The organism is Duganella rivi, assembly GCF_009857435.1.
In the GTDB taxonomy this organism is placed as follows: domain Bacteria; phylum Pseudomonadota; class Gammaproteobacteria; order Burkholderiales; family Burkholderiaceae_D; genus Rugamonas; species Rugamonas rivi.
This window is the reverse complement of record NZ_WWCK01000001.1, coordinates 509,254-622,113: the sequence shown is the minus strand read 5'-3', so window position 1 is coordinate 622,113 and position 112,860 is coordinate 509,254. Positions and strand designations below refer to the sequence as shown.

Genomic DNA, 112,860 nt, shown 5'->3' with positions numbered 1-112,860 from the left:
CTCACCAACGGCACCATTCCGATGGGCGCTGTGTTCAGCAAAAAGCACATCCACGACGCCTTCATGGATGCACCGGCCGGCATTGAACTGTTCCACGGTTACACCTACTCGGGTCACCCGGTGGCTTGCGCGGCATCGCTGGCGACACTGGAAGTGTTCAAGGAACAGAACATCCTCGAACACGCAGCCGGCATGGCCGAGTACTGGGCCGACGCCGTGCATTCGCTGAAAGGCCTGCCGCACGTTATCGACATCCGCACCATCGGTTTGATCGCCGGTATCGAGCTGGCGCCGATTCCGGGTAAGCCGGGCGTGCGCGCCTTCACCGCCTTCAAGAAAGCCTTTGAAGACGGCGTCCTGATTCGCACTACCGGCGACATCATCGCGCTGTCGCCGCCGCTGGTACTGGAGAAAAAACATATCGACGAACTGTTCGGAAAGCTGAGGGAAGTACTTAAAAACCTGGAATGAGGAGAACTACCATGCTGGTCGGCGTCCCAAAAGAGATTAAGAACCAGGAGTCCCGCGTTGGCCTTACCCCGGCCAGCGTCAAGGAACTCGTTTTGCGTGGTCATCAAGTACTGGTACAGAAAAACGCTGGCGCGGCCATCGGCCTCGCGGATGCGATGTACGAAGCATCCGGCGCCAGCATCGTCGAAGACGCAGATGAAATTTTCGCCCGCGCCGAGATGATCGTGAAAGTGAAAGAACCGCAGCCGCAGGAATGCGCGATGCTGCGACAAGGGCAGATTCTGTACACCTATCTGCACCTTGCGCCGGATCCTGAGCAGACCAAGGCTCTCGTGAAATCCGGCGCGGTCTGCATCGCATATGAAACCATCACCGGCGCGAACGGCGGCTTGCCGCTGCTGGCGCCGATGAGCGAGGTGGCGGGGCGCATGTCGATCCAGGCTGGCGCTGCACACCTGGAGAAATCCAAGGGCGGCATGGGCTTGCTGCTGGGCGGCGTGCCGGGCGTGGCGCCGGGCCATATCGCGATTATCGGCGCCGGCGTGGTCGGCACCAACGCTTTGCAGATGGCGGTCGGCATCGGCGCGCGTGTGACGATCCTCGATAAAAATATCGACCGTCTGCGCCAACTGGATCTCGTGTATGGCAACCGCATCTCCACCATGTATTCCAACGCGCACTCGATTGAGGAAGCTGTGCTGGATGCGGACTTGGTGATCGGCGGCGTGCTGGTGCCCGGTGCGGCAGCACCCAAGCTGGTGACCAAGGCCATGATCGCGCGCATGAAGCAGGGCGCGGTGGTGGTGGACGTGGCGATCGATCAAGGCGGCTGCTTTGAAACCTCGCACGCAACCACGCATGAACAGCCGACTTACTTGGTGGACGGCGTGGTGCACTACTGCGTGGCGAATATGCCGGGCGCAGTGGCGCGCACCTCGACCTTCGCACTGAATAACGCAACGATAGGCCACGCGGTAGCGTTGGCCGATAAGGGTTGGCAGAAAGCGCTGAAAGCCAATCCGCATTTGAAGAACGGTTTGAATGTCTGCCAAGGCCACGTCACTTACGAAGCGGTGGCGCACGGTCTTGGCTATACCTATGTAGACGCGGACAGTCTTCTTGGCTGATCCTTAAAAAGAAAGAGCATCATGGATACCATCACCCATTTCATCAACGGCGTTAGCGTCGATACGCAAAGCGGCCGCCATGCAGACGTGTTCAATCCCGCATTGGGCGAACCGGTAGCCAAAGTGGCCTTGGGCACGGCGGAGGAAGTCGACGCCGCCGTGCGCGCAGCCGAGCAAGCATTTCCTGCGTGGTCGGCCACGCCGCCGCTGACGCGCGCGCGCGTGCTGTTCAAGTATCTGCAACTGTGCCAGCAGCACACCGATGAATTCGCGGCCATGATCACGCGTGAACACGGCAAGACCTTCGCCGATGCGCAGGGCGAAGTGGCGCGCGGTATTGAAATGGTGGAGTTTGCAGTCGGCATCCCGCAAATGCTGAAGGGCGAATTCACCGATCAAATCTCGCGCGGTATCGATGCATGGTCGATGCGCCAGGCGCTGGGTGTGGTGGCTGGCATTACGCCGTTTAACTTCCCGGTGATGGTGCCGATGTGGATGTTCCCGGTCGCACTCGCATGCGGCAATACCTTCGTACTCAAGCCTTCCGAACGCGATCCATCGCCATCGCTGCTGCATGCGCGCTTGCTGAAAGAAGCTGGTTTGCCGGACGGCGTTTTCAACGTCGTGCAAGGCGATAAGGTGACGGTGGATGCGCTGCTCGATCATCCAGTGGTTCAGGCAGTGAGCTTTGTCGGTTCGACGCCGATTGCGGAATACATCTACTCGCGCGGCTGCGCATCGGGCAAGCGCGTGCAGGCATTAGGCGGCGCGAAGAACCACATGGTCGTGATGCCGGATGCGGATATGGAGATGACTGTCGATGCGCTGATGGGCGCAGCCTTCGGCTCGGCTGGTGAGCGCTGCATGGCGATCTCCGTGGTCGTCGCTGTCGGCGATGCGGGCGACAAGATTGTCGACGCACTGGCAAAGCGCACCGCCGCACTGAAAGTGCGCGACGGTATGGCGAGTGATGCCGAAATGGGGCCGGTCGTTACCAGCGCAGCCAAGCAGCGCATAGAGCGCTTGATTGGCGAGGGTGTTGAGCAAGGTGCGAAACTGGTGGTCGATGGCCGCAATCACAAAGTGGCCGGGCGTGAGAACGGCTTCTTCATCGGCGGCACCTTGTTTGATCACGTCACGCCGGATATGACCATCTACAAGGAAGAGATTTTCGGCCCGGTGCTGTGCATGTTGCGCTCTCCCGATGTGGGCAGCGCGGTGGAACTGATCAACCGCAACGAGTACGGCAACGGCGTGGCGATCTACACGCGCGACGGCGGCGTGGCGCGCGAGTTCGTGCGGCAGATTCAAGTTGGCATGGTAGGCGTGAACGTGCCGCTGCCGGTGCCGATGGCGTTCAACAGTTTCGGCGGCTGGAAGCGCAGCCTGTTCGGCGACCATCACGCATATGGCCCGGAAGGTGTGCGCTTCTACACGCGTCACAAAGCAGTGATGCAGCGCTGGCCTAACACTGCTAGCGCTGGCGCAGAATTTGCATTCCCACAGATGAAATAAATAACCTGGAACCATCATGATTCTCGAATCGCTAAGCTACCTGCCGAAATCGAAGGAAGCCAATGAATCACTGGCGAAACACTTCACCGACCTTGCTCCTCCATTGAACGCGCGGCAGGCCGCGATTGAAAGTTCGCGCTGCCTGTATTGCTACGATGCGCCATGCACGCGCATCTGCCCATCGGACATTGACGTGGCGAGTTTTATCCGCAATATCCACGATGAGAATATCAATGGCGCTGCCGTCGGCATCCTGAAACAGAACATCCTCGGTGGCAGTTGCTCGCGTGTCTGCCCGACCGAAATTCTGTGCGAGGACGCCTGCGTGCGTAATCACGATGCCGAAGGCCAGCCGGTGAAAATCGGCCTGCTGCAACGCTACGCTATCGACAACATGAAGCTCGATGCGCATCCGTTTACGCGCGCTGCTGCAACCGGCAAGAAGATCGCCGTCGTCGGCGCCGGCCCCGCAGGCCTGTCGTGCGCGCACCGCCTCGCCATGCTGGGCAACGAGGTGGTGATCTACGAAGCCAAAGAAAAATCCGGCGGACTCAATGAATATGGCATCGCCAAGTACAAGCTGACTGATAACTTCGCGCAGAAGGAAGTGGAGTTCCTGCTGCAAATCGGCGGCATCACCGTCAAGCACGGTCAAACGCTGGGCGTCAATGTGCAGCTCAAGGATTTGCACGTGCAGTACGACGCGGTGTTCCTCGGACTTGGTCTCGGCGCCAGCAAGCAAATGGGCTTGACCGGCGAAGATGCACCGGGCCTGCTGGCTGCTGTCGATTACATCGCCGCGCTGCGCCAGTCGGATGATTTGAGCAAACTGCCGGTGCCATCGCGCGCCATCGTTATCGGTGCGGGTAATACCGCCATCGATATGGCGGTGCAGATCCAGCGCCTCGGCGCGGAGGAAGTCACGCTGGTGTATCGCCGCGGCTTTGAAGCGATGAGCGCGACCGAGCACGAACAGCACATCGCGAAAGAAAACCAGGTGCGCATGCGCACATGGGCGCAGCCGCAGCAAGTGCTGCTGGACGACGCAGGCCGCGTGCGCGGCATGCGCTTTGAAAAAACGGCGCTGGTGAACGGCCGCTTGTCCGGCACCGGCGAGACTTTCGAGATTGCTGCAGACGCCATCTTCAAGGCCATCGGCCAAAGCATGGACGAAACGAGCATCGGCGATCCGCTGGCGAAAACACTGAAACGCGACGGCGACAAAATCTATGTCGATGATCAGTTCCGCACAGTCCTGCCGCGCATCTACGCCGGCGGTGACTGCGTGGCGCCGGGACAGGATCTGACCGTGCAAGCGGTTCAACACGGCAAGCTGGCGGCACATGCCATCCATGCTGATATCAACGGTATGAAGGAGGCTGCATAATGGCTGACCTGAGCATAGAATTCTGCGGCATCAAGTCCATCAATCCATTCTGGTTGGCCTCCGCGCCGCCGACGGACAAGGCTTATAACGTGGTGCGCGCATTTGAGGCGGGATGGGGCGGCGTGGTGTGGAAAACGCTGGGCGAAGATCCTGCGGCCGTCAACGTGTCGTCGCGCTACTCGGCGCACTACGGCAAGAACCGCGAAGTCCTCGGTTTCAACAACATCGAGCTGATTACCGACCGTTCGCTGGAAATCAATCTGCAGGAGATTACGCAAGTGAAGAAGGACTGGCCGGATCGCGTGATCATCGTATCGCTGATGCTGCCGTGCGAAGAAAGACTGTGGGCCGACATCATGCCGAAAGTGGAAGCCACCGGTGCTGACGGCATCGAACTGAATTTCGGCTGCCCGCACGGCATGCCGGAACGCGGCATGGGCGCGGCAGTGGGGCAGGTGCCGGAGTACGTGGAGATGGTCACGCGCTGGTGCAAGCAGAATACCAAGCTGCCGGTCATCGTTAAGCTGACGCCGAACATCACCGACGTGCGCGCACCTGCACGCGCCGCAAAAGCCGGCGGTGCGGATGCGGTCTCGCTGATCAATACCATCAACTCGATTACGCATCTGGACTTGGATCAGATGGTGGCATTCCCTATTGTCGGCGGCGCCAGCACGCACGGCGGCTACTGCGGTTCTGCAGTGAAGCCGATTGCGCTCAACATGGTGGCCGAGATTGCGCGCGATCCGCAAACGGCGGGCTTGCCGATTTCCGGTATCGGCGGCATCGGCAACTGGCGCGATGCGGCAGAGTTCATCGCGCTGGGTTCTGGCTGTGTGCAAGTGTGCACGGCGGCCATGCTGCACGGCTTCCGCATCGTTGAAGAGATGAAGGATGGCCTGTCGCGCTGGATGGATCAAAAAGGCTACAAGAGCATCAGCGAATTTTCCGGCAAGGCGGTGCCCAACACCACCGACTGGAAATACCTGAACATGAACTATCAGGTGATCGCGCAGATCAATCAGGATGACTGCATCAAGTGCGGCCGCTGCTACGTGGCGTGCGAAGACACCTCGCACCAGTCGATCAACCAGCTGATCGACGCAGTCACCGGCGCGCGCACGTATGAAGTCAACAAGGAAGAATGCGTTGGGTGTAATCTGTGCGAGATCACCTGTCCGGTGCAGGGTTGCATCACGATGGTGCCGCAGGATACAGGCAAGCCATACATGAACTGGACGCAGGATCCACGCAACCCACGCGCGGAAAAGGTGGCAGAGACGGTGTGATTGAGCGCTAAAGCAACCCTAAGCCAAAGGGGTCTGACCCGTACGGGGTCAGACCCCCGGTATGCCGCAGTGCGGGGTAAAAGCAAGCTTTAAGGTACGGAACTTGCAGTGGTGTATGGATAAATCAACCCTTTGGAGAACGCCTTGAGCAATGAATCATCCGGCAGCACGCAACTCTGGAACGAAGACCTGGCTCCGACGACGGAAGCACAGCGCACGTGGCGCTGGTATCACTTCTCCGCGCTGTGGGTCGGCATGGTGATGTGCATCCCGGCCTACACCTTGTCGGCTAGCTTGATTGAAGGCGGCATGTCCGGTTACCAGGCCGTGTTGACGGTGTTCCTTGCCAACGCCATCGTGCTGCTGCCTATGCTGTTGATCGGCCATGCCGGCACCAAGTACGGCATTCCGTATGCGGTGCTGGCGCGTGCTTCTTTCGGTACGTCTGGCGCGCGCTTGCCGGCGCTGATGCGCGCGATCGTTGCTTGCGGATGGTATGGCATTCAAACCTGGTTCGGCGGCTCGATGATTTACACGCTGCTCGGTGTCATGGCCGGCGGTGACATTGGCGGCGACAAGATCGCGGGCCTGGGCATCAACGGCGGCCAGCTGCTTTGCTTCCTCGCGTTCTGGGCGATCCAGTTCTATTACATCGTGCACGGCATGGATGCGATCCGCAAACTGGAGACCTACACCGCGCCGCTGAAGATTGTGATTTGCTTCGTGCTGCTGGCATGGGTGCACAACAAGGCTGGCGGCTTTGGCGACCTGCTGTCGGCGCCATCGCAGTTTGTGGAAGGCGGTAAGAAGGCCGGCCAGTTCTGGTCTACCTTCTGGCCTTCGCTGACCGCGATGGTCGGATTCTGGGCTACGCTGGCGTTGAATATTCCTGACTTCACCCGCTTCGCTAAAACGCAGCGCGATCAAGTAATCGGTCAAACTGTCGGCCTGCCTGTGCCTATGGGTTTGCTGGCGGCGATGGCGGTGATCGTGACTTCGGCCACGGTGGTTTTGTATGGCAAAGCGATCTGGGATCCGGTCGACCTGTCCAGCCGCATGACCGGCGTGGCAGTGCTGGTGGCGCTGTTGATTCTGTTGATCGATACCGTCTCCGTTAACCTGGCCGCCAACCTGGTTGGCCCGGCTTACGACTTCTCGGCGCTGTCGCCGAAAAAAATCAGCTACAAGACCGGCGGCTACATCACCGCAGGCATCGCCATCCTGATGATGCCTTGGAAAATACTGGAATCCACGCAGGGCTACATCTTCACTTGGCTGATCGGCTATTCGGCGTTGCTCGGCCCTATCGCCGGCGTGCTGATTGTGGACTACTACCTCGTGCGCAAAACCGAATTGAACGTGGCCGATCTGTATCGCGAAGACGGCCAGTATTCGTACGGCAAGGGATGGAATATGGCGGCGCTGGCGGCTTTCGTGATCGGCGTGCTGCCGAATATTCCGGGCTTCCTGAATGCGGCATTCCCGGCATCCTTCCCGGACGTTTCGGAAACGTTTAAAACGATTTATACCTATGCATGGTTTGTTGGTATCGCCATTTCGGCGGTGGTGTATGGGGTTATGATGAAAGGGAAGACCGTGCCCGCCGTGCGCGCGCCGGCCCACCCGTAAGGAGAAGCTTATGAAGACAATCATCCGTGGCGGCACCGTTGTCAATGCCGATCGTGCCTTTCGTGCCGACGTGCTGTGCGACGGCGACAAGATCGTCGCAGTCGGGGAGAGCCTCGACGTGCCAGCCGGCGCCAAGGTGATCGACGCCGGTGGCCAGTACGTCATGCCGGGCGGGATCGATCCACACACGCACATGAACCTACCGTTTATGGGCACGGTGACGCAGGATGATTTCTACACCGGCACCGCCGCAGGGCTGGCCGGTGGCACCACTACCATTATCGATTTCGTGATTCCGGCGCCGAAGCAGAATTTGATCGAGGCCTATCACCAGTGGCGCGAGTGGGCCAAGAAGTCCGCCGGCGACTACACCTTCCATGTAGCGATTACGTGGTGGGACGATAGCGTGCACCGCGATATGGAAATCCTCGTGAAGGATCACGGCGTCAATAGCTTCAAGCACTTCATGGCGTACAAGAACGCCATCATGGCCGATGATGAAACGCTGGTGAAAAGCTTCCGCCGCTGCCTTGAACTGGGCGCGATGCCGACCGTGCACGCGGAGAACGGCGAGCTGGTTTATCAGCTGCAGCAGGATTTGCTTAAGCGCGGTTTGACCGGGCCTAGTTCGCATCCGTTGTCGCGTCCACCGGAAGTGGAAGCGGAAGCAGCCAACCGCGCCATTGCGATTGCCAACGTGTTGAATACGCCGGTGTACATCGTGCACGTCTCTTGCGAAGAATCGCTGGAAGCCATCACCCGCGCTCGCGCGCACGGCCAGCGCGTGTACGGCGAGGCTTTGGCCGGCCACTTGATCATCGACGATAGCGTGTATCAAAGCGATGACCTGGAATTCGCAGCGGGCCACGTGATGAGCCCTCCGTTCCGCAGCAAACATCATCAGAAGGCCTTATGGCAAGGGCTGCAAGGCGGGAATCTGCATACGACAGCCACCGACCACTGCACCTTCTGCGCCGAGCAGAAAGCAGCGGGCAAGGATGATTTCACCAAGATTCCAAACGGCTGCGGCGGTGTGGAAGACCGCATGTCGGTGATTTGGGATGCAGGCGTGAATACCGGTTTGCTCACGCCGTCGGAGTTCGTCAAAGTCACATCGACCAACACGGCGCAAATTTTCAACATCTATCCGCGCAAGGGCGTGATTGCGCCGGGTGCGGACGCGGACGTGGTGGTGTGGGATCCAGAGGGCACGCGCACCATCTCCGCACTGACGCAGTTCGCCAAGGGCGGCTTCAATGTCTTCGAAGGCCGCACCGTGCGCGGTATCCCTAGCACCACGCTCGCTGCCGGTAACGTCGTGTTCCATCGCGGCGTGCTGATGGCGCAAGAAGGCGCTGGCCGCTATATCAATCGCCCGGCGTTCAAAGCAACGTCGGCGCGTTAAGGAGCTTCACATGAAAATTAATGGTGACCGCCTGTGGGCATCGCTGATGGAATTGGCCAAGATCGGCGCAACGGAGAAGGGCGGCGTCAAGCGCCTGGCGCTGACGGATCTCGATAAGCAAGGCCGCGACCTGGTGGTCGGCTGGGCCAAGGAGGCGGGCCTGTCGATTACCATCGACCAAATCGGCAATGTCTTCATGCGCCGCGACGGCACGAACAACGCGCTGCCGCCGGTGATGACCGGAAGCCATATCGACACGCAGCCAACCGGCGGCAAATTCGACGGCAACTACGGCGTGCTGGCCGGGCTGGAAGTGGTGCGCACGCTGAACGATCTCAAAATCAAAACCGAGGCGCCGATTGAAGTCGCCTTCTGGACGAACGAGGAAGGCTCACGCTTTGTGCCGGTGATGATGGGCTCCGGTGTGTTCTGTGGCGCGTTCTCCTTGGAGACCGCCTACGCGGCCCGCGATGTCGACGGCAAGTCGGTCGGCGAAGAACTGGAACGCATCGGCTACAAAGGGCCGCAGGTGCCGGGCGACCATCCGATTGGCGCCTACTTCGAAACGCACATCGAGCAAGGCCCGGTGCTGGAAGACGCCGACAAAGTAATCGGCGTGGTGCCTGCCGTGATGGGCCTCTCGTGGTACGACTGCGTGGTCACCGGCATGGAAGCGCATGCCGGCCCAACGCCGATGGGATTGCGCAAGGACGCGCTGCAAGTCTCCACCCGCATCATGCAGGAGGTGGTGGCCATCGCCAATCGCTATCCGCCTTACGGACGCGGCACGGTCGGCATGGTACAAGTGTTCCCGAACAGCCGCAACGTGATTCCTGGCGAAGTCAAATTCAGCATCGACCTGCGCAACGTGAACGATGAACTGCTCAACACCATGCACGAAGAGATGCTGGCCTTCATCGACAAGACCCGCAGCGAAACCGGCTTGAAGATTTCGATCGAGCGCGTGTCCTACTACCCGCCATGCCCGTTCCATCCTGAGTGCGTGGACGCGGTACGCAATGCCACCGCCAAACTGGGATACTCGACCATGGACGTAGTCTCCGGCGCTGGCCACGATGCCATCTACGCTGCGCGCTTGGCACCGGCCGGCATGATTTTCGTGCCATGCAAGGACGGCATCAGCCACAACGAAATCGAAGACGCCAAGGCCGAACACCTTGAAGCGGGATGCAACGTCCTGCTGCACGCCATGCTGGAGCGCGCGCGCATCGTTTGACCGGCGCGGGGACGGCGTGCATACTCTGCGGATGCACACCGATCCCCAACAGGCCTATCTCGAAGCGAATCATCTCATGGCCGCCGGCGATTACGCCGGTGCCGAGGCGTGCTATTTGCAAGCCTTGGCTTTGCAACCATGGCACGCTGCGGCGCGGGCGAATCTCGGTTATCTGAAAGAACAGCAGGGCGCTGCTGCGGAAGCGGAGTTCCATTATCGGCAGGCGATTGCGCTAATGCCCGATCACGCGCAGCTGCAGCAGAATCTCGGTGCGCTGCTGTTGAAGGAAAAGCGCTTTGCCGAATCGGAGGAGGCGATGCGCGCGGCGGTGGCATTGGCGCCGGATTCGGGGTCGGCATGGAATCAGCTTGGTGTGCTGCTGGTCTGTACGCATCGCGAACCGGAAGGGGAGGCTTGTTATCGGCAGGCTTTGGCGCTCGAACCGCACCATGCGCGAACGCAGTTCAATCTCAGTTATCTCTTGCTGCGGCAGGCGCGCTTTGAGGAAGGCTGGCGCATGCTGGAGGCGCGCTGGCAGTTCGATCAGTTTCCGCTGTCGTTTGATTGTCCGTTCTGGGAGGGCGAGCCGCTGGCCGGCAAGTCCATCGTGATTGGACTGGAGGCTGGGCATGGCGATATGATTCATTTCTGCCGCTATGCGCCGATGTTGAAGGCGCGCGGTGCGACGGTATCGGTAGTGTGCCATCCGGCTTTGCAGCGCTTGTTCGCTACATTGGATGGTGTCGATCGTGTGTCCGCGCTTGGCGAAGCGCTGCCGGGCGGCTGGGATTATTGGACGCGGCCTATGCGCTTGCCGGGAATATTCGGCACCGAGATGGCGTCGATTCCTGCGGCTATGCCGTACCTGCACGCGCAGCCGGAACTTGTGGCGCACTGGCGCGAGGTGCTGCCGCAGCAGGGCTTGCGCGTTGGCCTGGCATGGCGGGGCAATAGCAATTTTGAGAATGATGCCGACCGCTCGCTGCCATCATTAATGACGCTCTCACCGCTGGCTGTGGCGCAAGTGCATTTCGTCAGCCTGCAAAAGGGTGCGGGCGAGGCGCAGGCTTTGCTGCCTCCGGCGGGCATGGAGCTGTATCCGCTAGGCTCGCAGCTTGCCGACTTTGCCGACACCGCCGCCGTTATTGCCAATCTCGATCTGGTGATTAGCGTGGATACGGCGGTGGCGCATCTGGCCGGCGCGCTAGGCAAGCCTTGCTGGCTGCTGCTGCCCGACTATCGCTGCGACTGGCGCTGGATGAAAGACCGCGATGACACGCCGTGGTATCCATCCATGCGCCTGTTCCGCCAGCCGCGCGATGGCGGCTGGGCACCGGTCATTGCGCAAGTGTCTGCGGAACTGGTCAAACTTGGAAGTAGTGCGGTAGCGCCAGATCCTCAATAAGCCCCAAGCCTTGCGGCTTCCATCCCAGCTGCTGCTGCGTGAGCGCGCTGGAACATGGGCAGTCGGTGCCGAAGAAGCGCGAGAGAAAACCGAAGTGCTCCGCCGCTTCTTCCGCCGAGATGCTGACCACCGGCAGATTCAAACCCTTGCCGATGGCCTCCGCAATCTCCCGCGTTGGAATCGCCTGATCATCAATCGCGTGATAACGGCCACCGGGGGCGCCTAGCTCCAACGCCAGCCGATACAAGCGCGCCGCATCAAGACGATGCACGGCAGGCCAGCGATTCTCGCCATCGCCAATGTAAGCCGCCACGCCCTTGTCGCGCGCAATACCGATTAAGCGCGGCACGAAACCATAGTCGCCCTCACCATGCACAGAAGGCGGCAAACGCAGCACCGCCGAACGCACGCCGCGCGCGGCCAATGCCAGCGTTGATTCTTCCGACGCTACCCGATGCCGTGCCTTGGCCTGCGGATCCGGCATATCATGCTCAATGCCGATATGACCGGGCCGTAGATGCGCACTAGCCGACGTAATAATCAACGGCTTGCCGGTGCCGGCCAGTGCCTCGCCCATCGCCTCAATCGCCAGGCGATCCGTCTCGCCAGCCGCATTGAAGTCCCTAAAGTCGTGAATGAAGGCGGTATGAATCACGCCGTCGCATTTGCGTGCACCAGCCGCCATGCTCTCCACATCCGACAACTCGCCGCGATGCACGTCGACGCCGCGGCTAGCCAATAACGCCGCGCCATCATCGGTGCGCGCCAGTCCCAATACCTCGTGACCAGCGGCCCACAATTCCTCAATCACCGCCGAACCAACAAAGCCCGTTGCTCCCGTTACGAATACTCGCATACACATCTCCTTGTTTAGATGGGAGCATGATAGGGCGCGGCGCTCAGACGATCCATGCTATAGAATCCGTATTTTCTTTGCGATCGTCCGAAAATCATGGATCCCTTATCAGATGTGCTATCCCTGCTCAAACCGCGCAGCTACATGGCCGGCGGCTTTGACGCGGGCGGCGACTGGTCGCTGCAGTTCCCGCAGCACGAAGGCATCAAGTGTTACGCCATCGTCACCGGCCAGTGCTGGCTGGCGGTAGAAGGCGTGGCTGAACCGGTGCTGCTGAAAGCCGGCGACTGTTTCTTGCTGCCGCGCGGACTACCGTTTCGTCTCACCAGCGACTTGTCGTTGCCACCGCAAGATGCGCGGGAACTGCTGCGCCGACGGCGTGCAGCCGGCACCGGCGTAGGTCTCATCAACGAAGGCGGGGAATGCTTTTTGGTCGGCGGGCATTTCGTATTCAATGGCCGGCACACCAGCATCTTGCTGGAGGCGCTGCCGCCCGTCTCGCACGTGCACAAGGAGGCAGACCGCGAAGCGCTGCGCTGGTCGCTGGAAAAACTGGTGCAGGAATTGATCGAACGGCGTCCCGGTTGCGAGCTGGTAGCGCAGCACATGGCGCACATGATGCTGGTGCAGGCTTTGCGGCTGGTGCTGGCGCAGGAAGAGAATGACGGTGTAGGCTGGCTGTATGCGCTGGCCGATCCGCAAATCGGCAACGCCATCGGTGCGTTGCACAGCGAGCCGGCGCAGCGCTGGACGCTGGAAAGCCTGGCCCAGCATATCGGCATGTCGCGCTCCACGCTGGCGCTCAAGTTCAAACAAACCGTGGGCGCGTCGCCGATGGAGTACTTAACGCGCTGGCGCATGCTGCTGGCGGGCGACCGGCTGGTGCATACCAGCCAGCCGGTATCCGCGATTGCGCAATCGCTGGGCTATGAATCGGATAGCGCCTTCAGCACCGCCTTCAAGCGCGTGATGGGCTGCTCACCGCGCCAGTACGTGCGCGATCAGGCTTGATAAGAACGCAGGAAGTCCAGCAGCACGCGGGCGGCGATGTCGGCGTCGTCGGCGGTCATGGTCTCGAGCGGATTGTGGCTGATGCCGCCGTTGCCGCAGCGCGTGAACAGCATGGCGACGTCGGTGACGGCGGCCATGGCCATCGCATCGTGACCGGCGCCGGAGAGCAGATCGAAACGCGGCAGGCCTGCGCGTTCAATCGCATCGCCAAACTGCTGCATCAGGCGCGGCGCGCATGGCGCGGCTTTGGCGTCGACGATTTGCTGCACGCTGTATTCAACCTGGCGGCGCGCGCAGATGGCGGCGATGCCTTCCAATACCTCCTTCACTGCGGCGAGGCGCACCGCATCATCGGCCGCGCGAATGTCGAGCGACAGTTTGCATGCGCCCGGAATCACGTTGACCGAACCGCCCGGTACTTGCAACTGGCCGACGGTGCCGACCAGCGATTCAGCTTGCGCGCAGCGCTGTTCGACCAGCAGCACGATTTCTGCGGCAGCGGCGGCAGCGTCTTTACGCATGGTCATCGGCGTGGTGCCGGCGTGGCTGGCAAGGCCTGTCAAGTCAACCAGATAGCGCGAACTGCCGGCAATCGCCGTGACCACGCCCAAGGCGAGGTCGCGCTCCAGCAGCACCGGGCCTTGTTCGATATGGACTTCCACGAAGCCCAGCAGGTCAGCCGGATTGCGGGCGATGGCAGGAATGCGCGCCACGTCATGGCCGGCGGCCAGCAAGGCGTCGCGCATGCTGACGCCATCGGCGTCGGTTTGATCCAGCAGCGACAAGTCAAAGCGGCCGGTGATGGCGGTGCTGCCGAGGAAAGTGCTCTTGAAACGCACGCCTTCTTCTTCCGCGAAGGCGACGATCTCGAAATTAAACGGCAGCTTCTCGCCGCGCCGATGCAGGTGGCGCACCAGCGCAATCGGCAGCAGGATGCCGAGACGCCCGTCATACTTGCCACCGTTGCGCACAGTGTCGTAGTGCGAACCGGTCATCAGCGTCTTTGCGTTTGGCGCGTCGGAGCGATAGACGCCAGCCACGTTGCCGACTGCGTCGATATGCGCGTCCATGCCTGCTGCGCGCATCCACTCCAATATCTGTGCTGCGGTTTGGCGGTGAGCGGGCGTCATGTAGGCGCAGGTGAGGGAGCCTTCGGCATCGTCGCTCCACGCGGCCAGTTCCTCGCTCCACTGCATGATGGCCGGGCCGAACTCTAGCTGCACCGACAGCAGATCGTTGAGACGAATCTCGGCGATGCGTTTAATCTGGCGCAGGCACTCCGCAATTTCATCGGCGCGCTGATTCTTCAAACGGCGTGTAAAGGTGGCGATGATGCTTTGGCGCGTCAGACCTTGTCCGGTCGGGCCTTTCACCGCGAGGATGAAAGGGAAACCAAACTTCGCGTTGTAGTCCGCATTCAGCTGGTGCAGCACCGCGAATTCCTCCGCACTGCACAGGTGCAGGCCGGACTTGGCTTGTTCGCTGGTCGATTCAGCGGTGAGCTGGCCGGCGACGGCCGCTTTGCCTGCCAGTTCAGGGTGGGCGCGGATCAGGCCCAGTTGCTCATCGAGCGAAGCGGCGCTGACCACGGACTGCAAGGCCAGCTTCAGCGCGGTCTCGTTGGCGAACGGACGCTGGGCAGCGGCGCGTTCCGGTATCCACGGCGAGTGCTCGTAGATGCCGCGCAGGCGGTCGATGAAGGTGGCGGTGTCGCAGCTATTCAGTTCGGAGAGTGTGGTCATCATGGCTCACATCATAACGTGCTACCGCCGCCGCGATATATGCGGTATGGCTTAAGCTTTATAAGACTGCGCTTACTTTTGCGACAGCGCCTTGGCCGCTGCGGCCACTTGCTCGCGCAACCACTTGTGTTCCGGCGCCTGGTGCACGCGCTCGTGCCACAGCTGGTAGAAGCGCATCGCCGGGAATTTCACCGGCACGGTGTACGTCTTCAGCGGCATCAGCTTTTCGTAGTGGCGCACGAACTGGCTGCCGGTGGTCAGCACAAGGTCGGTCTGCGCCAGCATATTGGGGATCAGGCCGAAGTAGGCCGATTCCACCATCACGTTGCGCTGCAAGCCTTGGCGTTCCAGGTAGTCGTCAATCACGCCGTGGTAGCCGGGCAGGATCTGCGTTGGCGCCACGTGCGGCAGGGTGAGGTAATCGTCCAGCGTCATCTTGTCGCTGGCGGTGCGCAGCGCGTACGGACAGTCGGCGCGCATCACGCAGATGATGGGATCTTCGAACAGCTTGGACATGTGCAGGTGCTCGGGCGGTTCGTCCCAGTTGGCGATGACCAGATCCATATCGCCGTCCGACAGCAAGCGCACATAGTCCACGCCGGGCCCCAGACCATGGATTTTCACACGGCTGTTGGGCGATCCGCGCCGCAGCAGCGCGACAAGATTCGGCAGGAATTGGCTGTCGAGATAATCCGGCGCGGCCACGTGAAACGTGCGCGCTTCTTCCTGTGGCACGAAAGGTGCCTTCTTGAGGAACAGGTTCTCGGTTTCGTCCAAAATGCGCTTTGCTGGTGCAAGCAGGCTCTCGCCGTGCTGGGTCGGCACCATGCCGCGCGCGCCGCGCACCAATAGCGGATCGCCGGTCAGCTCGCGCAGCTTGCGCAAGGATGCCGAGATCGAGGGCTGCGGTTGATTCAACTTGAGGGCGACGCGGGAGACGTTTTTCTCGACCAGCAGCAGGTAGAGAATACGGATCAGGTGAAGGTCCAAGTGTTGCGGCAAAGCGGACATGAGCAGGCTAACGTTATACGGGAATGAATATGTCTAATATACTCTAATGTTCATGTAGCAGGAATCAAATCCGTTTATCTTCTGTAAATTAGCCACATCTTTGACCCGATAAAAATACATGGAATACCTGATCCCGTACGGCCTTGAGTGGGCCAATCTTCTCGTGCGCTGGCTGCATATCATCACCGGCATCGCGTGGATAGGCGCTTCGTTCTACTTTGTGTGGCTGGACAATTCGATCCGTCCACCGGCGCCGGGATCGGAGCTGGCGAAGAAGGGCGTGTCGGGCGAGCTGTGGGCGGTGCATGGCGGTGGTTTCTACAACCCGCAAAAATACCTGGTCGCACCGGCCGAACTGCCGAAGGAATTACACTGGTTTAAGTGGGAGGCTTATTCCACTTGGCTGTCCGGGATTGCGCTGCTGACCATCGCTTACTACTTCAACGCGCAAGCGATGATGATCGATAAATCGGTGGCGGATCTCACTAGTCTGCAAGCGGTGGGCATCGGCATCGGCACGCTGGTCATCGGCTGGACTGTGTACGACTTGCTGTGCCGCTCCCCGCTGGGCAAGCACGATGCAGCCTTCGGCGTGGTGATCTTCGCGCTGATTACCGCTGCTGCTTATGGACTGACGCATGTGCTGAGCGGCCGCGCGGCTTACATTCATATCGGTGCGCTGATCGGCACCATCATGGTCGGCAATGTGCTGATGCTGATTATTCCGGGCCAGCGCAAAATGGTGGAGGCGATGTCGGCCGGCCGCATGCCCGATCCTGTGCACGGCCAGAAGGCCAAGCAGCGCAGCGTCCACAATAACTACTTCACGCTGCCGGTGCTGTTCATCATGATCAGCAACCACTACGCGATGACCTACCGTCACGATCACGCCTGGCTGGTGCTGGCGTTTATCATGGCGGCCGGCGTTGTCATTCGCCACTTCTTCAACCTGCGCCACAAGGGCCGTGTTGAATGGCGCTATCCGGCGATAGGCGTCGCGCTGCTGGCCGCTGTGGCGGTGGCGATTGCGCCGCCTAAGCCTGCGCCGGTAGTGGCAGCTGCCGATCCGGCGGCGGAATTCGCCAAGGTGAAAACGGTGATCGATGCGCGCTGCCTGTCGTGCCACGCGGCCCATCCAACGCAGCCGGGCTTCGCGGCCGCGCCGCTGGGCGTCGCTTTCGACAGCGCCGAACAAATTCACCAGAACGCAGAAAAAATCTACAAGCAGGTGGTGCAGACCAAGGCCATGCCGCTGGCTAACCTGACCAATATGACCGACGCCGAGCGCGCGCAAATCGCTGCGTGGTACGAGTCCGGCGCTAAATGAAGGAACGAGTATGAGCACTGTAAAAGTACAACTGGCGCAATGGATCGACGATCACTTTGACGAGGAAGTCGGCGTGCTGCAGCAACTGCTGCGCGTACCAACCGATACGCCGCCGGGTAACAATGCGCCGCACGCCGACGTGGTGGCCGATCTGGTGTCGGCCTACGGCTGGACTGCCGAGAAGCACGCGGTGCCGGAGCAAACCGTGCGCGATTACGGCATGGAGAGCATCACCAACCTGATCGTGCGCCGTCCTTATGCGGCGGGCGGGCCGACCGTGGCGCTGAACGCGCATGGCGACGTAGTGCCGCCGGGCGACAATTGGACTTATCCGCCATACGGCGGCGTGGTCGATAACGGCTTTATCTACGGCCGCGCTGCCGCCGTATCGAAGTGCGACTTCGCTACCTACATCTTTGCGGTGCGCGCGCTGGAGGCGCTTGGCGTGCCGCTGAAGGGCGGGCTGGAACTGCACTTCACCTACGACGAAGAATTCGGCGGCCTGCTCGGGCCGGGCTGGCTGCTGGAGCAAAAGCTGACCAAGCCTGATTACGTGATCGCCGCAGGCTTCAGCTACAACATCGTCACCGCGCACAACGCCTGCCTGCAACTGGAGATTACGGTGCATGGCAAGTCCGGCCACGGCGCCATGCCGGAGACGGGCCACGATGCGCTGCAAGCGGCCACCCGTATTCTCAACGCCATCTACGGCCAACTGCCGGAACTGAAGAAGATCAAATCGAAGATCGCCGGCATCGACTCGCCGACCATGCTGGTAGGCCGCATCGACGGCGGCACCAACACCAACGTGGTGCCGGGTAAAGTCACGCTGAAGATGGATCGCCGCATGATCCCCGAAGAAGATCCGGTGCAAGTGGAAGCGCAAGTGCGTTCGCTGATCGAAAACGCGGTGCAGGGCGTGCCCGGCATCACGCTGGAGATCAAGCGCCTGCTGCTGTCGCACGCGCTGCGCGAACGTCCGGGTACGGAAAAACTGGTGGACAGCATTCAGCAGAACGCGCAAACCTTCATCGGCGAGAAAATCCCGGCGCAAGGCACGCCGCTGTACGCGGATGCGCGCCTGTACGGTGAACACGGCATTCCGGCGGTGCTGTACGGGGCTGGCCCGCGCACCGTGCCCGAATCCAACGCCAAGAAAGCCGACGAACGTCTCAACCTCGAAGACCTGCGGAAAGCGACCAAGGTGGTAGCATGCACCTTATTTGATTTCCTCGGAGCGTAAGATGTTTTCTAAAAAGCTGATGGCAGGTTGGGGCGACATGGACTTCAACAGCCATATGCGCAATACGGCCTTCCTCGATAAATCCGGCGACGTGCGCATGCTGTTCCTGTCGGAGCATGGCTTCCCGATGAGTGAATTCATGCGCCTCAATATCGGCCCGGTGGTGATGAAGGACGAGATTTCCTATTTCAAGGAAGTGCTGCTGCTGGAAGAAATCACCGTGACGCTGGGCCTTGCCGGCCTGGCGGAAGACGGCAGCCGCTGGATTCTGCGTTCGGACATCATTCGCCCGGACGGCAAGCTGGCCGCGCGCGTGAACAGCACCGGCGGCTGGCTGGATCTCGGCGCCCGCAAGCTGATTGCACCGCCGCCGGCGCTGATGGCGACCTGGCAGGCGCTGGAAAAATCGGACGACTTCCAGGAACTGCCATCCAGCGTCAAGGCGAAATAATGTACTTGCGGTGCAGCCGCGTCTTCAAGCCCTGAGCATGGAGGCGCTTGGCCGCCTCGTTGATGGACGGCGCCAGTACCGCATGATCCTTGCCTAGATAGAGGTAGAGATTGAGGACGTCGAGCGGCCGGCCAAGCCGGCCTTGCGGCAACAGCGCCTTGCCATCCTCCCCCAGGCTGCCGTCATCGAACAAGCAGGCCTGATCGCGGCCATTGAGCACCATCTGCAAGCAGGCCGTCACAGTCTGCACGTCGTGCGGCTGCACCTGCGGGCGCAGCGCCTCCAATCGTTTCTGGTAAAAGTAAACGCCGCGCTGGTAGCTGACGGTGCGCACCTTGTTCGCCACTTCGTCCCAGCTATTGATTTCTGGCCGGCTGGCGCGTGTGAACATATAAGTGCGCAAGCTGATGAAGGGTTCGTCGATGCGCTTGTATTCCGGGTGCTGCTCGCTGTACTCGCGCACCCGTCCCAATTCGCCGACGATGCTGCCATCGGCCAGCATGGCGGCGCCGCGCCGGCCCGGCAGGCTTTGCAACTGGCAGCGCTGGCGGATTTCGGCGCATAGCGCCTGCAGGTATTCGTCGATATAGCCGTAAGCGAAGGAGCCGCGTTCGTGGGTGGTGCCGAAGATTAGCGTGTCCGGGCCCTGCGCCGCTGCGGGCGCCGAAAAGGCGAGGGCAATGACCAGCAAGGCGGGCCAACAGCGGGGCATGGGCTGTCTCCGGGATTCAAATCGTGCTCTATGATAGCCGATCCGGCTTTGCCGTATGATATGGCTCATGATGGATACAACGGTCAACCTGTGCATCGATACGATTTAATCAGTTGCCACGATTGCGGCGTGCTGCATCTGCGCCGCCCGGTACGCCCGCGCGAGAAGGCGCGCTGCGTGCGCTGCCGCTCGATCCTGTATCGCGGCATCCATTCCGACGCCAGCCGCATGGCGGCCATCACGCTCGGCGCGGTGATCACCTTTCTGATTGCGCAGTTCTTCCCGATCGTCGAGTTGGAGGTGGGCGGTTATAGCAGCAGCGCTACCTTGCTCGGTGCGATCCGCGTGCTGTGGATGGAGCAGATGCAGCTGGTGGCGGTGCTGGTGTTCCTGTTCACGATTCTGCTGCCGGCGGTGGAATTGGGCTCGCTGCTGTATGTGACGCTATCGCTGCGTAACGGCGAGCGGCCGGCAGGCTTCGATCACTTGCTGCGGTTGGTCGGCATGGCGCGCCGCTGGGGCATGACCGAGGTGCTGATGATCGGCATCCTGATCACCATCGTGAAGATGACCAGCCTCGCGCAAGTGCTAGTGCAACCGGGCCTGTTCGCGTTTGGTGCGCTGACCCTGATGCTGGCGATTGTGGTGTCCTTCGATCCCAGGATTTTGTGGAATCTCGGCGAGCACTTGCCGGGGCCGCGCCGCGTGGCGCAAAAGACTTTTCACTACGCGGCGCTCAGCAAGGGCGCGCCGCTGCTGGCTTGCCACAGCTGCGGGCTGGTGGAGTCGCTCAAGTACACGGTGCGGCACCAGTATTGCGCGCGTTGCGGCGCGCGCCTGCACCGGCGCCGCCCGGACAGCGTGGGCCGCACCTGGGCCTTCTTGCTGGCGGCGGCCATTCTCTACATTCCGGCCAACCTGCTGCCGGTGATGTACACCCATTCGCTGTTCGGCAAGGAGGACGACACGATCATCAGCGGCGTGGTCTACTTCTGGACGAGCGGCTCCCCAGCGCTGGCGGCGATTATTTTCATTGCCAGCATCGTGGTGCCGGTGCTGAAGCTGGCGGCGCTGGCCTTGCTGGCGTGGACGGCGCAGCGCCGCTCGCGCTGGCGCCCTTTGCAGCGCACCGCCTTGTACCGCATCGTGGAGTTTGTCGGCCGCTGGTCGATGCTCGATATTTTTGTGATTACGCTGACGGTGGCGCTGGTGCGCTTCCAGTCGCTGGCGGTGATCACGGCCGGCCCCGGCGCCATGGCGTTTTGCGCCGTGGTGGTGCTGACCATGATCGCGTCTATGCAGTTCGATCCCCGCTTGATCTGGGATCCTATCGATAGCCATGGAGAGAAGCATGTCTGAAAACGAGAGCGGCGCGCCGCCGCTGCCGGAGCCTAACGTGGAGAAGGCCAGCCGCTGGCTGCCGTCGCTGGTGTGGCTGATTCCCTTGCTGGCGGCGCTGATCGGCTTGACGCTGGTGGCTAAGTCAATACTCGATCAAGGGCCTACGGTGATCGTCAGCTTCCGCAGCGCCGACGGGCTGGAGCCGGGCAAGACCAAGGTCAAATACAAGGACGTGGATATCGGCTTGGTGCGCTCGATATCGCTGGCGCGCGATCTGTCCAAGGTGCTGGTCACGATTGACATGAGCAAGGAGGCCAAGCGCTTCACGGCGGCCGATACGCGCTTCTGGGTGGTGAAGCCGCGCATCGGTGCGAGCGGCGTATCAGGCTTGAATACGCTGCTGTCGGGATCTTATATTGGCGTCGATGCGGGCAAGTCGGAGGAAACGCGGACTGACTTTACGGGACTGGAAAAGCCGCCGCAAGTGACGCGCGATGAGAAGGGCACGACTTACACGCTGCACGGTGAAACGCTGGGCTCTATCGATGTCGGCTCGCCGATTTTCTATCGCCGTATTCAAGTGGGACAGGTGACCGGTTTCGACCTGGAAGAGAAAGGGCGCGGCGTGAAGATGTCGGTCTTCGTCAGCGCGCCTTACGATCAATACGTCGGCAAGAATACGCGCTGGTGGCATGCCAGCGGTGTTGATGTGCGGCTGGATTCCAACGGCTTCAAGGTCAACACGCAGTCGCTGGCGGCATTGCTGGTGGGCGGCATAGCGTTTGAATCGATCACGGGGCAGAAGCCATCCAGCGTGGCGCCGGCCGGCAGCGAGTTTCTGCTGGGCGCAGATCAGGCCACCGCGCTGCGCGAGCCGGATGGCGTGCCGATTACCACCGTGCTGTATTTCGACCAATCGCTGCGCGGATTGTCGCCCGGCGCGCCGGTCGATTTTCGCGGCATCGTGATGGGCGAGGTGCGCTCGGTCGGCGTCGAGTTTGATCCGGTGAAGAAGAACTTCCGCATGCCGGTCACGGTCGATATGTACCCGGCGCGCCTGGGCCGCAGCTTTGCGCAGTCGATCGCCAGTGAGCAGGAACGCAACGCCGGCCCGCAGTTGCTGGAGCGCCTGGTGGCGCGCGGCTTGCGCGGCCAGCTACGAACCGGGAACCTGTTGACCGGGCAGTTGTACGTGGCGCTGGACTTCTTCCCGAATGCGGCGCCGGCCAAGGTGGACATGACGGCGGAAGTACCGGAGGTGCCGACGGTGCCGAACAGTCTTGATGAATTGCAGACGCAAATCTCCAGCATCGCGCGCAAGCTCGATAAAGTGCCGTTCGAAGAAATCGGCAAAAACCTGCGCGATACCTTGAAGAGCGTCGATGTGCTGATGAAGCAGTTGGACTCGCAAGTGGTGCCGGAAATGAAAGGCACCTTGGCAGCGGCGCGCAAGACTTTCAATGAAGCGGATCAACTGCTGCAGAAGGATTCGCCGGTGCAGTCCGATTTGCGCGAAGCCTTGCAACAGTTGACGCAAACCTTGCAGTCATTGAATGCGCTGTCGGACTACCTGGAGCGCCACCCTGAATCGCTGATACGCGGTAAGCAAAAAGGAGAGCAGAAATGATGCGTGTATTTGTGACTGCGGCGATGGCGTTGATAGCAGGCTGCGCAAGCTCGCCGCCGGAGCACTTCTATAGCCTGAGCGTGGGCATGGGCGGCAGTGCACCGCAAGCCACGCCTGCGTACTACATCGAACTACCGGCGGTGACAGTGCCGCAGCAAGTAGCGCGCAACCAGCTGGTCGTCACCACCGGCGCCGGCCGCGTCGACCTGCTGGAACAGGAACGCTGGGCCGCGCCGCCCGCAGCAGAAATCGGCCAGGCCCTATCGCTAGCGGTATCAGGTGACCTAGGAACGATCGACGTCTTCCGCACGCCAACGCCGGACAAAGCCCCGGTCTACCGCATCAGCACCAACATCCAGCGCTTCGAATCCGCACCGGGCCGGTACGCGCTGATCGACGCCGTGTGGAGCGTGCGCCTGGTCGGCAGCACCCAAGTCCACACCTGCCGCAGCGTCGCCCAAGAAACCGTCAGCGCCGGTTACGACGAACTAGTCGCCGGCCACCGCCGCGCCATCGCCCGCATCAGCACCGACATCGCCAAGACCGTGCGCATCCTGGCCGCTGGCGGAAAACCCAGCTGCTAATTAACCGGCGATCTGCATTGCTGCAGTGATTTGCTCGCGCAGCCACAGGTTGGCGGGATCGTTGTCGACGTTGGCGTGCCAGTAGAGGTAGATGTCGAGCGAGGGCATCTCCAGAGGGAAGGGCAAGAGCTGGTTGTTGAACTGCTGGTTGACGATGCGCGCCAGGCGTTCGGGCATCGTCAACGCCAGATCGGTTTCGCTGACCACGCGGCAGGCGGCGAAGTAGTGCTGGCAGCGCAGGCGGATGCGCCGCTGTAGGCCTAGCCGGCTTAACTCCACGTCCTCCAGCCCCGGCCCGCGCCGGCGCGAGCTGGTTTGGATGTGCTCCAGTTGCAGATACGTCTCCAGCGGCAGCGCGCGCCGCTTCACCAGCGGATGGCCGCGCCGTACCAGCACCACGGTTTTATCGCCCGCCAGCTGCGCACGGCGGATGTCGTTCGATAGCGGCAGCAGCACGTCGAGGCATGCGTCCAGCGTGCCGGCCGCCAGTTCGCTTTCCAGTTCGCGGCGGCTGACCTGCAAGGTATTCAGCGTCACAGAAGGCGCTTCGCGCGCAATCCCCGCCATCAGTTGCGGCAGCACGCTCGCTTCCAGCACGTCGCGCACGCCCAGCGAAAAACTACGCTCGCTGCTGACCGCATCAAAACGCGCCGCACCGTTCAGCGTTACTTCAAAACCGCGCAAGGCGCGCCGCACCGGTTCGATGATGGAGCGGGCCAGCGGCGTCGGTGTCATCACATGGCCCTGGCGTTCAAACAGCGGATCGTCGAACAGCTGCCGCAAGCGGTTCAGCGCATGGCTGATCGCCGGCTGCGTCAAATTCATCTTCAAGCTGGCGCGCGTGATGCTGCCTTCGGTGTATATCGCCTCCAGCACGATGAACAAGTTCAGATCCACTTTTGATATATGCACGATATTTATCCGGGCCAATTAATTCTATTCATTTGATGAATTATAGGACAGGCGCTAAGCTACCAGCCTGGGAGAACATGCGATATGGGACAAATTTTGCTGGTGCGCCACGGGCAGGCCTCGTTCGGCAGCGCCAATTACGATCAACTGTCGGAGCTGGGCTATGAGCAGGCACGCTTGCTGGGCCAGTGGTATGCCAACAGCCACCAGGCCTTCCACAAGGTGGTCACCGGTGGCATGGCGCGCCATCGCCAAACGGCAGACACCTGCATGGCCGAACTACCGAAGCCGCTGCTGGTGGAGACCGAGTGGATCACCGACCACGACTTCGCCGAATTCGATCACCACGAGGTGCTGCTGCGCCACTGCCCGGAATACGCCGACGCCGTCGCCTTCAAGGCGCTGCTGGCCAGTCACGTTGAACCGGCGCGCGCGCTGGAGCACCTGTTCCGCGCCGCCATGCAACGCTGGATGAGCGGCTGGCATGATAGCGACTACACCGAAACCTGGCCCGACTTCCGCCGCCGCTGCGTGCGCGCGCTCGAGCGCCTCGATACCGACAGCAGCAAGCAGACCACCATCGTGTTCACCTCCGGCGGCGTAATCGCCACGCTGATGCAGCACCTGCTGGGACTACAGGACTACCAGGTGATGGAGCTGAACTGGACGCTGGCCAATTGCGCCGTCACCAAGCTGCTGCAACGCCCCGGCCAATTCACGCTGAATTACCTGAACAACTACGCGCACCTTGAGTGGCTAGGCCAGCATGGCACGGTCACATACCGATAAAGAGGAGACACCATGGATTTCGATTACAGCCCGAAGGTAAAGGCGCTACAAGCCAGGCTCACGGCCTTCATGGATGAACACATCTATCCAAACGAAGCCAACTTCCACGCCGAGATCGACGCCAACCGCGCCGCCGGCAATGCGTGGGTCGCCACCAAGATTATGGAACAACTCAAGCTCAAAGCGCGCGCTGCCGGCTTGTGGAATCTGTTCCTGCCCGACTCCGAACATGGCGCCGGCCTGACCAACCTCGAATACGCGCCGCTGTGTGAAATCATGGGCCGCGTGCACTGGGCGCCGGAAGTGTTCAACTGCTCGGCGCCGGACACCGGCAATATGGAAGTGCTGGCGCGCTACGGCACGCCGGAGCAGCAGAAGCAGTGGCTGGCGCCCTTGCTCGATGGCCGCATCCGCTCCTGCTTCGGCATGACCGAGCCGGAAGTGGCGTCGTCGGACGCCACCAACATCGCCAGTTCCATCGTGCGCGACGGCGACCATTACGTGATCAATGGCCGCAAATGGTGGTCGTCCGGCGCCAACGATCCGCGCTGCGCCGTGTTTATCTTCATGGGCAAGAGCGATCCCGACAATGCGAGCCGCCACAAGCAGCAATCGATGATCCTGGTGCCGCGCGATACGCCGGGCGTCAACATCCTGCGCCACCTGCCGGTGTTCGGCTTTGACGACGCGCCGCACGGCCACGCCGAAATCGTGTTCGACAACGTGCGCGTGCCGGCCGCCAATTTGCTGCTGGGCGAAGGCCGCGGTTTCGAAATCGCCCAAGGCCGGCTGGGGCCGGGCCGCATCCACCACTGCATGCGTTTGATCGGCCTGGCCGAGCGCGCGCTGGAGCAGATGTGCAAGCGCAGCTTGAGCCGCGTCGCCTTCGGCAAGCCGGTGGCGGAGCAGGGCGTCACGCTGGAGCGCATTGCCGAGGCCCGCATCATGATCGACCAGGCGCGCCTGCTGGTGCTGAACGCCGCCCACATGATGGACACGGTCGGCAACAAGGTGGCGGCCAAGGAAATCGCCATGATCAAGGTGGCTGCGCCATCCATGGCCTGCCAGGTGATCGACTGGGCGATCCAGGTGCAGGGCGGCGGCGGCATGGCCGACCCGTTCCTGGCCCATGCTTACGCCAGCGCCCGCTCGCTGCGCCTGGCGGACGGCCCGGACGAGGTGCACCGTAGCCAAATCGGCAAGATGGAACTTGCCCGCTATAAATAGTCCGGCACAGTTAAGGTAATCGTTTTCCGCGCACCTGTTGCGCGGTTTTCCCACATCTATTGACTTCTTTAAATTGCTGATTTAATCTTGCTCGTCACTTAAGTTAAACGATTAACTAAAACTATAAGCAGGAGACAAGCATGAAACGCAGCATCCCCCTCACGCCGATGGCGGCGGCCTTGGCCGTCGCTTTACTGTCCATGAACGCCCACGCGCAGCAGGACGAATCCACCACCAAGCCCGGCACGCTGGAAACCGTGGTGGTCACCGCCAACAAGCGGGTCGAAAAGCTGGAAAACGTGCCGATGGCGATTTCCGTCATGAGCGAGCAGGAAATCCAGCGCACCAATATCCGCGAGATCGAAGACGTGGTGGCCATGATGCCGTCGCTGACCCTGAACTCGGGCACCACGGCGGCCAACAACGCCATCTTCATGCGCGGCATCGGCACTGTGTCGGTCGGCATCGGCGTCGAGTCGGACGTGGCCGTGATCATCGACGACATTCCGATCGCCACCCAGTTCCAGGCATTTAAAGACTTGGCCGACGTGGCGCGCATCGAGGTGCTGAAAGGCCCGCAATCGACGCTGTTCGGTAAATCGGCAGTGGCCGGCGCCGTCAACATCGTCACCAAGCCGATCTCCGGCCCGATGGTGTACCGCGCCAGCACCTACCTGACCAACGACAACGAGTGGCGCGTCAACGCCTCGGCAGGCGGCCAGCTGGACGAGCACTTCGCCCTGCGCCTGTACGCCGGCAAGACCCGCATGCCGGGCAACTTCCACAACCTGACCGACGGCAAGGACGTCAACGGCTCGGGCGGCAAGACCTTCATGGCCAAGCTGCAGTGGAATCCGATCGACAGCGTGCAGGTGGATCTGAGCCCGCGCTACAACCTCCAGGAGAATTCGCGCGGCGTGACAGCCGTCAACGGTTTCTTCCTGCGCACGGGTTCGGCGGCGGCCGGCACCCAGGTATCGACCCCGATCGGCCTCGACGGCGTCTACCTGAACGGCAATCCGCAACTGCCGGCATCGCAGCTGCTGGCCGGCATCAACGTCAACGATCCGGGTAACCGCAACGTGCGCCGCGACTTCCCGACCGGCCTGATTTCCAGCGACCGCGGCGTCGGCCTGAAAGTGTCGTGGACTTTGCCGAACGAGGCCACGCTGATGTCGATCACCTCGTGGAGCAAGTATCTGGCCAACGACTTCCGCGACCAGGACTTTACCGACCAGCCGACCATCAACTCGGTCGGTTCGGCCGTGCCTAACGTCGGCAATTACCAGTTCGGCACCTACGATATCCGCTCGAAAACGCAGGAACTGCGCTACGTCTCGCCGGACACCGGTACCTTCAAGTACGTGGCCGGCCTGTGGGTGGCGCATAACGAGATCTACCGCCACTTCATACGCGGCTACTGCGTGGCGCCGACGGTGTGCAGCTCCACCTCGCCATCGAGCCCGACCAATTACTACACCGACATCTACAACACCAACAAGTCGATCTTCGGCCAGGCCTCATGGGAATTCGTGCCGACGTGGACGCTGACTGCGGGCCTGCGCTTCAACCAGGAGATTTCGGGCTACAACTACAAGCGCAACTACTACACCGACCAGCTGGACGAGGCCTCGTTCAAGCCGGGCCCGGTGGGCGTGGATCAGTTCCAGAGCTACGGCAACAGCGATCCGGCCACCACCGGCAAGATCAGCTTACAGAAGCAAATCACGCCGGACTGGATGGTGTACTCGCAGGTATCGACCGGCTACAAGGGCGAAGCGTATGACGTGACCTCGGGCCTGAAAGCGGCGGCGGCCTTCCCGGTCAAGCCGGAAACCAGCCAGAGCTTCGAGATCGGCACCAAGGCCAACCTGTTCAACAACCGCATGTCGGTGGCGGCCACGTACTACAACTCGGACTTCTTCGGCTACCAGCAGAACGTCACCTACGTGCTGCCGAATGACCCGACCATTTACAGCCAGCTGAACTCGATCCCGCACATCCGCACCCACGGTTTCGAGATCGACGCCAACGCCATGGTCGGCAGCGGCCTGAGCGTGAGCGCAGCGCTGGCCTTCACCTTGCCGACGATTGAGAAGTGGGCGTTCGGCCCGTGCTATAGCGATCCGACCAACGTTGCAGTGAACGGCACCAAGCTGGCGGCCAACGGTTCGATCGCCGGCCAGAACGCGCGCTGCTTCCCGATCGCGCCGGGTTCGACCACTGGCGTGCAGAATCTGGACGGCCAAGTCTTCCCGGGCACGCCGAAGATCAAGCTGAACGTCGGCGCCAACTACGACTTTGGCATTCCGGGCTGGCCGCTGAAAGGCTTCGTCAACACCAATGTGCGTTACCAGAGCGACTACAGCACCAACATCAACAACGACCCGAACGCGCGTAACAAGGCATACAGTATTACTGATTTGGGCTTCGGCGTGCGCGATGCACAGGACAAGTACAAGATCAGCTTCCGCGTCAACAACCTGTTCGATCGCTTCTACATTCCGAATGCGAACGCCAGCGGCCCGTCGTCCTTCCGCGCCGGCCCGACTGCGACCTCGCCGCAGGTATCGGCCAACAGCTGGGTGCCGCCGCGCGACGTATTCCGCTACTTCAGCGTCAAGCTGGACGTGAAATTCTAAGTGATATACGCCGTGTGAATCTCTGGCATCAGAAAGATAAATTGGATAAATAGTGGGGGAAGCGGCATCATTCACCTGTCTCCTCTATTCTCCTCCAAGGAAATAGATTTAGCCCGCTCCCGTAGCGGGCTTTTTTTTGTCCTTGTTGAGCGAGCTTAAAAAGCAAGCATGGCGCCGAGATCTGATTTTTTATCGAATCTCTCAATGTGGCGGCCACTATGCTTTTCCGTACTCGTGTCGCTAACGACCGGCCAGCACCTAACTCGTTCACTAAATTCGCAGAAAAGAAATGGCGGCAGCATGTTCGACGCGGATACAAGCCCAAAATTTTTCAAAATTTGAAAACGCGGGAGTATCTGAAACTTCGTAGCGCCGCAGCCAGCTGCCTTTCTAGCGATACTATTCTATGTAGTCGCGCTCCGAGTAAGTCCACTTGGTGCGAAGAGTTACTTCACGCGCTGCAGTTTGACTCAGGTATTCATAACGCTGTGGCGAATCAGTTAGGAAATAGGGAGGTAGTATGGGTGATGGAATATATTGCTGCCTACGCACTTGTACGCAACGAAGTTCGCTGGCGGATTCCACCGTTTGAACGTAGGGAGAACCGCATGCGCCTGCGGTGGTATTCATGTACGATTGGTGGGAAGACTGGAGGCCTATCATGGCATTTACGTTTGAAATCACACATATCAGCCGTTTGGCTTGGGCGCAAGTTGGAGTCTTGGATGGGAAGCTACTTGACGGGGTAGTGCTGATAGGAGCTAAGGCTCAACTGCTGCACGAAGGCCAGCATTTTCCCATCAGTGTGAAAGGTGTAGTTCTAGACTCTGTGCCGCCTGGGACTGAGAGCTTAAGCCTCACTGTTGACCTCCGCGAAGCCGCGATAAAGGTGGCTGCGGCCGGCGACAAGCTGGTATGCGCCTAACTCAGCTTTTACGAACCAGCGGCAGCCAGAGGGTAAACAGGGTGCCGGTGGGGTTGGATTGCCAGTTGACGTTGCCGTCTACCGAGGCGGCGCGGCGTTGCTGGTTTTGTAGGCCGCGGCCGCTGCTGTGCGACAGTGCCTGGGCCACGTCGAAGCCGCCGCCATTGTCGGCGATGTGCACTTGTACGCCGTCCAGGCCAGACGTGGTGCCGACCCGGATTTCAGTCGCCCGCGTGTGGCGCAGGATGTTGGCAATGCTCTCCTGGACGATCCGCAAGATGTGCAGCGCGCTCGATGGATTCAGCCACGCCAGGGCCGGCAGCTCGCGCACTTCCCACAGCAGCTTGACGCCCGTGCCTTCCAGGCGCGGCTCCAGGCGGAAGCGCAGGGTAGCCAGCAACAGCAGCAGATCCGCCTCCACCGGCTCCATCGAATCGATGGTCAGCTTGAGGTCATCAAGGCAATCTTTCAAAATTTGCGACACGCGCTGGTCGCTGATGTTGCCGCGCTCGACCGAGCGGATCGCGCTGATCAGCGAGGAACCGAGGCCGTCGTGCATGTCCTGCATCAGCCGCTGGCGCTCGTCGCTAATGGTCTGGCGCAGCTCGATTTCGCGCAGGCGCTGGTGGCTGGCTTCCAGTTCCACCTCGCGCTTGGCCAGCCGCTCGGCCAGGCTGGCATTGACCCGCTCCACTTCCACAATCGCATCCAGGTAGCGCCGGTACATCAAAATGCCGAAGGTGATGAAGCACACCGCCGGCGCATACGCCCCGAGATACCAGCCTTCCGCGCTGATTACGTTATTCTGCAGCAGCCAGTCGGTCATGCCCATGGCGGTGCAGGCGAACAGGCCGTACACCACCAGCCGCCCCTCGGACGAATGGCGCCACGCGCTGATGCCGCCGACCACGCAAGCCACCAGGCTCATGAAAGCTGCAATCGGGTAAATCACCGGCGTCACGGTGGGCATATTCGGCAGCACCGCCAGCACCGGCAAGGTCAGCACGCCGATCAGCACGGTCACCGCCACCAGCGCGCGCGTCAGCCACGCCAGCGGACGCTGGTGCAGCTGGCACAGGAAGAAGTGCACCGACAGCACCAGCCAGAACAGCGAGTTAACCGTCAGCCACGCGAACCAGTCGTTGGCCACTTGCAGGTCGACGTAGAAATGCAGCCCACGCAGGAAGGCAGTCGCCGCCAGGTTGAAGAACAGCAGGTAGGCAATCTCCTGCGGACGGCGCAGCCACACGAACACGGCAAACACGCCCACCGCCATGAACGCTGCGCTGAGCATGCCGGGCAATTGCTGCTGCAACCACATGCGCACATGGTAAGAGGTGCGCAGCACATCGGCCGGCCCCAGCCGCAGCGACGACACCGCCGTCTGCGACGCGTAACTATGTTCCAGCCGCAGCAAAATCTCGCGCACCGGCGGCGTGCCGGGGCGCTGGTCGAGCGTGAACCACAGCGGCGTGCGGGTGCTGTTCCAGGACGGCCCGTTCTGCTGCGCCTGGTGAGCCAGCTCGCCGTTGATATAGACGGCGATGGTGCCGTCGGTCTTCACGCGGATGCCGTACAGCGCAAGCGCGCGCGTCTGTGCCGGCAGGCCATCCACCGCCACCTTCAGCCACGTCACTCGCACCGCGTGCGGTGGCCGGCCGCTGGTGCCGGACTCGGCTTGCCGAAGCAAGGAAATGGACGGGCTGAACGGCAGCGCCACCAGTTGCCAGGCAGGGGGCAGGGCGGCGCTATCGATGGTTGACGGCGGCGGCGTGTAACCGGCGGCCACGGTTTCTTGCCAACTGGCCTGCGTTAAATGCAGGCTGGGCGCGCCGCCATGGCCGCCGTCATTGTCCAGATACAGCGAAGCTGCCGCAATCAGCACCGCGACCGAGAAGAACAGCAGGAGATTGGCCAGCAGCCGCGACGAGCGTTCCATCAGGACAGCAGCCCCTGGGTACGGGCTTCGTAGATGGCCTCGGCTTTGGAACTTACCTTGAGCTTGCTGTAAATGCGCCGCACGAAGGTGCGCACGGTGAAGTGGGACAGCTGCATCAGGCCGGCGATCTCGTGCACGGTGAAGCCCTTGGTGATGTAGTCCAGCACTTCTTTTTCGCGCTGGGACAGCAGGGCGGGGCTGTCGTCATTGTGGCTGACCGGCACGGCGGCGGGCGCATTGCGGAAGCGCGCCAGCACCTGGCGCGCGATGATCGGGCTGATCGGGCTGCCGCCGTTGGCAATGCTGCGGATTTCGTCGCTCATCTTGGAGGGCGAGCTGTCCTTCAACAGGTAGCCGGCGGCGCCCGCTTCAATCGAGCGCATCACGTGCGTCTCATCGCCGAAATTGGTGCTGACCATGATGCTGCAACTTGGCCACAGCTGTGCTGCAGCGCGGATCACGGCGATGCCGGAGCCATCGGGCAGGCCGAGATCGACCAGCAGCACATCCGCAGGCGGGCCGGACAGCATGGCCAGGCCTTCCGCCTGCGTGCCGGCGCGGCCGATCAAATGCATATCCGCCGACTGCTGCACCACCACGCTGAGGGCGTTGCTGAAATCGGGATCATCCTCGACGATGGCGACGTGGATCGGGCGGGCGGCAGGCTGGTCAGTGTGCGTCATGCCGCCATTCTACGCGGTCGGCGCGGGCTGGCGACCGCGTGTAGTACTTTCGTGCTACATACAAGAGTGGAAGTGACAACATAAAATGAAGCTAGTTTTATCAGGCACGACCATTCATGCACGCCCTAGACACCCTGCCAGCGCCGGCTGCCCGCCGTGCGCGACGTCCTCTGCTCGAATTATCGCTGACCGGCCAACCGCGCTCGTGGCAGGTGCGCGAGCATCGCTATCGCTGCCTTGGCTATGGCCGCGCCCGCTGGGGTATGGAACTGGCGATGGTAGCGGACATCATCGCCCGCGAGCATCCCAAGGCCGTCTTGCGCCACGAAGTTGATCCTCTCAGCGGCGAGCAGCGGCTGGAACTGCTGCTGCCGGCGCTGCCGCCCGGCCCGTGCGCGGCGCGCCTGCACTACGTGTTTGACGCCGCCCATGGCCGCCTGTGCGAAGTGCACCTGCACTGGGTCGGCTGCGGCGATCCATCGCAGGAAGAACGGCTGCAACTGGTGCAGGCTGCCACCCGGCTGGCCGGCGACCTGATGAGTTATCGCTGGTCGGGCCTGACCACCTTGCGCGGCGCCGTGCGCGGGCCGGGCGCCTTGCTGCTGTTTTCCGGCCGCGACGAGGAGGGCGCCACCGTTGAAATCAGCCTGGACGGCGTGGCCTTCGACGTTGAACGTCCCGGCACGCCGGGCCGTCCCGAGCACCGTCCGGCGCCGCGCGGGCCGGCGGCGTTGCGGCTATCGTACAAGGCGGGAGGCTGGTTGCAGCAGGACTAATGCGGGCTGTATGCGCATACAGTATAATTCTGGCATGACGCATACCGCACAAACCGGCTTCATCCTGACCCGCCACTGGCGCGACACGCCCAGCGGTACGGAGATTGATTTTTGGCTGGCAACCGACAACGGCCCGCGCAAGGTTCGCCTCACGGCGCAGACCTCGGTGGCGTTTGCCGAAGCGTCGCTGCGCGAGGTGATCGAGGCGCAGATCGATCCCAACGCCGGCATCGAACTGCGCGAACTGGAACTCAAAACCTTCCAGCAGCAGCCGGTGATGGGCGTGTACGCCTCGCGCTACAAGCAGTTGACGGCGCTGGAGCGCACCCTGCGCGACCACGGCGTCAAATTGTACGAGGCCGACATCCGCCCGCCCGAGCGCTACCTGATGGAGCGCTTCATCACCGCCACCGTGCACGCCGAGGGCGGTCACGCCAGCGGTGCCGTCATCCACAACTGCAAGCTCAAGCCGGCGCCCGATTACCGGCCCACGCTGAACATGGTGTCGCTCGATATCGAGACCAGCGCTTACGGCGACCTGTATTCCATCGCACTGGAAGGCTGCGGCCAGCGACAGGTTTACATGCTGGGCGCCACGCCGGCCGAGCCACCGCCAGTCGATTTCGCTCTTGAATACTGCGCCACGCCGCGCCAGCTGATCGAACGCCTGAACGCATGGCTGGCGCGCCACGATCCCGACGTCATCATTGGCTGGAACGTGGTGCAGTTCGACTTGCGCGTGCTGCAAAAGAACGCCGATAAGTACAAGGTGCCGCTGGCGCTGGGCCGCGAGGGCAAGGCCATCGAATGGCGCGAGCATCCCGGCAAGCAGGATTACTGGTTTGCGCCGATGCCGGGCCGCATCGTCCTCGACGGTATCGACTGCCTGAAAGCGGCGTCGTGGATGTTCCCGTCGTTCAGCCTTGAGAACGTAGCGCAAGCCATGCTGGGCGAGGGCAAGGAAATCGGCAGCGACTACGACAAGATGGCCGAAATCGAACGCCGCTTCCAGCAAGACAAGCCGGCGCTGGCGACCTACAACCTCAAAGACTGCGAGCTGGTCACGCGCATCTTCCACAAGGCCAACCTGCTGGCCTTCATGATCGAACGGGCCACCGTGACCGGCTTGCAGGCAGACCACCTCGGTGGTTCGATTGCGGCCTTCTCGCATCACTACCTGCCGCGCATGCATCGCGAGGGCTATGTGGCGCCCAACGTCGGCGACATCAACGGCAGCGCGTCGCCGGGCGGATTCGTGTTCGACTCCAAGCCCGGCCTTTACGATTCGGTGGTGGTGCTGGACTACAAGAGCTTGTATCCGTCCATTATCCGTACCTTCCTGGTCGACCCGGTCGGCCTGATTGAAGGCGAGGCGGCCGAGGACAAAACCACCGTGGTGGAAGGCATCAACGGCACCGTGTTTTCGCGCGAAAAGCACTGCCTGCCCGCCATCACCACCGAACTCTGGAAGCAGCGCGACGCCGCCAAGCGCGCCAAAAACGAACCGCTGTCCACCGCGCTCAAGCTACTGATGAATTCCTTCTGCGGCGTGCTGGGCGCGAGCGAGTGCCGCTTCTTCAATCCGCGCCTGGTGTCCTCGGTCACGCTGCGCGGCCACCAGATGCTGAAGCAAACGCGCGAACTGGTCGAGGCGCGCGGCTACGATGTGATCTACGGCGACACCGACTCCATCTTCATCTGGTTGAAAAAGGAGTATCCGAACGACGCGGCGCTGGCCATCGGCGCGGAGCTGGCGGACTACATCAACAACTGGTGGCGCACCATGCTGAAGGACAAGCACGGCCTCGACTGCCATCTCGAAATCGAGTTCGACGCGCACTACCAAAAATTCTTCATGCCGACCATCCGTGGCACCGACCTGGGCAGCAAGAAGCGCTACGCCGGTTTGATCATCAACGGCAAGGGCGAGCAGGAAGTGATCTATCGCGGCCTGGAGGTGGCGCGCAGCGACTGGACGCCGCTGGCGCAGCAGTTCCAGCAAGGCCTGTTCACGCGCATCTTCAAAGACCAGCCGTATCAAGACTACGTGCGCGAGTACGCGCAGAAAACCCTGTCCGGCGCCTACGACAGCTTGCTGGTGTACCGCAAGCGCCTGCGCCAGCCGCTGGAGGAATACAAGGTCAACGTGCCGCCGCAAGTGCGCGCCGCGCGCTTGGCCGATGAGTACAATCAGTCGCAACAGCGTCCGCTGCGCTACCAGAACGGCGGCTGGATCAGCTATGTGATGACTACCGGTGGGCCGGAGCCGCTGGAAGTGGTACGCTCGCATATCGACTACGAGCATTACCTGACCAAGCAATTGCAGCCGATCGCCGACTCGATCCTGCTGCCGATGAACGACAGTTTTACCAGCCTGACGACGGCGCAAGCCAGCCTTTTCTAATTCAAGGAGACCGACCGCATGGAACAGTTCAAAAAACTGCACGATGGAAGCAAACTGCTGCACCTGCCCAACGCGTGGGATGCCGGCAGCGCGCGCCTGTTTGAAAGCCTGGGCGCGTCGGCCATTGCCACCACCAGCGCCGGCGTCGCTTGGGCGCAGGGCTATGCGGACAACGACCATCTGCCGGTGGATAACGCCATCGCCGTGGCCGCGAACATCGCCCGCGTGCTGACCGTGCCGCTGTCGGTGGATTTTGAAAACGGCTATTCGTCCTCGCCTGAACAAGTGGCGCGCGACGTGCTGCGCCTGATCGAAGTGGGCGTGGCCGGCATCAATCTTGAAGATGGCAACGACACGCCGGAACTGCTGGCGTCGAAAATCACCGCCATCAAAAAGCTGGCGGCGTCGAAAGGCAAAGACATCTTCATCAACACCCGCACCGACGTCTACCTGCGCGCGCTGGCGCCGGAAAAAGAGCGTGTGGCAGCAGTGCTGCGCCGGGCCGCCCTCTACAAGGAAGCGGGCGCCAACGGCCTGTTCGTGCCGGGCATTTACAAGGTGGATGAAATCAAGGCCGTGGTCGCCGCTGCAGGTTTGCCGGTCAACGTGATGGACTGGCCGGGCCTGCCGTCGGCGGACGAGCTGCATCAACTGGGCGTGGTGCGCCTGAGCGCCGGCTCCGGCATCCCGCAAGCCTTGTGGGCGATCGCCGCCGATATGGCGAAAGGCTTCCTCGCCACCGGCAACGCCGGCCCCCTGATCGCCCAAGCCATGCCCTACGGCGACTTGCAGGCGTTGTTCGCCCAAGGTTAGGTCGCCCACAGACCACGCGCCGAGCTTGGCCTACGGTGAGCATGACCGTCAACCAAGGAGGACATCATGCCCAAAGGAGCCAGCCCCAAGCGCGAGCGCGAGTACAAGGAGCTTGAGCATAAGTTCAAGCAGGAGGGGCGCTACGAGGGCCGCGAAGAAGAAGTCGCGGCGCGTATCGTCAATAAACAACGCACGGAACACGGCGAAACCAAGGCCCAGCACCGCTCCGCGAAGCGCACCAAGCATTGAGCGATGGGATAGGCGCTCTTGATAGGAACTTCCAATAACACGGCTGCCGCACGTCCGGCTGGGAAGAGTTCTAACGCAAATACTGCAAGCTCAGTTGAACTGGATGCGTTTGCGGTTCTCGGTCGGCTGCGTGACGTGATCGAGCGGCAGCACGTGCGTGTGCTTGACCTTGCGTAGCGTGACCGTAGACTTCACCTGCGCCACGCCGGGAATCCGCAGAATCTTCTCGGTCATGAATTTGGACAGCGCCGCAAGGTCGGGCGCGACCACGCGCAGGTGATAGTCGGCGCGGCCGGCCAGCGTGTAGCACTCGGTCACTTCCGGCAGCTTCTCCACTTCCAGCTCAAAACGGTCGCTGGCCGAATGGTGATGGTGATCCAGCGTCACCTCGGTGAACGCCATCACATCCAGGCCCACCGCCACCGGATCGATGATGGCCGCGTAGTGGTCAATTACACCGCCTTCCTGCAGGCGCAGCACGCGCCGGCTGACCTGCGAGGTCGATAAATGGATCTTGCTGCCCAAGGTGCTATTGGTGGCGAGGCCATCGCGCTGCAGCTCGGTCAGCAGCTGCAAGTCGAACTTGTCGATGGTGGTGATCGTCATGTGCGTCTCCGGTACATTGCGTGAATATTTTGTGCGTAAATTATACAAATAATAGTCAAATTCGCTTACTTTTCCCGGAATTTGCGCGTTAAGCTGTTCCTGTTTTCATCATAAAAAGCAGGAGACCCGGATGTTCCAGCACGTCGAAGCCTTTGCGGGCGACCCTATCCTCACCCTCAACGAGCAATTTGCCGCCGATCCACGGCCGGCCAAGATCAACCTGAGCATCGGCGTTTATCTGAACGACGAGCAGCGCATTCCTTTGATGGGCGCCGTTGCAGCCGCCGAGGAACGCCTGGCGCAGTCCTTCCACCCGCATCCATATTTGCCGATGGCTGGTTTGCCTGCCTACCGCGCCCAATCGCGCGCGCTGGTCTTTGGCGACGCACACGCAGAACGCATCGCCACCATACAAACGCTGGGCGGCTCCGGCGCGCTGAAAGTCGGCGCGGACTTTTTGAAAGCCTGGTTCCCGCAAGCCCGCGTGTGGGTCAGCGATCCAACGTGGGATAACCACAAAGGCATCTTTGGCGGCGCCGGCTTTGAAGTGGGCACTTACCCTTACTACGACCGCGCCACCCACGGCGTGGCCTTTGATGCCATGCTGTCCGCGCTGCGCGCACTGCCGGCCGGCGACATCGTCGTGCTGCACGCCTGCTGCCACAACCCGACCGGCGCAGACCTCAACCAGCAGCAGTGGCGCGAGCTGGCGCTGGTGGTACAAGAGCGCGGCCTGTTGCCGTTCTTCGACATCGCCTACCAGGGCTTTGGCGACGGCATCGCCGAAGACGCGTTTGCGATCCGCCACTTTGCGCAGCTGAATATCCCGCTGCTGGTTGCCAGTTCCTACTCGAAGAACTTCGCCATCTACGGCGAGCGTTGCGGCGCGCTGCACGTCAGCTGCAAGGATGCCGCCGAGATGCAGACCGTCTCGGGCCAGCTGCAATCGGCCGTGCGCAAGAACTACTCCAGCCCTCCGGCCTACGGCGCACGCGTGATCGCCACCGTGCTGGAAGACCAGCAGCTGCGCGCACAATGGGAAGCGGAGCTGGGCGCCATGCGCCAGCGCATGAAGCAAATCCGCAGCGAGTTGCTGGCCCAGTTGCAAGCCCAACTGCCCGGCGGCGACTTCGATTACCTGCGCGTGCAGCAGGGCATGTTCAGTTTCACCGGCCTGCCGGTCGAGCAAATCCGCAAACTGCGCGACGTGCATGGCGTGTATCTGATTGAATCAGGCCGTGTGTGCCTTGCGGCGCTGTCGAGTGCAGGCGTGGCGCCGGTGGCGCGCGCCATGGTTCAAGTGATGACGGTGGTTTGAGATGGAAAAGTTCGATACCAAAACGCTGCCGGAAAAACTGGCCGCTTTACCCGCATGGACGCTGGCCGATAACCAGCTGGCCATCCACCGCGATTTCGTGTTCGCGGATTTCGTGCAGGCGTTCGCTTTCATGAGCGCGGTCGCCATCACCTCGGAAAAGCGCAACCACCATCCCGAGTGGAGCAATGTGTACAACAAGGTGCAGGTACGCTGGACTACGCACGATGCCGGCGGCCTGACGCAAAAGGACATCGACATGGCGCAGTTCTGCGACACCATCGCCCAAGGATTCGGCCATGCACCTGTCTGACCTGCCGCCGGGCCAGCGCGACGACTGGACGATCGATCAGCAATGGGACAAGTACACGCCGGAAGAACACCAAGTGTGGAAGACGCTGTTCGAGCGTCAAAGCAAGCTGCTGGAAGGCCGCGCCTGCGATGAGTTCCTGGCCGGCATGCGCGCGCTGCCGATCGCGCCCGATAAAATCCCCGACTTCCGCCAACTGAACGAAGTGCTGATGCAGCACACCGGCTGGCAAGTGGTGGCGGTGCCGGGACTGGTGCCGGATGAGGTGTTCTTCGAACACCTGGCCAACCGCCGTTTCCCGGCCGGTCAATTCATCCGCCGCGCCGACCAGCTGGATTACTTGCAAGAGCCGGACGTGTTTCACGACGTGTTCGGCCACGTGCCGCTGCTGATGAATCCCATCATCGCCGACTACATCCAGGCCTACGGCGTGGGCGGCCTGCGCGCCAGGGAGAAGGGCGTGCTCGATCTGCTGGCGCGCGTCTACTGGTACACGGTGGAGTTTGGACTGGTGCAGCAGAAGGACGGCTTGCGCTTGTACGGCGCCGGCATCGTCTCGTCGTACACCGAGTCGATCTTCGCGCTGGACGATGCTTCGCCCAACCGCGTGCGCTTCGACCTCGCGCGCGTGATGCAGACCGACTACCGCATCGACGATTTCCAGGAAACTTACTTCGTCATCCGCGATCTGGACGAGCTGCTGCAACTGGCGCACACCGACTTCGCGCCGCTGTACGCGCAAGTGCAGGCGCGCCCAGTGCTGCAACCGGGTACGCTGCTGGCGGAGGATGCGCTGCTCACGCGCGGCACCGGCAGCTATCACAACGCCAAGCGATAACACCTGGTCAAACTTGCCTGGAGAAAATCAGCGGCCGCGATCGCCGCATGTTCTGCACGCAGGAGGGCAGCAGCACCTACCGCGTAGCCGATACAGCAGCCTTGTTAAGGCGGAATGCCGACAGGTCGGCCGCACCGGTCTCGCGGCAGTAGTGCATGGCCAGCGCTTCGCCGACAGCGGCAGAGTGCTTGAAGCCATGGCCGGAACAGGCCGAAACCACCGTCACGCCGGGCAGCTGCGGGTGCTCGTCGATCAAGAAATTGAAGTCGGGGGTGATGGTGTAAGTGCAGGCCTTGGCCCTCAGCAGGCGGCGTGACACGCCTGCCAGTCGGCCCGCCACGTGCTGCTCGTACATGGCGTCAACGTCGGCTTGATTGATGCTGCGGTCGATGTGATCTGGATCGCCGCTATCTGCATAATTCTCTGTGGCGATCTTGATTGCGTTCTCGCCGGGGAGCGGCGGGAAGCCGTAGCAGCTATCGGTATCGGCGTCGCCGTCGAGCAGAATGTAGACCGGGGAGTCAGGTGCGAAGCGCTCTGGCTCATCCAACTCAAACCAAAACAACTGCTGGCGACAGACCTTCAACAAAGACGGAAACGGCCCGCCCAGCAGCTTGGCGCTCCACATTCCAGCGCACGAGATGACGCGGCCTGCGGTGAACGTGCCGGCGCTGGTGTGTACGCGCACGCCACCGTCATATGCTTCCATCGACAGCACGGGCGTATTCGGATACAGCGCAGCACCTGCTTGCTGCGCCAGCTTCAACTGCACCTCAATCGCGCGCTCCGGCCGAACGTAACCGGCTCCCGGCTCGTAGTAGCCGACAGCATGCGAGCTGTAACCGGTGAACTGCGGGAAGCGCTGCGCAATCTCCGCCGCATTAAGCAGATCATGTTCGATGCCAAACGAACGCGCCAACGCAGCCGTCTCGCCGGCAAAATCGGCCGTGCCATGGCCGCGCGTAGCAACCCGGCTATCGCTGAGCATCAGCATGCCGCAAGCTTCCAGCAACGGCGCGCCGCTCAACGCCTCCAACTCGCGCCAGATGCGGTGCGAATTCAAGGCCAGCGGTACGTATGCAGCCCCCTCGCCAATCGCCTGCCGCGTGATGCGCGTATCACCATGGCTGGAGCCCTGGTCATGCGGCGGCGAAAACCGATCCACGCCCGCCACATTGACGCCACGCCGCGCCAACTGATAAACCGTCGCCGCGCCAAATGCCCCCAAGCCCACCACAATCACGTCGTAATGCATTCAAGCCCTTCCAGGAATTCGTAGAAATTACGGCTATTGTGACAGGTTAAATTTGGTTAAGCACGGCGGCTACGAGGTTTTACCACGCTTAACCCCTTGCCGGCAGGGACGGATGCTAAGCTGGCTTCACGGTATCCGATCAATTTTTCTGCAAGGCCTGACACCATGTCTACTTCTGAATCCCTGTTGTTTTCCCCAACCGCCATTGGTGCGATTGATGTCGCCAACCGCGTGGCGATGGCGCCTTTGACCCGTTCGCGCGCCGATATGGACGGCGTGCACTCCGAGCACGCTGTCGAGTACTACCGCCAGCGCGCCAGCGCCGGCCTGATTATCAGCGAAGCCACCAATATCTCGCGCGAAGGCCGCGGCTATGCGTACACGCCGGGCATTTACTCCACCGAGCAGGTAGCGGCCTGGCGCCGCATCACCGACGCCGTGCATGCAGCCGGCGGCAAGATCGTTTGCCAGCTGTGGCACGTGGGCCGCATGTCGCACGTCAGCCTGCAAGCCGGTGGTGCGGCACCGGTGGCGCCGTCGGCCATCCAGGCCGGCGAGCAGATTTTCCTCGAGAGCGAAGGCTTTGAGCGTCCTTCGATGCCGCGCGCGCTGGAAACCGAGGAAATCGCCCGCATCGTGGAAGATTATCGTCACGCGGCGCAGTGCGCCAAGGATGCCGGCTTCGACGGCGTGGAAGTCCACGCGGCCAATTGCTACCTGCTCGACCAGTTCATCCGCGACAGCACCAACCTGCGCACCGACCAATACGGCGGCCCGGTGGAGAACCGTACCCGCTTCCCGATTGAAGTGGTGACGGCAGTCGCCAGCGTGTGGGGCGCCGGGCGCGTCGGCCTGCGCCTGTCGCCGATCACCCGCGCAGTCGGCGATACGCCGCTCGATAGCGATCCAGAAGGCACCTACTTCTACCTGGCCGAGCAGTTGGGTAAGCTGGGCCTGGGCTACCTGCACTGCGTGGAAGGCCAGACCCGCGGCGACAACGCTGCCGGCCAGTTTGACTTCAAGCGCCTGCACGCGGCATTTGGCGGCAAGTACATCGCCAACAATAGCTACGACCGCCAGATGGCGATTGATGCGGTGAACTCCGGCCATGCAGATATGGTGGCGTTTGGCCGTCCGTTCATCTCGAACCCGGATCTGGTGGAGCGCCTGCGCCGCAATGCGCCATTGGCGGAAGCCGATCACAGCACCTTCTACGGTGGCGGCGCTGGCGGCTACACCGACTATCCAGTGCTCGGCAACTAAGCCTTATCCGGCAGGCCGCGCGCTGCTTGCAGCCGTTCCAGGCTGGCGGCGGCGCGCTGCTGCCACGCGCGCGCACCTTGCGCTTCGGCGATGGCGAGCGCCTGCCGGTAAGCCTGTTCCGCTGCGGCGGGATCGCTCGCTTCCAGCAGCGTGCCCTTGATGCGTAGCATCTCGGCTTCGAGCCAGCGCTCCTGGCCTGCTACGCAGGTGGCCAGTGCGTCGTTGATCAGCACCAGCCCTTCGGCGTGCCGTCCGTGCTGGCCTAGCGCCATGGCAAGCGTGCTCACATGGCTGCTCAGGTGCAGGCGATATTCAACTTGCTGCAACTGGCTCACTGCTTGCTGCAATCGCGGCAGGGCGGCGGCATCGCCGCGCAGGACGGCCAAGGTGGCGTGCAGGCATTGCCATAGCGTTTGCCATAGCGTCATCAATTGCGTTTTCAGATGCAGCGCTAATTCGTCCAGCAGCGCCTGTGCGGCATCGAAGTCGCCCATTTGCACCATCAGCGGGAAGGCGGCGTTGCTGATGACGTACATGATGGTTTGCGCATGGCCGCTCGCGCGCGCTTCCTGCAAGGCTTGCTGCACCGTGCCGCGGGCCGATTCGGTTTCACCTTGCAGCCACAGCACGTAAGCGAGCGTGGTGAGCGCCGCCGCGCGCTGGTCAAGCTGGAAGCGGGCGAGGTGGGAACTGCGCACCGGCGGCACATAGTGCGCCAGCATATGCTCCAGCTGGCTGCGGGCCGCCGCCTGGTCGCCGGCGTAGTGCAAGGCCGCGCCGATCAGGCGCTCCATGCGCACCGGCAGCTCGTGCTTCTCGGCGCTGCCGCTGGCGGCCTGGAAGCGTTCGGTCAAGCTGCGCACCGCAGCCACGTCGCCGGCGTAGCTGCGGCAGACCGCCAGTCCCCACAGCGACATTGATTGATATTCCGCGTTCTGCTGCGCCTCCGCCAGCACCAGCACGCGCGACCAGGCCGATTCGGTTGCGGCGATCGGGCCGCTCGAGTACAGCATGACCGCGCCCAGCGCCGCTTCCAGGCGCATCGCGCTGAAGTCGTCTGGTTCGCAGCCCAGGGCGCGCGTGATACAGCGACGGCCCTCTTCCAGTAGCGACAGTTCGACCCAGAGCGGAATCGCCGCCACGGTCAGGGCGATGCCCAGTCCGGCCGCATCGCCGGGGCCGAAGGCCCATGCCAGCGCGGCGCGCACATCGTCGAGGTGGCGGCCGTGGCGCTCGGCCCAGCCGTTGCCGGTTGCCGTGCTCCATTCTTCCGAGGCGCGTTCCAGTATCGCGCGCAAATGGTGCAAGTGGCGGCGCCGCATCGCCTCGGTTTCGCCATGCAGATCGAGCTTTTCCAGCGCATAAGCCTTGGTGGTATCGAGCAGGCGATACAGCACGCATTGCCGGCTCAGATCGGCCGACAGCAGCGACTTGTCAACCAGCCCCGCCACACCATCAACCACATCGAGCGGCCCGTGCTGGCACAAGCTGCTGGCATCGTCGAGCGTGAAGCCGCCGGCAAACACGGCCAGCGCGCGCAGCAGGGAGCGCTCGTCTTCCGGCAGCAGCTCGTAGCTCCAGTCCAGCGCCGCCTCCAGCGTGCGGTGGCGCTCCAGTGCACCACGCCGTCCGCGCTTCAGCAGTTGGAAGCGATCGCCCAGGCGCTCTGCCAGCGCCGCCGCGCCGAGTGCGTCCATGCGCGTGGCGGCCAGCTCAATGGCCAGCGGAATGCCGTCGAGCCGGCGGCAGATTTCCGCCACGGCCGGCGCATCGGCATCGCTCAGTTGATAGCCATCCTGGCCTTCTGCCGCGCGCTGCACGAATAGCTGAATCGCGGGAAAGCCCAGGCCCTGCGCCGCGCTCAATGGCGTCCCGGCGACTGGGTAGGGCAGCGGCGTCAACCGGTACACGTATTCGCCGGCCACGCGCAACGGTTCACGGCTGGTGGCCAGCACCCGCAAGTCGGTGGCGCCGTTGAGCAAGCGCTCGACCAGCACCGCGACCGCATCGACCAGGTGTTCGCAGCTATCGAGCACCAGCAGCACGCGCCGCTCGCGCAAGGTGGCGATCAGCGCCTGCACACCGTCGGCGCCATGCACGTGCACGCCCAGCGCGGCGGCCACCGCGCCGGCCAGGAACTGCGCATCGGCGACCGGGCTCAGATCGACAAAGCACGCTTCCATGTTCGCTTGCGCGGTGCAGGCTTCCACCACCGGCAGCGCCACCGTGGACTTGCCAATGCCGCCGGTGCCGACGATGCTGACCAGCCGGCGCTGTTCCATGATTTGCAATAGGGAGGCGATGGTCTCGGCGCGGCCGGTCGGGCAGGTGGCCGGCAGCGGCAGTTTGCGGAGTTGCTCCCAGTTGGCCGGGATGGCGGCCGGCTGCGGCGCCGTTTCGCGGTTGCTGGTGACCACCGGCGCCACGAAGCGATAACCGCGCCCGCTGACGGTAGCGACGTAACGATACTCCTTGCCATTGTCGAGCAGCGCCCGCCGCAAGGCCGCCACGTGTACCTTGAGGTTGTCCTCCTCGACCACGCTATTCGGCCATGCGCGCGCCATCAGCTCGCGTTTGCCGAGCACCTCGCCGGGGCGCTCCACCAATGCCGCCAGAATGTCCAGGGCGCGGCTGCCAAGGCGCACCGGTCGCTCCCCGTTCAGCAGCAGTTGCTGTGCGGGCACGAAACGGAACGGCTCAAAGTGATATTCGCAGTTGCTGGTCGTCGTCATTCCGCAATCATCTCACACTGCCCAGCTGCTTTACCAAAATTAACGGCTCTTAACTGGCTGGGCCGAGGCCTGCTCGCTACAGTGGACGCATCTAAATCATTTGCGAAAGGTAAATCATGACTATCGACAACCCAAGCCGTCGCGGCGTGATGCTGGCGGCCGGCGCCATGGCCGCCACCGCTATTATCCCTGCTGCCGCCCAAGGCGCAAGCACCGCCACCGCGCGCGGCGCACTTGGCGCCCGCCTGCAAGGCGTGCAGCACTTCGGCCTGACCGTGCAAAACATGGATCGCGCTTTCGCCTTCTACACCGAGGTACTGGGCGGCACCGAGATCATGCGCGACGGCGACTTCCAGGGTGATGTCATTCACAACACCTTGCTGCTGACCGAAGAGCTGGACGCCAAGCAGCGCCAGGTCAACCCGCGCGCGGTCGGCATCCCGGACTTGCGCAGCGGCGCCCAGCGCCTGGACGTGCGCTTCATCCAGTTCGACAACGTGGTGATCGAGCTGCTGCAATATCGCGACAGCAACCAGCCGCAAGGCAACGGCGCCAGCTTTGCGCCGCCGACCGAGAAAACCAGCCCGGCCTTCCCGCGCTCGATGCACATCTGCTTCTACATCCGCGAGGACGTCGACTTCAACGAGTTCATCCGCGATCTGGAGAGCGAATCGGCCAAGCGCGGCATGCACCAGGTAAAGGCCAACCGCATCGTCAATTCCGGCAGCGAGCAAGAGCGCCTGCAAGCACCGCTCAACACCCGGAGCAACCCGATCACCAGCGGCAAGTCCGACGGCTGGACGCTGATCTACGCCAAGGGCCCGGAAGGCGAGCAACTGGAATTCGTGCAAACGCGCGGCCATGCCAAGCGCGTGTTTGGCGAAGCGGCCCGCCGCCGCGCGCTGTGATTTTTTTGGAGAATGCAGCAATGTTGAACTTTGATTTACATAACCCGACCCGCATCGTGTTCGGCGCCAAGACCGTGAGCCGCCTCGATGAACTGGTTCCGGCCGGCGCCCGCGTGCTGATTCTGTACGGCGGCGAAAGCGCGCGCCGCAACGGCACGCTGGCCGAAGTGCGCGCCGGCCTCGGTCAGCGCGAGGTGCACGAATTTGGCGGCATCGAACCAAATCCCAGCTATGAAACCTTGATGGAAGCGGTCGCGCTGATCCAGCGCAAGGGCTTGAACTTCCTGCTGGCAGTGGGCGGCGGCTCGGTGATCGACGGCACCAAGTTCGTGGCCGCCGCCGTGGACTATCCGGGCGACCCGTGGGAGATCATGGAAAGCCACGGCGCCACCGTCCACCGCGCGCTGCCGTTCGGCACCGTGCTGACCTTGCCGGCCACCGGCTCCGAGATGAACAAGGGCTCGGTGGTGTCGAAGAAAGCGACCAAGGCCAAGCTGGTGTTCGCCAGCGAGCACGTGTTCCCGCGCTTCTCGATCCTGGATCCGACCAAGACCTACAGCCTGCCGCTGCCGCAAGTGGCCAACGGCGTGGTTGATGCGTTCACCCACGTGATGGAGCAGTACCTGACCTACCCGGTCGATGGCCGCGTGCAAGACCGCTTTGCCGAGGGCCTGTTGCAGACCCTGGTGGAGATCGGCGCCGAAGTGATGGCCAAGCCGGACAACTACGATGCGCGCGCCAACCTGATGTGGACGGCGACCCTGGCGCTGAACGGCTTGATCGTTGCCGGCGTGCCGGAAGACTGGTCGACCCACATGATCGGCCACGAACTGACCGCGCTGCACGGCATCGACCACGCGCGCACGCTGGCGGCGGTGCTGCCGGCCAACCTGCAAGTGCGGCGCGAGGCCAAGCGCGCCAAGCTGCTGCAGTACGCCGAGCGTATCTGGAACATCACGGAGGGCAGCGAGGACGAGCGCATCGGCATCGCCATCACCAGCACCCGCGTCTTCTTTGAATCGCTGGGCGTGCCCACCCGCCTGCGCGAGTACGGCCTCAACGCCGGCCACATCGACGAAGTGATCGCCCAGCTCGAAGCCCACGGCATGACCGCCCTTGGCGAACACGAGGACGTCACCCTCGCCGTGAGCCGCCAAATACTGGAAGCAGCCCTGTAAATCACTGCAGGAACTTCACCAGCTTAGGCACCACTTCAGCGGTCGCTTCTTCCATCAGCCAGTGACCGCTGTTTTTAATGACGACGCCTTCGACGTTGCTGTCGACCAGGCGCGCTTGCTGGATCAGGAATTCGCCCGAGGCTTTTTCGCCCGTCAGCACCAGCATCGGAATGGTCAGCGGGGTCTTGGCGTAAGCGGCGAATTCCGCTGCGTCTTTCTCAAAGGCGCGGAACACTTCGAAGCCGGCGCGCATGTGGTCTGGCTGTGCATACTCGGCCGCGTAGAATTTGCGGTCGGCTTCGCTCAGCGACTTGGTCTTGTCGGCCGCGAAATCATTCCAGAAATGTTCGAAGTAAGTGCGCTCGCGGCCCTTGACCAGCGCCAGCGGCGTCTCGCCGTAGAAGTGGAAGTGCCACAGGTCGCGCAGCAGCCACACATCCTTCCAGTTGCCGACGCCCGGCAGGAAGGCATCCATCAGCACGATCTTGCTGACTTCCTTCGGATACTGGGCGGCGTAGGCGTACGCCACCATCAGGCCGATGTCATGCCCAACGATCTTGGCCGACTTGATGCCCAGCGCGGCCGCCAGCGCATGCACGTCCTGCGCCATGACCGACTTGGTGTACGGCCCCTGCGGCGTGGCGGACTTGCCAAAGCCGCGCAGATCCGGCGCGATCACCAGGTGATTCTTCGACAGTTCGGCGATCAGCGGCAGCCACATATGGCTCGACTCGGTGTAGCCATGCATCAGGATGACCGGGTCGCCCTTGCCGGCTGACAGGTAGTGCAGCCGCACCCCATTGGCTTCGATGAAATTACTTTTCGGCGCTTCGGCCTGTGCCGCGCCGGCAATGGCGCACAGTGCCAGCAAACAAATCCGAAACAGCTTGGTGATAGTCCTTGACATGATGATCTCCTCTGGTGGAAGTCCACAGGATAGCCAAGTGCCTTGCCCGAATATACCCACTATCGGGTGAAGAATTTCTATACAATATTTTCTGAAGAGGAAAAAATCAAAATTTTGACTAATTGTTGGTTGTCTTTTGTTTAATGCGAACTTCATGGCCCGGTTGCGGCAAGGCACTGGCTTTGCTGGCTCTTATCGCTTGCTGCGCGTCGCCGCTTGCCGCCCCGTCCGGCAGCGTGGCGCCGCCTGCCATTAATCTGCACCACACCAGCTGGACTGCCCGCGACGGCGCGCCGGCCATGATCTTGTCCATCACCCAAAGCCGCGACGGCTGGCTGTGGCTGGGCGGGCCGACCGGCTTGTACCGTTTTGACGGCATCCAGTTCGAGCCGTTCACGCCGGCCAACGCGCCGCTGTTGACCAGGAACGTCAGCATGGTCAACGCCTTTGCCGACGGCGACCTGTGGATCGGCTATCGCACCGGCGGCGCCAGCGTGTTGCGGCAAGGCCGGCTGCGCAGTTACGGCCAGCGCGACGGTTTGCCGAGCCGGGCCGTGTGGCAGGTGGAGCGGGATGGCAATGGCCGCATCTGGGCGGCCACCGCGCAAGGCATGTACTACCTTGAAAACGAACGCTGGCAGGCGGCCGGCAGCGCGTGGAACCTGCCCGGCGGCTGGTACAAGACGCTGCTGCGCGACCGTCACGGCGTGTTCTGGGCGCAGGGCGATGCCGGCGTGTACAGCCTCAAGCCCGGCAGCACGCGCTTCGTCAAGGCGCCGTTCGACAGCGGCATCGGCGTGCTGTTCGCGCTGCCCGACGGCGGCGCCGTGAGCTGGGACGCGGCCCATGCCCGCTTCAACGCGCTGGCCGAGCCGCGCCTCAATGCACGGGTGCGGCAGTGGGAACACCTCGGTGATCCGACCAGCCTGCTGATCGACCGGCACGGCGACCTGTGGGTAGGCCTGAAAGAAGGGCTGTCCTACCGCACGGTACACGGCGTCGCCGCCACGGCGCCGCCGCAAGGCCTGAGCGGGCCGTCGGTCAGCGCGCTGTTTGAAGACAAGGAGGGCAATGTCTGGGCCGCTACCGCCAAGGGCGTCGACCGCTTCCGGCGCGGCCGCCTGACCCGGATCACGGTGCCGGAAGCGGCCATCGGCGCGGCCATCATGGCCGACGAGCACGGCGGCGCCTGGATCGGCGGCTTCCACGTGACCGCCGACCCGGGCGGATTCACCAGCCTATCGCCGCTGTGGCCGCCGCGCAGCGATGGCTGGGCCAACCTGGTCACCGGTTTCAGCCGTTCCAGCGACGGCGTGCTGTGGGGCTCATCCTACGGAATGCTGCGCCGGGTGCAGGGCAGCGATAGCCGGCAAATCGCTTTTCCCGCTGCCGTCGGCGGCGTGATCGCCAACGCGGTGCTGGCCGAGCGCGATGGCAGCGTGCTGGCGGCGCTGGGCAGCCATGGCCTGTACCGCCTGCGGCCTAACGGCGAGTGGGAAAAGGAGGGCGATGCCGGCGAAGTCAGCGTGATGGCCCGCGCCGACGCTGGCGGCTTGTGGCTGGGCTATTATCCGGGCCTGCTGGAGCAGGTGGCCGGTGCCACGCGGCGCCGCTACGGCCCGGCCGAGGGACTCACGGTGGGGCTGGTGCTGGCGCTGCACTTGCACGGGCCGCACGTGTGGGCCGGCGGCGACAACGGCCTGGCGCTGCTGGACGCCGGCCGTTTCAGGCAGGTCGGCGGCGTCAACGGCGAAAGCTTTGACGGCATTTCCGGCATCGTCGAACTGGACAGCGGCGACCTGTGGCTCAATGCCACGGCCGGCTTGTTCCGCATCCCGGCGGCGGAGATTGCCCAGTTCAAGCGCGTGCCCGGTTACCGCGTGCGCTACGAGCGGCTAGACCAGGTCGACGGCCTGGAGGGCACAGCGCCGCGCGTGATGCCGTCGCCCTCGATGGTGCTGTCGTCCGACGCGCGGCTGTGGGTGGTGCGCTCCACCGGCGTGTTCCGCCTGAACCCGGCCGAACCGCCGCCGCCTGCGCCGGGCAATCCCATCGTCGTCAAGACACTGGGCGCACCAGGGCAGGCACGGCCGATGCAAGCCGATGCGCGCTTCGCTGCCGGCAGTTCGGCGATGCAGATTGACTACACCATGGCGTCGCTGTCGATGCCGGAGAAAATCCGTTTCCGCTACCGCCTCGAAGAGGTTGACGATGATTGGCAGGAAGCCGGCACGCGCCGCAGCGCCTATTACAGCAACCTGGCGTCCGGCGATTATCACTTCAGGGTCGGCGCCAGCGACTACAGCGGCAACTGGAGCGACGAGAGCAGCACGGTGCGTTTCTCGATCGCGCCGGCCATGACGGAAACATGGTGGTTCCGCGCCCTGTGCGCGGCGCTGCTGTTGGCGGCGGTCTACCTCGGCTATCGCTGGCAAATCAACCGCATGACGCGGCAACTGGCGGGCCGCCTGCAAGAACGCGTGAGCGAGCGCGAGCGCATCGCGCGCGAGCTGCACGACACCCTGCTGCAATCGGTGCAAAGCCTGATGCTGCATCTGCAAGCGGCAGTGATGAAATTGCCGCAGAAGGACAGCATGCGGGTGCAGCTGGAAACCGCGCTGCAACAGGCCGACGACGTGGTGGACGAGGGCCGCGAGCGGATCCGCGCGCTGCGCGGCGAGGATATCGAAAAGCTCAGCTTTGCGGACGCCATCCTGGCCACGGCTGCGCGCTTGCGGCCAGCCGACGCCTGTCCGGTTCACTTCAAAATGAGCGGCACGGCGCGCCAGCTGGAGGTCCTGATTTATACCGAGGCCATGGCCATCATTACCGAGGCCTTGGCCAATGCCTACGCCCACGCCCGAGCCGGGCGGATCGAGGTCGAAGTGCATTTCGGCGCGCGCGCATTGCGCTGCGTGGTGCGCGACGATGGCGCCGGCATTCCGGCCGAGGTGCTGAACCACGGCGGGCGCGACAATCACTGGGGCATGCGCGGCATGCTGGAGCGCGCCGAGCGCATCAACGCCAAGCTGAACCTGCGCAGCTTTGACGGTGGCGGTACCGAATGGCAACTGGTGTTGCCCGCCGCGCTAGCTTATACCCGATAGAGGGATGGCGCGCTGGGCCGCTGGTGGTAAGCTGGCTTGCAACCTTCAAGGAGTACCGTTATGTTAAGCCACAGCGACAAGCCGATCAGTGTGATGATTGCCGACGATCATCCTTTGCTGCGTAGCGGCATCGCTGCGGTACTGGCGGCCGATACCGGGTTCTCGGTGGTGGCCGAAGCCAGCGACGGCGAGGACGCCATCGAACAATACCGGCGTTTCCGCCCGGACGTGACCCTGATGGACTTGCAGATGCCGGGCCTGAACGGCATCGACGCCACGGCGGCGATCCGCTGCCTGAATCCACAGGCGCGCATCATCATCCTGACCACCTTTGACGGCGACGTGCAGGTGGTGCGCGGACTGAAAGCCGGCGCCAGCGGCTACCTGCTCAAGAACCTGGCCCGCACCGAGCTGCGCGACTACATCGTGTCCGTGCACGCCGGACAGCGGCCGCTGCCATCGCAAGTGGCCTGCAACCTTGCCAACAACTTCCAGTCCGATACGCTGAGCAAGCGCGAGATCGAAGTGCTGCGCTGCGTGGCCGAGGGCAATTCCAACCAGCGCGTCGGCCAGCGGCTGGGCCTGAGCGAAGACACCATCAAGGCCCACATGAAAACCATCCTGCAAAAGCTGGACGCCCGCGACCGCACCCATGCGGTGATGATCGCCATGCGGCGCGGCTACTGGGAAAATTAATTCCTAGTTCCCGCCGGGCTCGGCCGCCTGCAGGGCCTCGGCCAGCATGTCCGTGAAGACATGGATCTTGGTCGCGCCGCGCCGGTTGGCCGGGTACACCGCATAGATGCCCACTTCCATCTCGCCGGGATTGACCTGGTAGTCGGTCAGCACTGCCACCAGCCTGCCGGCGTCCAGGTCTTCCTGGATCAGCCAGGCTGCCAGCATCACCAGGCCGAGACCGCCGATGGCCGCCTGGCGCAGCATTTCCGCATTGTTGACGCTGATACTGCCGCGTACCTCGACCTCCGCCGCCAGGTCGGCATTGCGCAGGCGCCAGCTGGCGCGTCCGGCGCCGTAGGAAAACAGCAGGCAGTTGTGCCGGGCCAGGTCGTCCGGCACTTGCGGCTTGCCGTGCTGCGCCAGGTAAGCGGGACTGGCGCAGATGTAGCGCTTGTGCCCGGCCAGCTTCCTGGCGATCAGGTTGGGCTGCCGTTCGGGATTGCCGATGCGGATCGCCACGTCGATGGCCTCGTCCACCATGTTGACCATGGCGTCGCTGAGGCGCATATCGAGTTCCAGCCTGGGATAGCGCTGCGCCAGCTGCGGCAACAGCGGGGCGATATAGCGGTTGGCCAGCGTGACCGGCGCGGTGACGCGCAGCACGCCCTGCGGCTCGGCGCCGCGTCCGGCCGCCGTATCGTCGGCCTCGTCGAGGGCGGCCAGGATCTGGATGGCTTGCTCAAGGTATTCGCGGCCGCTATCGGTCAGCGTGATGCTGCGCGTCGAGCGGTTCAGCAGCGGCGCGCCGAGGCGCGCCTCGAGCGCATCGACCAGGCGGGTGACGGACGACGTTGCCACGTTTAACTGGCGCGCAGCGGAGGAAAAACCACCATTGCTGGCAACCAGGCAAAAAGCCTTGAGTTCAGCGAATCGATCCATTGTTTTGCGGCCTACGCAAAAGTGTATGTGAATTTGCCTATATTATCAGTATCTGGCGCGCGGTTTACAGTGATTGCATACGTTTACTTCGGAGGACTTATGCAACTCACACCATTGGCAGTTGGATTTGGCGCCACCATTGAAGGCATGGATCTGCGGCAGGCCGATGCCGGCACTGCCGAGCTGCTGCGGGCCGCGCTGCTCGAATACGGGCTGCTGGTGATCCGCGGGCAGTCGTTGACTCCGCGCGACCAGGTCTTGGCCACCAACGTGTTTGGCAAGCCGGAAGTGTTTCCCACCATGCGCGGCCAGCTGTCGGGATGGCCTGAAATTTTCCGCGTCGCCAGCCGTGCCGAGGACGGCCACGTCGACGTCGGCCGCTACTGGCATTCGGACGGCTCGTTCCGCGAAGATCCCACGCCCATCAGTTTCTGGTACTCCGAGGTGCAGTCCGAGGAGGGCGGCGACACGCTGTTTACCGATCTGCAGCAGGCCTACGCGGAACTGCAGCCCGATATCCAGGAAGAGTTCGATACCTTGAGCACGGCCCATCGCAACGGCGTGGTTCATCCGCTGGTGTTACGCCATCCCAAGACCGGCACGCGCGCGCTGTACCTGAATATCGGCCTGACGGCCGGCGTGCTGGGCTACAGCGCCGATCATTCGAAGGCCTTGATGGCCGCCGTCGACCGCCATTATTCGCGGCCCGATGCGACCTACGTCCACCACTGGCTGCCGGGCGATGTGGTGGTGGCGGACAACCTCCATGTGGCGCACAAGGCGACGCCGATTACGCCGTCCACGCGGCGGATTTTGAATCGCACCACGGTGCGCGCCGATGGCGTCATCTGGTCAAACCCGGCGCCTGAGGCAGGAGCGCCTCGGCCAGCGCCTTGATCGCCTGCCGCTTTTGAATCATGTTGCAGGCGCCGCCAAGCGCTTGATATCAATACGCGATCCATTGAGAAAAGGGAATGGTATGAAAAATCTGACATTCAAGCGCAAGCTCTGGCTCCCCCTGATTGCCAGCCTGGTGTGCCTGTGCGCGGTTTCCGTGTTTCACGTGATGGAGGCCAGGGAGTTGCGCTACACCGAGCGCAAAGCCGATCTGGCTGACGTTGCCAAGGCCGCCCTGAAAATCGTCGAGGCCTTGTCGGCGGAAGCGGCGGCAGGAAAAATCAGCGAGGCCGAAGCGCAAATCCGCGCCAAGTCGGTGCTGAAGAGCATACGCTACGGCGAGGACGGCTACCTGGCGATCATCGGCATGGACGCGCGGCCGATTCAAAACCCGGGCCGCCCGGAAAATGACGGCAAAGACCTCAGCGGCTTTACCGACCCGCATGGCTTTTACGTGTTCCGCGAGATTTCCCGCACTGCGGCGTCGGCCGCCGGCGAGGGATTCCTGAGCTACTACTGGCTGCGTCCGGGCAGTACCGCGCCGTCCGAAAAACTCAGCCGGGTGGTCAGCTTTAAACCGTGGGGCTGGGCCCTGGTGACGGGGCTGTACGTGGATGACATTAACAAGGCGTTCTATGCTTCGTTGCAGAAGGTGGCCGTGATAGTCGCGGCGGTGAGCTTGCTGCTGTCGGCGATTGTGATTGGCGTGAACCGCAGCTTGCACCGCACCATCGGCGGCAGCCCGGAATATGCCGCCGCGATGGCGCTGAAGATCGCCGGCAAAGACTTGAGCGTGGCGATTGTCACCGACGCTGACGACCGCCACAGCTTGCTGTTTGCGATGCGCACCATGCAGGAAAACCTGGCGCAGATGATAGGCGATATTCGCGGCAGCGCCGACACCATTGCAGCGGCATCGACGCAGATTGCGGCCGGCAATCTGGATCTGTCGAGCCGCACCGAAATGCAGGCCGGGTCGCTGGAAGAGACGGCGGCGTCGATGGAACAGCTAACGCAGGCGGTGGCGCAAAATGCCGAGCATTCGGCGCAAGCCAATGCGTTGGCGAAGACGGCGTCCGGCGTGGCCCGGCGCGGCGGCCAGGCGGTGACGGAAGTGGTCAGCACCATGAGCAGGATCAACGCCAGCGCCACGCGGATCGAAGCGATTATCGGCACCATTGACAGCATCGCGTTCCAGACCAATATCCTGGCCTTGAACGCGGCGGTCGAGGCGGCGCGGGCAGGCGAGCAAGGGCGCGGTTTTGCAGTGGTCGCGTCCGAGGTACGCAACCTGGCGCAGCGCAGCGCTGCCGCCGCCAGGGAAATCAAGTCGCTGATCGACGACGCCGTGCGCAATATCGGCGACGGCACTTTGATGGTCGAGCGCGCGGGCGCTACGATGGACGAGGTGGTCGCCAGCGTGGGGCAGGTGACGACCGTGATCTCGGCGATTAGCGAGGCCTCGGTCGAGCAGCGCACCGGTATCAGTCATGTGAATACGGCGATCACGGAAATGGATGGCGTGACCCAGCAAAACGCGGCGCTGGTCGAGGAGGCTGCAGCGGCTGCGGCAAGCTTGCGCGACCAGGCGACGTCGCTGTCGGATCTGGTGGGCAGTTTCCACTTGGCGGCGGCAGCGGGCACGGCGCCGCTGTCGCGCCGCCCATCGCGGCCGCCGGCGTTGCCGCAATTGGCGTTCATCCAGGCTTGATCGCTGCGGGGTTGACGCTGCTTGCCGCTGTAACAGCGCGCGGCACCAACCCAACCCGCACACCGCTGCGGCCAGGGTCTGACCCCGTACGGGGTCAGACCCTTTCGTCCGGGGTGCTTTTCAATACAGTAATGACGCGCCAACGGACACTCGTCCGAGTACCCCGTTGCGCTGCGCGCAAAAGTCTTGCGCTTGTGGGCTGGCTTATCGCTGCTTCCGCTCCCGGCTATAGTTTCTTCATCCAACACTCACCGGGAGTACCACCATGAACAAGCTGCAACAGCCACTGCAAATCGGCGACCTGACCTTTAACAACCGCATCGCCATGGCGCCGATTACGCGCGCTCGCTCCGGCGCCGACGGGGTGCCCGTCAGCCTCAACGCGGCGTACTACGCGCAGCGCGCCACAGCCGGACTGATCATCACCGAAGCCACCAATGTATCGCCCAACTCGGCCGCGTTTGAGCTGGCGCCCGGCATCTACAATGAGGCGCAAGTGGCGGGCTGGCGCGGCGTCACCGAGCAGGTGCACGCGGCCGGCGGCAAGATGTTCATGCAGCTGTGGCACAGCGGCCGCGTGAGCTCGTACGCGCTGCTGAAAGGCGCTGATCCGCTATCGCCGTCCGGCGGCAACGACGACCTGGCGCTGCTGCAGGTGTACGGCGCCATGGCCAACGGCTACTATGCCCGCATCTACGCCACGCCGTCGCGGGCGATGAGCAACGAGGAGGTGTACGCCGCCGTTGCCGAGTTCCGCGCCGGCGCCGAGAACGCCAAGCGCGCCGGCCTGGACGGCGTTGAAATCCACGCTGCCAACGGCTACCTGGTGCAGCAATTCCTGTCGCCGCTGGTCAACCGCCGCACCGATGAATTTGGCGGCAGCGTCGAGAACCGCGCACGCTTCCTGCGCCTGGTGATCGAGGCGGTGTTGACGGTGTTCCCGAAAAATCGCGTCGGCGTGCGCATCTCGCCTTTCGCCGCCTACAACAACGCGACCGATCCGAATGCGGCGGAAACCTACGGCTACGTGGCGCGCATGCTGAATGGCTACGGCGTGGCGTATATCCACGGCGCCGACACCAATGCCTGGGGCGGCACGGCGGATATGCCGAAAATCCTCGACATCATCCGCAGCAATTACCACGGCACGCTGATCGCCAATGCCGGCCTGACGCCTGACATGGCCGAGCAACTGCTTGCCGGCGGCAGGGCGGACATGGTGGCCTTCGGCCGCTTGTATGTCGCCAATCCCGATCTGGTGGCGCGCATTGCCGCCGACGGCCCCTACAACACGCCTGATCCGTTTTCCTTCTACGGCGGGACTGAGCGCGGCTACACCGACTATCCAAGCCTGGGGTAACCGCGTGGATCGCTGGCAAGCGATGGAGACGCTGGTGGCGGTGGTGGAGGCGGGCTCGTTTTCCGCCGCCGCCCGCCGTCTCGGCGTCGGCCAACCGGCGGTCTCCAAGGTGATCGCGCAGCTGGAAGCGGATTTGGGCGTGCAGCTCTTGCTCCGCTCCAGCCGTGGATTAACGCCGACCGAGCCGGGACAGGCTTACTACCAGGGCGCGCGCCATGCCTTGCAGCTGGCCGCCGACGCCGACGCCAGCGCGCGCTGCGCCAACACCGAATTCGGCGGCCGCCTGGTGGTGTCGGCGCCGGTCACCTTCGCGCGCCTGCACGTGGTGCCGCGCTTGTCCCAATTTCTCAGCCAGCATCCGCAACTGCAATTGGAACTGGTGCTGGACGATAACAATATCGATTTGCTCGAGGGCGGCATTGATGTGGCGCTGCGCCTCGGCGCCCTCAGCGATTCCGATATGACCGCGCGGCGCATCGGGCACAGCCCACGCGCCGTGCTGGCGACGCCGGACTATCTATTGCAGCACGGCCAGCCACAGCATCCCGCCGAATTGAGCGAACACGCCGCCATCATCTATACCCGTCCCAGTAAAAATCCCATGTACGTGTTCCAGTCCGGCGCGGTGCAGGAGTCGGTGTCGCTGCAAGGCCGGCTGCGCTGTTCTGCCGCCGAGGGCGTGCGCACGGCGGTGCTGGCGCATATGGGCCTGGCGGTGGCGTCCGAATGGATGTTTGCGCCCGAACTGGCTTCGGGCCAAGTCCAGCGCGTGCTGCAGGACTGGACGCTGCCCGCCGTCGATCTATGGGCGGTGTTTTCCTCGGGCCGCAAGGCCAGCGCCAAGGCGCGGGCGTTTGCGGCTTTCGTGGAAGCCTTGCTAGCTGATTAAATGCGCGCCGGCGAGCGGCAGGTCATACAGGCGCTTGCCGATCGCATCAGCCAGCGCATTGCCTAGCGCGCCGGCCATCGGCCCCTGGGCTGCCTCCGCCACGCCCAAAAACGCTTCGCCGGGGCGATTGAGGATGACCACGTCGACTTTTTTCGGCGCCTGCGCATAGCGCATAATCGGATAGCTGGCCCAGTCGACGCTGGCGATGCCCTCCGGCTTGAACAACAGCTTTTCGTACAGCGTCCAGCTGGACGATTGCAGGATGCCGCCTTCAATTTGATTGCGGATGCCGTCGGGATTGACGCCCTGGCCGCAGTCCACCACCGCCGTCACGCGCACGATGTTGACTGCGCCGGTGCTGCGCTCAACGCGCACTTCAACCGCCAGCGCCACGTACGCCATGCTGTTCTTGTACTGCCCGAAGGCGAAGCCAAAGCCGTGGTCGCGCAGTTTCTTGCGCTTGCGCCAGCCGAACGCGCTGGCCGCTTGCTGGATCACCGCGCGCGCGCGCGGGTTGTCCATGTGGCGCAAGCGGAATTCCACCGGGTCGGTGTTCGCTGCGGCCGCCAGTTCGTCCATCATGCCTTCAATCGCAAACAAGTTGATGTGCGCGCCCAGCGAACGCATGGCCGAGGTGCGCAGCGGCGTGACCGGCAGGAAGTGGTTGGTGATCTTCGCGCGCGGCAGGGTGTACAGCGGAATCGCATTGCGGTCACCACCGCCTTCCGGCATCGGCATCGGCTGCGAAGGGGAGGGCGTAAAAGGCTGGGCCAGCAGTTGCGCCGGTATCAGCTTGCCGGCATTGCCGGGACGTTCGTTGTGGGAGCCGCTCCACAATGCATACTGCCAGTCGCAGATTTTTCCTTGCGCGTCGAGCGACGCCGACAGCTGGCTGCTCATGGCCGGCGCGTAGGGTTCCCATTGATTTTCCTGGTCGCGCATCAGCTGCACGCGCACCGGGCGTCCCGGCATGGCGCGCGCCAGTAGCGCGGCATCGGCGGCGACATCGTCGGCGCCGTTCTGGCCGTAGCAGCCGGCGCCCTCGGTATGCACGCAGCGTACCGAATCGGGCCGCATCGACAGCAGCTCGGCAAGCGCGCCACGCAATGGATAAACCCCTTGCGTGTGCGTCCAGACGGTCATCGTCCCATCTTCCAGCAAGGCCACCGAGCACGAGGGGCCGATCGAACCGTGCAGCACATACTGCTTGGTGTAGCGGCGCCGCAGCGTCAGCGCGGGCGTGGCCACCGGGCCATGCTGGTCGGCGATGACGATATCTTGCGACGGCAAGGCGCGCAGCGTTGCGTGAATCTGCCCAGCAGCAGGCAGCGCCGGGCCTGGCGACCATTTGGCGCTGGCGGACAGCGCGCGCATGGCCTGTATCGCCAGCCATTCGTCGCTCGCAATGACGGCCAGGTAATTGCCGTCCACGTGAACCTTGAGCACGCCTTGCATCTTGCGCACCGCTGCAAAGTCGGCGGTCAACAGGCGCGCGCCGTACGCCGGCGGACGCACCACGCGGGCGTGCAGCATGCCCGGCAAGCGCAAATCCTGCACATAGGCGGCGCCGCCGGTCAGCTTGGCGGGGATGTCGACACGCGGCAGCGAGGCGCCGATCACTTTGTATTGACGGGCGTCTTTCAACGGCGACTTGACCGCCGCCGCCTGATGCAGGTTGACGCCGCGCACGGCCTCGCCGTAATGCACGCTGCGGCCGTCGGGCGCGATGACGGCGCCATTGCGGGTCTGCAGCAGCGCTGCCGCTACCTTCAGCTGTGCAGCCGCACCTTGCACCACCAGCGCGCGCACTTGCGCCGCCGCGTGCAGCAGCGCCGTGCCGCTATCGGCCATGGTGTGGCTGCCGGCGGTGAAGCCTTCGTTAGGCGTCAACCCGGTATCGGCGGTGATGAAGGTGATGGCGGCCGGCGCCACGTCCAGTTGCTCGGCCGCGACCTGCAACAGGGCGGTGCGCACGCCGGTGCCGAGTTCCACCTTGCCGGTGAATACGGTGACGGTGCCGTCCGGCGCGATCCTGATCCAGGCGTCCAGCATCGGCGTGCGTTGCAGGCTGCCTGCCAAATCCTTGTTGGCAATCGGCGGCACGCCCATGCCGTTGAATTCGGCGAAGGCGCTTGGCGGCAGCAAGGTGAAGCCCAGCACCAGGGCGCCGCCGCGCAGCACCGCGCGGCGGCGCAGGTCGATGGTTGCGCTCATCGTGCCGCTCCCTGCGCCACGTCTTTGATCGCGGCAATGATGCGCATATGCGTGCCGCAACGGCAAAGGTTGGGCTCCATGTGGGCGCGTATCTGTGCTTCGCTCGGATGCGGATGCTGCTCCAGCAAGGACTGCGCGCGCATCACCATGCCGGCGATGCAGTAGCCGCATTGCGCCGCCTGGTGCTTGATAAACGCGGCCTGCAATTTGCCCGGATGCTCGGCATTGCCCAGGCCTTCGATGGTGCGTACCTGGCGGCCCTCGCAGGCCGAGACAGGCGTGATGCAGCCAAAGATGGGCTGGCCGTCCAACAACACGGTGCAAGCGCCGCATTGGCCCATGCCGCAGCCGAATTTTGCGCCGTTCAGTTCCAGCTGGTTGCGCAGGGCGTACAGCAGCGGGGTGGATGGGGCGATGTCCACGGTATGGCGGACACCGTTCACGATGAGTGTGCTCATTGCTGGTTTTCCTTTCGAATAGTGCGCACGCGTCGATCGACGTCCTGCCAGGCGGCGCGCTTGCCGATGTCGGCGCGGATGTAGGCCGCGATGTCGGCGATTTGCGTGTCCGTCAGCGATGCCGCGAACGGCGGCATGAAGGTGGCGTGGGCCGAGTCTTTGAACGGCAGGCCGTTCAGCATCACCTGGATCACATTGTCGGGCCGGTCGCTGGCAACGGCGCTGCTGAGTGCCAGCGATGGGCGTCCCGCCACCGCCATCATCGGCGCTTCGCTGCTGTGGCAGCCGGCACAGGCGCCGCTGAACAGTGCAGCCCCCCGGCTGATGCGGGCCTGGTCGCTGGCCGCCGGCGTTACGGCGCGCGGCGTCGTCGCGGGCTGTTGCAGCGACATGATGTAGGTGGCGATGGCGTTGCTGTCGGCCTCGGGCAGTTGCGACAAGCTGTGCGCTACCGGGCCCATCGGCCCTGCCGCCGCGCCGTGTTCGGACGACCAGCCGTGGCGCAGATACAGCGCCAGTTGCTCGCGCGTCCAGGGCTTGGGCGTGTTCAGCAGATTGGTCAGCGCCGGCGCATCCCAGCCATCGATATTGCCGCCGCTGAAGGCCGGGCGGCGTTCGCCGCCGATCGGATCCAGAGTGCTGTGACAGGACGCGCAATGGCCGGCGCCGTCGACCAGGTAGCGGCCGCGGTTCCACTCGGCGCTGCGGGATGGATCGTCGGCCTCCGGCCCCGGCCGCAGGTAGAGTAAATTCCAGCCCGCCAGCAGCGGACGAAAGCGCAGCGGCAGCAGTAGCTGGTTGTCCGGCGCCTTGAAATTGACGGGCGTGCGCGTCATGAGAAAAGCGTAGGCATCGTTGATGTCCGCCGTCGACATGCGCGTGTAGTGGATGTAGGGGAAGGCTGGATAGAGCAAGTGGCCGTCGCGCGCGACGCCGTGGCGCAGCGCCCGTGTGAACGCGGCCAGCGACCAGTTGCCGATGCCGGTCTCGGTATCCGGCGTGATGTTGGTGGTGAAGATGGTGCCGAACGGCGTCCGCAGCGGCAGTCCGCCCGCGTACGGCGCGCCCGTTGCCGACGTGTGGCAAACCATGCAGTCGCCTTGGGCCACGACGCGCGCGCCACGGCTCACGCTGTCCGGCGCAAAATCGCCTGCTGCCAAGGGGCGGATGGGCGCGATTGCCGGCTGCCACATCCAATAGGCTGTACCGGCGGCGATCACCGCCAGGGCCGCAGCCGCGAGCCACGCTTTTCTCTTCATACCGACTCCCGAATGACGGCAGAATTGTGCTGCCGTTGTATGGAGTCACTGTGCCATGGGAATCAGGCGATGAACACTAGCCGGAAGGAATGAGCGCCAGTCCTGCCGGGAATGGCTTGGATAGGGCTGCTGCTAAGTAGTTCCCCGCGCACGCTTGAGGTAAATCAAGCGTTAATTGGAGCCAGCGCAATAAGATCGTGATGTGTCGCCTGAACACCCGCGACCAACGGCATACCAGGAGGCAATGTGAATAACGGGCAAATCGAGATTCGGGACGAGGACATGCGGGTGGCAGAGCTGGCCTCGGAAGTCTTATCCAACCGGACATTGGAGTTGATCATCTTCCCGACTGAAAAATGCAATTTCCGTTGCGTCTACTGTTACGAAGACTTCAAAATCGGCCGCATGCCGCAAGCCTTGGTGGACGGCGTCAAGCAGCTGATCAATCACCGCATCGGCGGCCTCGATGTGCTGAAGATTGCATGGTTCGGCGGCGAGCCGCTGCTGGCCAAGGAAATCATGCTGGAGATCTGCGCGCACGCCTGCGCGGCTGCGGCCGCGCATGGCTGCCTGTTCACCAGTGCCGCCACCACCAACGGCTACCTGCTCGACCGCGACCTGGCGACCCGGCTGGCTGCCGTCGGTGTATGGGAATATCAGATCACGCTCGATGGTTTCGCGGACGATCATAACCGCACGCGGGTCATGGCCAATGGCGATAAAACCTACGACACCATCTTCAGCAATCTGCTCGCGCTCAAGCAATCCGATCTCGACATCTCGGTACTGCTGCGGCTGCATTACGGCCCGCATAACGTCCAGCGCTACGAAGTTTTTCTGGATTATGTCATCGCTGAATTCGGCGCGGACAAGCGCTTCTCGGTCGATCTGCAAGCGATACAAAACTGGGGCGGCCCGCGCGGCGGGGAGATCGCCGTCTTCGGCCCGACCGAGCGCAAGCGTCTCTTGGCGCGCTTTCAACACCACATCAGCCAGGGGATTGCCCGGCCACATGATGGGCCGGGCACGACGGTCTGCTACGCCGCCAAGGCCAACTCTTTCGTCATCAGGGCCAATGGCGCCATCGGCAAATGCACGGTGGCTTTAACCGACGAAAGAAATGCGATCGGCATGCTGAATGCCGATGGCACAGTGCAAATCAGCGTCGCCAAGCTGGCGCCGTGGATTAACGGCATCAAGAAGATGGACATGGCGGCATTGAGCTGCCCGTACAGCGTGATGGAGCGCTGACGCTGACTGGTTTTTTGCTGGTGGTAGTTGATTGTGGCGTCCCGCACTCTGGCGCGTCCAGCTTCGCGGATCTGAAGTTCAATTCAATCTTATTGGGGGTTGTATGCCAAAACTTGGCGATGCTTTAAGTAATCTGAGTGTCTCGGATTTTACGATTGATGAGTTTGGCAGACTCATCATTCACAACACGGATGTGATCGACGCGGTCGTGGCGCAAGTCCCGGCCATCAAGAATCCCGCGCTGGGCGCGTCCAACAATTGCAATTGCCCGGGCAGCGGGTTCACCACGCCGGACATCATCCGCAATAATCCCGGCAATATCGGGCAGAGATAAGGGAGATGATCATGGCCAATGATTTGAAATCCATACTGCAAAACGTGAAGTCCGAAGACTTGCAGATAGACCAGTTCGGTCGCCTCGTGGTCAACTTGCCGGGACTGGGCCAAAAGATCGCCGAAGCCAAGCCCGGGGTACGGCGCATTCCGGGCGCGGCCGCCTCCAACAACTGCGACTGCGGCGGCGGTGGTGGCGGCAGCGGCTGCGGCAGTGCGATTCAGCCGGGAGTGGAGAACATCAAGTCCGGCCCCACCTAAGCCGGATGCCGGGAGCCGACCATGCAACACAAGCTGTCGTTCTACCACGTGGCAACGCCGCCATTTCTCGATCCGGCCGATGGCGCTGTCAACCGTATCGTCCTTGCGACCAGGTCGGGGCAGGTGCGCATCATCGATGAAGGGACGTGGCAAAGGTTGCTGGCCGGCGCGCCGTCACTGCCCGATGCGCTGATGAGCGAGCTGGCCGGCATGCAGTTGCTGGTTCCTGCCGATGAAAACGAATTGCAGCAAGTGCTAGCCCGCAGCAATGCGTCCAGTGCTGCGTCCTCCGACTACTACTCGGTGATTCAGCCCACCGCCTTGTGCCAGCTCGGCTGTGATTACTGCGGCCAGGAACACACGTCGAAACAGCTGAGCGAGGTGGATCAGGACTTGGTGCTGGAGCGGATCAGCAACGGGATACGGCGGTCGAACCGCTATGCCTCGCTGTCCATATGCTGGTTCGGCGGCGAACCGCTGCTGGGCCTGGCCGCCATGCGCAGAATGACGCCGCGCCTGATCGAGATTGCTGCCGCGGCGAACTGCACGTATGGGGCCAAACTGGTCACCAACGGCGTGGCGCTCACGCCTGCCCTGATCAGTGAGCTGGTGGGGCCGATGAGGGTCAAGCAGATTGAAGTCACACTCGACGGCATTGCCGAAGTTCATGATGCGCGGCGTCACAACAAGGGGGGCGGACGAACTTTCGAGCGCATCTTTGCCAACCTGCTGGCGCTGGCAAAATGTGCGCAGGACGGGCTGTCGGTATCGGTGCGCTGTAACGTGGATCGGCGCAATTACCATAGCGTGTCACCGTTGTTGCGGCAGCTGGCCGAGGCGGGCCTGCAAGGGAAGATCAGGTTCTACGTGGCATCGGTCTACTCATGGGGCAACACTGCGCATGAGCTCGCGCTCAGCCCGGAAGAGTTCGCCGCGATGGAGACCGATTGGCTAACGCAGCAAGTGGAACTGGGGTTTGATCCGCAACTGATCCCGGCCCAGAAATCCATCGTATGCATGGCCGTGAAACCGGAAAGCCGCTTGTACGACGCCTACGGAAACATCTTCAATTGCACCGAAGTGTCCTACGTGCCCAGCTACGGGATGCCGAACAAATACCTGCTGGGCCAGCTATGGAAGGAAGACGCCACGTCTGCGCGCGATCGCCTGGGCGATTTCAACCAAAAGATCGAAGACGGTGCATACCAATGCTCGTCCTGTTGCATGCTGCCGGTGTGCGGCGGCGGCTGCCCCAAGAAATGGCTCGAAGGCTATGTACCTTGCCCCAGCTCGAAGAGAAATATGCGCGACCGGCTGCAACTGATGTATGCCGCCAGCCTCCAGCAGCAAGCATGACCTGAGCCAAGACACCATCAACGCCTTCATTTTTTGCCGAACGAATCCGGGTATTTCGCCAGGATGGCGTCGTAGGCGCCGTCTTTTTTCATCTTCTCCAGCGCTAGCCGCCAGCGTTCGGCCTCGTCCGGGTTGAACGTGGGCGCGCTGGCGAGGTAGAGGTCGAGCGCGGCGATTTGCTTCCCCATGCGGAAATTGGCAATCGGGATGCCGATCCTGGCGCACACCGCTTGCACCACGCGCGGCGAACCCAGCCACACATCGATGCGGCCGAGATCGAGCTTGCGCGCGATGCCCTCCTGGTTGGTCGACACCTGGATGTCCCGGAAGCCCGCCCGGCGCGCCGCCAACTCGGCCGGCGAACCGAGGATCACGCCGATGCGCAGCTGCCTGGCCGCTTCGATGGAGGAAATATCGACGGTGGATCTGGCGCTGGCGATCAGGTAGAACTTGGCGTCGAACAGCTTGAACCACCAGCGATACTGCGGTTCCAGCTCGGGCAGGCGCCACAAGGTGCCAAGGGCGTCGGGGTGCAGGCTGATCTGGCTGCGCAGCCGCATCAGCGGCAAGGGCGTGATCGGCCCCTGGTTGCCCACTCTTTTTGCCATTTCCTCCACCAGCTCGTACAGCAGGCCATGGTTGTTGCCGTCTTGCTGGAAATACAGGGGGGCGACCTGGTCGATATACACCGGCGTGTCCGCGCGCACCGCCGCCGGCGCGAGCGCGAGCACATACAGGGCGGCGGCGAGCATCAGCCTAGAACACATGCCGAACCCCAAGCATCTGGCCCGACTGGTTAAGCCCTCGGCCGACGGTGCCGCCCGCGTCCACCGCAATGGCGGCGCTGCCCCGGTTGCGCACGTAGCCCCAGGTGCCGTACAGCGCGGTGCGCTTGGACAGGTGGTAGATCACGCGCGCCACGTACAGCGTGGTGTCATTTGGCGAGGCCTCCACGTCCAGGTGCGCGCATTGCACATCGTAAGTCCACAAGCGGTCGGCAATGCTGGCGCCGAGAAAGTACAGGCCGCTCTCTTGCCTGCTGCCGGCGACGGTGTCGCGCTTGATGTAGCCGCCGCCCAGCTTGACCGCTCCGCGCAGGTAGTAGCCGCTGATCACGCGCCGGCGCTCCTGATCCGCGCTGCGGGTCAGGCCGTTGCTGGCGCCGGCGCCGCCATGCTGCTTGTCCCACGAGGTGAAGACTGCCCAGGTGCCGGTGTCGTAGCCGAGCAGCGCGGTCGTTTGCCGGCAGGCGCGCTTGTCGGCGGCGGACTCGCCGGGGCAGTTGGTGGCCGATGGCCCGCTGAAGCCGGCGGGATTGGCGTCGCGCCCGAAGCTGTGGCTGGCGCCGACGATGAAGTTGTTGAACACGCCGTTGTACGCCAGCGCATTGTCGCTGCGCGCGTTGGGCAAGTACAGATCCATATTGGTCACGCCGTGAATCGACGGGCCGACGGTGTCGGTCTTGACCAGCGCGTGGAAGGTCATATTGCTTTGGCGCCCGATCGACAGGGTGCCGAAGCTGCCGCGCAGCCCAAGCCAGGCCTGGCGCCCGAACAGGCGCCCGCCCTGGCCCTGGGCACCGGTGTCGGGGCCGAACTGCGACTCCAGCTGGAACACGGCGCTGGCGCCGTTGCCCAGGTCTTCCGTGCCGCGCACGCCCCAGCGGGACGGGAGCGTGCCGGTCAGCGTCGGCATGCGCGTGACGGCGTCGCCGGCGGCGTTGGTATGGTTGACGCGCTCGATGCCGGTGTCGATCACGCCGTATAGCGTGACCTGGGAAAATGCCGGAAGTGCGCAAGACCAGCAAAGTGCCATGATTGCATGCCTGGTTTTCATCGTCCGCGCCCTATGCTGTGTTGCCCAGCAGCCGGGGGGCGGGAAGCAGGGCGGCCGGCTGCTGCGCCGGCCCGGTGGCGTTGAGCTTGAACACGCTTACCGCATCGGCCAGGCGCTGGGCCTGGAGTTGCATGGAGCCGGTTGCGGCCGCCGCTTGTTCCACCAGCGCGGCATTTTGCTGGGTGGCGTTGTCCATGATGTTGACCGCCGCGCTGATCTGCTCGATGCCGGAGGTTTGCTCGGCGCTGGCCGCCGTGATGGACACCATGATGCCGGCCACGCGCTGGATGCTTGCGACCACCTCGTCCATGGTGGTGCCGGCCACGCCGACCAGCTTGCTGCCGGCGCCCACCTTGGCGACCGAATCATCGATCAGCGCCTTGATTTCCTTGGCGGCGGTGGCGGAGCGCTGCGCCAGGCTCCTGACCTCCGAGGCCACGACCGCGAAGCCGCGCCCCTGCTCGCCGGCGCGCGCCGCTTCCACGGCGGCATTCAAGGCCAGGATGTTGGTCTGGAAAGCGATGCCGTCGATGACGCCGATGATGTCGACGATCTTGTTGGAGGAGGCGTTGATCGCGTTCATGGTGGCGACCACCTCGGCAACCACGGCGCCGCCGCGCACCGCCACGCTGGCGGCGGAGTCCGCCAGCTGGTTGGCTTGCCGGGCGCTCTCGGCATTTTGCTTGACGGTGGAAGTCAGCTGCTCCATCGAGGAAGCGGTCTCCTCCAGAGAACTGGCTTGCGACTCGGTGCGCGCCGAGAGATCGAGGTTGCCGGTGGCGATTTCCCCGGAAGCGGTGGCGATGGTGTTGGTGCCGTCGCGCACCTCCATCACCATGCGCGCCAGATTGCAGTTCATTTGCTGGAGCGCCTGCATCAGCTGCCCGGTTTCATCGCGCGAGCAGGACTTGATCTCGGTGGTTAGATCGCCGCAGGCCACGCGGTTAATGGCGCTCACGGCGCCCAGCAGCGGGCGGGTGATCGAGCAGGTGAGCCAGTACGCGCAGCCTATGCCGATCAGGATGGCGGCGGCGCCGACCCACAGCAGGGTGTTCCTGCCGTCACGGTCGTGCTCGGACGCCTCGGCCACCATCGCGCTGACGGCGCGCTCCTGGTAGGCCACCAGCTTCGCCATTTCTTCAAGGTAGGCGGTGGTCACGGGAATCAGCACATCGGCGACCATCTGGTTTGCCACCGCGTCGTTGCCGGCCTGCTTCTCCTTGAAAATGGCGGCGGTGGTGGCGCGCGCGGTGGCGCGCCGCTCGATGATCCCGGCCAGCAGCGCCTTGCCATCCGCTTCGGTGACCATCGACTCGACCTTCTTTTGCAGCAGGCTGTTGGCCTCTATCGACGCGCCGACCAAGTCCTGGAAATACTTCTGCGCCACCGGATCCGGGTTCTTGACGGCGGCCAGGATGCGCGCGTTGGTCAGCTGTATGCCCTGCTGCCAGCTCAGGATGGCGCGCATCCGGTCGATGCCGTCGGTCGAGAGCTTGTGGGTGATTTCCGCCACGACCTGCAGGCGCGAGATGCCGGTGGCGGTCAGTATCAGGAGTAAGACGAGTAACGCTGCAAAACCCAGGCTAAGGCGTGTTCCTATGCGCAGATCCGTGAGTGCCATCATCCCTCCAATAGGGTTGCTGTGGGTTGTTTGCCACCACGGCGGGGCGCCGGTGATGGCCCGGACAACTGAACTTGATTAGAAGGTGAACACCGTATAGCCGTCTGCGGCAATCTGCGCGATGCTAGGCAGACCGGAGGTGCCGGGTACGCTGTTATCGGTAATCAGGTCAAAGCCAGCTTTTTCCACTTCCTCGCGCGCGCCGAACACGTCGGCGCAGCCGCAGGAAATCCCCACGACCGTGTCTTCAACGGCCTTGTACAAGGCGTGGATCGGATGCTCGGTGTTGGCCAGCACGCCAGGCCAGCGGGTGCCGGTGCCCTGGAAGTAAATGCCGACTTCGGTTTTCTTTTGCTTGAAGTCGTAGGCCGCTGCAAGCGCGTTGAACATGCGGCCCAAGGCTTCTTCGCCAGCTTTTGGGTCGGACAGGATAATGATGGCTGCTTTCATGGTGGGGCTCCGGTTGGTTGGTTTCATCGAGGGATGTCCGCGGCTGTGCTGTGCGGATGAGGCATTCTAGGCATCAAAACCTGGCCGGAGAACGCTGCCAGGCTCAATTCATCATTTCGCTGTTCGCAATAGTGAATTGCTAGCAGATAGGTTCACGCGCACGCGCTCCTGGCCGAGAATCCGCTTAGGCAATCTAGCGAGGAGAACGCAATGAGTGACAAAAACGGCTTTCATTCCGGCGAGCTGGCGGTACAAAAATGTGCCGGCGAAGCAGCTATCGCGGCGCGGAATATTTCTGTGTTGACGGACACCGTGATCGCGGGCGCCCGGCCGTTCATCGCCAAGCAGTCGATGGTGGTGTTGAGCAGCATCGACCGCTCCGGCGCCGTGTGGGCCTCGGTGCTGTTCGGTGCGAGCGGCTTCCTGCACACGGACACCGGGGCGACCATCTCGATAGATGTGCCGCTCAAGGAGCGCGACCCCAACGATCCGTTGTGGACGAATATCGGGCACCACACCGACCTGGGCATGTTGTTTCTCGAGTTGAGTTCGCGCCGGCGCTACCGCGTCAATGGCAACGTGCAGCGCCTTGATGCCGATGGCGTCGAGGTGCAGATCCGCGAAGCGTATCCGAACTGCCCGAAGTACATCCAGCGGCGCCAGTTGCGCAAGCTGGGCGAGACGCGCCTGCCGGTGTCTTCCGCCTGCGGTACGCTGCTGGGCGGGACTGCCGAGACCATCGTGCGCCAGGCCGATACGCTGTTTGTCGCCAGCCGGTATGCAGACACCGGTGCGGATGCCTCCCATCGCGGCGGCACGCCCGGCTTCATCCAGGTGGTCGATGAATCCACGCTGAGAATTCCCGACTATGTCGGCAACAGCCTGTTCAACACGCTCGGCAATTTCAGTGTCGATCCGCGCGCCGGGCTGTGCGTGATCGACTTCGAGCACGGTCAGCTGCTGCAATTGACCGGCAAGGCGAAGGTGCTGTGGGATCAACAGGGCACCGCCGATGCGACCGGCGGCACCATGCGCGTGTGGGAGTTCAAAGTGGACGCGTGGATTTTGCGCGACACGCCGCAGGAGCTGGAGTGGGAGTACTTCGACGCGTCGCCGTTTAACCCCAGCGAAAAACTGTAAGGCGCCGCCATGAGCTATGTCATCGCCGATGTTATTCGCCACGCGCCCGGCATCAAGGAGTTCCAGATCCGGCGGCAAGACGGGGCCGCACTACCGCCATGGCTGCCCGGTTCGCACATTATTGTCGACTTCTCGTCCAGCGCCGGCAGCCGATTCTCGAATCATTATTCACTGGTGGGCATGGCGGGCGCCGCGAACCGTTACCGCATCGTGGTGCAGCGCGAGGAGGGCGGCAAGGGCGGTTCGCGCTGCTTGCACGACGAGTTTGGGCCCGGCAGTGAAATCCAGCTGAGCGGGCCGTTCAACAGCTTCCCATTGGAGCCGGCCAAGCCAGCCAAGCCGGCAAGAGTGCTGCTGGTCGCCGGCGGCATCGGCATCACGCCCCTGGTGTCGATGGCGCATGCGCTGGGTGCGATGGGACAGCCGCTGGAGTTGCACTACCTGGCGCGCGACCGCGCGCACCTGGTGCTGCTGGATGAACTGCGCGCCGTTGACGGCGTGCAGGTGCGAGAACATGTTTCGGCAGAATCCGGGCGCGCCGACCTGGCGGCGCTGCTGGGCGCTTACTCGGACGGCGACCGCGTATATGCCTGCGGCCCGCACGGCTTGTTGCAGGGCTTGTCGGACGCGGCGGCCGCGCTGGCATGGCCAAGTACAGCGATTCACGTGGAGAGCTTCGGCGCGCGCGCGCAGTCCGGCGACGAGCCGCTGGTGGTGGAACTGTCACTGTCGGAGATGGTGATTAATGTGCAGCCCGGCACCTCCATCCTCGACGCCTTGATTGCAAACGACGTGTTCGTGTCCTACGAATGCAAGCGCGGCGAGTGTGCAACCTGCTACGCGCAGGTACTGCAAGGCCATCCCCAGCACCGCGACGTTTGCTTAACCCCAGCGATGCGCGAGCAGGGCATGTGCACTTGCGTCTCGTGGGCGGATGCCGGGACGCGGCTGGTGCTGGAACTGTGAACACCACGGTTATCGAATACTCTTCTTGCGGCGGACTAGCGATTGAGGTACTATCAGTTCCAAGTCGTCCGCAGGACTTGCTTCGCCGACCAACATTGCGTTGGCGAATTCCGCTTATAGGATATGCGTAGTTAAATTTCTTTTCGTGTCCTCAGGACGTAGTGGTCGGCGGCTGCCCTGTTAAGAGGAGACGAAATGTCTTACGTCGACTATACCGACTATCTCAAATTTCCTTCTGGCCGTACTGTTGGCAACTGCCGAAAAGACGCGAAGAAATTACGAAAAAACACAGCGGTAGCACTGCACACTGCCTTAGACAGCGTGGCAGAGACCCATGGTATTCCACTTGGCTGGAATAAAGCGATCGATCTACTGTTGAACCAATCGCTGGAACGTGTTCGTGGGTTCGTTGATCCCATGTCGGTCGACGCGATTGAATCGATCGCCAAGCGCAATCCTTCGCTCACGCAATACGGCTTGGGCCTGCTCTCGGAGGAACGGGGCGAGTATTTGGGATTGACGGTTGAAGAATATCGGCAAAAAGAACACGACGACCTCCTGATTATGCTCCACGAGTGCAGCCGCGCGCTCGCGTTTGTCAGCATGCTTGAGCCACAGCGAACCGTTAACATGTTATCGACGAGGACTAGTTACGAGCTGAAGCATGTGGCAGAAAAGGTCTTTCGCTATGTCACGCCTGGCATCTATGTTCCGCACGGTGCTTTCATTGTGGCCGCGCTGTATAAAGGCTTTTTGCCTCAGCGCTGCTCCCCAACCAGTTTATCTGTTTACTTCAATATCTCGGAACAATCACCAATCCTGCAGTGGGATGGGGATTTGGATGACCCAATCGCATCTGAGTTGACGAAGCGACTAGAGTTTTATTCGCGCGACTAAGCACGAACGGTACATGCGGTGACGAAATGTCACTTGTACCTTCGTCGCCGCATTCGTTGGCGAGGTATAGCCTCGTCTTTTTAATGCGGAAGGCGAATTCTTTCTCCCGTCTTCGCCGGAAGCCTTTCTTTATCTAAGAGGAAAATCATGAGTTTGAAAAAAGTAAAGCAAGTTGCAGTTGCTGCTGTTAAGACCGCGTCTGGTACTGCTGGTGAAGCTTTTGAGAACAGCGCCTACACCGGTATGGTGGCTCGTTACGGCAAGGATGCCGCCGACAAGATCATCGCTGTGGAACTCGCAAACGCGGGCGAGACTCTGGAATCGTTTGATACTTACCGTCGTTTCAAGGGCAAGATCCAGAATAACCAGATTAGCTTTCTGAGAGCCGATGCAGAGGCGTCGGCGGCAGGGAAGCAAGTGCTCCGCGATGAAGGCTTCTCGCCTAGCTAAAGTTGAACTTGTTGTAGTTTGATTGACTTCATTTCTGTTGTTTGCAGCGTCTAATGTAGATCTTTTCGAGGTTAAGACCTCTGTTCGAACGACAGATGTTTACACAGAGGGCGGTCAGTTGATCATCCACGGGGCGTGTATCGAGGAACTTCTGGGGCTCGTGTGAAACTCTATCTAGTCCTACCTGGGGAGCCGAAAGCTAGTCACAGCAAGGCACTCTCCGACAGAGCGGAGATCAGGAAGTCGTCGCGTTAGCCGTAGTTTTTAGACCCCGGTGATTGCCGTTGATGTGCTACGGATCTCCAGAAGTGAAATCGACAATGCGATAACTGCCTATTTTGGAAAACATTTTGGTCGGGGCGAGAGGATTCGAACCTCCGGTCTCTACGTCCCGAACGTAGCGCTTTACCGGACTAAGCTACGCCCCGACTGTGATGTTAATTACATCAGATTTCCTTGCCCGGATCAACACCCGCACAGCCGGGCGACAGCGCCACAATAGAACATGGCCGAAACGTTGTTTTCGGCCTTGCGCATTTTCGCGCCTGCGCTACCCGCGCGTTTTCGCGTCGATAGAAAATGGGTAGTCGAGATAGCCTTGCTCGCCGCGGCTATACCACGTGGCCTCGTCGTCTTGATTCAGCGCCGCGCCGACCTTTAGCCGGTGCGGCAAGTCCGGGTTCGCCAGGAATGGCCGGCCGTATGCGATCGCGTCAGCCAAGCCGGAATCCAGGGCAGCCTGGCCGGACACGCCGTCATAGCCGGTATTCAAGACCAGCGGGCCGCTAAAGACGTCGCGGATCACCGGCGCGATGGGTGGTCGCAGTATCGTCGGGTGCATCTTGTCGTTGCGAGGTGCGCTGGGCTCGCGGATCTCGAGGAAGGCGATGCCGATCTCCGACAGCGCTTTCGCGGCGGCGGTGAACAAGACTTCCGGCTGACTGTCATCAACGCCTTGAATCTCGCCGTTCGGAGAAAGACGCACAGAGGTGCGATCAGCGCCGATTTCGCCGGCGACCGCCTCGGTGACCTCGCGGAGCAGGCGAATGCGGTTCTCCACGCTGCCACCATAGGCGTCATGGCGGTGGTTGCTGTTATCCCGCATGAACTGGTCGAGCAGGTAGCCGTTTGCAGCGTGCAGCTGGATGCCGTCAAAACCGGCGGCGCGGGCATTCCTGGCCGCGCGGCGGAAGTCATCCACGATGCCTGGTATCTCTTCAGTGCGCAACGCACGCGCCTCGGTGTACGGCGCCTTGCCGTCGTAGGTGTGTGCAAGCCCGGGAGCCGTCGTCGCCGAGGCGGACACTGGTTGCGCACCGCCCAGGAAGGAGGGGTGAACCACCCGGCCCATGTGCCAGAGCTGGGTAAAGATGCGCCCGCCGGCTTCGTGCACGGCCTTGGTGATGGGCTGCCATGCCGCCACTTGCTCATCGCTCCACAGGCCCGGCGCGTAAGGCCAGCCCAGGCCTTGGCGACTGATACCGGTCGCCTCGGTGATGATGAGGCCAGCGCTCGCCCGTTGACGGTAGTAAGGCACCATTATTTCGGTGGGCACGTGGTCTCGTGAATTCCGGCCGCGCGTGAGTGCGGCCATCAGTACACGGTTGGGGGCAGAGATCGCGCCCAGCTGGATTGAATCGAATAGTGACGGCATGATGGTTCTCCTTCGGCGTGGTATGGGGGTTAAGCGTCGATCACATCCATTTCGGGCAGCGAGGCGCCGCCTTGGCGCTGCTGCACCAGGCTGTGGGTGGTCAGCGGGCCGCCGAACTGCTGCAACAGGCCGCCGGCAGCGATGGATCCCAAGTCGATCGGGGCGTAGCCGAAGCGCTCAATCAGGTCAGCGAGCGTTTTGTTCGCGTCCTTGTCATTCCCCGACAAGAACAGCACGCGCCGGCCCTTGGCGTCGTCGGGCTTGCGGGCCAGTACGTTGGCGAACATGGTGTTGAAGGACTTGACCAGGCGTGCACCCGGCGCAGCCTCGGCCACGATATCGGACGATGGACGACCACCCAGGTCGGCAGGCGAGAAGTCCTTGAAGTCGATGGCGTTGGTGGTGTCGACGATGATGCGGTTGTTCCAGGCAGGGGCATCTTTCAGCGCTGCGGCTACCGCGTCGAACGGCACGGCCAGGAAGACGATGTCAGCGGCCAGGGCTTCTTTCAGCTCGGCGGGCACAATGGCCGAGCCCAGCTCGTTGGCCAGTGCCGCCAGGCTGGCCGGGCCGCGGGTGTTGGCGACCTGGACTTCCAGCCCTTGGCGAGCGAATTGACGTGCGATGGCGGTACCGATTGCGCCCGAGCCGATGATTGCGTATTTCATGATTTACTCCTTGTTGGGTTAGTTGATGGAGTAAGTTTGCCGTTTTAATTGCCGCATGATTAGTCGGTAATGATTGGTAAGACTTTCCACTGTTCGTGTAAAATCAGCGCATGGAAACCTTGTCGAACCTTGAGTCTTTCATTCGCAGCGCGGAGGCGGGGAGCTTCTCGGCTGCCGCCCGGCGCCTCGGGCTGACGCCCACTGCTATCAGCCGGAACGTCGCCATGCTGGAGCGGAACCTTGGGGTGCGCCTGTTCCATCGCACCACGCGCAAGCTCAGCTTGACCGAGGCGGGGGAGCAGTTGATGGCCAACATGGGCAGCAGCCTGGATGTTCTACAGGCCGCACTGTCGCAGGTGGGGAACGTGAACGCGGGGCCTTCGGGGCTTCTCAAGATCAGCACGCCCACGGCCTTCGGCCTCAATTACCTGATGCCCATGCTGCCGGCCATGCGGGAACGCTATCCGAACCTGCGCGTGGAATGGCACCTGGAAAATCGCCAGGTGGACATTGTCGCCGAGGGGTTTGATGTCACAGTGGGCGGGGGCATAGGACGCGGTGAAGGCCTGGTCGCAGTTCCGCTGGCCCCGGCGCACCTGGTTGCCGTCGCGTCGCCCGGCTACGTGGAAGCGCAGGGTATGCCCAGGCATCCGGCTGAACTGGCTGCCCTCGACGGCATTGTGATCAGGAGTAGCAACCAGGGACGAGTTCGCCAGTGGACGATGCGCAATGCTAAAAATCAGGAGACAGTGGCTGAGCTACGCGAGTCGCTGATCGTGAACGATGCCGTTGGCGTGATCCAGGCCGCGAGGCTCGGTCTGGGCGTCGCCCTGCTGGTCGTGCCAGACGCGCTGCCTGGGCTCCAGGACGGCTCGCTGGTCAGGCTATTACCCGGCTGGTGGGTGGATGCCGGGAAGGTGTCTCTCTTCTACAGCACCCGCAACCTGATGCCGGCCAAGTCGCGGGCGTTTATCGACTTCGTCAAAGAGGAGTTTGAGCGCCAGCACTACGACGAAAAATTCTACGGGTCGGTGCCCTAGATTCCGCCAGCGCCGCACAGCACAGCCGTGCCGAGGATGCCCCAGCGGATGATGCCGCTCATGGGTATCCTCAGAGCTTGGTGTCGATGTTCAGGACGGCTTTCAGCGCGGCCACCGCCATCGCGTGATCCTCGGCGCCCGGCAGGCCGCTGACGGTCAGCGTGCCGATGCGGCCCTTGCCTTTGACGACCAGCGGGAAGGAGCCGCCATGCGCCGCGAACTCTTTCATGTCCAGGCCCGGCAGCGCGTCGTAGTCGCCGCCGGCGTTCTTTACCTCGGTGTGGGTGTAGAACGAGCTGTGGCCGGTGCGGTTGACCAGGTTGCTCTTGCGGCGGATCCAGTTGGCGTTGTCGGCGTTGGTGCCGGGCATGCCGTGGTAGAACAGCATGGTGCCGTCCTGTGTGACGTTGACGGACACCGACTTGCCGGCGGCGCGCGCCAGTTCAATCACCTTCAGGCCCAGCGCCAGTGCGGTGTCGTTGTTGAAGCTATCGAATTGCAGCACTTGTTCCTGATGAATCAGCGTGGACAGTTCTACTTTTTGTTCCATTGATGCTCCTGCGGTGAGTTGGTCGAGCGCGGCCGAGACATACACCAGCGGCGCGTTCCAGTTGATGGCGATTTCGTTGCTGGCGTAGCTGCACACGTGATCGAGATACGAAGTCGCGGGCAGGTTGGCCGGGTAGGGCGCCGGGCAGTCTTTCTTGTCCTGCTGGCCGGCCTGCGGGCCGCCGACCAGGAAGCCCGGCACCGGCGCCGCCACTTTGTCCGCCTCCGATGGACGGTGATGCGGATGCATGGCCGGCCGCGCGCCAAAGCCGGTGACGAAGGAGTAGCCGGTGGCATTCCGGCCCAGCACATAGTCGAGCCCCGATTGCGCCGCCTGCAGGTACTCGGCTTTGCCGTTCAGCCGATAGCCTTGCAACAGCATCATGGCCTGGTTCAGCACCACGGCATTGCTGCCCCAAACGAAGTCCTTGTCTTGCATCGCCACGCGGTAGGCGGAGTCGCGCCAGCTGGCAGCCAGGTTGACGGCCAGGCCGTCGATGCGGCGTTCGATCAGCTTGCGGTCGGCCGCCGGCGTCAGGTGCGCGCGGTGCTGCGCCAGCGAGATCCACGCCAGGCCGCCGACGTCGCTCCATGCCGGCGTGGTGGCGGGCAGCTGCTCCGCCTTGATGGCGCGATAGTAGCTGTCCTTGCCGGTGCCGATGTACAGCTCCGCCGCTGCCCACGCAAATTCGTCATCGAGGTGGGCGTCGCCATATTCGCCGGTCTTGATATCGGACGGATTGCGGAACACCACCGCCGGATTGGCTTGCGCCCATTGCCATGCCGCTTCCGCCGCCGCCATCATGCGCGCCGACAGGCCGGGACGCTGCTGTTCGTAAGCCTTGAAGATGCGGCTGGCCGCGGCCATGGTTGCCGCGAAGTCGAGCGTCGCCGCGGTACTTTTCTGCACTACGTAGCGCGGCGCTTGCTGTGCCTGGTCGGGCATCACCATGCCGTCGAACGACTTGTTGGTCAGCTTGTGATACACGCCGCCGTCATTGGGGTCTTGCATGGTCAGCATCCAGTCGAGGTTCCACAACGCCTCGTTGAGAATGTCCGGCAGGCCGTTGCCCGATTCCGGGATGCTGAGGTTTTGTTTGGCGAAGTATTGCGGGAAGTGTTCGAACGCCGCCAGCAGGGTGTAGGTCGAGATGCCGGAGTTGACGATGTATTTGTTGTAGTCGCCGGCGTCGTACCAGCCCTTGGGACTGGACAGCACGCTGCCCTCGGCGCGCTGCTTCGACACCGCCGACGCGTGCACCAGCACCTTGTCATCCGGGTGACCGGCAGGGCGCGCGTACACGCCGGCATATTGCGGCAACAGCGCGATGCCGGAGCGGTTCAGGTAGTAGGACTTGATGGCCGCCGCGTTCAGGGCCCGATAGGCGTCGGCGCGGATGACGAAGCGGTCGGACTGGGCTTGGCCATCGATCTTGATGCGGTATTCGCCGGGCGTTTTCAGCGCAGAGAAGTCCGCCACTCGCACCGTTTCCGCCGACGGCTTCCACGACGCCGGTGCACCGAGCTTGCCGCTGAAAACAGTCTTGCCGGTGTCGGCGGCTACGACGTCGAAGCTGCTGGCCGCGCCGTCGGTCACCACGGCCAGCTTTTCGGATTGCGGTTCAAAGCCAAGCTGGTTGACGCGGATGGCCGCGCTGGCGTCAGCGCCTAAGGCCAATAGCAGGGCAGCGGCGGCCAGCTGATTGATAGCGCTAACAGCAGTATTAGATACAGAAATGCTCAAGGTGAGGTCTCCATCTGTTTTGTTATATGAAAGCTTTTTCATCATACATCAATCATCGTTGGGATAAACTTTGCGCTCACCTTTTACCCAAGGAGTTTCGATGCGTATTCACACTGGCATGACCATTGCCGCCGCTTGCTTCGCCACCTGCGCCAGCGCCGCGCCATCCCTCGTTGCCGTGCAGTGCGGCCAGCTACTCGACACGCAAGCCGGCAAGCTGCTGGGCGAGACCACGGTGGTCATCGACGGCAAGCGCATCACGCAGGTGGTCGCCGGACGCCAGGCTCCTGCAGGCGCCACCGTCATCGACCTCGCCGGCCAAACCTGCTTGCCCGGCCTGATCGACAGCCACACCCACCTCACCAGTCAAACCAGCCCCACCGGCTACTCCGACCAGTTCCGCTGGAATATCGCCGACTACGCCATCCGCTCGACCAACTACGCGCGCGTGACGCTGATGGCCGGCTTCACCACGGTGCGCAATTTGGGCGACCGTGATAACACCTCGATCTCGCTGCGCAACGCCATCAACGCCGGCGTGATTCCCGGCCCGCGCATTTTCAGCGCCGGTAAAGCAGTCGGCTCCACCGGCGGCCACGCCGACGATTCGGACGGCTACCGCGCCGACTTGATGGCCGACTACGGCCCCAAGGACGGCATCATCAACAGCGCCGCCGATGCATGGAAGGCGGTGCGCCAGCACTACAAGGACGGCGCAGACCTGATCAAGATCATGCCGTCCGGCGGCGTGCTCGATGAAAGCAAGAGCGCCGACAACGCGCAGATGACCATCGAAGAAATCAAGGCCGTCGTCGCTGCCGCCCACGATTACGAAATGACGGTGGCCGCCCACGCGCACGGCGCCGAGGCGATCCGCCGCGCCGTTATCGGCGGCGTCGATTCGATCGAGCACGGCACCTACATGAACGAAGAGGACATGAAGCTGATGAAGGAGCACGGCACCTTCTACGTCCCCACCATCATCGCCGGCAAATACGTCGAGGGCAAAGCCAAGGTGCCGGGCTACTTCCCGCCGCAAGTGGCAGCGAAGGCCGCCGCCATTGGCCCGCTGATCCAGGGCACGGCCGGCCGCGCCTACAAGGCCGGCGTGAAGATCGCCTTCGGTACCGACGCCGCCGTTTATCCGCACGGCGACAACGCCAAGGAATTCGGCTACATGGTGGAAGCGGGCATGCCGCCGCTGGCCGCGATTCAAGCCGCCACCACCCAGGCCGCCGCGCTGCTCAAGCAAGAGAAGGATTTGGGCAGCATCAGCGCCGGCAAGTTCGCCGACCTGGTGGCGGTGCCGGGCAATCCGCTGGCCGACATCAACCTGATGACCAAGGTCAGCTTCGTGATGAAAGAGGGCGTGGTCTACAAGCAGGATAGCAAGGCGCAGGCTTTCGTTGCCAGCGCCGATGAAGGCATCGCACCGAGGGATGTCGACTACGGCCTGTAATCCATGAATACACCGATTTCCCCCTTCCGCATGAACCTGTATCTTGTGCTGGCGACGATCCTGATACACGGCCTGGCAATGCTGGTGAATGAATTGTTTTTCCAGCGCGCCGAATTCCTGCAAGGGATAGGTTGGGTGTATCTGCCGGCCGGCACGCGGCTGTTGTGTACCTTGCTGTTCGGCCGCGCCGGTGCGGTGGGCTTGCTGATCGCCGGCTGGCTGGCCTGCTATTTCTACTATTTTCCCGGCGACGCGCTGCGCGCGACTAGCGGCGCCATCGCCGGCGCCATCGGCCCCTACGTCATTTACCTGGTCGCGCAAAAGTACCTGGGCCTGCGTGATTCGCTCACCAATCTCACCCCCGGGCGATTGCTGATTTGCGCGGTAGGCTGCTCGCTCGCCAGCCCGCTGCTGCATCACCTGTGGTTTGCCGTGCATGGCGACCCTGGAAGTTTCGCGGTGATGTTTGCCGGTGATTTGATCGGCACGCTGATTGTGCTGTACAGCGCCAAGCTTGTGCTAAAATTTATAGCATGAGTACCCCTAAACGACCTGCCGACATCTACATGCGCTTCCTGCAATTGGCCGAAGCGCTGCGCGGCTTGCCGTCGCTGCCGGCGCTCGATCCGCTGGAAGAACGCATCCTCGCTATCGTCGCGCGCGCGGGGCAGGCGGAGGAGCGCTTGTCAGTCCGCGACATGATGGCAAAGAAGGATTTAGGTTCTCCGGCCACGCTGCATACCCGCTTGATATCCATGCGTGAAAAAGGCTGGATCATGTTGTCCGATACCGAGGACACGCGCCGCAAGCAGATTGAACTCACCCAGGCCGCCTTGCTGCACTTCGACAAACTGTCGAAGTGCCTCATACAAGCTACTAAACTCAGTTAATAAAACAAATTGCGATCCGGTAGATGCTGCGCTAAACTGCTATAAAATTTATAGCGGAGTCTGCAATGGAAAACAAATCGGATGCCGTGGTGCCGGATGATCCTGTCGCCCAGGCCTACTATCGCTACTTGTTGGCGGTTCAAGCCTACCGGGAGCGGCATAAGCTGCCGCTTTACCATCCGCAGCCGGTTGGCGGTGAGCGCAAGCGCGTCACCAAGTAGCTGTGGACGGATACCAACGCCTTGGCAAACTTCTTGCTTTGTTAAAACATTAATATGGTTAATATAAGCAACTAACCCAAAATGCATCATTTTGGGGCGCCAAGGAGAAGACCGCACATGGATATTCGACGCAAACTCATCGCCACCGCCGTCCTTGCAGCATTCAGCGCCCCATCGTGGGCACAGCAGCAGTCGGATGAAATCGAAGTCGTGAAGGTCACTGCGCAAAAGCGCAAGGAAGATCCGGCCAAGGTGGCGATGAGTATCAGCGCCGTGACAGGCTCCCAGCTGCAGGCGGAGCATGTGCGCGACATCACCGATTTAACGCGGGTGGTGCCGAATATCTCCTTCACGGCGGCCAGCGGTAATGGCGGCGCCGGGCCGGGCACCTCCAACATCGAGATCCGCGGTATCAGCTCGACGGCAGGTGCGGCCACGGTCGGCATCTATCTTGGCGATACGCCGGTCACGGTCGGCAACGTCTACACCATGGGCAATATCGAGCCGCGCTTCTTCGATATCGACCGGGTGGAAGTGCTGCGCGGCCCGCAAGCAACCTTGTACGGCGCTAGCTCGATGGGCGGCACCATCAAGTTCGTGCCGAACGAGCCGGATTTGAAGGAGCGCGAATTCACCACGTACACGGAAGGCTCCAGCACCAAGGGCGGCAGCGCAAACTATGCGGCCAACGTGGTGGCCAATTTCCCGCTGATTCCTGAAGAACTGGCGCTGCGCATCGGCGTGCAGGCGCAGCACACGGGCGGCTACATCAACCAGGTGGATGGCGACGGCAAGGTCATCGCCAACAACATCAACAAGATCAACGATCAGGAATTCCGCGCTTCGCTGAAGTGGCGGCCAACGCGCTCGGTGACGGTGACGCCGTCGGTCTACTACCAGCGCATCGACGCCAAGGATATCGCGGCCTTCAATCTGGAGCTGCCGCTGTATCAAGCGCAGAAGCAAGTGCGCGAGCCGTCGATCGATAAGCTGCTGGCGCCTAGCGTGACCGTCAACTGGGATCTCGGCCCGTTTGATTTGACCTCGGCCACCAGCTACTTCCAGCGCAAGTTCGACCGCACGCAAAATGGCTCGGCCTACAACAGCTATTCGCTGTCGACCTTCCTCACGTCGACCGAAGATGGCGGCAAAGCGCCGCCGGAACTGATCGAAGCGATTGCCGGCTTGCCGTCGGCGGTCTACTTGAATAATCAGGTGCGCCAGGTGTCGCAGGAGTTCCGCCTTGCTTCGCATCCGTATGATGAGAAGGTGTCGCCGTGGACTTGGCTGGCCGGTACTTACTTCTCGCGCCAGCACACCAACGTGATCGAGAATGATCCTATATTCGGCGTGACCGATTTGTTCAAGCAGTTCGGCTTCGATATCGCCGATCCTGATTTGCTGCCGGATGCGCGTCCCGGCCAATTCCCGAACGATAACTCGTTTGCCGGCGCTTTCCATTATCGCGAGAAGCAGGCATCGATTTTCGGTGAGTTGAACTACTACTTCTCGCCGACCGTGCACGCCACCGTCGGCGCGCGCTACCTGAAAGCGAATACCACGCTGGAGCAGCGCAACGGCAACTACCTCGCCGGCGCGGGCAACAACAGCAGCGCCGAGACTTCGTCCAGCGCTTTCACGCCGAAGTATGCGCTGACGTGGGAAGTGAACCCGGCCAACACCGTGTACACCAGCGTGGCCAAAGGCTTCCGCCTCGGCGGCGCCAACATCTACGTGCCGCCGACGACTTGCGGCCCCGATCTGGAAGCGAACGGCATCGAGAAAGGCCCGCCGTCGTATTCGCCGGACAGCTTGTGGAGTTACGAAGTGGGCAGCAAATCGCGCTTCCTCAACAACCGCGTGACCTTGAATGCGGACGTGTTCTACGTGAAGTGGAAGAACATCCAGCAGGGCGTCTACCTGCCGACTTGCGCGTACACCTACAACGCCAATGCGGGCGACGCTACTACCAAAGGCTTTGAGTTCGACATCAAGGCCAAGCCGCTGCCGGGCCTCACGCTGAGCGCATCGGGCGGCTATGTGAAGGCCGAGCTGTCCAACGATGTCGGCATCGAAAACGGCGTGGTCGGCGCGGTGGCCGGTGCGCGGATTCAGGGCGTACCGAAATATAACGCGGCGGTCAACGCGACCTACAACTTCTCGGCATGGGAGCGTCCGGCGTTTGTGATGGCGGGCATGCAGTGGGTAGGCTCCAGCAAAGGCTCGCTCGATCCTGAGCAGACCGACCATGATCGTCCGTCCTATCACACCACCGACTTCAGTGGCGGCATGACCTTTGGCAGCTACGCCTTCACGGTGTTTGTGAAGAACGCGTTCGATACCGACACCATCATCCAGCACCCGCAAGTGGCGTCCATCGTGCAGGGCTATCGCCTTGCGCCGCGCAGTATTGGTGTGAGCCTCGCGACCAAGTTTTAAGCCATAATGCTGCCTTTGGAATTCAGTACAAGGGCAGCACCATGAGCATCACGATTTATCACAACACCGCTTGCGGCACTTCGCGCAAAACGCTGGAAGCTATCCGCGCCACCGGCGTGGAGCCGGAGATCATCGACTATGTCAAGAACCCGCCATCGCGCGCGGCGTTGAAAGACATGATCGCCAAAGCCGGCCTGACGGTGCGTCAGGCCATGCGCAACAAGGGCGATCTGTATGTGGAATTGAATTTGGCCGATACGTCGCTGTCGGACGAGGCGCTGCTGGATGCCATGATGGCGCATCCCATCCTGATCGAGCGTCCGCTGGTCGTGACGGCCAAAGGCGTGCGCCTTTGCCGTCCCTCGGAGCTTGTGCAGGAAATCCTTTAGCACCTTATTTAGTGAGAATGTGTGAATATTTTCTAAAGGGCAATATGTTACTTTAGCGGGTGGTCGCAGGGCCGATACATACCCGCTTTTATCTTCCGACGAGATTGCACATGTTGCCATTTATTATTTTAGGAATCGCAGGAGGAACTGCGTACACCATCTACAAAAAACTCAAATCGCCGCCACCAGTAGTAAAGGACCTCGCTCCTACATCGGTAGGGAAGTTTGCGATATGGGGCCTGCCAAATTCTGGCAAGACTACATTTATCAACCAATTGCTTAACAGGGAGCCGTCGGGGCAAAAGGAGGCAACGACTGCGAAGACCGTTTATTCTTCCATTCCAAAAGTGGAAATAGATGGCCGCTCGTATCGGATCGAATCGATTACCGATATGCCTGGCACGCGCGACCGCCTCTCTGACTGGCTTGAAATGGTGCAGTCCCACCAGCACATTTTTTACCTAGTCAACCTTGCCCGCAAAAACGAACGCGAATATATGGCGGGGGTGAGGCATGACCTGAGTAAAACCGTTGAGGCGTTGGCGAACTCCAGTACCTCTAGCAAGCGCCTTAACATCATCGCGTCGCACGTGGATGAGTCGTTCTTAAAAGATATCAGCACTGCTGAGGTGAATAATCATCTGCAAGATGATGAGGAGTTCCGGCGTGTGTTTGAGTCGATGGAGGGCGTTAAAGGCTACGTGTACACGGCGAACCTGATTGACAGGAGCAGCTTCCAGCGTTTGTTGGAGAGCATCCTGAAAGACTATGCAGCTTGATCTGTCCCGCAGTATCTATTTGTACGGTCAGGCGCTGGATAACAGCGGCGACGTGGAGTATTGGTGCACGCAGGATGGTGGGCATCGCCACGACAAACTAGAATCTACAGATGGGCGTTTGCGCGGGATCCGCCATGTCATTGACGAGGTGCTATCAACGGGGCGGCTCCTTCCTATTTCTACGACGGAATTCGAGTGTCGCGCAACATTGGATGGTTCCTGCGTGGTGGTGGTGCGCCCTGTTACGAAAGACGCGGATGGACGGGTTTCTCCTGTGCTGATGCTGTTTAGCCTTTACAGTGGCGGGCGCCATTCTGCAATAGCTTCGTTGCGAGCGATTCCGGCGTTCATGGGGCGCGAGCTCAGTATCGAGACAGGCAAACAGTTCCCGCACTTGGGGCGGTTATTGAACTGGCCTCGGCCTTTGATTTTTTTTGCGCTGCTCTTTCAAAAAAGATGAAGCGTCACGTTTAACGGAGTACAAATTGATCGAGCCATACGTCAGCAAAGTCATTATCGTCGATCAGCGTTTTCTTGAGGATGTAGGGCAGGCATCCAGAACCGATCTTGCCGAGTTCACCAATCCCGGCATGGATACCAAGGTGATATCGCTGCCACTGAGTTCTAACGATGACATGCTGGCACTAACGCGCATTATTGACGCCTCGGCAATTCGCCCTGGCAGCATTGTCGTCAAGCCGGGCTATACCGACCACTTCGTGCCCGTCGATACGTTTGCGAAGGAGCTGGTCCACCGAAAATACGGTCTTTTCGTGCAGCTTTGTATTGCGCTGGGCGCTAAAAAAGTCGCCGTCACCAATATTGAAGAAGTCGATATCGAGGCCGATGATAAGTCGAGTACTAGCGCGACATTAGGTGTTAACGCTCCGGTCGCCAGTGGCGACGCCGAATTCAAATCGGCAGCCTCCAATAGCTCGAACGACTCAAGCAAGTCGATTACGCGCGTGGCCACGGAAGCAGGCGGCGGTGCTGCGGATTTAGGCTTGGCAGCAAAACTGCTAGATCAATATGGCCTACATGGCGATTCCTTGTTCACCGGTATCTACAATCTACGCGCGGTTGGCAACAATAACGTAACCAAGCATGAACTGTCGCTGGATTTTTCAAATGATGTTAGGCGGATAGTCGATTCGTCGATTCAAGCCAAAATCAAAGTAATGAGTAAGCTGTACGGCGGGCAGGCTGATTTTGAACGTGTGCGCAAATCCATCGAGCACATTAAGCATGCAACTCGTCTCTCAATTCTGGTTGAGTTCTGAGTGAATCGTTGTTTCGAAGTGGGCAATGAACAACGGCGCCAGTGGCGCCGTTGATTTTAGTGATTGCGGTGCACTGAGAAGTGCGCCAACTGGAGCAGCGACTCTTTGTAGACGCTGTCCGGCAAATCGGCAATCGCTTCGGCGGCGCGCTTGGCGGCGATCACCGCTTGCTCGCGCGTGTAGTCGAGCGCACCGCTGCTGGTGATGGCAGCCAGGATGGTGTCGAAGTGCTGCTCGTCGCCGTTTTCGATGCACGAACGTACCAGCTCGCGCTGTTCCGGCGTGCCGTTTTCCATCAGGTAGATCAGCGGCAGGGTAGGTTTGCCTTCGCGCAGGTCGTCGCCGACGTTTTTGCCGATTTCGCTGGCGTCGCCGGCGTAATCGAGCACATCGTCGATCAGCTGGAACGCGGTGCCCAGCGAGCGGCCGTATTCGCCGGCGGCGGCAATCTGTGCGTCGTTGGCGCCGGCCACCAGTGCGCCCAGTTCAGCCGCTGCTTCAAACAGCTTGGCGGTTTTGGAACGGATCACTTGCAGGTAGCGCTCTTGCGTCACGTCCGGGTCGTGCATGTTCAGCAGCTGCAGCACTTCGCCTTCGGCGATCACGTTGGTGGCGTCCGACAGGATTTGCATCACGCGCATATTGTTCAGGCCAACCATCATCTGGAACGCGCGCGAATACAGGAAGTCACCCACCAGCACCGACGCCGCGTTACCGAACAGCGCATTGGCGGTGGCGCGGCCGCGGCGCAGCGACGATTCGTCGACCACGTCATCGTGCAGCAGGGTCGCGGTGTGGATGAATTCCACCACGGCCGCCAGCTCGTGGTGGGCCGTGCCTTTATAGGAGTAAGCGTTCGCTACCAGCAATACCAGCACCGGGCGGATGCGTTTGCCGCCCGCACTGATGATGTATTCGGCAATCTGATTGACGAGAGGCACCTCGGAATGCAGGCGTTGGCGGATCACCGAATTGACCGCGTCCATGTCGGCGGCAATGGTTTGGATGATGGTGTTTTGGTTGGCGGCAGACAAGACAAACCTGTGCAGTTAGACTATTGGTGCCGGGATTATACGACAAGGCCCCGTTCTAAGGGGCGATGCCCCCTTTTGCTGGCAAAATTGTTTGACATACCACGCCCTCCGCCGTTTGTGAATAGTTTTTGACGCAAATTCGTATCCTGTGTATAATCTGCGGTTCCCCTCTTTTACGGGGAATTTTCTTAACATTTGAAGAGGTTTCAAATCATGTACGCGGTCATAAAAACCGGTGGCAAACAATACAAAGTTGCCGCAGGTGAAAAACTCAAAATAGAACAGATACCGGCAGACATTGGTTCCGAACTCACTATCGATCAGGTCCTCGCCATCGGCGAAGGCGAGAGCATCAAGTTCGGCGCTCCACTGGTTGAAGGTGCTAAGGTTCTGGTTACTGTTGTGGCACAAGGTCGTCACGATAAAGTGCGAATTTTCAAGATGCGTCGTCGTAAGCACTACCAGAAGCGTCAAGGCCATCGCCAAAATTACACCGAAATCCAAATCGTATCGATCAACGGCTAATCCCCGGTCGGCACAATCCTAGTATTCAAGGAGCTTTAGCATGGCACACAAAAAAGGCGGCGGCACTACGCGAAATGGTCGTGACTCAGAATCAAAACGCCTGGGCGTTAAGGTTTACGGCGGCCAAACGATCAATGCAGGCGGCATCATCATTCGTCAACGCGGCACTCCAGTGCGCGCCGGCGAAGGTGTAGGCACCGGCAAAGACCACACCCTGTTCGCTCTGGTGGACGGCGTGGTTAAGTTCGTTAAAAAAGGTGAAGGCTCGAAGCAGTTCGTCACCGTAGTAGCAGCGTAATTTACGCTCCGGCCCGCTGTGCGGGCCGCTTGTAAGGCGCAAGCCTTCAATCGAAAGGCTCTGCCCCCTAGGTAGAGCCTTTTAGTTTTATGGCGGTACATCATGAAGTTTATCGACGAAGCAAAAATTGAAGTGATCGGTGGTGACGGCGGCAATGGCTGCTCGTCGTTTTGCCGTGAAAAATTCCGCCCGTTTGGCGGCCCTGACGGCGGCGACGGCGGCAAGGGTGGCTCGATCTGGGCCGTAGCGGACCGTAACATCAATACCTTGGTCGATTTCCGCTTCTCCAAGGTGCACCGCGCCGGCAACGGCGAAGCCGGCCGTGGCGCCGACTGCTATGGCCGTGGCGCCGATGACGTGCACCTGCGCATGCCGCTGGGCACCCTGATCATCGACGACGTCACCGGCGAAATTCTGGCCGACTTGAGCGAGCACGGCCAACTGGAACTGCTGGCCAAGGGCGGCGAAGGCGGCTGGGGCAACATCCACTTCAAGACCTCGACCAACCGAGCGCCGCGCCAGAAAACGCCGGGCAAGGAAGGCGAACACCGCACCCTGCGCCTGGAGCTGAAAGTACTGGCCGACGTGGGCCTGCTGGGCATGCCGAACGCCGGCAAGTCGACCTTCATTACCGCCGTGTCGAACGCGCGTCCGAAGATTGCCGATTATCCGTTCACGACCCTGCACCCGAACCTGGGCGTGGTGCGCGTGTCGCACGAAAAGAGCTTCGTGATCGCCGACATTCCTGGCTTGATCGAAGGCGCTGCTGAAGGTGCAGGCCTGGGCCACCAATTCCTGCGCCACCTGTCGCGTACCGGCCTGCTGCTGCACATCGTTGATCTGGCGCCGTTTGAGGCGACTGTCGATCCGGTGAAGGAAGCCAAGGCGCTGGTCAATGAACTGAAGAAGTACGACGAAGAACTGGTCGACAAGCCACGCTGGCTGGTGCTGAATAAGCTCGACATGGTGCCGGAAGAGGAACGCGCCAAGAAGGTCAAGGACTTCATCAAGAAGTTCGGCTTCAAGGGCCCGGTGTTCGAGATCTCCGCGCTGAGCCACGAAGGCACGCAGGAACTGGTCAACGCGATCCAGAAGCACCTGGAAGAAACCCGCCGCGTCGAACAGCGCGCGGAAGAAACCCAGATGGCGGAAGATGCGCGCGGCATTTCGTCGATCGACCCAGACGATCCGCGTTTCAAAATCCTCGACTAAAACACTGCATCACCGGCATAATCAGTTATCAGCTGATTATGCCTTTCCCATTCGGCGCCGCTCCCGCATCACGGGCGCGGCGACTGTCCGCGGCAAAGCAGGGCAAACCGCCTGCCAAAATACAGCACATTTTTTTACGCTTGTTTTGAGATTGTCGCCTCCATGAATTCTGTCATACAAAAAGCTACCCGCATCATCATCAAGGTTGGATCGTCGCTGGTCACCAATGATGGACGCGGACTCGATCACGCTGCGATCGCGCGCTGGGCCGCGCAGATTGCGGGCTTGCGCGCATTGGGCAAAGAGGTGGTGCTGGTGTCGTCCGGCGCGATTGCCGAGGGCATGCTGCGCCTTGGTTTTGAGGCGCGTCCCACCGATATCCACGAACTGCAAGCCTGCGCCGCCGTCGGCCAGATGGGCCTCGCGCAGATTTACGAAACCAGCTTCCGCGCGCATCAATTGGGCACGGCGCAAGTGCTGCTCACGCACGCCGACCTGGCCGATCGCGAGCGCTATCTGAATGCGCGTTCGACGCTGACGACCTTGCTGCGCCTGGGCGTGGTGCCGATCATTAATGAGAACGACACGGTGGTCACCGATGAAATCAAATTCGGCGACAACGATACGCTGGGCGCTTTGGTGGCCAATTTGATCGAAGCCGATGCGCTGATTATTCTCACCGACCAGCAAGGCTTGTTTAGTGCAGACCCGCGCAAGGATCCTTCGGCGGTGCTGATCCAGCATGGCCGCGCCGGCGATCCTGCGCTGGAGGCGATGGCTGGCGGTGCGGGTTCGAGCCTGGGGCGCGGCGGCATGCTGACCAAGATTCTGGCGGCCAAGCGCGCGGCCAAGTCGGGCGCGCATACGGTGATTGCGTATGGCCGCGAGAATGAGGTGCTGGCGCGCCTTGCCGGAGGTGAGTTGATCGGCACTGAGCTGGCGGCGCAGACCGGCCATCTGACGGCGCGCAAGCAGTGGATGGCGGATCATTTGCACACGGCAGGGCAGGTGGTGCTGGATGCGGGCGCGGTGCAGAAGCTGACGGGCGATGGCAAGTCGCTGCTGCCGATTGGCGTCACCGATGTAAGGGGTGAGTTTGGACGCGGTGCAGTCATCACCTGCGTCAATGCGGATGGCGTGCCGGTAGCGCGCGGCCTGTCGAACTACACCAGCGCCGAAACCCGCCGCATCATGCGCAAGCCGTCAAGCGAGATCGAATCTATCCTTGGTTTCGTCGAAGGCAAGGAACTGATTCATCGCGATAACCTGGTGCTGCTGTAAAACCCCGCAGGGCCACACAGGGGTCTGACCCCGTACGGGGTCAGACCCCGCGGCTGATCCGCGCTTTGGGGTGAAAGCATGCGCTCGTTAGGCGCTCTCAGGGGCTGGCGTTTTACCCCGAAAGTCGCACAGGTCGATTTGCATGCAGTTCCAGCATTCGGGTTTGCGGGCTTTGCAGGTGTAACGGCCGTGCAGGATCAGCCAGTGGTGGGCGTCCAGCAAAAATTCTTTGGGCACGAATTTCAGCAGCTTCTGTTCGACGATGTCGACGTTCTTCCCCGGCGCTAAACCTGTGCGGTTGGAGACGCGGAAGATGTGCGTGTCCACTGCCATGGTCGGATGTCCAAACGCCGTGTTCAGCACCACGTTGGCGGTCTTGCGGCCGACGCCTGGCAACGCCTCCAGCGCTTCCCTATCTTCCGGCACTTCGCCGCCGTGCAGTTCAATCAGCATCCGGCAGGTGGCGATCACGTTCTTGGCCTTGGTTTTATACAGGCCGATGGTCTGGATGTAGGTCTTTAACTCTTCCTCTCCCAGATCCAATATCGCCTGCGGCGTGTTCGCCACCGGGTACAGCTTGCGCGTGGCTTTGTTGACGCCAACGTCGGTCGCTTGCGCCGACAGCAGCACCGCGATCAGCAGTTCAAATGGCGTCGTGTATTCAAGCTCAGTAACTGGTTTTGGATTGGCGGCGCGGAAGCGCTCGAACATTTCTTGGCGTTTGGCTGGATTCATTGTGCGTCTTGTTCTTTTTTCAGACGTGCGCGCTCCATCGCCGCCGCGATGATGGCGCGCTTGCGTTCTTTCTCTGCTGCTGCCGCTTCGTCGGCCGGATCGAGCGCCTGCACGGCGGCCATTTTGGCTTCGGCCTTGGCGGCCAGGCGCGCGTCGTTTTCCTGTTTCTCGCGCTTGAGGCGCATGATGCGGAAGTCGTGGCGTTCGCGCGCGGCGTCGGCATCCGCCTGTGTCCACGCGTCCCAGCCGGTGGTCTCGGTGACCGGGTACATGACGATGCAATCGACCGGGCAGGGGGCCACGCACAAGTCGCAGCCGGTGCACAGCGACGGCACGACGGTGTGCATCAATTTGGCCGCGCCGACTATCGCGTCGACCGGGCAAGCCTGGATGCACAGCGTGCAACCGATGCACAGTGACTCATCGATGTAGGCGACGGCGCGCGGGCGCTCCAGGCCGTTCACGGGGTTCAGCGGGATAACCTTGTGACCAGTGACCGATGACAGCCTCTGGATGCCTTCTGCGCCGCCCGGCGGGCATTGGTTGATGTTGGCTGCGCCGGCCGCTATCGCCTCGGCATACGGACGGCAGCCGTCAAAGCCGCACTTGGTGCATTGCGTTTGCGGCAGGACGTCTTCGATGCGGTCGGCGAGGGACTTGGGATTGGACACGGCTTGGCGGATGGCGATAAAGCGCCATTATAGTAAAACGCCCCGTCAGACGGGGCGTATATCCTTGCTATCAACCGTGTTTCTTGATGAACTCGGTGATTTTCGGGCACACCATCTCGCGCCAGCGGCGGCCCGAGAAGATGCCGTAGTGGCCGGCGCCCGGCGCCACAAAGTCTTGCTGCATGTCGGCCGGGATGCCGCTGCACAGGTCGTGCGCGGCTTGCGTCTGGCCGGCGCCGGAGATGTCATCGAGCTCGCCTTCGACAGTGAACAGCGCCACGCTCTTGATGTCGGACGGCTTTACCAGCTTGCCGCCTACCAGCCATTCGCCTTTCGGCAGCGCGAAGTCCTGGAATACGGTCTTGATGGTGTCGAGGTAGTACTCGGCCGGCATGTCCAGCACGGCGTTGTATTCGTCGTAGAACTTGCGGTGCGATTCCGCGGTTTCCTCGTCGCCTTCCACCAGGTGATTGTAGAAGTCGCGGTGGCTCTGCGCGTGGCGGCCCGGGTTCATGGCGATGAAGCCGGCGTGCTGCAGGAAGCCCGGATAGACTTTGCGGCCAAAGCCCGGATAGTTCGGCGGCACCGAGTAGATCACGGTGTTTTCAAACCACGAGAACTTCTTTTCGGTGGCCAGGTTGTTGACGGCGGTCGGCGAGCGGCGCGGGTCGATCGGGCCGCCCATCATGGTCATGGTTTTCGGCAGCTTGGGATCGTTGTCCGAGGCCATCAGCGAAATCGCGGCCAGCACCGGCACGGTCGGCTGGCACACGGAAATCACGTGCACGTCCGGGCCGAGCAGGCGGATGAAGTCCTGCACGTAGAAGATGTAGTCGTCCAGATGGAACGGGCCTTCCGACATCGGCACCATGCGCGCATCTGTCCAGTCGGTGATGTACACGTCGTGCTCGACGATCAGGCCGCGCACGGTGTCGCGCAGCAGGGTCGAATGGTGGCCGGACAACGGCGCCACCAGCAGCACGGTCGGCTGTTTCAGTGCCTTGAACTTTTTATCGTCCAGGTCTTTTTTAAAGTGGATCAGGCGGCAGAAGGGTTTGTTCACTGCCACGTGCTCGATGATGCCTACCGTCTCGCCTTTGATTTCGGTGCTGTCGATTTCAAACGCCGGTTTTTCATAGTCTTTGCCCAAGCGGTACATCAGCTCGTAGCCTGCAGCGATACGTTGGGAAAACGGTGTATGTGCAAACGGCGATATCGGATTGGTGAACAGCTTGGAGGAGGCGTCCGCCCACTGCATCAAGGGCGTCAGCAGCGAACGCTGCATTTCATGGAGTTGGTAGAGCATAGGGCAGTCCCGATTGTTGAGCTTGGTGCGATGCACCAATAACTGACATCATAAGCCAAATTTTCAGCGCTGTGTTTGTGACGTTAAAGCATTTCCTTGTTCCGAAGTGCAAGGCTACGTGGAATCCACAAGCAACCTTGCAAGAAAGGTTAATACTGTTTGGAGAATAAAAAAAGCAGCCAAAAGGCTGCTTTCGTGTAGGACAGATGCCTGCTGTGTACTTAATCGAACACAGGCGTTTCGACGCCCAGCACCTTGTGCAGTTTTGGCGAGGTGGTGGTGTACTGCATGTGGATCTTCTTGTCCGGGAAGATGTACGGCGCAGCGCCAAACGCGGCCAGCGCGGCTTCGTGGAAGCCCGACAGGATCAGCTTCTTCTTGCCCGGGTAGGTGTTAATGTCGCCCACGGCGAAGATGCCTGGCACGTTGGTTTCGAACTTCTCGGTGTTTTGCACTTTCAGCTGGCGGCGCTCGATGTCCAGGCCCCATTCAGCGATCGGGCCCAGCTTTGGCGACAGGCCGTAGAACACCAGCAGCATGTCCAGCGGCACGCGGCGGGTCACGCCGTCGGCAGCGGTCACCTTCAGGTGTTCCAGTTTGCCGTCGGCCGAGGTTTCGAAGCCGGTGGCGGTGCCGATCAGCAGCTGCATTTCGTAGTCGTCGCACAGCGCCTTCATCTTGGCGACCGAGGCCGGCGCCGCGCGGAAGTCTTCACGGCGGTGCAGCAGCACGACCGATTCGGCCTTGCCGACGAAGTTCAGCGCCCAGTCCAGCGCGGAGTCGCCGCCGCCGCAGATGACCAGGTTCTTGCCTTCGAACTGGGCAGGATCTTTGACCTTGTAGTGCAGCTGGCTGCCTTCGAACACGTCAATGCCGTCCACCTTCAGGGTACGCGCCTGGAACGAGCCGACGCCGGCGGCGATGAAGATGGTCTTGGTCAGGAACTTGGTGCCCAGCGTGGTTTCGACGTCGAAGCGGCCGTCGTCGCGGCGCTCGACCTTGGTCACTTCCTGGCCCAGGTGGAAGGTCGGCTCGAACGGTTCGATCTGCTTGAGCAGGTTGTCGGTCAGTTCCTGGCCGGTGCACGATGGCACGGCAGGGATGTCGTAAATCGGTTTGTCAGGGTACAGTTCCACGCACTGTCCACCCACGGCGTTCAGCGAATCGATAACGTGGGCTTTGATTTCCAGCAGGCCCAGTTCGAAGACCTGGAACAGGCCGACCGGGCCGGCGCCGATGATGACGGCATCAGCTTCGATGACGCCGGTAGGTGTGACGGTACTATTCATACGTGGTTCTTCCTGTGATTTTGTTGGGGCGGCTTAGCGCACCAGCAGTTGCAGTTTCTCTTTGACGTCCTTGAACTGGTCGGCTTCCGGCAGCGGAGCGACGGTCTTGGTAATCGAAGGCCATTTGCGCGCCAGATCAACGTTGAGCTTGATGAATTGCTGTTGATCGCCTGGGACATCTTCTTCAGCGTAGATCGCGTTGACCGGGCATTCAGCCACGCAGACGGCGCAGTCGATGCACTCGTCAGGATCAATGGCGAGGAAGTTTGGGCCTTGGCGGAAACAATCTACCGGGCAAACATCGACGCAGTCCGTGTAACGGCAAGCGATGCAAGATTCGGTGACAACGTGGGTCATAACAGTCCTATCAATGTTGGTGTGCAGCGGCGTCGGTGGCGGGGCAGTGCCTGGCTAACCTCGGCAAAGCACTGTATTTTAAGGTAATTCGCTATTTCTCACAAATCGCGCTTATATACAATACATATAAGCAAATTCATTCCATCCCCGCACAGACTGGCGCGGCAAGGGCGCAACTGGCATCATGTCGCCTTTGTTTATTCAGAGCAGGGGGATCCGCATGGCGGACATCAACATCGTCCAGGAACACCAGCTGGCGCCGGAGCAGGCGCGCGCAGCGGCCCAGCAAGTGGCCGACAAGCTGGCCGAACAATTCGAATTAGCCTGCCGCTGGGACGGCGACGTGCTGCGCTTCGAGCGTAGCGGCGTGAATGGCGCGCTGACCTTGCGCCCGAACCAGGCGCAGTTGCAGATTGCGCTGGGCTTCCCGATCAGCATGATGGCGTCCATGGTCGAGGCCAAGGTGAGCGAGAAAATGCGTAAGGTATTTGTTTCTTAAAAACAATTATTGTTGTTATTAGAAAAATTCATTTGCGTAAAAGAATGGCACGTGTGATAATCGTTTCCATTGATGACATTTGACTAATCACACTTTCACTATCTGAAGGAATTCACATGCGCTTGATGCCAGCTATTGCCGCCGCCACCGTCGCCGCTGCCTTTGCCGTCCCAGCTTCGGCTGCAGTTATCGACCTGTCGACCCTGAACGCAGTAGGCAGCGCGGTGTACACCAATGGCGCCCTGCAACTGACCCAGAACACCAATGTATCGAATCCGCACGGTGTGGCAGGTGCAGGCTGGCTGACCCAGGGCATTTCGACTTCGCAGTCGTTCAGCACCACCTTCTCGTTCTCGCTGAAGGGCGACGTCGCTACGCCTGGTCACAGCGTCGGCAAAATGGCGGATGGCATTTCGCTGGCCTTCCAGAACATCGGCAACAACATCACTGGCACCGGTGGCGGCGACGTCGGCTACTGGAATCTGGGCGGCAAGGGCGCAACCGCCGTTGGCTCGGTAATCCTGTCGTGGGACAAGAACGACTACGGCCTGAGCATCGACGGCAAAGTGCAGAACCTGAAAGACGCGCCGTTCAGCCTGGGCGCATCGAACAACGTGACCGGCACCCAGACCGTGAACTACAACGCCACCACGCACGAACTGAGCATGACCGGCACCTTCCTGGATGTGTCGACCGGCACCAGCTATGCGGTCAGCGATAGCAAGATCGTCGACCTGAGCGCCAAGTTCGGCAATACCATGTACGTCGGCTTCACCGGCGGCACTGGCGGTACCGACGCTGACCAGCGTATTACCGCTTTCAGCCTGACCTCGGCTGTACCTGAGCCAGAAACCTACGCGATGCTGCTGGCAGGCCTGGGTCTGGTTGGCTTCGCAGCCCGCCGCCGCAAGGCAGGCTAAGGGGCTGACGGGGTAGCAGGACAATGACGCGTTGGCGTCAACTTACAGTCCTAAACAGTACCCCTGACGAAAGGGTCTGACCCCGTACGGGGTCAGACCCTGGCCGTAGCGGTGTGCGGGTTGGGTTGGTGCCATCCGCATCAAGGCAACAGCAACGGCAGCGTCAACCCCATCATGCAAAAAGGCCCGCAAGGGCCTTTTTTTTTATTTCAGATCTTCGATCAGATCGATGTACAGCTGTTTCGCTTCGTCCTGGGTTTTGCCTTTCAGCTCGGCCCATGCGTCGTACTTGGCGCGGCCGACGAAGTCGGTCATGCCTGGACGCTCGCCGCTGACGTCACCGGTCGACGCCTGCTTGAACAGGGCGTAGATCTTCAGCAAGGTCATGTTGTCTGGACGTTCCGGCAGGTTCTTCGAGTCCGCCTGGGCTTGATCAAATTGTTCTTGCAAACTCATACCGCGCTCCTTGATTGATGTGATGGATGACCGCGCCATCATAAACCGTAGCCGCTAGAGTGCGGGCTCCAAAACAGAACGGCGGCCATATTGGGTGTAAGCCCACATGGTCCGCCGTTTCAGGTGCCCTTGCGGGCACTGCTCAAAACTCCGAAAGAATTACTTCTTCTTGGTCGGGTTGACAGCCGATTTCAGCGTGGCGCCAGCCGAGAATTTCGGGGTTTTCGACGCTGCGATCTTGATCGCTTCGCCGGTTGCAGGATTGCGGCCTTTACGTGCAGCACGTTTAGCGACGGAGAAGGTGCCGAAGCCGGTGATGCCAACCGAGTCGCCTTTTTTCAGGCGCTCAGTGATGATGGCGATCAGAGTGTTCACTGCGCCGTTGGCGGCAGCAGCGGACAACTCGGTGCGTTTCGCAAATTCTGCAATCAGTTCGCCTTTTTTCATTACTACCTCCTTGGTTATTAGAGCGCGCAGATTAGCATAAATATTGTCAAATGTAATGGTTTCTCGATGAAGCGCGCCTTGTATTTGCTGTCTCGCTGCGCTGCAGCGCAAATAAGGCCTTGTATTTAAAGGGCTTACGCGATTTTCGCAAACCCGCACTTTGCGTAAAAAAGGTTTATGATGGAATGCGTAAAGGACGGGACCATGAGCTTTTCAGACGACACACTGATGGCATATGCCGATGGCGATTTAGACGAGGCGACCCGCCTTGAGGTCGAAGCCGCCATGCGTCTGGACAGCAGCCTGGCGCGCCGGGTGGCGCGTTTGCGCGCCGCGCGCGATGAAGATTTCAGCCTGCGTACCGGCCACGGCGCCAACGTGGTACAGCTGGCGGCGGTGCGCGCGCAGCGCCTGGCGACTCAGCAGGCCGCGCGCAAGGCAGCGCGGCGGCATTGGGGCTGGCTGGAGTGGAGCGCGCTGGCGCTGGTGATGGTGCTGGGGCTGGCGGCCGGTAAGTTCGGCCTGGCGCGCTGGCAGCCCAACTGGCTCGGCGAGCCGGCCTCCGTTCCCACCGAGATGGTGAGCCGCAACGGCTTGCTGGTAGCGCAGGGCCGGCTGGCGGCGGTACTGAGCCAGCAGCTGGGCGGCGCTGCGCAGTCCGATGGCGATGTGCGGGTCGGCCTGAGCTTTTTATCCAACGAGGGCACGTACTGCCGCAGCTTCACGCTGGTGGGCGGGACGCAGGATTTGGTGGGCATCGCTTGCCGCGCCAGCGAGGAGTGGCGGATACCGGTGGTGGTGCAGAATGCGCGGCCTTTGCCTGCAATGGGCAATTACCGGATGGCGGGAACCGAGATGCCGACGGCGCTGCTGGAAGCAATCGACCAGCGCATCGTCGGCGGCATGCTCGACACGCGAGCAGAGATGGAAGCGCTACGCAGGAACTGGCAGCGCTAAGCCGGATTAAACGCCCAGCAGTTCTACGTCAAAGATCAGGGTAGCGTTCGGTGGAATCACGCCGCCGGCGCCGCGCGAGCCGTAGCCCAGATCCGACGGGATGATCAGCTGGCGGGTGCCGCCGATCTTCATGCCTTGCACGCCTTCGTCCCAGCCGCGGATCACCATGCCGGCGCCCAGGGCGAATTCAAACGGATCGTTGCGGTCTTTGCTCGAATCGAATTTCGGGCCTTTGCTGCCGTCGTCGTTTTGCAGCCAGCCGGTGTAGTGCACGGTGACGTTCTGGCCAGCCTTGGCTTCAGCGCCTTCGCCCACGGTCAGTTCGATGTATTGCAGGCCCGATGGGGTGGTAATAGTGGACATGATCTTCCTTTCATTAGAAACAGGGCAGAATTGTAGCAGGGGCAAAGGTTTGCACGTAAAATGAGGTTTTGCCTCTATAGCGATTCTCTTACATGCTCCGTAGTTTCCGCCGTATCGTCCTTTCCTGCGCATTACTGACAATCGGCAGCGCGCAAGCCAATGTCGTGGTTGTCCTGAATTCGCGTGACGCCACCGTGCAATTGCTGGATCAAGCGAGCTACAAGGACTTGTCCACCATCCCGGTTGGCAAGGAGCCGCATCACTTGATGGCGACGCCGGATAATAAATCGCTGATCGTCGCCAGCTCGGTCGGCAATGAGCTGATTTTCCTCGACCCGAAATCTGGGCAGGTGCAGCGCAAGATCAAGGATATCCTCGACCCGTACCAGATCGGCTTTTCGCCCGACCAGAAGTGGTTTGTGTCGAACTCGCTACGCCTCGACCGCGTGGATTTGTACAAATACGACGGCGCCAATATGACGCTGGCCAAGCGCATCCCGCTGCCCAAGCTGCCGAGCCACATGGCCTTTAACGCCGCCAGCAATATGGTGTTCATCACCCAGCAAGGCAGCGACGAGGTCAGCGCGATTGACCTGAATACGCAAACCTTGAAGTGGACTCTGCCAGTCGGCAAGCTGCCGGCCGGTATCGCCATGACGCCGGACGATAAGTATCTGCTGGTCGGCATCATGGGCAGCGATTACGTTGAAGTGATCGACTGGAAAGCGCAGAAGACCGTCAAGCGCATCAAGACCGGGCAGGGCGCGCACAACTTCCGCTCGGCCGGCGATGGCCGCTACACGTATGTGTCGAACCGTGTTTCCAATTCGATCAACATCATTGATCAGAAGACATTGGAAAACGTCGGCCAAATCAATGTGCCGGGCGGCCCGGACTGCATGGAAGTGACGGATGACGGCAAGACCATGTGGGTGACGCTGCGCTGGATTAAAAAGGTCGCGGTGATTGATCTGAAAACCCGCAAGGTGATCAAGACGATACCGGTGGGCCGTTCGCCGCACGGCGTGTTCTTCTTTAACTCCGCTCAACGCTGATGAAAACTGCCGCCGCCCTGACCCTGTTGGTGCTGGCGGTGACGCCGGCTGTGCACGCCGTTGAACCGGTGCAGGCCAAGGCCGTCAACGATGGCGCGCGTGACGTCAACGCGGCGGCCCGCGCCGCCAATGCGCAGGCGCGCGACCGCAACGGCCCGGCGCGGCGCGCGGCGGAAGCCCGTGCAGCCGGCCTGGCGGCAGCGCCTGGCGCTGCGGCCGCGGTGGCCCCGGCCTCGGCGGCAAGTGCGGCGGCTGTGCCGGCGAGCGCTGTATCGGCATCCGCCGCCGCGCCCAAGCGCGTGCTGTGCAAGGGCACCATCTACCTGACTTTCGACACTGGCAGCCAATCGCAAGCCGAGCTGATTGCCGACACGCTCAGCCGCCACAAGATCAAAGCCACCTTCTTCCTCGCCAACGAGAAAACCGTGCGCGGCGATTACTCGCTTGATCCTTCATGGTCTGCCTACTGGAAAGCGCGCGTGGCGGAAGGCCATGCCATCGGCTCGCACACCTTCGACCACGCGGTCTATGCCAAGGACGGCGCGGACGGCAAGATCGTGGTCAAGCCCGGCTTTGGCGACAGCGCCGGCAAGCAAATCAGCCTGACTTCCAAGCAGTACTGCGAACAAATCCAGCGCGTCGACCAGCGCTTTGTCGAACTGACCGGCAAGCACCTCGATCCGATCTGGCGCGCGCCGGCCGGACGCACCTCGCCGCGCCTGCTGGAAATGGGCCAGGCTTGCGGCTATGCGCACGTGGGCTGGTCGCCAGCCGGCTTCTCCGGCGACGAGCTATCGAGCTCGGCCTATCCGAACGACGTGCTGCTGAAAAAATCCCTGCGCGATTTGCGCGGCGGCGATATCGTGCTGATTCACATGGGCATCTGGTCGCGCAAGGATGCGTGGGCGCCGGCCAACCTGGAGCCGCTGATCAGCGGCCTGGAACAAAAAGATATGTGCTTCGCCACGCTGCGCGAGCATCCTGACTACCTGTCCAAATTTAAAAAATGATGCAAACCTTCTCCGACTGGCTGGGGCTGGCCCAAGGCTGGTTGTTTGAAACTGTAATCCAGCCGCTGATATTCCAGCTTGGCTTTGGCGAATTTGTCGAAGATGCGTTCGAGGGCACCGAGTGGCTGCTGATCGGCGTGCTGGAACTGGCGCTGCTGTTCCTGGTGCTGCGGCCGCTGGAATCGATGATCCCGGCGCAGAAAATCACCGACCCGCGCGCGCGCTGGAACGACTTCATCTACACCGTGCTGCACCGTATCGGCATCTTTTCGGTGCTGATTTTCCTGACGCTCGATCCGCTGCTGGACAGCGTCACGGCGGCGCTGCGCTTTGACGGCTTCCGCCCGTTTAACCTGGAAACGCTGTGGCCGGGCATTAGCCCGCTCGGCGCATTCTTCGTGTACTTCGTGGTGCTGGATTTCTTCGATTACTGGTATCACCGCGCCTCGCACAAGTTCAACTGGTGGTGGGCGCTGCACGGCCTGCACCACAGCCAGCAAAACATGAACCTGTGGAGCGACAACCGCAACCACATCCTCGACGACCTGCTGCGCGATGTGTACATGGGCGTGATTGCGATCGGCATCGGCGTCGAGCCGTCGCAGTACGTGCTGCTGGTGTCGGTGTCGCGCATCCTGCAAAGCTTGCAGCATGCGAACGTCAAGATTCATTTCGGCTGGCTTGGCGAGCGCCTGCTGGTGTCGCCGCGCTACCACCGCATGCACCACGCTATCGGCGTCGGTCATGAAAACACGGACGGCAAGCTGGGCGGCTGCAATTTTGCCGTGCTGCTGCCGGTGTGGGACATCATCTTCCGCACCGCCAACTTCACGCCGGAATTCGTCGCTACCGGCATCCGCGACCAGCTGCCCGGCGTGGACGGCACGCCGGGCCGCGAATACGGACAAGGCTTCTGGTCGCAGCACTGGCTGGGCCTGAAACGCATGGTGGAATACGCACGCAAGGAGGTAGTTTGATGGGCGCTGTGATCCGCGCGTGGAGCCGCGCTTTCCTGTCTCAGTGGCACGGCAAGATGCTGTTGATGAGCATTGCGCCGTTCCTGCTGGCGCTGGGCGTCTGGGCGGTGCTGCTGTACTTGTACTTGCAACCGCTGGTCGATCAACTGCATGCGCTGTTCACCGAGCACAATCTGTTTGCCACCAGCACCAGCTGGCTGCGCAGCCTCGGCCTCGGCGCGCTGACCTCGGTGGTGCCGCCGCTGATCGCCATGCTGGCGCTGCTGCCGCTGATGATCCTGACCGCGCTGATTTTCATCGGCGTGGTGGCGATGCCAGTGATCGGCCGTCACGTCGGCCTGCGCCACTATCCGCAACTGGAGCAGCGCAAGGGCGGCTCCATCCTTGGCAGCATCGGCGTGGCGCTGGGCGGCATGCTGATTTTCATCGGCTTGTGGATCGTCACGCTGCCGCTGTACGCCTTCCCGCCGCTGGCGGTGGTGGTGCAAGCGCTGCTGTGGGGCTGGCTGACTTGCCGCGTGATGGTGTATGACACGCTGGCCGACTACGCCAGCACCGAGGAGCGCCACCAGATCCTGCGCGAACACCGCTGGCGCTTGCTGATGATTGGCGTGATTTCGGGCGCTGCCGGTGCGCTGCCGGGCGCGATCTGGCTGGGCGGCGTGATGGCGGTGGTAATGTTCCCCTTCCTCGCGGCCGTTTCGATCTGGCTGTACGTATTGATTTTTATCTTTACCGGCCTGTGGTTCGCGTACTATTGCATGGATGCGCTGGCGCAGTTGCGCGCGCAGGCAGTCCTAATCGAGGAGTAGACATGGCAATCGGACTCATCATTATTGGCGATGAAATCCTGTCGGGCCGGCGGGTCGACCAGCACTTTCCCAAGGTAGTGCAGATGCTGGCCACGCGCGGCCTGCAACTGACCTGGGCCGAGATTCTGCCCGATGACCCGGTGCGCATCACCGCCACCCTCAAGCGTACTTTCGCCAGCAGCGACATCGTGTTCTGCTGCGGCGGCATCGGCGCCACGCCGGACGATCACACGCGCCAGGCCGCCGCCGACGCGCTGGGCAAGCCGCTGGTGCTGCACGAGCAGGGCAAGATCAACATCCAGCAGCGCATCGTGCAAATGGCGCAGGAAGCAGGCCAGACCGCCGATCTGAATTCGGCCGAGAACCTGCACCGCCTCAAGATGGCCGAGTTTGCGGAAGGCGCGGCGCTGATTCCCAATCCCTACAACAACATCGCCGGCTTCGCGCTGCACAAGCACTACTTCGTGCCGGGCTTCCCGGTGATGGCGTGGCCGATGCTGGAGTGGGTGCTGGACAACCACTACGCCGACCTGTTCAACCGCGAGCCGCGCATGGAGCAATCGGTGCTGGTGTACGAGGCCGCCGAATCGGCGCTGACGCCGCTGATGCTGGCGATAGAAAAACAATATCCGCGCGTGAAAGTCTTTAGCCTGCCTAGCGTGGGCGATGCGAACACGCGCCGCCATATCGAGCTGGGCGTCAAGGGCGAGCCGGTGCAAACGGCCACTGCCTTCTTTCAATTGTGCGACGAGCTACGCAAGCTCAATGTAGAGTTCAGCAACATTTAGTGCGCGCTGTTATCAACAGGGTGAAACGGCGTTCCTCCTTCGGGGAGAACGCCGTTGTTTTTTTGCGAAAAACAAACCGCGCAAGCAATAAATTCTGCGTCCGTTCCGGTCAGCGGCGCTGCGTTGTGGTGCAATGGAAGCTAGCAAGTGTAGTTAGTAAGTTCTACTGAAACATCGACCGGTCTGAATCATATGTTAAGCAATCGTCGTTTCCGCCGGCCCCGTCTCGTTGTACGCGCAGTGCGCAAATTGCGTGCAGGCGCGGCAGCATTTGGTTATCGCCGCAAACGCCACCTGAAGGTGGTGCCGCCTCCTACCCCCGAACAAACTGAAGCCCATCTGGCGCAGGCGCAAATGGATCCGCCCTTGCCGCCGGAAGACGGCACGCCCAAGAAAAGCAAGCGCTCGCGTAATGCTTTCCTGCTGGTGCTATTGATCGGCATTTCGTTTGCTGCGTACTGGGGCTACCGCGAAACGCTGACCTCGTCGATGCAGGCGCGCGTGTTCAGCGATATGGCCAGCAAGATGACCTACAAGGTCGAGAAGGGGCCGAGCAAATCGATCCGCTTCCCGCACGACAGCCCGTACGACGAACGGCTTGGCTATGCCGGTTTGCCGGACTACTTGAGCAAGCTGAGCGCGCGCGATTACCAGGTGGCGGCGCAGGCGCGCATCTCGCCGAAGATGGCGGAACTGGCCGATATGGGCATCTTTGCCACCTATCGCGAAAAGACCAAGACCGGCCTGACGATCGTCGATTGCCGCGCGCAGGAATTGTTTGCTGCCAGCTACCCGGAACGCATCTACAACAAGTTCGAGCAAGCGCCGATGGCGCTGGTTAACAGCTTGCTGTTCATCGAGAACCGCGAGCTGCTCGATAACACCTATCCGAAGCGCAATCCGGCGGTGGAGTGGGATCGCCTGGGCAAGGCGGTGCTGGAGAAAAGCGTGAGCGCAGTGGCCGGCGGTCACCGCGCGGCCGGCGGCAGCACGCTGGCGACGCAGATCGAAAAGTATCGCCACTCGCCGGAAGGCCGTACCGGCTCGATGACCGACAAGCTGCAGCAGATGGTGTCAGCCAGCCTGCGCTCGTATCAAGACGGCCCGGACACCACCAAGGCGCGCCGCCGCATCGTGCTGGATTACCTCAACACGGTGCCGCTGTCGGCCAAGCCCGGTTACGGCGAAGTGAATGGCATCGGCGACGGCATGTGGGTGTGGTACGGCCGTTCGTTTGACGACGTCAACAAGCGCCTGAGCGGCAAGCTCGATAATCCTGATCCCGAAACTGCGCTGGTCTACAAGGAAGCGCTGAGCCTGATGATTGCACAGCGCCGTCCAAGCTACTACCTCGGCGACGGCGCGGCCGACCTGGAAGTGCTGGCCAACAGCCACTTGCGCATCCTCGCCAACGACGGCGCCATCACGCCGGCCATGCGCGACGTGGCCTTGCAGCAGAAGCTGCATCCGGCCACCGGCAATGGCTTGCAGTCGGCGCCGCCGCAAACCTTCGTCAGCCGCAAGGCGTCGAACGCGATCCGCAATCACTTGGCGAACCTGCTCGGTGACAACCGCATGTACAACCTCGACCGCCTTGATCTGAGCGTGGTCAGCACCTTGGATGCGCAAGCGCAGACGGCGGTCACGCAAGTGCTGCGCGATTTGCGCGATCCTGAAAAGGCCAAGGCTGCGGGCTTGACCGGCAAGGGCATGCTGGGCAACGGCGATCCGGCCAACGTGGTGTACAGCTTCACCTTGCTGGAGAAAGGCGAGCAGAATAACCTGCTGCGCCTGCAGACCGATAACTTCGACCAGCCGCTGGACATCAACGAAGGCGCCAAGCTCGATCTGGGCTCGACCGCCAAGCTGCGCACGCTGATTACCTATCTCGATATCGTCGATCAGCTGCACAAGCGTTTCAGCGGCATGGATGCGGCGGCGCTGGGCCAAGTGAAGGTTGATCCGCAAGACAAGCTGTCGCTGTGGGCGATTGAATACTTCAAGGCGCTGCCGGTGGATGCGGAGAAACGCGCGCTGACGCCGATGCTGAACGCGGCCATGGAGCGCAAGTATTCCGGCAATCCGGGCGAGGGCTTCTTCACCGGCGGCGGCCTGCACCACTTCGGCAACTTCTCGAAGGAAGACAACTTCAAGATTCTGACCGTGACCGAGGCGCTGCGCCATTCGACCAATCTCGTGTTCGTTCGCTTGATGCGCGACGTGGCCAAGTACTACATGTTCCAGTCGCCGGGCTCGTCGGCCTCGCTGCTGGCTGATGCGGATGATCCGCGCCGCGCCGGCTATCTGGCGCGCTTTGCGGACAAGGAAGGCAAGGAATTCCTCGCGCGCTTCTACGCCAAGTACAAGGGCAAGCCGGAGTCCGAGCTGGACAAGATCCTGCTGGCGAATATCCGCAGCACGCCGGTGCGCCTGGCGGTGATACATCGCACCGTGTATCCGCTGGCGACGGAAGAGCAGTTTGCTGCCTTCTTGAAGGACAACCTGCCGTCGCAGAACGAAGTGCCGGATGAGCGTGTCTCCAAGCTGTACGACCAGTATTCAATCGATAAATGGTCGCTGGCGGATCGCGGCTACTTGGCCAGCGTGCACCCGCTGGAGTTGTGGATGGCGGCATATCTGCGTTTGCATCCGGGCGCGACGCTGAGCCAGATGACGGCGGCCAGCGAGAAAGAGCGGCAAGAGGTTTATCAGTGGCTGTTCAAGACCCATCGCAAGCACGCGCAGGACAAGCGGATTGCCGGCTTGATCGAGATGGAAGGCTTCATGGAAATCCACAAGCAGTGGAAGAAAATGGGCTATCCGTTTGAATCGCTGGTGCCGTCGTATGCGACCACCTTGGGCGCGTCGGCTGACCGTCCGGCCTCGCTGGCGGAGATGATGGGGATTATCGTTAATGGCGGCGTGCGCAAGAGTGCGCAGCGGGTGACCTCGCTGCACTTTGCTAAAGGTACGCCGTATGAAACGTTGGTGACCAAGGCGCCGCCGACCACCAACGAGCAAGTGCTGTCGCCGGAAGTGGCGCGCGTGGTGGCCGATGCGATACGCGGGGTGGTGTCGGATGGTACGGCCAAGCGGGTGAAGGCGGCGTTCGTGTCGCATGATGGGTCGATTATTCCGGTGGGCGGCAAGACCGGTACGGGGGACCAGCGCTTTGATGTGTATGCGGGCGGTGGGCGCTTGATCGAGTCGCGCTATGTGAACCGGTCGGCGACGTTTGTGTTCAATATTGGTGAGCGTTTCTTTGGTTCGATGACGGCGTATGTGCATGGGCCGGAGTCGAAGAACTATGACTTCACCAGTGCGTTGCCGGTGCAGCTGCTGGTGGTGCTGGCGCCGAGTTTGATGCCGTTGATTGAACCCAACGCCGTGCCAAAACCCGGCACGGCGCTGCCTGTGATCGTCAAGACTGGGGGAGTTGCAACCGAAGCTGCAAAGCCACCACTGCAGGCCTGCGGCGGTTAGCTTTCACCCCGCACTTCGCATAGGAGGGTCTGACCCCGTACGGGGTCAGACCCTTTTTGGCTTAGGGTTGCGCCTGCACGCTTGCATAGTTGCTGAATTCTTGGCAATGTGTGAGCCCATGAAACCTATGCGCCATCACATGTCCAAGATTCTCAAGTTCACGCAATTCTCGCTGCGCGACCTGATCGTTGCCGCTGCGCCGACGGTGCTGCTGATCGTCGGCGTCTGCCTGCTCGCTTACTGGCTGGTTGACCCCGCCCCGCCGCGCACGGTGCGCCTCGGCACCGGCCAGGAAAACTCGGCCTACGAAGAATTCGGCAAGAAGTACGCGGCGGCCCTCGCCAAGCACGGCGTCAAGGTCACCATGGTGCCGTCGGCCGGTTCCAGCGAAAACCTGCGCAACCTGAAAGAAGGCAAGGTTGACATCGCCTTCGTCCAAAGCGGCTCCACCAACGAAGAAGCAGCCGAGCGCGAAGGCCTGTCCTCGCTGGGCAGCCTGTTCGTCGAGCCGCTATGGCTGTTCCTGCGCGAAGAGAAAGGCAAGCCGCCCATCACCAAGCTGACCGACCTGCGCGGCAAGAAAATCAACTACGGCCCGAAGGGCGCCGGCTCGCCACGCCTGTTCCGCCAAATCCTTGAACTGAACGGCGTAGAGAAGGGCGAGGTTGAGCGCTTCTCGCTGGCCAATACCCCGGCCACGGTGGAGCTGCTGGAAGGCCGCATCGACGGCCTCGTATTCACCTCGGCCCCGGAGGCACCGCTGATCCAGATGCTGCTGCAAACACCGGGCATCAAGCTGTTCGACTTCAATCAGGCCGAAGCCTACTCGCGCAAGCTGCCGTTCCTGACCCACGTGATGCTGCCGCAAGGGATTGTCGATCTCGGCCGCAACCTGCCGGCCGAAGACTACAACCTGATCGCGCCAACCGCCACGCTGGTGGCACGCGAGGATTTGCATTCGGCGCTGGTGGACTTGTTCGTGCAGGCGGCGGCCGGAATTCATAGCGGCGCGGGCTGGTTCCAGCAGCAGGGCCAGTTCCCATCGGCCAAGTACACCGAGATTCCAGTCGATCCCGAAGCGGCCAAGTTCTACAAGAGCGGCCCGCCATTCCTGCAACGCTACATGACCTTCTGGCTGGCGAATTTCTTCGACCGCATGTGGGTGCTGGTGGTGGCGCTGGGCGCACTGATCCTGCCGCTGTCGAAAGTGATTCCGCCGCTGTACGTGTGGCGCATCCGTTCGCGCGTGTACCGCTGGTACGGCCAGCTGCGGGCGGTGGAGCAGAAGGTGGAGGAAGCGCCGGAAGCGACGCGCATGCAGGTGTACGAGGAACAGCTCAAGCGGCTGACCGAGATCGAGGACTTGGTCAACCAGGTCTCGATTCCGCTGTCGTTTGCCGATGGCTTGTACGGCTTGCGCAGCCACATCCAGTTCGTGCGCAAGCGTATCCAGTTCCTGATGGGCGAGGCCGCGCCCGCCGCTGTGCCGGTTTGACCCCAAAGCGACGCAGGGTCTGACCCCGTACGGGGTCAGACCCTACAGTGGGCGGCGGTCGCGGGCCGAGGTGGCTGTGGGTTAAGCGCCGATCCAGGGCAAACCCGCGTGGCACCAGCCGTTGATGTTCTTGCGGTGGCCGCGCTCGTCCTTGTCGCCTTCAAAGCCTTCCAGGATGTCGAAGCAATGCTGGTAGCCGTGTTCGCTCGCCAGGGTGGCTGCACCACGCGAGCGCACGCCGGAGCGGCACAGGAACAAAATCACTTGATCCTTTCTTGCTACCGAGTTCAATTGCTCGATAAATGCATGATTATTGACGCCGCCAGGATACACATTCCACTGCACCGCACCATGTTGGGCCTCGGGAATCGCCACCCGTCCCACCCAGTCGCGCTCGGCATTCGTACGCACGTCGACCAGCTTGACGGCGTTTTCCAGACTCAATAACTCGTAGGCTTCAGCGGGCGTCACTGCGCCTTCATAGGCCCAGTCTTTGCGGCGGCTGCGCGCCAACGCCAGAATCTCATCTATTTTGCTCATAAGGTGTTCCAGTTATAAGTTTGAGTTTATTATATGGCGTCCGCGTAAGCCCGCGACCCCGATGCACCAAAACCATGCGCTTTTCAGAAAATATTCCACAACGCACTCATAAGGTGCAAAATGTGATGATTGCACCGCCATGGTGCGTAATTGATCTGCTGTAACTGCATTTTGGGCTGGCACGGATACTGCTTATTTAGGCCTCACGAGTTCCACATATTCCCTTTAGGAGATACGCATGGCAATTACAGCCGCAGAAGTTCTGAAAATGGTCCAGGAAAACGAAGTTAAATTCGTTGATTTCCGTTTCGCTGATACCCGTGGTAAAGAACAGCACGTGACCGTGCCTGTGTCGGCTTTCGACATCGACAAGTTCGAATCGGGTCACGCATTCGACGGTTCCTCGATCGCCGGCTGGAAAGGTATTGAAGCATCGGACATGATTCTGCTGCCGGATCCAAACACCGCGCGCATCGACCCGTTCATGGAAGAGACCACCCTGTTCATGCAGTGCGACGTGATCGAACCTGCTGACGGCAAGGGCTACGACCGCGATCCACGCTCCATCGCCAAGCGCGCTGAAGCCTACCTGAAATCGTCGGGCATCGGCGACACCGCCTACTTCGGCCCAGAACCAGAATTCTTCATCTTCGACAGCGTACGCTGGAAGATCGACATGTCGGGCTGCTTCGTGAAAGTGGACTCGGACGAAGCTTCGTGGTCGACCGACAAAGAAATCGAAGGCGGCAACAGCGGCCACCGTCCAACCGTGAAGGGCGGCTACTTCCCAGTGCCACCAGTCGACAGCTTCCAGGACATGCGTTCGGAAATGTGCCTGATCCTGGAATCGCTGGGCATCCCGGTTGAAGTGCACCACCACGAAGTGGCTGGCGCTGGCCAGAACGAAATCGGCACCAAGTTCTCGACCCTGGTTGAGCGCGCCGACTGGACCCAGAACCTGAAATACGTGGTCTGGAACGTGGCCCACAGCTACGGCAAAACCGCCACCTTCATGCCGAAACCTATCGTTGGCGACAACGGTTCGGGCATGCACGTGCACCAGTCGATCTGGAAAGACGGCACCAACCTGTTCGCAGGCGACGGCTATGCTGGCCTGTCTGAAACCGCGCTGTACTACATCGGCGGCATCATCAAGCACGCTAAAGCACTGAACGCGATCACCAACCCAGGCACCAACTCGTACAAGCGCCTGGTGCCAGGCTTTGAAGCGCCAGTGAAACTGGCGTACTCGGCGAAAAACCGTTCGGCTTCGATCCGTATTCCACACGTGGCCAATCCAAAAGGCCGCCGTATTGAAACCCGCTTCCCAGACCCACTGGCCAACGTCTACCTGTGCTTCGCAGCACTGCTGATGGCTGGTCTGGACGGTATCCAGAACAAGATCCACCCAGGCGAAGCAGCATCGAAAGATCTGTACCACCTGCCGCCGGAAGAAGATGCACTGATCCCAACCGTCTGCGCATCGCTGGAAGAAGCTCTGGACAACCTGAACAAAGACCGCGAGTTCCTGACCCGCGGCGGCGTGTTCACCGATTCGATGATCGATGCCTACATCGAACTGAAGATGCAAGACGTACAACGTATGCGCATGACCACTCACCCTGCTGAGTTCGACATGTACTACTCGCTGTAATCACCCACTGGTGAGGTAGCAAAGAAACGCGGGGCAGGCCATGCTTTCCCCGCGTTTTTTATTGGATGTTGTATATTCGGGATGGATGCCTCCACCCACGGATTACGAATGACAACGAGTTTCAAATTGAGTGCCATGCTGGCGCTAGCAGTCTCCGGCGCAGCGCATGGGCAGATTTACAAGTGCCAGCCGCCCGGCGGCAGTGTCGAGTTCACCGACATCAACCGCGGCAGCTACTGCAAGCTGATGGATTTGCCCGGAATGACGGTGCCGGCGCCGCTGCGGCGCGTAGCGCCATCGCCGCGCAACGCCCAGCCGGTGGCGGTACCCGGCGAGTTCCCGCGCGTTGACAGCGCCGAGCAGCGCGCGCGCGACGCCGACCGCCGCGGCATACTCGAAGACGAGTTGAAGAACGAAATGCAGAAGCTGGCCGAGTTGCGGCGCGAGTTCAACGGCGGCGAGCCGGAACGGCGCGGCGACGAACGCAACTACGCCAAGTACCAGGAACGGGTGGCCGCCATGCGCGACAGCATCAGCCGCTCGGAAAAAAATGTCGATGCCTTGAAACGTGAGATCGCGAATATCCGATGAGCCTTGTTAGTAATATTGCGGCCCGCGCGGCCGCCGCCATCAGCCGCCCGCCAGCGCTGGCCGGGCTGGAGCTGCTGGCCTCCGCCGTGGTGGTGCTGGACTGCGACGACCGCATCTTCTACGCCAACGCGGCGGCCGAAAATCTGCTGGAGAGCTCGCTCAAGGCACTGTCGCGCCAAACGCTGAGCGCGCAGTTCCTCAACACCGACGAGCTGGACAACATCTGCGCGCAAGCGCGCGAACACAAATTCTCCGACCTGCGCCAGGACTTGACGCTGGAGCGCGCCGGCCGCGATCCGCTGCACGTGCACAGCATTGTCTCGGCGCTGGAAGACCCGCCTTGCAGCGTGCTGATCGAGCTGCGCGAAAATCAGCAGCACCTCAAGCTGGATCGCGAGGAGCGCATCCTCGATCAAAGCCAGGTCAACAAGGAGCTGATTCGCAACCTCGCGCACGAAATTAAGAACCCGCTGGGCGGCATCCGCGGCGCCGCGCAGCTGCTGGAGATGGAACTGCCGGCGCTGCACGCGGTGCAGCTGCGCGAGTACACGCAGGTCATCATCAAGGAAGCCGACCGCTTGCAGACGCTGGTCGATCGCCTGCTGGCGCCGCACCGCCGGCCGCACATCGTCGGCGACGTCAACATCCACGAAGTACTGGAGCGCGTGCGCAGCCTGATGCTGGCGGAGTTCCCGTCCGGCCTGACCATCCTGCGCGATTACGATGCCTCGATTCCCGAGTTCCGCGGCGATAAGGAGCAACTGATCCAGACCGTGCTCAACATCGCGCACAACGCTGCGCAAGCCTTGTCGGCGCAGATCGAAGCGGGCGAAGCGCAGATTGTTTTGAAGACGCGCGTGGCGCGCCAGGTCACGCTGGCCAAGGTTCGCTACGGGCTGGCATTAGACTTGCATATCATCGACAATGGACCGGGTATCGCACCCCAGATCCGCGACCGCATCTTCTACCCATTGGTATCGGGCAGGGAAGGCGGCAGCGGCCTGGGGTTAACCTTGGCACAGACCTTCGTGCAGCAGCACATGGGCGTGATCGAATGCGAGAGCCGGCCTGGATTTACGGATTTCCGAATTCTGCTGCCGTTGCCATAAGCCGTGGTGAGTGGTTCGGACCGAGTCCCTTGATAGACAGATCCATCGCGGAATACACATAAACACATGAAGCCAATCTGGATAGTTGACGACGACGAATCGATCCGCTGGGTACTGGAAAAAGCATTAGCCAGGGAAAATCTGGCGACCAAGAGTTTTGCCAATGCGCGCGACGCCATCGCCGCGCTGGAGTTCGAGACGCCGCAAGTGCTGGTGTCCGACATCCGCATGCCGGGCGATTCCGGCCTCGACTTGCTGCAGCTGGTGAAGTCGCGCTTCCCCGGCCTGCCGGTCATCATCATTACCGCGTTCTCCGATCTGGATTCGGCCGTGGCGGCATTCCAGGGCGGCGCGTTTGAATACCTGGCCAAGCCGTTCGATATCGACAAGGCCGTCGAGCTGATCCGCCGCGCGCTCGACGAGAGCTTGCGCGAAACCAGCGTGGAATCGGGCCCGGCTGAAACGCCGGAGATCCTCGGCCAGGCGCCGGCCATGCAGGAAGTCTTCCGCGCCATCGGCCGCCTGTCGCAATCGAATGTGACGGTGCTGATTACCGGCGAATCCGGTTCCGGCAAAGAGCTGGTGGCGCGCGCGCTGCACAAGCATTCGCCGCGTGCATCGCAGCCGTTCATCGCCTTGAACACGGCGGCGATTCCGAAAGATTTGCTGGAGTCGGAATTGTTCGGCCACGAGCGCGGCGCCTTTACCGGCGCGCAGACCACGCGCCGCGGCCGCTTCGAGCAAGCCGAGGGCGGCACGCTGTTCCTCGACGAAATCGGCGACATGCCGTTTGATTTGCAGACGCGCTTGCTGCGCGTGCTGTCGGACGGCCACTTCTACCGCGTCGGCGGCCACCAGCCATTGAAAGCCAACGTGCGCGTGATTACAGCGACGCACCAAAATCTGGAGCAGCGCGTGCGCGACGGCCTGTTCCGCGAAGACTTGTTCCACCGCTTGAACGTGATTCGCCTGCGCCTGCCCAGTTTGAGGGAGCGCCGCGAGGACATCCCTATTTTGGTGCGTCACTTCCTGGTGCAGAGCGCCAAGCAGCTCGGCGTGGAAGCCAAGCGCATGAGCGATGCGGCCTTGCAGTTCCTGTGCAGCCTTGAGTTGCCGGGCAACGTGCGCCAGCTGGAAAACCTGTGCAACTGGATCACGGTGATGGCGCCGGGACAGACGGTGGAGATCAAGGATTTGCCGCTGGAGCTGTCGCAGGAGCAGGGCAGTGCTGCGGCGGTTGCGGGTGCGCCGTCGTCGGCGGTGCCGGTGGAGAACTACAGCGCGCAGCAGCATCACGGCACGGTGACGGCGGTGGCGGAAGCCGGCGCGGCGCCGGGTTCGCCGGATGCGTGGCTGTCGCTGCTGGAGTCGCAGGCGGCCAGCATGCTGGTTGGTGGCCAGCAGGAAGTGATGGCGGTACTGGGACGGCAGTTTGAATCGGCGCTGATCCGCACCGCGCTCAAGCACACGCACGGCCGCAAGAACGACGCGGCAGTACGCTTGGGGATCGGCCGCAACACCATCACCCGCAAGATCGCCGAGCTCGGCATCGACGGCGCGAAGGATGATTGAGCGTTAACGTCACCCAAAAGGTCGGGGTCTGACCCCGTACGGGGTCAGACCCCTGTGCGCCGCAGTGCGGGTTGAACGATTCCCGCTTAGGCCGCTGACGTCCGCGCTGCGCGCTTTACCGCCTGCGGCGGTACCCCGTAAGCGCGAATGAATGCTCTCCTCATGCGTTCGGGATCGTCGAATCCCACTTCCCGGGCA

Annotated in this window: 105 protein-coding genes and 1 tRNA gene (2 of these 106 cut by a window edge); 72 read left to right on the top strand and 34 right to left on the bottom strand. The window is 61.8% G+C overall.

Features of this window, described 5'->3' with window-relative positions; translation table 11 throughout:
* The 9 genes from aptA to GTP45_RS02825 form a co-directional block, all read left to right on the top strand.
* On the top strand, positions 1 to 471 hold the 3' portion of the coding sequence (aptA, locus tag GTP45_RS02865; RefSeq protein WP_161012353.1) for an omega-aminotransferase AptA. The gene continues 846 nt to the left of window position 1, outside the view; only the last 471 of its 1,317 coding nucleotides appear in the window; its start codon lies off the left edge, out of view; the stop codon is at positions 469 to 471.
* 11 nt (positions 472 to 482) lie between these two features.
* A complete protein-coding gene (gene ald / locus GTP45_RS02860; RefSeq protein WP_161012352.1) occupies positions 483 to 1,598 on the top strand; it encodes an alanine dehydrogenase in 1,116 nt (371 codons plus the stop codon).
* Between the two features lie 21 nt (positions 1,599 to 1,619).
* On the top strand, positions 1,620 to 3,113 hold the full coding sequence (locus GTP45_RS02855; protein ID WP_161012351.1) for a CoA-acylating methylmalonate-semialdehyde dehydrogenase: 1,494 nt from the start codon (positions 1,620 to 1,622) through the stop codon (positions 3,111 to 3,113).
* Positions 3,114 to 3,129: 16 nt separating this feature from the next.
* Positions 3,130 to 4,500, top strand: coding sequence for an NAD(P)-dependent oxidoreductase (locus tag GTP45_RS02850; protein ID WP_161012350.1), 1,371 nt, complete (start codon positions 3,130 to 3,132; stop codon positions 4,498 to 4,500).
* Positions 4,500 to 5,789: an NAD-dependent dihydropyrimidine dehydrogenase subunit PreA gene (gene preA, locus GTP45_RS02845; RefSeq protein WP_161012349.1), complete on the top strand. Its 1,290-nt coding sequence runs from the start codon at positions 4,500 to 4,502 to the stop codon at positions 5,787 to 5,789. Before GTP45_RS02850 ends, preA begins: the two co-directional genes overlap by 1 nt.
* Before the next feature lie 144 nt (positions 5,790 to 5,933).
* On the top strand, positions 5,934 to 7,418 hold the full coding sequence (locus GTP45_RS02840; RefSeq protein ID WP_161012348.1) for an NCS1 family nucleobase:cation symporter-1: 1,485 nt from the start codon (positions 5,934 to 5,936) through the stop codon (positions 7,416 to 7,418).
* Between the two features lie 10 nt (positions 7,419 to 7,428).
* A complete protein-coding gene (hydA, locus tag GTP45_RS02835) occupies positions 7,429 to 8,823 on the top strand; it encodes a dihydropyrimidinase (RefSeq protein WP_161012347.1) in 1,395 nt (464 codons plus the stop codon).
* A 10-nt stretch (positions 8,824 to 8,833) separates the two neighbouring features.
* Positions 8,834 to 10,060, top strand: a complete 1,227-nt coding sequence (locus tag GTP45_RS02830) for a Zn-dependent hydrolase (protein ID WP_161012346.1) — start codon at positions 8,834 to 8,836, stop codon at positions 10,058 to 10,060.
* A gap of 31 nt (positions 10,061 to 10,091) precedes the next feature.
* Positions 10,092 to 11,465 (top strand): tetratricopeptide repeat protein, encoded by a 1,374-nt coding sequence (locus GTP45_RS02825; RefSeq protein ID WP_174821628.1) that lies wholly within the window; start codon positions 10,092 to 10,094, stop codon positions 11,463 to 11,465.
* Here GTP45_RS02825 and GTP45_RS02820 read toward each other — a convergent pair.
* Entirely contained in the window at positions 11,425 to 12,321 is an 897-nt protein-coding gene (locus GTP45_RS02820) for an SDR family oxidoreductase (protein WP_161012345.1), read from the bottom strand. The two genes, GTP45_RS02825 and GTP45_RS02820, sit on opposite strands and share 41 nt — an antisense overlap.
* 96 nt (positions 12,322 to 12,417) lie before the next feature.
* On the opposite strand from GTP45_RS02820, the gene GTP45_RS02815 reads away from it, so the two are divergent.
* Complete coding sequence (locus GTP45_RS02815) at positions 12,418 to 13,332, top strand: AraC family transcriptional regulator (protein ID WP_161012344.1); 915 nt, start codon at positions 12,418 to 12,420, stop codon at positions 13,330 to 13,332.
* On the opposite strand, the gene GTP45_RS02810 is transcribed toward GTP45_RS02815, so the two are convergent.
* Together GTP45_RS02810 and GTP45_RS02805 are read right to left on the bottom strand one after the other, a co-directional pair.
* Positions 13,323 to 15,074 (bottom strand): allantoate amidohydrolase, encoded by a 1,752-nt coding sequence (locus tag GTP45_RS02810; RefSeq protein WP_161012701.1) that lies wholly within the window; start codon positions 15,072 to 15,074, stop codon positions 13,323 to 13,325. The genes GTP45_RS02815 and GTP45_RS02810 overlap by 10 nt on opposite strands.
* 72 nt (positions 15,075 to 15,146) lie before the next feature.
* Entirely contained in the window at positions 15,147 to 16,085 is a 939-nt protein-coding gene (locus GTP45_RS02805; protein WP_161012343.1) for a LysR substrate-binding domain-containing protein, read from the bottom strand.
* Between the two features lie 118 nt (positions 16,086 to 16,203).
* Here GTP45_RS02805 and GTP45_RS02800 point away from each other — a divergent pair, with 118 nt between their 5' ends.
* From GTP45_RS02800 to GTP45_RS02790, 3 genes are read left to right on the top strand one after another with little or no spacing between them, the layout of a single operon-like run.
* Positions 16,204 to 17,412 carry a urate hydroxylase PuuD gene (locus tag GTP45_RS02800; protein ID WP_161012342.1) on the top strand — a complete coding sequence of 403 codons (1,209 nt, stop codon included), beginning with the start codon at positions 16,204 to 16,206 and terminating at the stop codon, positions 17,410 to 17,412.
* A gap of 10 nt (positions 17,413 to 17,422) precedes the next feature.
* The gene (locus GTP45_RS02795) at positions 17,423 to 18,655 is read left to right on the top strand and encodes a M20/M25/M40 family metallo-hydrolase (RefSeq protein WP_161012341.1); all 1,233 of its coding nucleotides are present in this window, start codon (positions 17,423 to 17,425) and stop codon (positions 18,653 to 18,655) included.
* Position 18,656: 1 nt separating this feature from the next.
* Complete coding sequence (locus tag GTP45_RS02790) at positions 18,657 to 19,106, top strand: thioesterase family protein (protein ID WP_161012340.1); 450 nt, start codon at positions 18,657 to 18,659, stop codon at positions 19,104 to 19,106.
* On the opposite strand, the gene GTP45_RS02785 is transcribed toward GTP45_RS02790, so the two are convergent.
* Positions 19,093 to 19,818, bottom strand: coding sequence for a substrate-binding periplasmic protein (locus tag GTP45_RS02785; RefSeq protein ID WP_161012339.1), 726 nt, complete (start codon positions 19,816 to 19,818; stop codon positions 19,093 to 19,095). The two genes, GTP45_RS02790 and GTP45_RS02785, sit on opposite strands and share 14 nt — an antisense overlap.
* Before the next feature lie 90 nt (positions 19,819 to 19,908).
* Between GTP45_RS02785 and GTP45_RS02780 the strand changes: the two genes are divergently transcribed.
* The 3 genes from GTP45_RS02780 to GTP45_RS02770 are packed head-to-tail and all read left to right on the top strand — an operon-like array spanning position 19,909 to position 23,370.
* Entirely contained in the window at positions 19,909 to 21,177 is a 1,269-nt protein-coding gene (locus GTP45_RS02780; RefSeq protein WP_161012338.1) for a paraquat-inducible protein A, read from the top strand.
* Positions 21,170 to 22,786: a PqiB family protein gene (locus GTP45_RS02775; RefSeq protein ID WP_161012337.1), complete on the top strand. Its 1,617-nt coding sequence runs from the start codon at positions 21,170 to 21,172 to the stop codon at positions 22,784 to 22,786. The genes GTP45_RS02780 and GTP45_RS02775 overlap by 8 nt, the downstream gene beginning before the upstream one ends.
* Positions 22,783 to 23,370 carry a PqiC family protein gene (locus tag GTP45_RS02770; protein ID WP_161012336.1) on the top strand — a complete coding sequence of 196 codons (588 nt, stop codon included), beginning with the start codon at positions 22,783 to 22,785 and terminating at the stop codon, positions 23,368 to 23,370. The genes GTP45_RS02775 and GTP45_RS02770 overlap by 4 nt, the downstream gene beginning before the upstream one ends.
* Here GTP45_RS02770 and GTP45_RS02765 read toward each other — a convergent pair whose 3' ends face one another.
* Positions 23,371 to 24,282, bottom strand: a complete 912-nt coding sequence (locus GTP45_RS02765) for a LysR family transcriptional regulator (protein ID WP_161012335.1) — start codon at positions 24,280 to 24,282, stop codon at positions 23,371 to 23,373.
* Between the two features lie 84 nt (positions 24,283 to 24,366).
* On the opposite strand from GTP45_RS02765, the gene GTP45_RS02760 reads away from it, so the two are divergent.
* The 4 genes from GTP45_RS02760 to GTP45_RS02745 all read left to right on the top strand — a co-directional run bounded on the left by GTP45_RS02760 (position 24,367) and on the right by GTP45_RS02745 (position 29,865).
* Positions 24,367 to 25,071: a histidine phosphatase family protein gene (locus GTP45_RS02760; RefSeq protein ID WP_161012334.1), complete on the top strand. Its 705-nt coding sequence runs from the start codon at positions 24,367 to 24,369 to the stop codon at positions 25,069 to 25,071.
* A 12-nt stretch (positions 25,072 to 25,083) separates the two neighbouring features.
* The gene (locus GTP45_RS02755; RefSeq protein ID WP_161012333.1) at positions 25,084 to 26,298 is read left to right on the top strand and encodes an acyl-CoA dehydrogenase family protein; all 1,215 of its coding nucleotides are present in this window, start codon (positions 25,084 to 25,086) and stop codon (positions 26,296 to 26,298) included.
* 140 nt (positions 26,299 to 26,438) lie between these two features.
* Positions 26,439 to 28,940: a TonB-dependent receptor gene (locus GTP45_RS02750; protein WP_161012332.1), complete on the top strand. Its 2,502-nt coding sequence runs from the start codon at positions 26,439 to 26,441 to the stop codon at positions 28,938 to 28,940.
* A gap of 661 nt (positions 28,941 to 29,601) precedes the next feature.
* Positions 29,602 to 29,865 (top strand): hypothetical protein, encoded by a 264-nt coding sequence (locus GTP45_RS02745; RefSeq protein WP_161012331.1) that lies wholly within the window; start codon positions 29,602 to 29,604, stop codon positions 29,863 to 29,865.
* 1 nt (position 29,866) lies between these two features.
* Here the strand turns inward: GTP45_RS02745 and GTP45_RS02740 are convergent, their stop codons facing one another.
* Both GTP45_RS02740 and GTP45_RS02735 read right to left on the bottom strand, forming a co-directional pair.
* Positions 29,867 to 31,804 carry a sensor histidine kinase gene (locus GTP45_RS02740; protein ID WP_161012330.1) on the bottom strand — a complete coding sequence of 646 codons (1,938 nt, stop codon included), beginning with the start codon at positions 31,802 to 31,804 and terminating at the stop codon, positions 29,867 to 29,869.
* A complete protein-coding gene (locus GTP45_RS02735) occupies positions 31,804 to 32,487 on the bottom strand; it encodes a response regulator transcription factor (RefSeq protein ID WP_161012329.1) in 684 nt (227 codons plus the stop codon). Before GTP45_RS02735 ends, GTP45_RS02740 begins: the two co-directional genes overlap by 1 nt.
* Before the next feature lie 116 nt (positions 32,488 to 32,603).
* Between GTP45_RS02735 and GTP45_RS02730 the strand changes: the two genes are divergently transcribed.
* The 4 genes from GTP45_RS02730 (at position 32,604) to GTP45_RS02715 (ending at position 36,729) form a co-directional block, all read left to right on the top strand.
* The gene (locus GTP45_RS02730; RefSeq protein WP_161012328.1) at positions 32,604 to 33,263 is read left to right on the top strand and encodes a hypothetical protein; all 660 of its coding nucleotides are present in this window, start codon (positions 32,604 to 32,606) and stop codon (positions 33,261 to 33,263) included.
* 34 nt (positions 33,264 to 33,297) lie between these two features.
* On the top strand, positions 33,298 to 35,667 hold the full coding sequence (locus tag GTP45_RS02725) for a DNA polymerase II (protein ID WP_161012327.1): 2,370 nt from the start codon (positions 33,298 to 33,300) through the stop codon (positions 35,665 to 35,667).
* Between the two features lie 18 nt (positions 35,668 to 35,685).
* The gene (locus GTP45_RS02720) at positions 35,686 to 36,480 is read left to right on the top strand and encodes an isocitrate lyase/PEP mutase family protein (RefSeq protein WP_161012326.1); all 795 of its coding nucleotides are present in this window, start codon (positions 35,686 to 35,688) and stop codon (positions 36,478 to 36,480) included.
* A gap of 66 nt (positions 36,481 to 36,546) precedes the next feature.
* Positions 36,547 to 36,729, top strand: coding sequence for a hypothetical protein (locus GTP45_RS02715; protein ID WP_161012325.1), 183 nt, complete (start codon positions 36,547 to 36,549; stop codon positions 36,727 to 36,729).
* Between the two features lie 90 nt (positions 36,730 to 36,819).
* Here the strand turns inward: GTP45_RS02715 and GTP45_RS02710 are convergent, their stop codons facing one another.
* The gene (locus tag GTP45_RS02710) at positions 36,820 to 37,335 is read right to left on the bottom strand and encodes an Lrp/AsnC family transcriptional regulator (protein ID WP_161012324.1); all 516 of its coding nucleotides are present in this window, start codon (positions 37,333 to 37,335) and stop codon (positions 36,820 to 36,822) included.
* Between the two features lie 130 nt (positions 37,336 to 37,465).
* Between GTP45_RS02710 and GTP45_RS02705 the strand changes: the two genes are divergently transcribed.
* Genes GTP45_RS02705 through phhA form a run of 3 tightly spaced genes read left to right on the top strand, consistent with a single transcriptional unit; the run spans position 37,466 to position 39,798 of the window.
* A complete protein-coding gene (locus GTP45_RS02705) occupies positions 37,466 to 38,653 on the top strand; it encodes an amino acid aminotransferase (RefSeq protein WP_161012323.1) in 1,188 nt (395 codons plus the stop codon).
* A 1-nt stretch (position 38,654) separates the two neighbouring features.
* Positions 38,655 to 38,963 carry a 4a-hydroxytetrahydrobiopterin dehydratase gene (locus GTP45_RS02700; protein ID WP_161012322.1) on the top strand — a complete coding sequence of 103 codons (309 nt, stop codon included), beginning with the start codon at positions 38,655 to 38,657 and terminating at the stop codon, positions 38,961 to 38,963.
* On the top strand, positions 38,950 to 39,798 hold the full coding sequence (gene phhA / locus GTP45_RS02695; RefSeq protein WP_161012321.1) for a phenylalanine 4-monooxygenase: 849 nt from the start codon (positions 38,950 to 38,952) through the stop codon (positions 39,796 to 39,798). The genes GTP45_RS02700 and phhA overlap by 14 nt, the downstream gene beginning before the upstream one ends.
* A gap of 76 nt (positions 39,799 to 39,874) precedes the next feature.
* Here phhA and solA read toward each other — a convergent pair whose 3' ends face one another.
* Positions 39,875 to 41,053: an N-methyl-L-tryptophan oxidase gene (solA, locus tag GTP45_RS02690; protein WP_161012320.1), complete on the bottom strand. Its 1,179-nt coding sequence runs from the start codon at positions 41,051 to 41,053 to the stop codon at positions 39,875 to 39,877.
* Between the two features lie 165 nt (positions 41,054 to 41,218).
* Here solA and GTP45_RS02685 point away from each other — a divergent pair, with 165 nt between their 5' ends.
* Positions 41,219 to 42,316, top strand: coding sequence for an alkene reductase (locus GTP45_RS02685; RefSeq protein WP_161012319.1), 1,098 nt, complete (start codon positions 41,219 to 41,221; stop codon positions 42,314 to 42,316).
* Here GTP45_RS02685 and GTP45_RS02680 read toward each other — a convergent pair.
* Complete coding sequence (locus GTP45_RS02680; RefSeq protein WP_161012318.1) at positions 42,313 to 45,048, bottom strand: ATP-binding protein; 2,736 nt, start codon at positions 45,046 to 45,048, stop codon at positions 42,313 to 42,315. The two genes, GTP45_RS02685 and GTP45_RS02680, sit on opposite strands and share 4 nt — an antisense overlap.
* A gap of 116 nt (positions 45,049 to 45,164) precedes the next feature.
* Here GTP45_RS02680 and GTP45_RS02675 point away from each other — a divergent pair, with 116 nt between their 5' ends.
* Both GTP45_RS02675 and GTP45_RS02670 read left to right on the top strand, forming a co-directional pair.
* Entirely contained in the window at positions 45,165 to 45,956 is a 792-nt protein-coding gene (locus GTP45_RS02675; RefSeq protein ID WP_161012317.1) for a VOC family protein, read from the top strand.
* A 20-nt stretch (positions 45,957 to 45,976) separates the two neighbouring features.
* A complete protein-coding gene (locus GTP45_RS02670; protein WP_161012316.1) occupies positions 45,977 to 47,134 on the top strand; it encodes an iron-containing alcohol dehydrogenase in 1,158 nt (385 codons plus the stop codon).
* A gap of 1 nt (position 47,135) precedes the next feature.
* Here the strand turns inward: GTP45_RS02670 and GTP45_RS02665 are convergent, their stop codons facing one another.
* Positions 47,136 to 48,041 carry an alpha/beta fold hydrolase gene (locus tag GTP45_RS02665; protein WP_161012315.1) on the bottom strand — a complete coding sequence of 302 codons (906 nt, stop codon included), beginning with the start codon at positions 48,039 to 48,041 and terminating at the stop codon, positions 47,136 to 47,138.
* Between the two features lie 182 nt (positions 48,042 to 48,223).
* Here GTP45_RS02665 and GTP45_RS02660 point away from each other — a divergent pair, with 182 nt between their 5' ends.
* Together GTP45_RS02660 and GTP45_RS02655 are read left to right on the top strand one after the other, a co-directional pair.
* Complete coding sequence (locus tag GTP45_RS02660; protein WP_161012314.1) at positions 48,224 to 51,148, top strand: sensor histidine kinase; 2,925 nt, start codon at positions 48,224 to 48,226, stop codon at positions 51,146 to 51,148.
* Between the two features lie 60 nt (positions 51,149 to 51,208).
* Positions 51,209 to 51,844, top strand: a complete 636-nt coding sequence (locus GTP45_RS02655) for a response regulator (protein WP_229258310.1) — start codon at positions 51,209 to 51,211, stop codon at positions 51,842 to 51,844.
* Positions 51,845 to 51,847: 3 nt separating this feature from the next.
* On the opposite strand, the gene GTP45_RS02650 is transcribed toward GTP45_RS02655, so the two are convergent.
* A complete protein-coding gene (locus GTP45_RS02650; RefSeq protein WP_161012313.1) occupies positions 51,848 to 52,765 on the bottom strand; it encodes a LysR family transcriptional regulator in 918 nt (305 codons plus the stop codon).
* 99 nt (positions 52,766 to 52,864) lie between these two features.
* Between GTP45_RS02650 and GTP45_RS02645 the strand changes: the two genes are divergently transcribed.
* The 4 genes from GTP45_RS02645 (at position 52,865) to GTP45_RS02630 (ending at position 57,622) form a co-directional block, all read left to right on the top strand.
* A complete protein-coding gene (locus GTP45_RS02645; RefSeq protein ID WP_161012312.1) occupies positions 52,865 to 53,662 on the top strand; it encodes a TauD/TfdA dioxygenase family protein in 798 nt (265 codons plus the stop codon).
* A gap of 82 nt (positions 53,663 to 53,744) precedes the next feature.
* Positions 53,745 to 55,373 (top strand): methyl-accepting chemotaxis protein, encoded by a 1,629-nt coding sequence (locus GTP45_RS29125; protein ID WP_161012311.1) that lies wholly within the window; start codon positions 53,745 to 53,747, stop codon positions 55,371 to 55,373.
* A gap of 265 nt (positions 55,374 to 55,638) precedes the next feature.
* Positions 55,639 to 56,733 (top strand): alkene reductase, encoded by a 1,095-nt coding sequence (locus tag GTP45_RS02635; protein WP_161012310.1) that lies wholly within the window; start codon positions 55,639 to 55,641, stop codon positions 56,731 to 56,733.
* 4 nt (positions 56,734 to 56,737) lie between these two features.
* Positions 56,738 to 57,622, top strand: coding sequence for a LysR family transcriptional regulator (locus GTP45_RS02630; protein ID WP_161012309.1), 885 nt, complete (start codon positions 56,738 to 56,740; stop codon positions 57,620 to 57,622).
* Here GTP45_RS02630 and GTP45_RS02625 read toward each other — a convergent pair.
* The 3 genes from GTP45_RS02625 to GTP45_RS02615 are packed head-to-tail and all read right to left on the bottom strand — an operon-like array spanning position 57,611 to position 61,553.
* Entirely contained in the window at positions 57,611 to 59,836 is a 2,226-nt protein-coding gene (locus GTP45_RS02625) for a xanthine dehydrogenase family protein molybdopterin-binding subunit (protein ID WP_161012308.1), read from the bottom strand. The genes GTP45_RS02630 and GTP45_RS02625 overlap by 12 nt on opposite strands.
* Positions 59,833 to 60,294: a (2Fe-2S)-binding protein gene (locus tag GTP45_RS02620; protein WP_161012307.1), complete on the bottom strand. Its 462-nt coding sequence runs from the start codon at positions 60,292 to 60,294 to the stop codon at positions 59,833 to 59,835. Before GTP45_RS02620 ends, GTP45_RS02625 begins: the two co-directional genes overlap by 4 nt.
* Entirely contained in the window at positions 60,291 to 61,553 is a 1,263-nt protein-coding gene (locus GTP45_RS02615; RefSeq protein ID WP_161012306.1) for a c-type cytochrome, read from the bottom strand. The genes GTP45_RS02620 and GTP45_RS02615 overlap by 4 nt, the downstream gene beginning before the upstream one ends.
* A gap of 246 nt (positions 61,554 to 61,799) precedes the next feature.
* On the opposite strand from GTP45_RS02615, the gene GTP45_RS02610 reads away from it, so the two are divergent.
* The 4 genes from GTP45_RS02610 to GTP45_RS02595 all read left to right on the top strand — a co-directional run bounded on the left by GTP45_RS02610 (position 61,800) and on the right by GTP45_RS02595 (position 64,754).
* Positions 61,800 to 62,804, top strand: a complete 1,005-nt coding sequence (locus GTP45_RS02610; RefSeq protein ID WP_161012305.1) for a radical SAM protein — start codon at positions 61,800 to 61,802, stop codon at positions 62,802 to 62,804.
* A 103-nt stretch (positions 62,805 to 62,907) separates the two neighbouring features.
* Positions 62,908 to 63,138, top strand: coding sequence for a hypothetical protein (locus tag GTP45_RS02605; protein WP_161012304.1), 231 nt, complete (start codon positions 62,908 to 62,910; stop codon positions 63,136 to 63,138).
* Positions 63,139 to 63,149: 11 nt separating this feature from the next.
* Positions 63,150 to 63,398 carry a hypothetical protein gene (locus tag GTP45_RS02600; protein ID WP_161012303.1) on the top strand — a complete coding sequence of 83 codons (249 nt, stop codon included), beginning with the start codon at positions 63,150 to 63,152 and terminating at the stop codon, positions 63,396 to 63,398.
* Positions 63,399 to 63,419: 21 nt separating this feature from the next.
* A complete protein-coding gene (locus GTP45_RS02595; RefSeq protein ID WP_161012302.1) occupies positions 63,420 to 64,754 on the top strand; it encodes a radical SAM/SPASM domain-containing protein in 1,335 nt (444 codons plus the stop codon).
* Positions 64,755 to 64,780: 26 nt separating this feature from the next.
* On the opposite strand, the gene GTP45_RS02590 is transcribed toward GTP45_RS02595, so the two are convergent.
* The 4 genes from GTP45_RS02590 to GTP45_RS02575 all read right to left on the bottom strand — a co-directional run bounded on the left by GTP45_RS02590 (position 64,781) and on the right by GTP45_RS02575 (position 68,661).
* A complete protein-coding gene (locus GTP45_RS02590; RefSeq protein ID WP_161012301.1) occupies positions 64,781 to 65,521 on the bottom strand; it encodes a substrate-binding periplasmic protein in 741 nt (246 codons plus the stop codon).
* Positions 65,511 to 66,569, bottom strand: a complete 1,059-nt coding sequence (locus GTP45_RS02585; RefSeq protein ID WP_229258309.1) for a porin — start codon at positions 66,567 to 66,569, stop codon at positions 65,511 to 65,513. Before GTP45_RS02585 ends, GTP45_RS02590 begins: the two co-directional genes overlap by 11 nt.
* A gap of 31 nt (positions 66,570 to 66,600) precedes the next feature.
* Positions 66,601 to 68,214, bottom strand: a complete 1,614-nt coding sequence (locus tag GTP45_RS29120; RefSeq protein ID WP_161012299.1) for a methyl-accepting chemotaxis protein — start codon at positions 68,212 to 68,214, stop codon at positions 66,601 to 66,603.
* 75 nt (positions 68,215 to 68,289) lie between these two features.
* Positions 68,290 to 68,661, bottom strand: a complete 372-nt coding sequence (locus GTP45_RS02575; protein ID WP_161012298.1) for a DsrE family protein — start codon at positions 68,659 to 68,661, stop codon at positions 68,290 to 68,292.
* A gap of 210 nt (positions 68,662 to 68,871) precedes the next feature.
* On the opposite strand from GTP45_RS02575, the gene GTP45_RS02570 reads away from it, so the two are divergent.
* The 4 genes from GTP45_RS02570 (at position 68,872) to GTP45_RS02555 (ending at position 72,114) form a co-directional block, all read left to right on the top strand.
* On the top strand, positions 68,872 to 69,801 hold the full coding sequence (locus GTP45_RS02570; RefSeq protein WP_161012297.1) for a PNPOx family protein: 930 nt from the start codon (positions 68,872 to 68,874) through the stop codon (positions 69,799 to 69,801).
* Positions 69,802 to 69,810: 9 nt separating this feature from the next.
* Positions 69,811 to 70,767 carry a PDR/VanB family oxidoreductase gene (locus GTP45_RS02565; protein WP_161012296.1) on the top strand — a complete coding sequence of 319 codons (957 nt, stop codon included), beginning with the start codon at positions 69,811 to 69,813 and terminating at the stop codon, positions 70,765 to 70,767.
* A gap of 195 nt (positions 70,768 to 70,962) precedes the next feature.
* Positions 70,963 to 71,664: a hypothetical protein gene (locus GTP45_RS02560; RefSeq protein ID WP_161012295.1), complete on the top strand. Its 702-nt coding sequence runs from the start codon at positions 70,963 to 70,965 to the stop codon at positions 71,662 to 71,664.
* A gap of 147 nt (positions 71,665 to 71,811) precedes the next feature.
* The gene (locus tag GTP45_RS02555) at positions 71,812 to 72,114 is read left to right on the top strand and encodes a hypothetical protein (protein ID WP_161012294.1); all 303 of its coding nucleotides are present in this window, start codon (positions 71,812 to 71,814) and stop codon (positions 72,112 to 72,114) included.
* Positions 72,115 to 72,465: 351 nt separating this feature from the next.
* Here the strand turns inward: GTP45_RS02555 and GTP45_RS02550 are convergent.
* From GTP45_RS02550 to GTP45_RS02540, 3 genes are all read right to left on the bottom strand, one after another.
* Positions 72,466 to 72,542, bottom strand: a tRNA-Pro gene (locus GTP45_RS02550).
* Positions 72,543 to 72,664: 122 nt separating this feature from the next.
* A complete protein-coding gene (locus tag GTP45_RS02545; RefSeq protein WP_161012293.1) occupies positions 72,665 to 73,768 on the bottom strand; it encodes an alkene reductase in 1,104 nt (367 codons plus the stop codon).
* A 29-nt stretch (positions 73,769 to 73,797) separates the two neighbouring features.
* Complete coding sequence (locus tag GTP45_RS02540) at positions 73,798 to 74,436, bottom strand: NADPH-dependent F420 reductase (protein WP_161012292.1); 639 nt, start codon at positions 74,434 to 74,436, stop codon at positions 73,798 to 73,800.
* Between the two features lie 110 nt (positions 74,437 to 74,546).
* On the opposite strand from GTP45_RS02540, the gene GTP45_RS02535 reads away from it, so the two are divergent.
* On the top strand, positions 74,547 to 75,476 hold the full coding sequence (locus GTP45_RS02535) for a LysR family transcriptional regulator (RefSeq protein ID WP_161012291.1): 930 nt from the start codon (positions 74,547 to 74,549) through the stop codon (positions 75,474 to 75,476).
* A 70-nt stretch (positions 75,477 to 75,546) separates the two neighbouring features.
* On the opposite strand, the gene GTP45_RS02530 is transcribed toward GTP45_RS02535, so the two are convergent.
* A complete protein-coding gene (locus tag GTP45_RS02530; RefSeq protein ID WP_229258308.1) occupies positions 75,547 to 77,769 on the bottom strand; it encodes a heme-degrading domain-containing protein in 2,223 nt (740 codons plus the stop codon).
* Between the two features lie 100 nt (positions 77,770 to 77,869).
* Here GTP45_RS02530 and GTP45_RS02525 point away from each other — a divergent pair, with 100 nt between their 5' ends.
* The 9 genes from GTP45_RS02525 (at position 77,870) to GTP45_RS02485 (ending at position 85,226) form a co-directional block, all read left to right on the top strand.
* Complete coding sequence (locus tag GTP45_RS02525) at positions 77,870 to 79,228, top strand: metal-dependent hydrolase family protein (RefSeq protein ID WP_161012290.1); 1,359 nt, start codon at positions 77,870 to 77,872, stop codon at positions 79,226 to 79,228.
* 3 nt (positions 79,229 to 79,231) lie between these two features.
* Entirely contained in the window at positions 79,232 to 79,765 is a 534-nt protein-coding gene (locus GTP45_RS02520; RefSeq protein ID WP_161012289.1) for a hypothetical protein, read from the top strand.
* Positions 79,762 to 80,118, top strand: a complete 357-nt coding sequence (locus GTP45_RS02515) for a winged helix-turn-helix domain-containing protein (protein WP_161012288.1) — start codon at positions 79,762 to 79,764, stop codon at positions 80,116 to 80,118. Before GTP45_RS02520 ends, GTP45_RS02515 begins: the two co-directional genes overlap by 4 nt.
* Before the next feature lie 65 nt (positions 80,119 to 80,183).
* The gene (locus GTP45_RS02510; RefSeq protein WP_161012287.1) at positions 80,184 to 80,339 is read left to right on the top strand and encodes a hypothetical protein; all 156 of its coding nucleotides are present in this window, start codon (positions 80,184 to 80,186) and stop codon (positions 80,337 to 80,339) included.
* A gap of 117 nt (positions 80,340 to 80,456) precedes the next feature.
* Positions 80,457 to 82,778 carry a TonB-dependent receptor gene (locus GTP45_RS02505; RefSeq protein ID WP_161012286.1) on the top strand — a complete coding sequence of 774 codons (2,322 nt, stop codon included), beginning with the start codon at positions 80,457 to 80,459 and terminating at the stop codon, positions 82,776 to 82,778.
* A 41-nt stretch (positions 82,779 to 82,819) separates the two neighbouring features.
* Complete coding sequence (gene arsC / locus GTP45_RS02500) at positions 82,820 to 83,167, top strand: arsenate reductase (glutaredoxin) (RefSeq protein ID WP_161012285.1); 348 nt, start codon at positions 82,820 to 82,822, stop codon at positions 83,165 to 83,167.
* Positions 83,168 to 83,277: 110 nt separating this feature from the next.
* A complete protein-coding gene (locus tag GTP45_RS02495) occupies positions 83,278 to 83,946 on the top strand; it encodes a GTPase (RefSeq protein ID WP_161012284.1) in 669 nt (222 codons plus the stop codon).
* Complete coding sequence (locus tag GTP45_RS02490; RefSeq protein WP_161012283.1) at positions 83,936 to 84,406, top strand: hypothetical protein; 471 nt, start codon at positions 83,936 to 83,938, stop codon at positions 84,404 to 84,406. Before GTP45_RS02495 ends, GTP45_RS02490 begins: the two co-directional genes overlap by 11 nt.
* A 25-nt stretch (positions 84,407 to 84,431) precedes the next feature.
* Positions 84,432 to 85,226, top strand: a complete 795-nt coding sequence (locus GTP45_RS02485) for a hypothetical protein (protein ID WP_161012282.1) — start codon at positions 84,432 to 84,434, stop codon at positions 85,224 to 85,226.
* A 56-nt stretch (positions 85,227 to 85,282) separates the two neighbouring features.
* Here GTP45_RS02485 and ispB read toward each other — a convergent pair whose 3' ends face one another.
* The gene (gene ispB / locus GTP45_RS02480) at positions 85,283 to 86,260 is read right to left on the bottom strand and encodes an octaprenyl diphosphate synthase (protein WP_161012281.1); all 978 of its coding nucleotides are present in this window, start codon (positions 86,258 to 86,260) and stop codon (positions 85,283 to 85,285) included.
* A 213-nt stretch (positions 86,261 to 86,473) separates the two neighbouring features.
* Between ispB and rplU the strand changes: the two genes are divergently transcribed.
* The 4 genes from rplU to proB all read left to right on the top strand — a co-directional run bounded on the left by rplU (position 86,474) and on the right by proB (position 89,576).
* Positions 86,474 to 86,785: a 50S ribosomal protein L21 gene (gene rplU / locus GTP45_RS02475; protein WP_161005360.1), complete on the top strand. Its 312-nt coding sequence runs from the start codon at positions 86,474 to 86,476 to the stop codon at positions 86,783 to 86,785.
* A gap of 40 nt (positions 86,786 to 86,825) precedes the next feature.
* Complete coding sequence (gene rpmA, locus GTP45_RS02470; protein WP_072784890.1) at positions 86,826 to 87,083, top strand: 50S ribosomal protein L27; 258 nt, start codon at positions 86,826 to 86,828, stop codon at positions 87,081 to 87,083.
* Between the two features lie 102 nt (positions 87,084 to 87,185).
* Positions 87,186 to 88,295 carry a GTPase ObgE gene (gene obgE, locus GTP45_RS02465; protein WP_161012280.1) on the top strand — a complete coding sequence of 370 codons (1,110 nt, stop codon included), beginning with the start codon at positions 87,186 to 87,188 and terminating at the stop codon, positions 88,293 to 88,295.
* Positions 88,296 to 88,457: 162 nt separating this feature from the next.
* A complete protein-coding gene (proB, locus tag GTP45_RS02460) occupies positions 88,458 to 89,576 on the top strand; it encodes a glutamate 5-kinase (RefSeq protein ID WP_161012279.1) in 1,119 nt (372 codons plus the stop codon).
* A gap of 87 nt (positions 89,577 to 89,663) precedes the next feature.
* Here the strand turns inward: proB and nth are convergent, their stop codons facing one another.
* From nth to fdxA, 5 genes are all read right to left on the bottom strand, one after another.
* Positions 89,664 to 90,311, bottom strand: coding sequence for an endonuclease III (gene nth, locus GTP45_RS02455; protein ID WP_161012278.1), 648 nt, complete (start codon positions 90,309 to 90,311; stop codon positions 89,664 to 89,666).
* Positions 90,308 to 90,994 carry an electron transport complex subunit RsxB gene (gene rsxB / locus GTP45_RS02450; RefSeq protein WP_161012698.1) on the bottom strand — a complete coding sequence of 229 codons (687 nt, stop codon included), beginning with the start codon at positions 90,992 to 90,994 and terminating at the stop codon, positions 90,308 to 90,310. The genes nth and rsxB overlap by 4 nt, the downstream gene beginning before the upstream one ends.
* Before the next feature lie 58 nt (positions 90,995 to 91,052).
* Positions 91,053 to 92,288, bottom strand: coding sequence for a polyhydroxyalkanoate depolymerase (locus GTP45_RS02445; protein ID WP_161012277.1), 1,236 nt, complete (start codon positions 92,286 to 92,288; stop codon positions 91,053 to 91,055).
* 221 nt (positions 92,289 to 92,509) lie between these two features.
* Positions 92,510 to 93,577: an NAD(P)/FAD-dependent oxidoreductase gene (locus GTP45_RS02440; protein WP_161012276.1), complete on the bottom strand. Its 1,068-nt coding sequence runs from the start codon at positions 93,575 to 93,577 to the stop codon at positions 92,510 to 92,512.
* A 33-nt stretch (positions 93,578 to 93,610) separates the two neighbouring features.
* Positions 93,611 to 93,934 carry a ferredoxin FdxA gene (fdxA, locus tag GTP45_RS02435; RefSeq protein ID WP_161012275.1) on the bottom strand — a complete coding sequence of 108 codons (324 nt, stop codon included), beginning with the start codon at positions 93,932 to 93,934 and terminating at the stop codon, positions 93,611 to 93,613.
* Between the two features lie 220 nt (positions 93,935 to 94,154).
* Here fdxA and GTP45_RS02430 point away from each other — a divergent pair, with 220 nt between their 5' ends.
* Together GTP45_RS02430 and GTP45_RS28485 are read left to right on the top strand one after the other, a co-directional pair.
* On the top strand, positions 94,155 to 94,433 hold the full coding sequence (locus GTP45_RS02430) for a polyhydroxyalkanoic acid system family protein (protein WP_161012274.1): 279 nt from the start codon (positions 94,155 to 94,157) through the stop codon (positions 94,431 to 94,433).
* Positions 94,434 to 94,549: 116 nt separating this feature from the next.
* The gene (locus tag GTP45_RS28485; protein ID WP_229258307.1) at positions 94,550 to 95,353 is read left to right on the top strand and encodes a PEPxxWA-CTERM sorting domain-containing protein; all 804 of its coding nucleotides are present in this window, start codon (positions 94,550 to 94,552) and stop codon (positions 95,351 to 95,353) included.
* A 204-nt stretch (positions 95,354 to 95,557) separates the two neighbouring features.
* Here the strand turns inward: GTP45_RS28485 and GTP45_RS02420 are convergent, their stop codons facing one another.
* On the bottom strand, positions 95,558 to 95,809 hold the full coding sequence (locus GTP45_RS02420) for an acyl-CoA-binding protein (RefSeq protein ID WP_161012273.1): 252 nt from the start codon (positions 95,807 to 95,809) through the stop codon (positions 95,558 to 95,560).
* 159 nt (positions 95,810 to 95,968) lie between these two features.
* A complete protein-coding gene (locus GTP45_RS02415; RefSeq protein WP_072784867.1) occupies positions 95,969 to 96,256 on the bottom strand; it encodes an HU family DNA-binding protein in 288 nt (95 codons plus the stop codon).
* Positions 96,257 to 96,460: 204 nt separating this feature from the next.
* Between GTP45_RS02415 and GTP45_RS02410 the strand changes: the two genes are divergently transcribed.
* Positions 96,461 to 97,213 carry a hypothetical protein gene (locus tag GTP45_RS02410; RefSeq protein WP_161012272.1) on the top strand — a complete coding sequence of 251 codons (753 nt, stop codon included), beginning with the start codon at positions 96,461 to 96,463 and terminating at the stop codon, positions 97,211 to 97,213.
* A 6-nt stretch (positions 97,214 to 97,219) separates the two neighbouring features.
* Here GTP45_RS02410 and GTP45_RS02405 read toward each other — a convergent pair whose 3' ends face one another.
* Positions 97,220 to 97,576: an FKBP-type peptidyl-prolyl cis-trans isomerase gene (locus GTP45_RS02405; RefSeq protein ID WP_161012271.1), complete on the bottom strand. Its 357-nt coding sequence runs from the start codon at positions 97,574 to 97,576 to the stop codon at positions 97,220 to 97,222.
* Positions 97,577 to 97,668: 92 nt separating this feature from the next.
* Between GTP45_RS02405 and GTP45_RS02400 the strand changes: the two genes are divergently transcribed.
* The 7 genes from GTP45_RS02400 (at position 97,669) to GTP45_RS02370 (ending at position 107,196) form a co-directional block, all read left to right on the top strand.
* A complete protein-coding gene (locus GTP45_RS02400; protein WP_161012270.1) occupies positions 97,669 to 98,631 on the top strand; it encodes a YVTN family beta-propeller repeat protein in 963 nt (320 codons plus the stop codon).
* Positions 98,631 to 99,641: a polysaccharide deacetylase family protein gene (locus GTP45_RS02395; RefSeq protein ID WP_229258306.1), complete on the top strand. Its 1,011-nt coding sequence runs from the start codon at positions 98,631 to 98,633 to the stop codon at positions 99,639 to 99,641. Before GTP45_RS02400 ends, GTP45_RS02395 begins: the two co-directional genes overlap by 1 nt.
* Positions 99,638 to 100,618, top strand: coding sequence for a sterol desaturase family protein (locus GTP45_RS02390; protein WP_161012269.1), 981 nt, complete (start codon positions 99,638 to 99,640; stop codon positions 100,616 to 100,618). The genes GTP45_RS02395 and GTP45_RS02390 overlap by 4 nt, the downstream gene beginning before the upstream one ends.
* The gene (locus GTP45_RS02385) at positions 100,618 to 101,430 is read left to right on the top strand and encodes an EI24 domain-containing protein (RefSeq protein ID WP_161012268.1); all 813 of its coding nucleotides are present in this window, start codon (positions 100,618 to 100,620) and stop codon (positions 101,428 to 101,430) included. Before GTP45_RS02390 ends, GTP45_RS02385 begins: the two co-directional genes overlap by 1 nt.
* Positions 101,431 to 101,432: 2 nt before the next feature.
* Positions 101,433 to 102,218 (top strand): competence/damage-inducible protein A, encoded by a 786-nt coding sequence (locus GTP45_RS02380; RefSeq protein WP_161012267.1) that lies wholly within the window; start codon positions 101,433 to 101,435, stop codon positions 102,216 to 102,218.
* Between the two features lie 354 nt (positions 102,219 to 102,572).
* Positions 102,573 to 105,701, top strand: a complete 3,129-nt coding sequence (locus tag GTP45_RS02375) for a transglycosylase domain-containing protein (protein ID WP_161012266.1) — start codon at positions 102,573 to 102,575, stop codon at positions 105,699 to 105,701.
* Between the two features lie 139 nt (positions 105,702 to 105,840).
* Positions 105,841 to 107,196: a TAXI family TRAP transporter solute-binding subunit gene (locus GTP45_RS02370; RefSeq protein ID WP_161012265.1), complete on the top strand. Its 1,356-nt coding sequence runs from the start codon at positions 105,841 to 105,843 to the stop codon at positions 107,194 to 107,196.
* A gap of 81 nt (positions 107,197 to 107,277) precedes the next feature.
* Here GTP45_RS02370 and GTP45_RS02365 read toward each other — a convergent pair whose 3' ends face one another.
* Positions 107,278 to 107,736 carry a rhodanese-like domain-containing protein gene (locus GTP45_RS02365; RefSeq protein WP_161012264.1) on the bottom strand — a complete coding sequence of 153 codons (459 nt, stop codon included), beginning with the start codon at positions 107,734 to 107,736 and terminating at the stop codon, positions 107,278 to 107,280.
* Between the two features lie 238 nt (positions 107,737 to 107,974).
* Between GTP45_RS02365 and glnA the strand changes: the two genes are divergently transcribed.
* The 4 genes from glnA (at position 107,975) to ntrC (ending at position 112,662) form a co-directional block, all read left to right on the top strand.
* Entirely contained in the window at positions 107,975 to 109,390 is a 1,416-nt protein-coding gene (gene glnA / locus GTP45_RS02360; protein WP_161012263.1) for a type I glutamate--ammonia ligase, read from the top strand.
* 135 nt (positions 109,391 to 109,525) lie between these two features.
* On the top strand, positions 109,526 to 109,981 hold the full coding sequence (locus GTP45_RS02355) for a DUF4124 domain-containing protein (RefSeq protein ID WP_229258305.1): 456 nt from the start codon (positions 109,526 to 109,528) through the stop codon (positions 109,979 to 109,981).
* Entirely contained in the window at positions 109,978 to 111,090 is a 1,113-nt protein-coding gene (gene glnL / locus GTP45_RS02350; RefSeq protein ID WP_161012261.1) for a nitrogen regulation protein NR(II), read from the top strand. The genes GTP45_RS02355 and glnL overlap by 4 nt, the downstream gene beginning before the upstream one ends.
* A gap of 66 nt (positions 111,091 to 111,156) precedes the next feature.
* Complete coding sequence (ntrC, locus tag GTP45_RS02345) at positions 111,157 to 112,662, top strand: nitrogen regulation protein NR(I) (protein ID WP_161012260.1); 1,506 nt, start codon at positions 111,157 to 111,159, stop codon at positions 112,660 to 112,662.
* 86 nt (positions 112,663 to 112,748) lie between these two features.
* Here the strand turns inward: ntrC and GTP45_RS02340 are convergent, their stop codons facing one another.
* A protein-coding gene (locus tag GTP45_RS02340; protein WP_161012259.1) for a GlxA family transcriptional regulator crosses the window boundary here: on the bottom strand, positions 112,749 to 112,860 show its final stretch. Its footprint extends 833 nt past the window's final position; only the last 112 of its 945 coding nucleotides appear in the window; the start codon falls outside the window, past its right edge; the stop codon is at positions 112,749 to 112,751.

Bases quoted from the DNA above. Each gene is read 5' to 3' on its own strand.
- ald (WP_161012352.1), top strand. From the start codon at position 483: ATGCTGGTCGGCGTCCCAAAAGAGATTAAGAACCAGGAGTCCCGCGTT.
- GTP45_RS02855 (WP_161012351.1), top strand. From the start codon at position 1,620: ATGGATACCATCACCCATTTCATCAACGGCGTTAGCGTCGATACGCAA.
- GTP45_RS02850 (WP_161012350.1), top strand. From the start codon at position 3,130: ATGATTCTCGAATCGCTAAGCTACCTGCCGAAATCGAAGGAAGCCAAT.
- preA (WP_161012349.1), top strand. From the start codon at position 4,500: ATGGCTGACCTGAGCATAGAATTCTGCGGCATCAAGTCCATCAATCCA.
- hydA (WP_161012347.1), top strand. From the start codon at position 7,429: ATGAAGACAATCATCCGTGGCGGCACCGTTGTCAATGCCGATCGTGCC.
- GTP45_RS02830 (WP_161012346.1), top strand. From the start codon at position 8,834: ATGAAAATTAATGGTGACCGCCTGTGGGCATCGCTGATGGAATTGGCC.
- GTP45_RS02825 (WP_174821628.1), top strand. From the start codon at position 10,092: ATGCACACCGATCCCCAACAGGCCTATCTCGAAGCGAATCATCTCATG.
- GTP45_RS02820 (WP_161012345.1), bottom strand. From the start codon at position 12,321: ATGCGAGTATTCGTAACGGGAGCAACGGGCTTTGTTGGTTCGGCGGTG.
- GTP45_RS02815 (WP_161012344.1), top strand. From the start codon at position 12,418: ATGGATCCCTTATCAGATGTGCTATCCCTGCTCAAACCGCGCAGCTAC.
- GTP45_RS02810 (WP_161012701.1), bottom strand. From the start codon at position 15,074: ATGACCACACTCTCCGAACTGAATAGCTGCGACACCGCCACCTTCATC.
- GTP45_RS02805 (WP_161012343.1), bottom strand. From the start codon at position 16,085: ATGTCCGCTTTGCCGCAACACTTGGACCTTCACCTGATCCGTATTCTC.
- GTP45_RS02800 (WP_161012342.1), top strand. From the start codon at position 16,204: ATGGAATACCTGATCCCGTACGGCCTTGAGTGGGCCAATCTTCTCGTG.
- GTP45_RS02795 (WP_161012341.1), top strand. From the start codon at position 17,423: ATGAGCACTGTAAAAGTACAACTGGCGCAATGGATCGACGATCACTTT.
- GTP45_RS02790 (WP_161012340.1), top strand. From the start codon at position 18,657: ATGTTTTCTAAAAAGCTGATGGCAGGTTGGGGCGACATGGACTTCAAC.
- GTP45_RS02785 (WP_161012339.1), bottom strand. From the start codon at position 19,818: ATGCCCCGCTGTTGGCCCGCCTTGCTGGTCATTGCCCTCGCCTTTTCG.
- GTP45_RS02775 (WP_161012337.1), top strand. From the start codon at position 21,170: ATGTCTGAAAACGAGAGCGGCGCGCCGCCGCTGCCGGAGCCTAACGTG.
- GTP45_RS02770 (WP_161012336.1), top strand. From the start codon at position 22,783: ATGATGCGTGTATTTGTGACTGCGGCGATGGCGTTGATAGCAGGCTGC.
- GTP45_RS02760 (WP_161012334.1), top strand. From the start codon at position 24,367: ATGGGACAAATTTTGCTGGTGCGCCACGGGCAGGCCTCGTTCGGCAGC.
- GTP45_RS02755 (WP_161012333.1), top strand. From the start codon at position 25,084: ATGGATTTCGATTACAGCCCGAAGGTAAAGGCGCTACAAGCCAGGCTC.
- GTP45_RS02750 (WP_161012332.1), top strand. From the start codon at position 26,439: ATGAAACGCAGCATCCCCCTCACGCCGATGGCGGCGGCCTTGGCCGTC.
- GTP45_RS02745 (WP_161012331.1), top strand. From the start codon at position 29,602: ATGGCATTTACGTTTGAAATCACACATATCAGCCGTTTGGCTTGGGCG.
- GTP45_RS02740 (WP_161012330.1), bottom strand. From the start codon at position 31,804: ATGGAACGCTCGTCGCGGCTGCTGGCCAATCTCCTGCTGTTCTTCTCG.
- GTP45_RS02735 (WP_161012329.1), bottom strand. From the start codon at position 32,487: ATGACGCACACTGACCAGCCTGCCGCCCGCCCGATCCACGTCGCCATC.
- GTP45_RS02730 (WP_161012328.1), top strand. From the start codon at position 32,604: ATGCACGCCCTAGACACCCTGCCAGCGCCGGCTGCCCGCCGTGCGCGA.
- GTP45_RS02725 (WP_161012327.1), top strand. From the start codon at position 33,298: ATGACGCATACCGCACAAACCGGCTTCATCCTGACCCGCCACTGGCGC.
- GTP45_RS02720 (WP_161012326.1), top strand. From the start codon at position 35,686: ATGGAACAGTTCAAAAAACTGCACGATGGAAGCAAACTGCTGCACCTG.
- GTP45_RS02715 (WP_161012325.1), top strand. From the start codon at position 36,547: ATGCCCAAAGGAGCCAGCCCCAAGCGCGAGCGCGAGTACAAGGAGCTT.
- GTP45_RS02710 (WP_161012324.1), bottom strand. From the start codon at position 37,335: ATGACGATCACCACCATCGACAAGTTCGACTTGCAGCTGCTGACCGAG.
- GTP45_RS02705 (WP_161012323.1), top strand. From the start codon at position 37,466: ATGTTCCAGCACGTCGAAGCCTTTGCGGGCGACCCTATCCTCACCCTC.
- GTP45_RS02700 (WP_161012322.1), top strand. From the start codon at position 38,655: ATGGAAAAGTTCGATACCAAAACGCTGCCGGAAAAACTGGCCGCTTTA.
- phhA (WP_161012321.1), top strand. From the start codon at position 38,950: ATGCACCTGTCTGACCTGCCGCCGGGCCAGCGCGACGACTGGACGATC.
- solA (WP_161012320.1), bottom strand. From the start codon at position 41,053: ATGCATTACGACGTGATTGTGGTGGGCTTGGGGGCATTTGGCGCGGCG.
- GTP45_RS02685 (WP_161012319.1), top strand. From the start codon at position 41,219: ATGTCTACTTCTGAATCCCTGTTGTTTTCCCCAACCGCCATTGGTGCG.
- GTP45_RS02680 (WP_161012318.1), bottom strand. From the start codon at position 45,048: ATGACGACGACCAGCAACTGCGAATATCACTTTGAGCCGTTCCGTTTC.
- GTP45_RS02675 (WP_161012317.1), top strand. From the start codon at position 45,165: ATGACTATCGACAACCCAAGCCGTCGCGGCGTGATGCTGGCGGCCGGC.
- GTP45_RS02670 (WP_161012316.1), top strand. From the start codon at position 45,977: ATGTTGAACTTTGATTTACATAACCCGACCCGCATCGTGTTCGGCGCC.
- GTP45_RS02665 (WP_161012315.1), bottom strand. From the start codon at position 48,041: ATGTCAAGGACTATCACCAAGCTGTTTCGGATTTGTTTGCTGGCACTG.
- GTP45_RS02655 (WP_229258310.1), top strand. From the start codon at position 51,209: ATGTTAAGCCACAGCGACAAGCCGATCAGTGTGATGATTGCCGACGAT.
- GTP45_RS02650 (WP_161012313.1), bottom strand. From the start codon at position 52,765: ATGGATCGATTCGCTGAACTCAAGGCTTTTTGCCTGGTTGCCAGCAAT.
- GTP45_RS02645 (WP_161012312.1), top strand. From the start codon at position 52,865: ATGCAACTCACACCATTGGCAGTTGGATTTGGCGCCACCATTGAAGGC.
- GTP45_RS29125 (WP_161012311.1), top strand. From the start codon at position 53,745: ATGAAAAATCTGACATTCAAGCGCAAGCTCTGGCTCCCCCTGATTGCC.
- GTP45_RS02635 (WP_161012310.1), top strand. From the start codon at position 55,639: ATGAACAAGCTGCAACAGCCACTGCAAATCGGCGACCTGACCTTTAAC.
- GTP45_RS02625 (WP_161012308.1), bottom strand. From the start codon at position 59,836: ATGAGCGCAACCATCGACCTGCGCCGCCGCGCGGTGCTGCGCGGCGGC.
- GTP45_RS02620 (WP_161012307.1), bottom strand. From the start codon at position 60,294: ATGAGCACACTCATCGTGAACGGTGTCCGCCATACCGTGGACATCGCC.
- GTP45_RS02615 (WP_161012306.1), bottom strand. From the start codon at position 61,553: ATGAAGAGAAAAGCGTGGCTCGCGGCTGCGGCCCTGGCGGTGATCGCC.
- GTP45_RS02605 (WP_161012304.1), top strand. From the start codon at position 62,908: ATGCCAAAACTTGGCGATGCTTTAAGTAATCTGAGTGTCTCGGATTTT.
- GTP45_RS02600 (WP_161012303.1), top strand. From the start codon at position 63,150: ATGGCCAATGATTTGAAATCCATACTGCAAAACGTGAAGTCCGAAGAC.
- GTP45_RS02595 (WP_161012302.1), top strand. From the start codon at position 63,420: ATGCAACACAAGCTGTCGTTCTACCACGTGGCAACGCCGCCATTTCTC.
- GTP45_RS02590 (WP_161012301.1), bottom strand. From the start codon at position 65,521: ATGTGTTCTAGGCTGATGCTCGCCGCCGCCCTGTATGTGCTCGCGCTC.
- GTP45_RS02585 (WP_229258309.1), bottom strand. From the start codon at position 66,569: ATGGCACTTTGCTGGTCTTGCGCACTTCCGGCATTTTCCCAGGTCACG.
- GTP45_RS29120 (WP_161012299.1), bottom strand. From the start codon at position 68,214: ATGATGGCACTCACGGATCTGCGCATAGGAACACGCCTTAGCCTGGGT.
- GTP45_RS02575 (WP_161012298.1), bottom strand. From the start codon at position 68,661: ATGAAAGCAGCCATCATTATCCTGTCCGACCCAAAAGCTGGCGAAGAA.
- GTP45_RS02570 (WP_161012297.1), top strand. From the start codon at position 68,872: ATGAGTGACAAAAACGGCTTTCATTCCGGCGAGCTGGCGGTACAAAAA.
- GTP45_RS02565 (WP_161012296.1), top strand. From the start codon at position 69,811: ATGAGCTATGTCATCGCCGATGTTATTCGCCACGCGCCCGGCATCAAG.
- GTP45_RS02560 (WP_161012295.1), top strand. From the start codon at position 70,963: ATGTCTTACGTCGACTATACCGACTATCTCAAATTTCCTTCTGGCCGT.
- GTP45_RS02555 (WP_161012294.1), top strand. From the start codon at position 71,812: ATGAGTTTGAAAAAAGTAAAGCAAGTTGCAGTTGCTGCTGTTAAGACC.
- GTP45_RS02545 (WP_161012293.1), bottom strand. From the start codon at position 73,768: ATGCCGTCACTATTCGATTCAATCCAGCTGGGCGCGATCTCTGCCCCC.
- GTP45_RS02540 (WP_161012292.1), bottom strand. From the start codon at position 74,436: ATGAAATACGCAATCATCGGCTCGGGCGCAATCGGTACCGCCATCGCA.
- GTP45_RS02535 (WP_161012291.1), top strand. From the start codon at position 74,547: ATGGAAACCTTGTCGAACCTTGAGTCTTTCATTCGCAGCGCGGAGGCG.
- GTP45_RS02525 (WP_161012290.1), top strand. From the start codon at position 77,870: ATGCGTATTCACACTGGCATGACCATTGCCGCCGCTTGCTTCGCCACC.
- GTP45_RS02520 (WP_161012289.1), top strand. From the start codon at position 79,232: ATGAATACACCGATTTCCCCCTTCCGCATGAACCTGTATCTTGTGCTG.
- GTP45_RS02515 (WP_161012288.1), top strand. From the start codon at position 79,762: ATGAGTACCCCTAAACGACCTGCCGACATCTACATGCGCTTCCTGCAA.
- GTP45_RS02510 (WP_161012287.1), top strand. From the start codon at position 80,184: ATGGAAAACAAATCGGATGCCGTGGTGCCGGATGATCCTGTCGCCCAG.
- GTP45_RS02505 (WP_161012286.1), top strand. From the start codon at position 80,457: ATGGATATTCGACGCAAACTCATCGCCACCGCCGTCCTTGCAGCATTC.
- arsC (WP_161012285.1), top strand. From the start codon at position 82,820: ATGAGCATCACGATTTATCACAACACCGCTTGCGGCACTTCGCGCAAA.
- GTP45_RS02495 (WP_161012284.1), top strand. From the start codon at position 83,278: ATGTTGCCATTTATTATTTTAGGAATCGCAGGAGGAACTGCGTACACC.
- GTP45_RS02490 (WP_161012283.1), top strand. From the start codon at position 83,936: ATGCAGCTTGATCTGTCCCGCAGTATCTATTTGTACGGTCAGGCGCTG.
- rplU (WP_161005360.1), top strand. From the start codon at position 86,474: ATGTACGCGGTCATAAAAACCGGTGGCAAACAATACAAAGTTGCCGCA.
- rpmA (WP_072784890.1), top strand. From the start codon at position 86,826: ATGGCACACAAAAAAGGCGGCGGCACTACGCGAAATGGTCGTGACTCA.
- obgE (WP_161012280.1), top strand. From the start codon at position 87,186: ATGAAGTTTATCGACGAAGCAAAAATTGAAGTGATCGGTGGTGACGGC.
- proB (WP_161012279.1), top strand. From the start codon at position 88,458: ATGAATTCTGTCATACAAAAAGCTACCCGCATCATCATCAAGGTTGGA.
- nth (WP_161012278.1), bottom strand. From the start codon at position 90,311: ATGAATCCAGCCAAACGCCAAGAAATGTTCGAGCGCTTCCGCGCCGCC.
- GTP45_RS02445 (WP_161012277.1), bottom strand. From the start codon at position 92,288: ATGCTCTACCAACTCCATGAAATGCAGCGTTCGCTGCTGACGCCCTTG.
- GTP45_RS02440 (WP_161012276.1), bottom strand. From the start codon at position 93,577: ATGAATAGTACCGTCACACCTACCGGCGTCATCGAAGCTGATGCCGTC.
- fdxA (WP_161012275.1), bottom strand. From the start codon at position 93,934: ATGACCCACGTTGTCACCGAATCTTGCATCGCTTGCCGTTACACGGAC.
- GTP45_RS02430 (WP_161012274.1), top strand. From the start codon at position 94,155: ATGGCGGACATCAACATCGTCCAGGAACACCAGCTGGCGCCGGAGCAG.
- GTP45_RS28485 (WP_229258307.1), top strand. From the start codon at position 94,550: ATGCGCTTGATGCCAGCTATTGCCGCCGCCACCGTCGCCGCTGCCTTT.
- GTP45_RS02420 (WP_161012273.1), bottom strand. From the start codon at position 95,809: ATGAGTTTGCAAGAACAATTTGATCAAGCCCAGGCGGACTCGAAGAAC.
- GTP45_RS02415 (WP_072784867.1), bottom strand. From the start codon at position 96,256: ATGAAAAAAGGCGAACTGATTGCAGAATTTGCGAAACGCACCGAGTTG.
- GTP45_RS02410 (WP_161012272.1), top strand. From the start codon at position 96,461: ATGAGCTTTTCAGACGACACACTGATGGCATATGCCGATGGCGATTTA.
- GTP45_RS02405 (WP_161012271.1), bottom strand. From the start codon at position 97,576: ATGTCCACTATTACCACCCCATCGGGCCTGCAATACATCGAACTGACC.
- GTP45_RS02400 (WP_161012270.1), top strand. From the start codon at position 97,669: ATGCTCCGTAGTTTCCGCCGTATCGTCCTTTCCTGCGCATTACTGACA.
- GTP45_RS02395 (WP_229258306.1), top strand. From the start codon at position 98,631: ATGAAAACTGCCGCCGCCCTGACCCTGTTGGTGCTGGCGGTGACGCCG.
- GTP45_RS02390 (WP_161012269.1), top strand. From the start codon at position 99,638: ATGATGCAAACCTTCTCCGACTGGCTGGGGCTGGCCCAAGGCTGGTTG.
- GTP45_RS02385 (WP_161012268.1), top strand. From the start codon at position 100,618: ATGGGCGCTGTGATCCGCGCGTGGAGCCGCGCTTTCCTGTCTCAGTGG.
- GTP45_RS02380 (WP_161012267.1), top strand. From the start codon at position 101,433: ATGGCAATCGGACTCATCATTATTGGCGATGAAATCCTGTCGGGCCGG.
- GTP45_RS02375 (WP_161012266.1), top strand. From the start codon at position 102,573: ATGGATCCGCCCTTGCCGCCGGAAGACGGCACGCCCAAGAAAAGCAAG.
- GTP45_RS02370 (WP_161012265.1), top strand. From the start codon at position 105,841: ATGTCCAAGATTCTCAAGTTCACGCAATTCTCGCTGCGCGACCTGATC.
- GTP45_RS02365 (WP_161012264.1), bottom strand. From the start codon at position 107,736: ATGAGCAAAATAGATGAGATTCTGGCGTTGGCGCGCAGCCGCCGCAAA.
- glnA (WP_161012263.1), top strand. From the start codon at position 107,975: ATGGCAATTACAGCCGCAGAAGTTCTGAAAATGGTCCAGGAAAACGAA.
- GTP45_RS02355 (WP_229258305.1), top strand. From the start codon at position 109,526: ATGCTGGCGCTAGCAGTCTCCGGCGCAGCGCATGGGCAGATTTACAAG.
- glnL (WP_161012261.1), top strand. From the start codon at position 109,978: ATGAGCCTTGTTAGTAATATTGCGGCCCGCGCGGCCGCCGCCATCAGC.
- ntrC (WP_161012260.1), top strand. From the start codon at position 111,157: ATGAAGCCAATCTGGATAGTTGACGACGACGAATCGATCCGCTGGGTA.